This window comes from Type-D symbiont of Plautia stali (assembly GCF_001485335.1).
Lineage (GTDB): Bacteria > Pseudomonadota > Gammaproteobacteria > Enterobacterales > Enterobacteriaceae > Pantoea > Pantoea vagans_C.
This window is the reverse complement of sequence record NZ_BBOC01000010.1, coordinates 1-84,510: the sequence shown is the minus strand read 5'-3', so window position 1 is coordinate 84,510 and position 84,510 is coordinate 1. Positions and strand designations below refer to the sequence as shown.

75 protein-coding genes, 2 pseudogenes and 1 riboswitch are annotated in these 84,510 nt (G+C 55.5%); of the genes and pseudogenes, 46 read left to right on the top strand and 31 right to left on the bottom strand.

The window, feature by feature from the left end:
* The coding region (gene nadA, locus PSSD_RS05360) for a quinolinate synthase NadA (RefSeq protein WP_167347657.1) at nt 1-509 on the top strand (509 nt) is incomplete at its 5' end.
* 99 nt (nt 510-608) lie between these two features.
* Nucleotides 609-1,331: a nicotinamide riboside transporter PnuC gene (gene pnuC, locus PSSD_RS05355; protein WP_058969861.1), complete on the top strand. Its 723-nt coding sequence runs from the start codon at nt 609-611 to the stop codon at nt 1,329-1,331.
* Here pnuC and zitB read toward each other — a convergent pair.
* The 4 genes from zitB to PSSD_RS05335 all read right to left on the bottom strand — a co-directional run bounded on the left by zitB (nt 1,325) and on the right by PSSD_RS05335 (nt 6,376).
* On the bottom strand, nt 1,325-2,293 hold the full coding sequence (gene zitB / locus PSSD_RS05350) for a CDF family zinc transporter ZitB (RefSeq protein ID WP_058969860.1): 969 nt from the start codon (nt 2,291-2,293) through the stop codon (nt 1,325-1,327). The two genes, pnuC and zitB, sit on opposite strands and share 7 nt — an antisense overlap.
* The gene (locus PSSD_RS05345; RefSeq protein ID WP_058969859.1) at nt 2,262-5,348 is read right to left on the bottom strand and encodes an ATP-binding protein; all 3,087 of its coding nucleotides are present in this window, start codon (nt 5,346-5,348) and stop codon (nt 2,262-2,264) included. Before PSSD_RS05345 ends, zitB begins: the two co-directional genes overlap by 32 nt.
* Nucleotides 5,330-5,914 carry a response regulator transcription factor gene (locus tag PSSD_RS05340; RefSeq protein WP_058969858.1) on the bottom strand — a complete coding sequence of 195 codons (585 nt, stop codon included), beginning with the start codon at nt 5,912-5,914 and terminating at the stop codon, nt 5,330-5,332. Before PSSD_RS05340 ends, PSSD_RS05345 begins: the two co-directional genes overlap by 19 nt.
* A 102-nt stretch (nt 5,915-6,016) precedes the next feature.
* Nucleotides 6,017-6,376 (bottom strand): YbgS-like family protein, encoded by a 360-nt coding sequence (locus PSSD_RS05335; protein ID WP_058969857.1) that lies wholly within the window; start codon nt 6,374-6,376, stop codon nt 6,017-6,019.
* Nucleotides 6,377-6,671: 295 nt separating this feature from the next.
* On the opposite strand from PSSD_RS05335, the gene aroG reads away from it, so the two are divergent.
* Nucleotides 6,672-7,724, top strand: coding sequence for a 3-deoxy-7-phosphoheptulonate synthase AroG (aroG, locus tag PSSD_RS05330; RefSeq protein ID WP_058969856.1), 1,053 nt, complete (start codon nt 6,672-6,674; stop codon nt 7,722-7,724).
* A gap of 61 nt (nt 7,725-7,785) precedes the next feature.
* Here the strand turns inward: aroG and gpmA are convergent, their stop codons facing one another.
* The 6 genes from gpmA to modE form a co-directional block, all read right to left on the bottom strand.
* A complete protein-coding gene (gene gpmA, locus PSSD_RS05325; RefSeq protein WP_039336643.1) occupies nt 7,786-8,538 on the bottom strand; it encodes a 2,3-diphosphoglycerate-dependent phosphoglycerate mutase in 753 nt (250 codons plus the stop codon).
* 151 nt (nt 8,539-8,689) lie between these two features.
* On the bottom strand, nt 8,690-9,724 hold the full coding sequence (gene galM, locus PSSD_RS05320) for a galactose-1-epimerase (protein ID WP_058969855.1): 1,035 nt from the start codon (nt 9,722-9,724) through the stop codon (nt 8,690-8,692).
* Nucleotides 9,718-10,866, bottom strand: coding sequence for a galactokinase (galK, locus tag PSSD_RS05315; protein ID WP_058969854.1), 1,149 nt, complete (start codon nt 10,864-10,866; stop codon nt 9,718-9,720). The genes galM and galK overlap by 7 nt, the downstream gene beginning before the upstream one ends.
* Nucleotides 10,867-11,910, bottom strand: coding sequence for a galactose-1-phosphate uridylyltransferase (gene galT, locus PSSD_RS05310; protein WP_058969853.1), 1,044 nt, complete (start codon nt 11,908-11,910; stop codon nt 10,867-10,869). It lies immediately after the preceding gene.
* Between the two features lie 269 nt (nt 11,911-12,179).
* Entirely contained in the window at nt 12,180-13,652 is a 1,473-nt protein-coding gene (modF, locus tag PSSD_RS05305; protein WP_039336636.1) for a molybdate ABC transporter ATP-binding protein ModF, read from the bottom strand.
* Between the two features lie 76 nt (nt 13,653-13,728).
* Nucleotides 13,729-14,511, bottom strand: coding sequence for a molybdenum-dependent transcriptional regulator (gene modE / locus PSSD_RS05300; protein WP_058969852.1), 783 nt, complete (start codon nt 14,509-14,511; stop codon nt 13,729-13,731).
* A 117-nt stretch (nt 14,512-14,628) separates the two neighbouring features.
* Between modE and PSSD_RS26430 the strand changes: the two genes are divergently transcribed.
* The 4 genes from PSSD_RS26430 (at nt 14,629) to modC (ending at nt 17,436) form a co-directional block, all read left to right on the top strand.
* Entirely contained in the window at nt 14,629-14,787 is a 159-nt protein-coding gene (locus PSSD_RS26430; protein WP_072214949.1) for an AcrZ family multidrug efflux pump-associated protein, read from the top strand.
* A 128-nt stretch (nt 14,788-14,915) separates the two neighbouring features.
* A complete protein-coding gene (gene modA, locus PSSD_RS05295; protein WP_058969851.1) occupies nt 14,916-15,689 on the top strand; it encodes a molybdate ABC transporter substrate-binding protein in 774 nt (257 codons plus the stop codon).
* Nucleotides 15,686-16,378 carry a molybdate ABC transporter permease subunit gene (gene modB, locus PSSD_RS05290; RefSeq protein ID WP_039336628.1) on the top strand — a complete coding sequence of 231 codons (693 nt, stop codon included), beginning with the start codon at nt 15,686-15,688 and terminating at the stop codon, nt 16,376-16,378. Before modA ends, modB begins: the two co-directional genes overlap by 4 nt.
* Nucleotides 16,378-17,436 carry a molybdenum ABC transporter ATP-binding protein ModC gene (modC, locus tag PSSD_RS05285; protein WP_058969850.1) on the top strand — a complete coding sequence of 353 codons (1,059 nt, stop codon included), beginning with the start codon at nt 16,378-16,380 and terminating at the stop codon, nt 17,434-17,436. The genes modB and modC overlap by 1 nt, the downstream gene beginning before the upstream one ends.
* 49 nt (nt 17,437-17,485) lie before the next feature.
* Here modC and PSSD_RS05280 read toward each other — a convergent pair whose 3' ends face one another.
* Nucleotides 17,486-18,304: a pyridoxal phosphatase gene (locus PSSD_RS05280; RefSeq protein WP_058969849.1), complete on the bottom strand. Its 819-nt coding sequence runs from the start codon at nt 18,302-18,304 to the stop codon at nt 17,486-17,488.
* A 149-nt stretch (nt 18,305-18,453) separates the two neighbouring features.
* Here PSSD_RS05280 and pgl point away from each other — a divergent pair, with 149 nt between their 5' ends.
* Nucleotides 18,454-19,449 (top strand): 6-phosphogluconolactonase, encoded by a 996-nt coding sequence (gene pgl, locus PSSD_RS05275; RefSeq protein ID WP_058969865.1) that lies wholly within the window; start codon nt 18,454-18,456, stop codon nt 19,447-19,449.
* A gap of 73 nt (nt 19,450-19,522) precedes the next feature.
* Here pgl and PSSD_RS05270 read toward each other — a convergent pair whose 3' ends face one another.
* Together PSSD_RS05270 and bioA are read right to left on the bottom strand one after the other, a co-directional pair.
* Nucleotides 19,523-19,999 carry a kinase inhibitor gene (locus tag PSSD_RS05270; protein WP_058969847.1) on the bottom strand — a complete coding sequence of 159 codons (477 nt, stop codon included), beginning with the start codon at nt 19,997-19,999 and terminating at the stop codon, nt 19,523-19,525.
* Between the two features lie 69 nt (nt 20,000-20,068).
* Nucleotides 20,069-21,361, bottom strand: coding sequence for an adenosylmethionine--8-amino-7-oxononanoate transaminase (bioA, locus tag PSSD_RS05265; protein ID WP_058969845.1), 1,293 nt, complete (start codon nt 21,359-21,361; stop codon nt 20,069-20,071).
* A gap of 88 nt (nt 21,362-21,449) precedes the next feature.
* Between bioA and bioB the strand changes: the two genes are divergently transcribed.
* Genes bioB through bioD form a run of 4 tightly spaced genes read left to right on the top strand, consistent with a single transcriptional unit; the run spans nt 21,450 to nt 25,039 of the window.
* A complete protein-coding gene (gene bioB / locus PSSD_RS05260) occupies nt 21,450-22,481 on the top strand; it encodes a biotin synthase BioB (protein WP_034821141.1) in 1,032 nt (343 codons plus the stop codon).
* On the top strand, nt 22,481-23,632 hold the full coding sequence (bioF, locus tag PSSD_RS05255; protein ID WP_058969843.1) for an 8-amino-7-oxononanoate synthase: 1,152 nt from the start codon (nt 22,481-22,483) through the stop codon (nt 23,630-23,632). Before bioB ends, bioF begins: the two co-directional genes overlap by 1 nt.
* Nucleotides 23,616-24,371: a malonyl-ACP O-methyltransferase BioC gene (gene bioC, locus PSSD_RS05250; RefSeq protein ID WP_058969841.1), complete on the top strand. Its 756-nt coding sequence runs from the start codon at nt 23,616-23,618 to the stop codon at nt 24,369-24,371. Before bioF ends, bioC begins: the two co-directional genes overlap by 17 nt.
* Nucleotides 24,368-25,039, top strand: coding sequence for a dethiobiotin synthase (bioD, locus tag PSSD_RS05245; protein ID WP_058969840.1), 672 nt, complete (start codon nt 24,368-24,370; stop codon nt 25,037-25,039). The genes bioC and bioD overlap by 4 nt, the downstream gene beginning before the upstream one ends.
* Before the next feature lie 98 nt (nt 25,040-25,137).
* On the opposite strand, the gene PSSD_RS05240 is transcribed toward bioD, so the two are convergent.
* Nucleotides 25,138-25,854 (bottom strand): ABC transporter ATP-binding protein, encoded by a 717-nt coding sequence (locus tag PSSD_RS05240; RefSeq protein ID WP_058969838.1) that lies wholly within the window; start codon nt 25,852-25,854, stop codon nt 25,138-25,140.
* Nucleotides 25,855-26,764: 910 nt separating this feature from the next.
* Here PSSD_RS05240 and uvrB point away from each other — a divergent pair.
* On the top strand, nt 26,765-28,786 hold the full coding sequence (gene uvrB / locus PSSD_RS05235) for an excinuclease ABC subunit UvrB (protein ID WP_039336610.1): 2,022 nt from the start codon (nt 26,765-26,767) through the stop codon (nt 28,784-28,786).
* 77 nt (nt 28,787-28,863) lie between these two features.
* Here uvrB and PSSD_RS05230 read toward each other — a convergent pair whose 3' ends face one another.
* The gene (locus PSSD_RS05230; RefSeq protein WP_058969836.1) at nt 28,864-29,766 is read right to left on the bottom strand and encodes a gluconeogenesis factor YvcK family protein; all 903 of its coding nucleotides are present in this window, start codon (nt 29,764-29,766) and stop codon (nt 28,864-28,866) included.
* Between the two features lie 195 nt (nt 29,767-29,961).
* Nucleotides 29,962-30,095: riboswitch (molybdenum cofactor riboswitch) on the top strand.
* Between PSSD_RS05230 and moaA the strand changes: the two genes are divergently transcribed.
* From moaA to PSSD_RS05195, 7 genes and pseudogenes are all read left to right on the top strand, one after another.
* On the top strand, nt 30,085-31,071 hold the full coding sequence (moaA, locus tag PSSD_RS05225; protein WP_058969834.1) for a GTP 3',8-cyclase MoaA: 987 nt from the start codon (nt 30,085-30,087) through the stop codon (nt 31,069-31,071). (Overlaps the previous riboswitch by 11 nt.)
* Nucleotides 31,072-31,088: 17 nt before the next feature.
* Nucleotides 31,089-31,604, top strand: coding sequence for a molybdenum cofactor biosynthesis protein B (moaB, locus tag PSSD_RS05220; RefSeq protein ID WP_039336603.1), 516 nt, complete (start codon nt 31,089-31,091; stop codon nt 31,602-31,604).
* 2 nt (nt 31,605-31,606) lie between these two features.
* Nucleotides 31,607-32,090: pseudogene (gene moaC / locus PSSD_RS05215) on the top strand (cyclic pyranopterin monophosphate synthase MoaC).
* Nucleotides 32,083-32,328, top strand: a complete 246-nt coding sequence (gene moaD, locus PSSD_RS05210) for a molybdopterin synthase sulfur carrier subunit (RefSeq protein WP_058969833.1) — start codon at nt 32,083-32,085, stop codon at nt 32,326-32,328. Before moaC ends, moaD begins: the two are co-directional and overlap by 8 nt.
* Before the next feature lie 2 nt (nt 32,329-32,330).
* Nucleotides 32,331-32,783, top strand: coding sequence for a molybdopterin synthase catalytic subunit MoaE (moaE, locus tag PSSD_RS05205; protein ID WP_058969864.1), 453 nt, complete (start codon nt 32,331-32,333; stop codon nt 32,781-32,783).
* A gap of 81 nt (nt 32,784-32,864) precedes the next feature.
* Complete coding sequence (locus PSSD_RS05200; RefSeq protein WP_058969831.1) at nt 32,865-33,959, top strand: DUF1615 domain-containing protein; 1,095 nt, start codon at nt 32,865-32,867, stop codon at nt 33,957-33,959.
* Nucleotides 33,960-34,016: 57 nt separating this feature from the next.
* Nucleotides 34,017-34,724, top strand: a complete 708-nt coding sequence (locus tag PSSD_RS05195; protein WP_039336595.1) for a Bax inhibitor-1/YccA family protein — start codon at nt 34,017-34,019, stop codon at nt 34,722-34,724.
* Nucleotides 34,725-34,836: 112 nt separating this feature from the next.
* Here PSSD_RS05195 and PSSD_RS05190 read toward each other — a convergent pair whose 3' ends face one another.
* From PSSD_RS05190 to PSSD_RS05180, 3 genes are read right to left on the bottom strand one after another with little or no spacing between them, the layout of a single operon-like run.
* A complete protein-coding gene (locus PSSD_RS05190) occupies nt 34,837-35,811 on the bottom strand; it encodes a lysylphosphatidylglycerol synthase domain-containing protein (protein WP_058969829.1) in 975 nt (324 codons plus the stop codon).
* Nucleotides 35,811-37,055, bottom strand: coding sequence for a cardiolipin synthase ClsB (gene clsB / locus PSSD_RS05185; RefSeq protein ID WP_058969827.1), 1,245 nt, complete (start codon nt 37,053-37,055; stop codon nt 35,811-35,813). The genes PSSD_RS05190 and clsB overlap by 1 nt, the downstream gene beginning before the upstream one ends.
* The gene (locus PSSD_RS05180) at nt 37,052-37,813 is read right to left on the bottom strand and encodes an endonuclease/exonuclease/phosphatase family protein (protein WP_058969825.1); all 762 of its coding nucleotides are present in this window, start codon (nt 37,811-37,813) and stop codon (nt 37,052-37,054) included. Before PSSD_RS05180 ends, clsB begins: the two co-directional genes overlap by 4 nt.
* A 176-nt stretch (nt 37,814-37,989) precedes the next feature.
* Between PSSD_RS05180 and PSSD_RS05175 the strand changes: the two genes are divergently transcribed.
* From PSSD_RS05175 to dusC, 3 genes are all read left to right on the top strand, one after another.
* Nucleotides 37,990-38,382: a YbhQ family protein gene (locus PSSD_RS05175; RefSeq protein ID WP_039336588.1), complete on the top strand. Its 393-nt coding sequence runs from the start codon at nt 37,990-37,992 to the stop codon at nt 38,380-38,382.
* Between the two features lie 335 nt (nt 38,383-38,717).
* The gene (gene rhlE, locus PSSD_RS05170) at nt 38,718-40,097 is read left to right on the top strand and encodes an ATP-dependent RNA helicase RhlE (protein ID WP_039336584.1); all 1,380 of its coding nucleotides are present in this window, start codon (nt 38,718-38,720) and stop codon (nt 40,095-40,097) included.
* A 3-nt stretch (nt 40,098-40,100) separates the two neighbouring features.
* A complete protein-coding gene (gene dusC / locus PSSD_RS05165; RefSeq protein ID WP_058969823.1) occupies nt 40,101-41,057 on the top strand; it encodes a tRNA dihydrouridine(16) synthase DusC in 957 nt (318 codons plus the stop codon).
* A 10-nt stretch (nt 41,058-41,067) separates the two neighbouring features.
* On the opposite strand, the gene PSSD_RS05160 is transcribed toward dusC, so the two are convergent.
* Nucleotides 41,068-42,246 carry a glycosyltransferase family 4 protein gene (locus PSSD_RS05160; protein ID WP_058969822.1) on the bottom strand — a complete coding sequence of 393 codons (1,179 nt, stop codon included), beginning with the start codon at nt 42,244-42,246 and terminating at the stop codon, nt 41,068-41,070.
* A gap of 493 nt (nt 42,247-42,739) precedes the next feature.
* Here PSSD_RS05160 and PSSD_RS05155 point away from each other — a divergent pair, with 493 nt between their 5' ends.
* On the top strand, nt 42,740-43,945 hold the full coding sequence (locus PSSD_RS05155) for an MFS transporter (RefSeq protein ID WP_072214948.1): 1,206 nt from the start codon (nt 42,740-42,742) through the stop codon (nt 43,943-43,945).
* Here the strand turns inward: PSSD_RS05155 and ppk2 are convergent.
* Together ppk2 and PSSD_RS05145 are read right to left on the bottom strand one after the other, a co-directional pair.
* Nucleotides 43,942-44,862, bottom strand: coding sequence for a polyphosphate kinase 2 (gene ppk2 / locus PSSD_RS05150; protein WP_058969820.1), 921 nt, complete (start codon nt 44,860-44,862; stop codon nt 43,942-43,944). The two genes, PSSD_RS05155 and ppk2, sit on opposite strands and share 4 nt — an antisense overlap.
* An 11-nt stretch (nt 44,863-44,873) precedes the next feature.
* On the bottom strand, nt 44,874-46,484 hold the full coding sequence (locus PSSD_RS05145) for an inorganic phosphate transporter (RefSeq protein ID WP_039336574.1): 1,611 nt from the start codon (nt 46,482-46,484) through the stop codon (nt 44,874-44,876).
* A gap of 165 nt (nt 46,485-46,649) precedes the next feature.
* On the opposite strand from PSSD_RS05145, the gene PSSD_RS05140 reads away from it, so the two are divergent.
* Nucleotides 46,650-47,672 carry a transporter gene (locus PSSD_RS05140; protein WP_058969818.1) on the top strand — a complete coding sequence of 341 codons (1,023 nt, stop codon included), beginning with the start codon at nt 46,650-46,652 and terminating at the stop codon, nt 47,670-47,672.
* A gap of 143 nt (nt 47,673-47,815) precedes the next feature.
* Here the strand turns inward: PSSD_RS05140 and PSSD_RS05135 are convergent, their stop codons facing one another.
* Nucleotides 47,816-48,892, bottom strand: a complete 1,077-nt coding sequence (locus tag PSSD_RS05135; RefSeq protein ID WP_039336569.1) for a L,D-transpeptidase family protein — start codon at nt 48,890-48,892, stop codon at nt 47,816-47,818.
* A 197-nt stretch (nt 48,893-49,089) separates the two neighbouring features.
* Nucleotides 49,090-50,904 carry a glycoside hydrolase family 15 protein gene (locus PSSD_RS05130; RefSeq protein ID WP_058969816.1) on the bottom strand — a complete coding sequence of 605 codons (1,815 nt, stop codon included), beginning with the start codon at nt 50,902-50,904 and terminating at the stop codon, nt 49,090-49,092.
* 119 nt (nt 50,905-51,023) lie between these two features.
* Between PSSD_RS05130 and PSSD_RS05125 the strand changes: the two genes are divergently transcribed.
* Complete coding sequence (locus PSSD_RS05125; protein WP_058969813.1) at nt 51,024-51,803, top strand: SDR family oxidoreductase; 780 nt, start codon at nt 51,024-51,026, stop codon at nt 51,801-51,803.
* On the opposite strand, the gene PSSD_RS05120 is transcribed toward PSSD_RS05125, so the two are convergent.
* Complete coding sequence (locus PSSD_RS05120) at nt 51,800-52,375, bottom strand: DedA family protein (protein ID WP_039335591.1); 576 nt, start codon at nt 52,373-52,375, stop codon at nt 51,800-51,802. The genes PSSD_RS05125 and PSSD_RS05120 overlap by 4 nt on opposite strands.
* Before the next feature lie 168 nt (nt 52,376-52,543).
* Between PSSD_RS05120 and PSSD_RS05115 the strand changes: the two genes are divergently transcribed.
* The 3 genes from PSSD_RS05115 (at nt 52,544) to PSSD_RS05105 (ending at nt 56,958) form a co-directional block, all read left to right on the top strand.
* Complete coding sequence (locus PSSD_RS05115; RefSeq protein ID WP_039335593.1) at nt 52,544-53,131, top strand: Yip1 family protein; 588 nt, start codon at nt 52,544-52,546, stop codon at nt 53,129-53,131.
* Nucleotides 53,132-53,349: 218 nt separating this feature from the next.
* Nucleotides 53,350-54,288, top strand: coding sequence for a D-alanyl-D-alanine endopeptidase (gene pbpG / locus PSSD_RS05110; protein ID WP_058969863.1), 939 nt, complete (start codon nt 53,350-53,352; stop codon nt 54,286-54,288).
* 225 nt (nt 54,289-54,513) lie between these two features.
* Complete coding sequence (locus tag PSSD_RS05105) at nt 54,514-56,958, top strand: DUF3772 domain-containing protein (protein ID WP_058969812.1); 2,445 nt, start codon at nt 54,514-54,516, stop codon at nt 56,956-56,958.
* Between the two features lie 106 nt (nt 56,959-57,064).
* Here the strand turns inward: PSSD_RS05105 and dld are convergent, their stop codons facing one another.
* Nucleotides 57,065-58,774, bottom strand: coding sequence for a D-lactate dehydrogenase (gene dld, locus PSSD_RS05100; RefSeq protein ID WP_058969810.1), 1,710 nt, complete (start codon nt 58,772-58,774; stop codon nt 57,065-57,067).
* Nucleotides 58,775-59,163: 389 nt separating this feature from the next.
* Here dld and bglX point away from each other — a divergent pair, with 389 nt between their 5' ends.
* Nucleotides 59,164-61,461: a beta-glucosidase BglX gene (gene bglX, locus PSSD_RS05095; RefSeq protein WP_058969807.1), complete on the top strand. Its 2,298-nt coding sequence runs from the start codon at nt 59,164-59,166 to the stop codon at nt 61,459-61,461.
* Between the two features lie 122 nt (nt 61,462-61,583).
* Nucleotides 61,584-62,447, top strand: a complete 864-nt coding sequence (locus PSSD_RS05090; RefSeq protein WP_058969805.1) for an oxygenase MpaB family protein — start codon at nt 61,584-61,586, stop codon at nt 62,445-62,447.
* Between the two features lie 3 nt (nt 62,448-62,450).
* Here PSSD_RS05090 and PSSD_RS05085 read toward each other — a convergent pair whose 3' ends face one another.
* Entirely contained in the window at nt 62,451-62,744 is a 294-nt protein-coding gene (locus PSSD_RS05085; RefSeq protein WP_039331049.1) for a hypothetical protein, read from the bottom strand.
* Between the two features lie 224 nt (nt 62,745-62,968).
* Between PSSD_RS05085 and PSSD_RS05080 the strand changes: the two genes are divergently transcribed.
* Nucleotides 62,969-64,084, top strand: coding sequence for a suppressor of fused domain protein (locus PSSD_RS05080; RefSeq protein ID WP_058969803.1), 1,116 nt, complete (start codon nt 62,969-62,971; stop codon nt 64,082-64,084).
* A 237-nt stretch (nt 64,085-64,321) separates the two neighbouring features.
* A pseudogene (locus PSSD_RS05075) lies at nt 64,322-66,214 on the top strand (methyl-accepting chemotaxis protein); the annotation flags it as partial.
* Nucleotides 66,215-66,258: 44 nt separating this feature from the next.
* On the opposite strand, the gene PSSD_RS05070 reads toward PSSD_RS05075, so the two are convergent.
* Nucleotides 66,259-67,326: a LacI family DNA-binding transcriptional regulator gene (locus tag PSSD_RS05070; protein WP_039331043.1), complete on the bottom strand. Its 1,068-nt coding sequence runs from the start codon at nt 67,324-67,326 to the stop codon at nt 66,259-66,261.
* Between the two features lie 196 nt (nt 67,327-67,522).
* Between PSSD_RS05070 and PSSD_RS05065 the strand changes: the two genes are divergently transcribed.
* The 4 genes from PSSD_RS05065 (at nt 67,523) to idi (ending at nt 72,754) form a co-directional block, all read left to right on the top strand.
* Nucleotides 67,523-68,692 carry a Gfo/Idh/MocA family protein gene (locus tag PSSD_RS05065; protein ID WP_058969801.1) on the top strand — a complete coding sequence of 390 codons (1,170 nt, stop codon included), beginning with the start codon at nt 67,523-67,525 and terminating at the stop codon, nt 68,690-68,692.
* Nucleotides 68,693-68,702: 10 nt separating this feature from the next.
* Nucleotides 68,703-69,767: a Gfo/Idh/MocA family protein gene (locus PSSD_RS05060; protein WP_058969799.1), complete on the top strand. Its 1,065-nt coding sequence runs from the start codon at nt 68,703-68,705 to the stop codon at nt 69,765-69,767.
* A 102-nt stretch (nt 69,768-69,869) separates the two neighbouring features.
* On the top strand, nt 69,870-71,426 hold the full coding sequence (locus PSSD_RS05055) for an MFS transporter (protein ID WP_058969798.1): 1,557 nt from the start codon (nt 69,870-69,872) through the stop codon (nt 71,424-71,426).
* A gap of 794 nt (nt 71,427-72,220) precedes the next feature.
* Nucleotides 72,221-72,754: an isopentenyl-diphosphate Delta-isomerase gene (gene idi, locus PSSD_RS05050; RefSeq protein ID WP_039329650.1), complete on the top strand. Its 534-nt coding sequence runs from the start codon at nt 72,221-72,223 to the stop codon at nt 72,752-72,754.
* 31 nt (nt 72,755-72,785) lie between these two features.
* Here the strand turns inward: idi and PSSD_RS05045 are convergent, their stop codons facing one another.
* Entirely contained in the window at nt 72,786-74,252 is a 1,467-nt protein-coding gene (locus PSSD_RS05045) for an MFS transporter (protein ID WP_058969796.1), read from the bottom strand.
* A 217-nt stretch (nt 74,253-74,469) separates the two neighbouring features.
* Here PSSD_RS05045 and osmF point away from each other — a divergent pair, with 217 nt between their 5' ends.
* Genes osmF through PSSD_RS05025 form a run of 4 tightly spaced genes read left to right on the top strand, consistent with a single transcriptional unit; the run spans nt 74,470 to nt 78,207 of the window.
* Nucleotides 74,470-75,378, top strand: a complete 909-nt coding sequence (gene osmF / locus PSSD_RS05040; protein WP_039329646.1) for a glycine betaine ABC transporter substrate-binding protein OsmF — start codon at nt 74,470-74,472, stop codon at nt 75,376-75,378.
* Nucleotides 75,379-75,381: 3 nt separating this feature from the next.
* The gene (locus tag PSSD_RS05035; RefSeq protein ID WP_058969794.1) at nt 75,382-76,548 is read left to right on the top strand and encodes an ABC transporter permease; all 1,167 of its coding nucleotides are present in this window, start codon (nt 75,382-75,384) and stop codon (nt 76,546-76,548) included.
* Nucleotides 76,541-77,476 carry an ABC transporter ATP-binding protein gene (locus tag PSSD_RS05030; protein WP_058969792.1) on the top strand — a complete coding sequence of 312 codons (936 nt, stop codon included), beginning with the start codon at nt 76,541-76,543 and terminating at the stop codon, nt 77,474-77,476. The genes PSSD_RS05035 and PSSD_RS05030 overlap by 8 nt, the downstream gene beginning before the upstream one ends.
* On the top strand, nt 77,476-78,207 hold the full coding sequence (locus PSSD_RS05025; protein ID WP_039329640.1) for an ABC transporter permease: 732 nt from the start codon (nt 77,476-77,478) through the stop codon (nt 78,205-78,207). Before PSSD_RS05030 ends, PSSD_RS05025 begins: the two co-directional genes overlap by 1 nt.
* Here the strand turns inward: PSSD_RS05025 and PSSD_RS28560 are convergent.
* Both PSSD_RS28560 and PSSD_RS05020 read right to left on the bottom strand, forming a co-directional pair.
* Entirely contained in the window at nt 78,188-78,295 is a 108-nt protein-coding gene (locus PSSD_RS28560) for a YohO family small membrane protein (protein ID WP_231568843.1), read from the bottom strand. The two genes, PSSD_RS05025 and PSSD_RS28560, sit on opposite strands and share 20 nt — an antisense overlap.
* An 83-nt stretch (nt 78,296-78,378) precedes the next feature.
* Nucleotides 78,379-79,113, bottom strand: a complete 735-nt coding sequence (locus tag PSSD_RS05020) for a MerR family transcriptional regulator (RefSeq protein ID WP_039329653.1) — start codon at nt 79,111-79,113, stop codon at nt 78,379-78,381.
* Between the two features lie 151 nt (nt 79,114-79,264).
* Between PSSD_RS05020 and PSSD_RS05015 the strand changes: the two genes are divergently transcribed.
* Together PSSD_RS05015 and PSSD_RS05010 are read left to right on the top strand one after the other, a co-directional pair.
* A complete protein-coding gene (locus tag PSSD_RS05015) occupies nt 79,265-79,828 on the top strand; it encodes a helix-turn-helix domain-containing protein (protein ID WP_058969791.1) in 564 nt (187 codons plus the stop codon).
* Entirely contained in the window at nt 79,825-80,343 is a 519-nt protein-coding gene (locus tag PSSD_RS05010) for a GNAT family N-acetyltransferase (RefSeq protein WP_039329637.1), read from the top strand. Before PSSD_RS05015 ends, PSSD_RS05010 begins: the two co-directional genes overlap by 4 nt.
* A 38-nt stretch (nt 80,344-80,381) precedes the next feature.
* Here the strand turns inward: PSSD_RS05010 and PSSD_RS05005 are convergent, their stop codons facing one another.
* Nucleotides 80,382-81,353: a LysR family transcriptional regulator gene (locus tag PSSD_RS05005; protein ID WP_058969789.1), complete on the bottom strand. Its 972-nt coding sequence runs from the start codon at nt 81,351-81,353 to the stop codon at nt 80,382-80,384.
* A 157-nt stretch (nt 81,354-81,510) separates the two neighbouring features.
* On the opposite strand from PSSD_RS05005, the gene argH reads away from it, so the two are divergent.
* The 3 genes from argH to PSSD_RS04990 form a co-directional block, all read left to right on the top strand.
* The gene (gene argH, locus PSSD_RS05000) at nt 81,511-82,938 is read left to right on the top strand and encodes an argininosuccinate lyase (RefSeq protein ID WP_058969787.1); all 1,428 of its coding nucleotides are present in this window, start codon (nt 81,511-81,513) and stop codon (nt 82,936-82,938) included.
* Nucleotides 82,939-82,948: 10 nt separating this feature from the next.
* Nucleotides 82,949-83,827 carry an amino acid ABC transporter permease gene (locus PSSD_RS04995; protein WP_058969784.1) on the top strand — a complete coding sequence of 293 codons (879 nt, stop codon included), beginning with the start codon at nt 82,949-82,951 and terminating at the stop codon, nt 83,825-83,827.
* A gap of 13 nt (nt 83,828-83,840) precedes the next feature.
* A partial coding sequence (locus PSSD_RS04990; protein WP_058969862.1) for an amino acid ABC transporter ATP-binding protein occupies nt 83,841-84,510 on the top strand: 670 nt, incomplete at its 3' end.

Here is an 84,510-nt window from a genome sequence, read left to right as displayed (position 1 = left end):
TCACCAAACAGACTCGCGCTGACGTGCTGTGCTGGCAGGGCGCCTGCATTGTGCATGATGAATTCAAAACCCAGGCCTTGCAGCGCATGAAGGCACTCTATCCTGAGGCGGCGGTGCTGGTTCATCCGGAATCTCCGCAGGCGATTGTGGATTTGGCCGATGCGGTGGGATCGACCAGCCAGTTGATCCAGGCAGCGAAAACCTTGCCGCACCAAAAAATGATTGTCGCGACCGATCGCGGCATCTTCTACAAAATGCAGCAGGCGGTGCCAGACAAAGAGTTGCTGGAAGCACCGACAGCGGGTGAGGGCGCCACCTGCCGGACCTGCGCGCACTGCCCGTGGATGGCGATGAACGGCCTGAAAGCCATTGCTGAAGGGCTGGAGCATGGCGGCAAAGAGCATGAAATTCATGTCGATGCGGCGCTGCGTGAAGCCGCGTTGATCCCGCTTAACCGCATGCTAGACTTTGCAGCACAACTTAAACTCAAGGTGAAAGGGAACGCCTAGGTGCATGTTGCTGACTGACTGTTGCAGGGGCGGGCATTGGGCCGCCCAGCCAGAATGATCGGCACTCCGCCATAGACGGCTTTCATACAGGTGCACTTCATGGACTTCTTCAGCACACAAAATATTTTGGTTCACATTCCGATAGGCGTCGGGGGCTACGACCTGTCGTGGATCGAAGCGGTAGGCACCCTCGCAGGGTTACTGTGTATCTGGCTCGCCAGCCAGGAAAAAATCATTAACTACCTGTTTGGACTGATCAACGTCACCCTGTTTGCGGTGATTTTTTTCCAGATCCAGCTGTATGCCAGTCTGCTGCTGCAACTGTTCTTCTTTGTCGCCAACGTCTACGGCTGGTATGCATGGAGCCGACAAACCGCGAACCATGAAATCGCGCTGAAAATCCGCTGGCTGTCGCTGCCAAAAGCGTTGGGGTGGGGCGTGGCCTGCGTGGTAGCCATCGCGTTGATGACGCTGTATATCGATCCGGTATTTGCGTTCCTGACGAAAACAGCGGTCGGGATCATGCAAAGCTTGGGTATGCAGGTAAAGATGCCGCAACTGCAGCCGGATGCGTTCCCGTTCTGGGACTCCTGCATGATGGTACTGTCGATTGTGGCGATGATTTTGATGACGCGAAAATACGTTGAGAACTGGCTGTTGTGGGTGGTGATCAATGTGATCAGCGTAATGATCTTTGCCCGTCAGGGTGTTTATGCGATGTCACTGGAGTACGCGATTCTGACGCTGATTGCGCTCAACGGCACGCGCCTGTGGATGCAGAGCGCGCGCGAACAAGGGTCGCGCGCACTCTCTAATCAGTGATGGTGATGGGCGTGACCATCCAGCGCAGCATGTTCATGGTGATCGTGCTGCGCTGAACTGTTGACCGCGCAGAGTTCGCAGTCCGGCCCGACGCAAGGCTGATACTCCATCTGCACGGTGGCGTGAGCAATCTGGTAGTGCTGATGCAGATACTTATGGATACTGCGCAGTAAGCCGTCATGATCGTAAGGTGGAATCACCTGCACATGCAGCGTCAGCACTGGCTTTTCTCCAACCTGCCAAACGTGCACATGATGCACATTGCGTACTTCCGCGATATTGCGCGTCAGCTCGCGTGCCAGTTTATCGGCATTGATGTTGCTCGGTGCGCCTTCCAGCAGTTCATGCAAACTTTCCCGCAGCAGTGACCACGCGCTGCGCACCACCAACAGTGACACCAGCAGCGACAGAATCGGGTCAATCGGTGTCCAGCCGGTCAGCATAATGATGACCGCAGCGACAATAGCACCCACTGAACCCAGCAGATCGCCCAGCACATGCAGAGCCGCCGCGCGCACGTTGAGGTTCTTCTCCTCACTGCCACGATGCAGCAGCCAGAACGAGAGCAGATTAGCCAGCAGACCGGCAATCGCAATGCCGAGCATCAACCCCCCTTCAATCGGCTGCGGTTGGTAGAAGCGGCGCAGCGCCTCCCAGACAATCAATACGGTGATGACAAGCAGGGCGATGGCGTTAACGAATGCCGCTAAAGTGGTGAGACGCAGCAAACCAAAGGTGTGGCGCGCATTGGGTTTACGCTGGGCAAATTGTACGGCGAGCAGCGCCATTAGCAGCGCAGCGGTATCGGTCAGCATATGCCCGGCGTCGGCCAGTAGCGCCAGCGAGCCTGAAATTACGCCGCCAATCACTTCGGCCACCATAAACAGGGCGGTGACGCCAAACGCGGCCGCCAGACGGGTGCGGTTGCCGTTATGCTCGCTGTGAGAATGAGTGTGTGCCATAACTTTCCAGTTGGTTAAGTAACCTGTTCGTTAATAATATCAGTAAATTGAGTGCATCCGCGCCCAGCTGTTGCTGTTTTGCCTGGTCGATAAGTTGCTGGCAGTGCCCGGCGATGTCATCCATGCCCAGCAGTAGCCAACTCCCCTTCATGCGGTGTGCGGCACGCTCCAGTGCGGGCCAGTCCTTGCTGGCGCTGGCGACCTGCAGTGCATCACGATCCTGCTGTAGTGTGCGTTGTAGCGTCTGGCAGATGCGCGGGATAAAGGCCTCATTGTGCTGCGCCAGAATCAGCAGGCTCTCGGGTAGCTGGCTCAGGGGATCCTGCACGGCGCGCGCCAGCAGCGGTGCCAGATGCTCCCGCTCAATCGGCTTCAGCAGCAGGGCTTCGTTATCCTGCAGCGTGATTTTCAGCAACTGCACATCGGCGGAGCAGAGTACTCGCAGCGCGGGACTGCCAAGTCGCTGATGGCGGCGGCGCAGAATGCGCAGCAGGGTTAAGCCATCCGGGCGCGGCATCATCTGGTCGATGAGCAGAACATCGAACGGTTGTTGTGCATCGGCTCGCAGCAGGCTACGGCCGTCCTCAAACAGTTCAGCTGTCACGCCAAAACTTGCCAGCTGCTGCTGTAGAACCAACAAATTGGTCGGATGATCATCAACAACCGCCACGCGCAGATGTGGATAGCGCGGCCAGATGGCATGATCTTCGACGGGGCCAGTATCACTTCGTTCCAGTGGCAGCAGGACGTTCACCGTAGTGCCTTGCTTGGGTTCGGAGGTCAGCGTCAGGCTTCCTCCCATGCGCTGCACAATCTCCCGGCAAATAAACAAGCCTAAACCGCTGCCCTGTACCGCATGGCTTTTGCCGGATGGGGCCTGATACCATGGTTCAAACAGCTGCGTCTGTTCGCTGAGCGGAATGCCGCTGCCACTGTCCGCCACGGTGAGATGAATTTGTTCATCCACTGCCAGCGACAGCCGTACTTCGCCATGGCGGGTGAACTTCAGCGCATTTGCCACCAGATTATTCACCACCTGTTGCAGGCGATCGCTATCCAACATCACCCAGGTGGGCAACGGCGTCAGGGCTTCGATGATCATCTCTGGGCCCGATTCACGCATTAATGGATGGTAAAACTGCTGCTGTTGTTGCAGCCAGAGTGCCAGATTGAGCGGGCGCGGGGCCAGACGGAAACTCTGATTCTCAATGCGGGCATGATCCTGCAAATCATTCAGCAGCGTCATCAGTGAGCGGGCACTGCTGTGCATCAGCGTCAATCGTTCGCTGGGATGCTGCTGCTGTTCAAGTTCCAGCAGACCGAGAATCGCCTGCATCGGGGTGCGCAATTCGTGGCTGGCGGTGGCAAGGAACTGGCTTTTGGCGGCATTGGCGCGTTCAGCCTGTTCGCGCTGGATACGTTCACGGCGCTGTTGCAGGTAACGGCGTAATAGCAGGATTAACAGCAGCAGGATGGTGAGCCCTGCCACGATCAAGATCATCAGCGGGACATTACGCATTGCCACACTGGTGCCCGGTTGCGGCGGCTGTGACCAACTGATGCGCATCTGATTTAGCGTATCCGGCGGGATCTGCTGCAGTGCATGATCCAACAGTGCTCGCAATTGCGGCTGTTCGCTGCTGACTTGCGGAGCCAGTGGCCAGGCAATATCGCTGGCGGCGAAGGCCAAATGCACGCGATTATCGCTGTGGCTGGCCATGCGCCAGCGCGCCGACAGCACGTTATCCACCAGCGCATCGATCTGGCCGCTATTGAGGGCTTGCCACAGCTGCGCACGATCGTCAAACAACTGTGGGGTGATATCAGCCGGCAGTAAACGCTGGGCTAAGTCAGCCCGTAAAACCCCAACGCGTCGATGCTGCAGTGACTGCCAACCCATCGGCTGCTGAGTATTGAGGGTATAAATCCCCCAGATGGCGCGCCATACCGGCAAGGTGTTGCTGCTGGCATCGTCTTCATATAGCGGTTGCATGAGATTCAGCATGACCTGATGTTGCTGTAGCAGCGCATTGGCCTGCTGCGGGTTGCTCACCCAGCGTGGCGTGAAGTGCAGCCCGGTGCTTTGACTCAAGGCGTTGAGCAAGTCGATGCCAAAACCGCGTGCATTGCCGTTACTATCACGGTAACTCCAGGGCGCATTGTCGGCTTCGGCGGCGTAAGAGATCTCCTGCTGCTGTGCCAGCCACTGTTTCTCGGCGGCAGTCAGCATTAACGTCTGCGTATCCTGATATCGCAGCAAGGGTGGGCTCCAGCGCTGCTGAACCCGGTTACTGAACTCGGCGGGGAGTAAACGCAGTTGCGTATTGAGCCACTGAATCAGCGCCGGATCGCGCGCGAATGCGCGTAAAGAGAGTTCACCCGCTCCGGGGTCGGCAGTGATTTGGTAAATCTGTCCCTGTTGTAGTTGGCTGAGCAGAAATCCGGCGCTGGCTTCGTCTGCCACCAGATAATCACTTTGTTGGTTGAGCAGGGCATATAACGCCTGTAAATCGCCCGGCAGGCTGTGCCAGCGGTGGCTGCGCACAAAGGCTTCAGGCAATTGCGCCAGCGTGGCCTCAGCAATGGTGAGCTGGGCGCTATCGCTGTTGAACATCACGGCCCGCTGGTTATCTCGATTACGATAAATACGCACCGGGCTGTTGTACCAGCTGTCGCTGGTTTGCAGGCCATCGGTGAGCGGATAGTGTGCGCTACTCAAGACAAAATCGACGTCGCCACGCGCCAGCGCGGCAAGTTGCTGAGCCCGGTCTGGGTAGGTTTGCAGGGTAAAGTGCGTGCCGGTGAGCTGGCTCAGGGCGCTGAGATAATCTGCATCAATACCCCAAATACGGTCGCCAATGCGCATCGCCCAGGGTGCGCTGTTTTGTGCCGGAACGGCAACGCGCAGGTTAGGTGCTGTCCAGGGTTCGGCATGCGGGGCAGGCATCATGGCGGGCAGCATCACACTGCTGGCGGGCTGTAAATCTGCGCGAGCGGCCAGGCTGAATAGCAGCACGCACAGCAGTATAACGCCTCTCACTGCTGCGCTTTCCACAGTTCGGCTAATTCCACCACGGACTGCACGCCGGTTTTCTCCAGAATGTTTTTCTTGTGGGTACTGACGGTTTTATTGCTGATATGCAGCTGTTCACCAATCTGTAGATTCGACAGGCCACGTACTAACAGTGCGACAATCTGCTGCTCTTTGTCGGTGAGCGGTAATTCAATGCGGTCGGGCAGTGGCGGGAAGGCTTGCTGGCCGCCAAGCACGGCGAGAATGGCACTTAACAACTGTGCCATGCTCTGGCTCTTTACCACATAACCCGCCGCACCCAATGATACGGCACTGAGCAGCGTATGGCGGCTCTGCTGCGCCGAATAGATTAATACCGGGCAACATTCATCACGCGCGCGCAGGCGGCGCAGTAGCTCCAGCCCATCACTGTTTGGCAAGCCGATATCGAGCACGATCAGATCGTAGGTATGTTGCTGCAAAAATTGGCGGGCCTGGATTTCATCTGCCGCCGCGTGCACCTTTAAAGGAATGGGGGCATTAACGCAGGCCGCTTCCAGTGCGACTTCAACCAGCGGATGGTCATCAATGAGCAGTAGCGAAGCCATAAAACAGTTCCTGTTTATTTGAGGGCTTCAGCATAGCGGAAAAGAGCAGAGGGAAAAATAAAGGGAGCGCCGTAGCGCTCCCTTTGTGTGATCGGCAAAGACTTACTGTGAAGTGCCATCCGTTTTATGCTTCACATGGCCGCCACCTTCTTTGGTGTCGACTTTCTTATTCATATCAGGGCATTTGCCGTCTTTACACATGGTGTTTTTATGAATCTGTTCAGCGGTCATATTGCCGCTGCTGGTGCCTGAGGTGGCGGCACTGTTGGTATTCATGCTGCCGTTGTTGATTTTGCTGTTATCAACGTTATTGGGTGGCAGATTCTGTTTCGCGCCACCCGCAGCGGCCCCGGCTTCAGCGGAGGCGTTAGCACTACCGTTGTTGTTGTCAGCGGCCATTGCTGCGCCACTGCCCAAAGTCATCGCTGCCGTCAAAAAGATCAATGCAAACTTATTCATCATTATGCTCCTTTAATCGATGGTTAGTTGCCATCAGGCACTCGCTGGTGCTGGTTGACGAAAATAACGTACCGTGACGGAATATAATTCCACCATTAACGCCTCGCTTAAAAATTTAATATTGCAAGACCGTCATTCCTTGGTGCTTACGTTTAAAAAGCTTAGTCGATGACCAGATAAATGCAAATTTAACAAATGCATTTCCGTGCGCGTGGAATTTACACCTGATGCCCGAAGGGATACATTTAACAGGTTGCGCCCGGCGAACGCGGGGCCAGAAATTTGAATGGAATTAAGCATGGATTACCAGAACGACGATTTACGCATCAGAGAGATCAAAGAGTTACTGCCTCCTGTTGCTTTGCTCGAAAAATTCCCCGCTACCGATAAAGCCGCTGAAACCGTTGCTCAGGCACGTCAGTCAATTCACCGCATTCTACACGGTCAAGATGATCGTCTGCTGGTGGTGATCGGTCCTTGTTCGATCCACGATACCGAAGCGGCCAAAGAGTATGCTCAACGCCTGCTGACACTGCGTGAAGAACTCAAGGGTGAGCTTGAAGTGGTAATGCGCGTTTATTTTGAAAAACCGCGTACTACTGTGGGTTGGAAAGGGCTGATTAACGATCCTTTCATGGATGGCAGCTTCCAAATCAACGACGGTCTGCGCCTGGCGCGTAAACTGCTGGTGGACATCAATGACACCGGCCTGCCAGCCGCGGGTGAGTTCCTTGATATGATCACCCCACAGTACATGGCTGATTTGATGAGCTGGGGCGCTATTGGTGCACGCACCACCGAATCACAGGTGCACCGTGAACTCTCTTCCGGTCTCTCTTGCCCGGTTGGGTTCAAAAATGGCACCGATGGCACCATTAAAGTGGCGATCGATGCGATTGGGGCAGCCAGTGCGCCGCACTGCTTCCTCTCCGTCACCAAATTTGGCCACTCGGCGATTGTCGAAACCAGCGGTAACGAAGATTGCCATATCATCCTGCGTGGCGGCAAAGAGCCGAACTACAGTGCAGAGCATGTGGCAGCGGTGAAAACCGGTCTGGAAAAAGCGGGCTTGCGTCCGCAGGTGATGATCGATTTCAGCCACGCTAACAGCAGCAAACAGTTCCAGCGTCAGATGGTGGTAGCTGAAGACGTGGCGCAGCAGATTGCTGGCGGTGAGCAGGCGATTACCGGCGTGATGATTGAGAGCCATCTGGTGGAAGGTAACCAGAGTCTCGAAAGCGGTAAACCGTTGGTCTACGGCCAGAGTGTCACTGATGCCTGTATTGGCTGGGAAGACACCGAGAAAGCGTTGCGTCAACTGGCGCAGGCGATCAAACAGCGCCGCGGTTAAACGCCTCGCGCGCATAAAAAAGGCCAGACTCGCGTCTGGCCTTTTTATTTTAAGCCGGTAATTACTTGGCTTTACCTTGGTTAGCAACGGCCGCCGCTTTCGCTGCGATCTCGTCTGCATCACCCAGGTAGTAACGCTTCAGCGGTTTGAAGTTCTCGTCAAACTCATACACCAACGGCACGCCAGTTGGGATGTTCAGTTCAAGAATCTCGTCTTCGCTCAGGTTATCGAGGTATTTAACCAGTGCGCGCAGTGAGTTACCGTGTGCAGCAATGATCACTTTCTCACCGCTTTTGATGCGCGGCAGAATGTTTTCATTCCAGTAAGGGATCACGCGTTCAATGGTCAGTGCCAGGCTTTCGGTGGTTGGCAGCTGCGCATCAGTCAGTGATGCGTAACGTGGATCGTGGCCAGGGAAACGCTCATCTGCACGGTCCAGTTCTGGTGGGGTGATGGCAAAGCCACGACGCCACTGCTTAACCTGGTCGTCGCCGTATTTGGCGGCGGTTTCGGCTTTATCCAGACCTTGCAGCGCACCGTAGTGACGCTCGTTCAGACGCCAGGTTTTCTCAACCGGCAGCCAAGCCTGATCCAGCTCATCCAGCACGTTCCACAGGGTGTGGATGGCACGTTTCAGCACGGAGGTGTAAGCGAAATCAAACACGAAACCTTCTTTCTTCAGCAGCTGACCGGCTGCTTTGGCTTCAGTGCGACCTTTGTCAGACAAATCGACGTCATACCATCCGGTGAAGCGGTTTTCCTGGTTCCACTGGCTTTCGCCGTGTCGCACCAGAACCAGCTTAGTTACGGCCATAGCTTAACTCCTTAATGCTTGATGTAGATAGTTATCGAAACCGGCTGCGGCCACCTGACGCTGTGGCTCACTAATAGCGCCATACCATAGCGGAAAACATCGCACTGCGTAAGTCTGTCGGTAACGCAGTGCGCGTTTTTCATCCGCTGGCTCAGTGTGCCGTGAAGCGATAACACGTCTCAGACTGCCAGCGGTCGCCGGGTTGCAGCCAGCAATCCGGCTGTGGCCACTCGGTATGGTTGGGCGAATCCGGTAAAAATTCACTCTCCAACGCGATGCCCTGGAAAGCAGTATAGCTGCCCTGTTCACGGGCGCGCGTTCCTTCCAGATAGTTGCCGGAATAGAACTGCAGCGCCGGTGCGGCGGTAAACACAGTCAATGACAGCTTGCCGTCTTCCGACCACAATTGGGCGGCGGGTTGGCTGCTGTCGCCTGCGGTATTCAGCAGGAAGGCATGGTCATAACCTTTTACTGCTTTTTGATCGTCATCGGCGAGGAAGTCATCCATCACACGCTTCGGTTGATTAAAATCGAAGCTGGTGCCCGCCACCGCTTTCAGTGGCGCGTTGGGAATACCTTCACTGTCGACCGGTAAGTAACGATCCGCGTGCAGTTGTAAGCGATGCTGGCGCGCATCGCCATGATGCGCATCAAGGTTAAAGTAAGCATGATTAGTGAGATTGACCGGGCAAGCCTTGTCCGTTTCCGCCTGATAGCGAATCGACAGGCTGTTATCCTCATCAAGACGATAAACCACGTCGGCAATCAGATTACCGGGAAAGCCTTGATCGCCATCGGGTGAGTCGAGGCGATAATGCACTTCGGTTTCGCTCTGGCTAACGATCTGCCAGCGTCGTTTGTCGAAGCCTTCTGGCCCGCCGTGCAGCTGATGTGAGCCCTGATTGGCGGCCAGCAGCAGATTGAGCGGCTTGAGTTCAGCCGACGCGATACGGTTCGCGTAGCGGCCGATAGTCGCGCCGAGATAGGCATCCTGATGCAGATAGTCCGATGGTGTCGCGCAGCCTAACAGTGCTTCGCGCACGCTGTGATCCTGCATGGGTACGCGTGCAGACAACCATGTCGCGCCCCAATCCATAAAGGTGGCAACCATGCCATTGCGATTACGCAACACGGTGATGCGCCACGGTTGCCCGTCTGGCGCATGGGAATTGACGTCAGTTACCATTGGCCCGCTCCTGCTGACGCTTTGCACACGTAGAAGGTCTCTTTAATGCCGGTCTGCGCTTCGTATTTCTCGGCCACTGCGGCTTTCACCTGATCAACCAGATTGGTTGGCATCAGCGCCACGATGCAGCCGCCAAAACCACCACCGGTCATGCGCACGCCACCACGCGGGCCAATTTCGGCTTTTACAATCTCAACCAACTGATCGATCGGCGGTACGGTGATTTCGAAATCATCACGCATCGAAGCATGGGATTCCGCCATCAGTTCGCCCATGCGTTTTAGATCGCCGCTGCTCAGGGCATCGGCCGCTTCCAGCGTACGGGCATTCTCGGTAATGACGTGGCGTACACGTTTCGCCACTAAAGCATCGAGTTGTGATTCAGAGGCCTGGAACTCGGCCAGCGTCACGTCACGCAGCGCGGGTTTGTTGAAGAAGCGCGCACCAGTTTCACACTGCTCACGGCGGGTGTTGTATTCACTGCCCACCAGGCTACGACGGAAGTTAGAATTGATAATCACCACAGCGACATCTTCAGGCATGGAGACCGCGCGCGTACCGAGGGTACGGCAATCCAGCAACATGGCGTGATCGGGCTGGCCGAGCGCGGAGATCAGCTGATCCATAATGCCGCAGTTGCAGCCCACGAACTGGTTCTCCGCTTCCTGGCCGTTGACCGCAATCGCCGCGCCGTCGAGTTTCAGCTGATACAGCTGCTGGAACACTGTGCCCACTGCCACTTCCAGCGATGCCGATGAACTGAGACCTGCACCCTGAGGGACGTTACCACTGATCACCAGATCGGCACCGCCGAAGCTGGCATCGCGCTTCTGCAAATGTTTCACCACACCACGCACATAATTGGCCCACATCGGTTCTTTCAGCGGCTCAATCGGCGCGTCCAGCGAGAAACTGTCTTGCTGATTATCGTAATCAACCGCGACGACGCGGACCTGACGATCGTCGCGTTTGGCGCAGGCAATCACGGTTTGATAGTCGATGGCACACGGCAGCACAAAGCCGTCGTTGTAGTCGGTGTGTTCACCAATCAGGTTCACACGACCTGGCGCCTGGATACTGTGCGTCGGCTGATAGCCAAAAGTGTCAGCGAAAACCTGTTGAGTGATGGATTTTAATGACATTTATTGCGCCTCGCGGAAATGGATATCGCTGACAGAACGCAGACGTTCTGCTGCCTGTTCCGCCGTTAAATCACGTTGGGTTTCGGCCAGCATTTCGTAGCCAACCATAAATTTGCGTACCGTGGCCGAACGTAACAGCGGCGGATAGAAGTGAGCATGCAACTGCCAGTGGTCGTTAGCTTCACCGTTAAACGGCGCGCCGTGCCAGCCCATGGAGTAGGGGAATGAGCACTGGAACAGGTTGTCATAACGACTGGTGAGCTGCTTCAGCGCCAGCGCCAGATCGCTGCGCTGGGCCGGCGTTAAATCGGTGATGCGTTTCACGTGGGCTTTTGGCAGCAGCAGGGTTTCAAACGGCCATGCCGCCCACCAAGGCACCACGGCCAGCCAGTGTTCGGTCTCCACCACCGTGCGGCTGCCGTCTTTCAGCTCGCGCGCGACGTAATCCACTAATAGCGGAGAACCTTTTTCATCAAAGTAGCGGCGCTGATTATCATCTTCTTTTTGCGCTTCGTTGGGCAGGAAACTGTTGGCCCAAATCTGACCGTGCGGATGGGGATTTGAGCAGCCCATCGCCGCGCCTTTGTTCTCAAACACTTGCACCCAAGGGTAGTGTTGACCGAGATCGGCGGTCTGTTCCTGCCAGGTGCGCACGATATCTTCCAGGCCACTCAACGGCAGCTCGGGCAGCGTTTTGCTGTGATCGGGCGAAAAGCAGATCACACGGCTGGTACCACGCGCACTTTCACAACGCATCAAGATGTCTTCGCTTTCCGGCGCGTCAGGCGTATCGGTCATCAGCGCGGCGAAGTCATTAGTGAAGACATAGGTGGTTTTGTAATCAGGATTTTTGTCACCGGTGATACGCGTGTTGCCTGCACACAGGAAACAGTCGGGATCGTGCGCGGGCAGTTGCTCCAGCGCAGGGGTTTCCTGCGCCCCTTGCCATGGGCGCTTAGCACGATGCGGTGAGACCAGCACCCATTGATCGATCAATGGGTTATAACGGCGATGCGGATGATCAACCGGGTTAAATTTTTCCATAACGAGTCCTGGTAAACGGCAAACGGATCAAAATCACTGCGATCAAAGTAGCACAAAGGCCCGCATGAAAGCGTGATCCAGTCTGGATAAATGGTATCGTTTACACAAGGTGACGATTCTCATTTTGTGGGGTTATAGCGCGTGTTTGCTGAAATACGAGGCGGGTTAATGGTAGCGGTTACATAAGGTGACATCAAAGGTGCGCATTAATGCGTACCCTACGAAAACCGCGCACGATTGACGTAGGGTTGCCATTTATGGCGACCAGGTTATCGCAAATCATCCTGCTGATAGCCGTACCCTTTATCCTGCTTCACAAAGCTCAGACGATGGGTAATGCACTGCGGCGCATCTTCCGCGTGATGCGAGACAAACAGCAACTGGGTACGGCCTTCGCCAATCAGCACGTCTACAAAACGACGCACCAGCTGGCGGTTAATCGGATCAAGGCCCTGCAGCGGTTCATCCAGAATCAGTAACGTTGGATGTTTCACCAGCGCACGCGCAATCAACACCAAACGCTGCTGGCCCCAGGAGAGACTGTGGAACGGCGCATCGGCCAGATGATTGTCCATGCCCAGCAGCGCCAACCATTGCCGCGCGAGGGCTTTCTGGCGATCGGAAACCGCCTGGTACAAACCGATCGAATCAAAGAACCCGGATAGCACCACTGTGCGCACATTGCAGCTCACACGATAGTCGAGATGCAGACTGCTGCTGACGTAACCGATGTGCTGCTTAATATCCCAGATGGTTTCACCACTGCCGCGACGAATGCCGAACAGCGTTAAATCATTGCTGTAGCCTTGAGGATGATCGCCGGTCACCAGGCTGAGCAGGGTGGATTTACCGGCACCGTTTGGGCCAACAATCTGCCAGTGCTCGCCTGGATTCACCTGCCAGCTCAGTCCATCAATCACCGCTACGTCGTTATAGGAGACCACGCCATTACGCAGGATCACGCGCGGCGCATCGTCGGCCAGATGCGGCAACTGATCGGGCTCATCGGGTTCTGGCAGCGCCATCCCTGCCAGCTTCTCACTGTGCGCCAACTGTGCCACCAGGGCTTCAGCCAGAATCGCCTTGCGTTCGCCAACGTGGGTCAGGGTGCACTCTGCCAGCACGCCAACCTGCTGGACGAAGTCGGGAATATCATCAAAGCGGTTGAGCACCAGCACCACAGAATAGCCATGCTGGTGCAAGTCGCTCAGCGTTTCTGCGAGGCTGGCGCGTGAGGCCACATCCAGTCCATCAAAGGGTTCATCAAGAATTAATAAATCCGGCTGCGCCATCAGCGCCTGACACAGCAATGTTTTGCGCGTCTCCCCGGTAGAGAGATATTTGAAACGGCGTTCGAGCAGATAAGTGATGCCAAACTGCTGCGCCAGCGCCTGACAACGCGCCTCGTCTTTCACTTCGTCCTGAATAATTTGCGCCGCGGTGCGACCGGTATCGTCTTCACCTTCACTCAGCAGATCGGTGTTGTTACGTTCCCATTCATCGCTGACCAGCTTTTGCAGTTGTTCCAGTGACAGTCGGGTACGGCGCTGGAAATCCTGGGTAACTTGCCCTTTACCCGGCGTCAGTTCGCCAGAGAGCGCCCGTGCCAGTGACGATTTTCCGCTGCCGTTGGCGCCAACAAAGGCCCAGCTTTCGCCGCTGTTCAGGGTGAGATCGTTAAGTGACAGTGCTCGCGTGTCGCTAAGGTGAAATATGCCTTGCGAAATTTGCAATGAAGCCATGATTCATTCCGTTTTATGCATCGTGTTACTCAGTTGTAGCGAGCAAGGCGGACGAAGTCAAATCATGGCCTGGATTTCAGAGCAGTGTGGCGATGATGGCATGTTCAGCGTTAAAACTGGCGGTCACCGGCTCGCCCGGCTGGAGATTCTGCTGCTGCACTTGTGCATTATTAAGGGTGGCACACAAGGTCTCACCGCTTGGCAGAGCCATTAATACCTCGCTCACCTGATCGCCGGGTTCGATAGCGCTGATGGTCACCTGCAGCTGATTATCACTCTTCACGGCATCGCGGCTCACCTGAATCCACGGTGCTTTAATCAGCACTAATACCTCTTTACCGCTATCGAGTTGCAAACGTTCAGCGCTGCGTTCGGTAATGGCGACCTGCAGTCGGGTCACGCCGTCGGCCAACTGGACGTCGATATGCTGCTGGACCTGCTGATGGTCGCGCGCCAACACGGTGCCAAAAAGTTGGTTACGGGCACTGGTCTGCAGCGAGAAACGGGCAATGGCCGCCAACAGACTATCGAGCGGTAAGCTGTCATTTTGCAGTGCATCAAAGGCTTTCTGCTGGATTTGCTCCATCAGCTGAAACAGCTGAATCAGGCGTTCGCCGTAACGGGTTAACTGCGCGCCACCGCCGCCTTTGCCTCCCGTGGCCCGGTCGACTAAAGTTTGATCAGCCATCTGGTTCATATCGTTGATGGCGTCCCAGGCGCTTTTGTAGCTGATGCCAGCCAGTTTTGCCCCCTGGCTGATGGAGCCCGTTTCCTGCACGCGTTTCAGCAGTTCGATGCGGCGCGGATCGGCAAACAGCTTTTGCTGAAGACGAATATTGAGAGAAAGTTCTGCCTGCATGTCAGCTCCTTGGGTTAGTCCGACAAGTTTAAGGCCAAAAGTAAAAGCACGAAAAGGGCAGTGCGTTTTTTTCCCTAACCGTTACAATCACTTTTTTATTTTCTGCGTGAGGTTTCCATGCTGGAACTGCTTAAAAGCCTGGCTGTGGCTGTCATCATGGTGCCAATTGTGATGGCCATTATGCTCGGTCTGATTTACGGCTTGGGTGAAGTTTTCAACGTCATCTCAAAATTTGGCCGCCGCGACGATCGTCCTGCCAACAGCCCACATCATTGATTTCTAAACGCCCGCTTTTCGCGGGCGTTTTGTCCTTAACTTCTGTCAAAAACCGCCGATATATATCTCATGACAGCATTTGTCCTCGCGTTGTATTATCAAATATATAACGTAACAAGGAGTAAACAATGCTGAAAATTAATTACCGCTGGACGGCTGCAACTGTTTTAAGTGTTTCCATGGCGAGCCACGCCGTGGCGGCAGAGAAGATCACTGTGTTTGCCGCGGCATCACTGACCAATGCGTTGCAGGAAATCGCCACGCAGTATCAGAAGAAAACCGGTGTCGAGGTGGTGTCTTCTTTTGCTTCTTCATCTACCTTAGCGCGTCAGATTGATCAGGGCGCCCCCGCCGATCTGTTCATCTCTGCTGACCAGCAGTGGATGGATGATGTGGTGGCGAAAAAGAGTGTAGTCGATAGCACGCGCTACACCTTGCTGGGCAACGATTTAGTGTTGGTGGCGCCGAAGAGTGACAGCGCGAAAGCCGTGACCATCAATGCGCAAACCGACTGGAAAAGCCTGTTAAAAGGTGAACGTCTGGCGGTGGGCGATCCGGATCATGTGCCAGCAGGGATTTACGCGAAAGAAGCGCTGCAAAAACTGGGCGCGTGGGAAACGTTATCGCCGCAGCTGGCTCCGGCCAACAACGTCCGTGCCGCGCTGGCCCTGGTGGAACGTAACGAATCGCCTTATGGCATTGTGTACGGTTCCGATGCCGTGGCCAGTGACAAAGTGCAGGTGGTCGGGCGCTTCCCTGAAGACAGCCACAAGCCAGTGGAATACCCAATGGCGATAGTGAAAGAACATCAGAACGCAACGGTTGAAGCCTTCTACAAGTACTTGCAGGGGCCGGATGCCGCTGCCGTGTTTAAACAGTATGGATTTACGCCGAAGAAATGATACTTAGCGATCCCGAATGGCAGGCGGTGTTTCTCAGCCTAAAAGTCTCTTGTGTTGCAGTACTGGTCAGCCTGCCGTTTGGCATCATGATGGCCTGGATTCTGGCGCGCTGCCGGTTTCCGGGCAAAACCCTGTTGGATAGCGTGATCCATTTACCGCTGGTGTTACCGCCCGTGGTGGTGGGGTATCTATTGTTGATTGCCCTTGGCCGCCGTGGATTCATTGGCGAATGGCTGTATGACTGGTTTGGCTTCACCTTTGCCTTTAGCTGGCGCGGTGCGGTGCTGGCTTCTGCGGTGATGGCTTTTCCGTTGATGGTACGCGCGATACGTCTGGCGCTGGAAGCGGTCGATACCAAACTGGAGCAAGCCGCACGCACGCTGGGTGCGGGACGCTGGCGTGTATTTTTCACCATTACCCTTCCGCTCACCTTGCCGGGCATCATTGTCGGTACGGTGTTGGCCTTTGCCCGTTCACTGGGTGAGTTCGGCGCAACCATTACTTTCGTCTCCAACATTCCTGGTGAGACGCGCACTATTCCGTCCGCGATGTTTACGCTGATTGAAACGCCCGGCGCGGAAGGCACTGCAGCACGGTTGTGTGCGGTGGCGATTGCACTGGCATTGCTCTCGCTGGTGGCTTCTGAGTTGCTGGCGCGCTGGGGCCGCAAGCGGTTAGGAGCGGCCTGATGCTGAATCTGAATATTTCCCAACAGCTGGGCGATCACCTGCTTGACGTCAATGTGCAGATCCCCGGCAGTGGCATTACCGCTATTTTTGGTGTGTCGGGAGCGGGCAAAACCTCACTGATCAATGCGATTGGTGGCTTGACACAACCGCAGAACGGACAAATTCAGCTCAACGACCGCCTGCTGTTTGATGCAGCGACGCGCGTGAATCTGCCGCCTGAAAAACGTCGCATCGGCTATGTCTTCCAGGATGCGCGTTTATTCCCGCACTATCGTGTGAAGGGCAACTTGCAATATGGCATGGCGGCGAACATGAAGGTGCAGTTTAACAGCCTGGTGACGTTACTTGGGCTGGAACCGCTGCTCAATCGCTTTCCGGCATCCCTGTCAGGCGGTGAAAAGCAGCGTGTGGCGATTGGCCGCGCATTGCTCACCGCGCCGGACATCTTGCTAATGGACGAACCGCTGGCCTCACTGGACTTGATCCGTAAGCGTGAACTGATGCCGTACCTGCAAAAGCTGGCGAAGCAGGTGGATATTCCGATCCTGTACGTTTCGCACAGCCTGGATGAGATCCTGCAACTGGCCGACAACGTACTGGTGCTGGACGGTGGCAAAGTGAAAGCCTTTGGCGCACTGGAGAAGGTGTGGAGTAGCGCGGCAATGCGCCCGTGGCTCCCAATTGCCGATCGCACCAGCGTACTGCGCGTGCAGGTGCTGGAGCAGCATCCCGATTACCCAATGACGGCTTTATCACTGGGCGACCAACACATTTGGGTCAGCCGGGTGAATCAGCCCGTAAAAACGGCACTGCGTATTCGTATCGCCTCGGCAGACGTGTCCCTGGCACTGCAGCCGCCGCAAAACACCTCAGTCCGCAACATCTTGCCTGCCCAGGTGGTCGAGTTGTTGGAGATTGATGATCAGGTCGAAGTGAAATTGCGCATTGGCATCAGTGAGCTGTGGGCGCGAATTTCGCCATGGGCAAGGGATGAGCTGGGTATTCGACCCGATCAGTGGCTGTATGCGCAGATTAAGAGTGTGTCGATTACAACATAGCGACACATTTGTAGGGTGCGCATTTATGCGCACCTTTGATTTCAGACGGTTACAGAACTTCCTGGTAAATCACTTCGGCAATACCCGCTTCCAGGTTGGTGCCAATGACTTTTTTGGCGCGCGCTTTGATCGCGTCATCAGCATTACCCATCGCCACGCCCAATCCAACCTGTTCCAGCATGCTGAGATCGTTGTAGTTGTCGCCAAACGCCAGCACGTCTTGCATGCTCAAACCCTGGCTCTCAACCCACTGCGCCAGACGCTTACCTTTGCTGTTGCCTGCCTGAGCAATATCCACCTGATCGTGCCATGACCATTCGCAGGCCAGCCCCAGCTCAGCTTCGGTGCGCTCTGCAAACTGCTGTAATGCTCGGGTATCAGGGTGGGAAAGGGCAAACTTCCAGATGGCGTGTGCATCCTGAGCCGCTTGCGCCAGGCTAGGCACTTGCAGGAACAGCGGACGTTGCGCTTCCGGCAGCGATTGTGCCCAGTTTAAGGTACGCGTGACGTGGCCGGTCGGCTCCTGATACAGCATGGCGTCATCCACATACAGCAGGCCGTGAATGTTTTCCTCATCGAGCATCTCGATAACGCGTGTCGCCTGGCTTTTCTCCAGAGGATCGGAAGCCAGCACCTTCTTCGCTGCATAATCGTACAAGTAGGTGCCGTTGCAGCAGATTGCGGGTGTATCCAGCTGCAGTGCCTGGTAAAAAGGGTGGATAGCGCAGTGGTGGCGACCAGTAACGATCAGCACTTTGACACCCGCCTGTTGTGCGCGGGCCAGCGCTTCAATCGATTCTGGCAGAATGGTTTTGTTCGGGGTCAGCAGGGTGCCATCAAGGTCAAGGGCGATTACGCGGTAGCTCATTACTCTTTCCGTCCGGGAGTTAGCAAAGCGTTTAGTCTACACCCGGCAGCGGCCCTGAGACAAAAAACAGGGCACAAATGAATCCAGCGCGGCAAAATGAAACGCGCTACAGTTATCCCTTTCATCAGGCAGCGAATAAGGAAAAACGCATGAAACAAGTCGTGTATACCGCCAGTCCCGAGAGCCAGCAGATCCATGCCTGGCAGTTACAGGAAGATGGCGCACTGACGTTATTGCAGGTCACGGATGTGGCCGGTCAGGTGCAGCCGATGGTGGTGAGCCCGAAGAAAGATTTTCTCTATGTCGGGGTTCGTCCGAATTTTCGCGTGCTGGCGTATCGCATTGCGGCCGACGGTTCGCTGAGCCTGGCCGGTGAAGCGCCGTTGCCGGGCAGCCCGACGCATATCTCCACCGATCGTCAGGGTCACTACCTGTTCTGCGGTTCTTACAACGATGCCTGCGTCAGCATCAGCCCGATTGGCAGCGATGGTGTGCCGCAGGCACCGAGCCAGGTGATTAGCGGTTTGGATGGTTGCCACTCGGCGAATATTGATCTCAGCAACCAAACGCTGTTTGTGCCGGCACTGAAGCAGGATCGCATCTGCCTGTTCCAACTGAACGCGGACGGCACTCTGGCACCGTGCGAGCAAACACAAGTCACCACGGTTGAAGGCGCAGGCCCACGCCATATGGCGTTCCATCCTAATGGCGCTTACGGCTATGTGGTGAATGAACTCGACAGCACCGTGGATGTCTGGGCTCTGAGCAACGTGCACGGCCAGGTAGAGCGCGTGCAAAGCCTGGACATGATGCCGAAAGATTTCAGCGATACGCGCTGGGCGGCAGATATCCACATCACGCCAGATGGCCGTTTCCTGTACGCCTGCGACCGCACCAGCAGCACCATTACGGCGTTTAGTATCAGCGAAGATGGTTCGGTGTTGGCGATTGAAGGCTACCAACCGACAGAAACACAGCCGCGCGGTTTCAATATCGATAACAGCGGTCAGTATCTGGTGGCGGCGGGGCAGAAATCACATCATATCGAAGTGTATAAGATTGCGGAGCGCGGTCTGCTGCAACCGCTGGCGCGTTACGCCGTAGGCCAGGGCCCGATGTGGGTGGTGATTCACGCGTTGGATTGAGGTATTTAACGTAGGGTCGCCATTTATGGCGACCCGCTATCAAGGTGCGCATCAATGCGCACCCTACGATAAATTAAGCGTATTTCACCGTGATGGACGCGCTTGACAGTGCATGGAAATGCACATTAAAGCCCACCATGGCGCCACTCGCGCCGGCATCTACGTCAATTTTATCGGTATCCATCGCGTGTACGGTAAAGATATAGCGATGTGACTCACCCTGCGGAGGCGCCGCGCCGCCGTAACCGGTTTGACCAAAATCGGTGCGCGTCTGAATCGCGCTTGCTGGCAAGGTGGCGACCCCTGAACCGGCACCTTGCGCCAGTTCCGTCACGTCAGCTGGCAGGTTCGCAACCACCCAGTGCCACCAACCTGAACCCGTTGGTGCATCAGGATCGTAACAGGTCACCACAAAACTCTTAGTCCCCTCTGGGGCACCTTCCCAAGCCAGATGGGGTGACAGATTATCCCCTGTGTATCCCATCCCGTTGAAAACGTGTCGCTCTGGCATCTTATCGCCATCATTAAAATCCTGGCTAAATACGCGCATGACCTCTCCTTTTTTCCATTATGCAGTGCCGTCCATCATGGTGGAAAATCTGCTGCACTTCCAGTCTCCTCACCTGAGGAAATGTGCCTCAACATCCAGCGCCGCACGCACTGCCTGGGTTAGTTGTGAGAGTTCAGCGGCAGAAATCAGATAAGGTGGCATCAGGTAGATTAACTTGCCAAAGGGGCGGATCCACACGCCACGTTCGACAAAGAACTGCTGCAGTGCCGCCATATTCACCGTTGAGTGGGTTTCAATCACGCCAATCGCACCCAGCACGCGGGCATCGGCCACGGCGTGATGCTGGCTGAGTGGCAGCAGTTCGCGCTGCAACTGCTGTTCGATTGCTGTCACTTGCGCAGGCCAGTGCCCCTCATTGATCATCGTCAGGCTCTCTACCGCCACTGCACAGGCCAGTGGATTGCCCATAAAGGTGGGGCCATGCATAAAGCAGCCCGCGGCACTGCGGCTGATGGTGTCGGCCACTTCGCGGGTAGTGAGTGTGGCGGAAAGCGTCATGGTGCCGCCGGTCAATGCCTTACCCAGGCAGAGAATATCGGGTGCGATCCCGGCATGCTCGCAGGCAAACAGTTTACCGCTGCGACCAAATCCGGTGGCGATCTCATCGGCAATCAGCAGGATGCCGTAGCGATCGCACAGCTCGCGCACCTGCTGCAAATAGCGCGGATGGTAGAAGCGCATCCCGCCAGCACCCTGCACGATGGGTTCAAGGATCACCGCCGCAATCTCGCGATGATGCTTCTCCGCTAACTCAGCGAAATCGGCAAAGTCAGAGGCATCCCACTCCGCATCGAAGCCGCACTGCGGCGCAGCGGCGAAAAGGTGTTCCGGCAGATAACCCCGCCACAAGCTGTGCATGGAGTTTTCCGGATCGCACACCGACATAGCGGCAAAGGTGTCGCCGTGATAGCCACGCTTCAGCGTGAGAAATTTTTGCCGTGTTTCACCGCGTCCCAGCCAGTACTGCAACGCCATTTTCATCGAGACTTCGACGGCGATCGACCCGGAATCGGCGAGGAACACGCACTCCAGCGCTTCAGGTGTCATGGCGATCAGCTGGCGGCTCAGTTCCACGGCCGCTGGATGGGTAATGCCGCCAAACATCACATGCGACATCTGTGTCATCTGCTGCTGTAAAGCCTGATTGAGGCGCGGATGGTTATAGCCATGAATCGCTGCCCACCACGACGACATCCCGTCGACCAGTTCGCGTCCATCAGCCAGCTGTAGCTGACAACCGTGCGCGGCGACTACCGGATAACAGGGCAGCGGATCGCGCATCGAGGTGTACGGATGCCAGATATGCTGGCGGTCAAAGTTAAGGTCGTCCTGAGTGAACATCTGTCTTGTAAACCATTTTGAAAAGATTTAGTTTACGAGTATAACCACGTTAATCGTCGGGATGAACCCCTTTTTTCTGGAGTAAGCAATGGCAAACCGCTGGACACTGACACAAGCTCAGGCACTGTTCGATAAACCTTTCCTTGAGCTGATGTTCGAAGCGCAGCAAGTTCACCGTCAGCATTTTGATCCGCGCCAGGTGCAGGTCAGTACACTGCTGTCGATCAAAACCGGTGCCTGTCCGGAAGACTGTAAATATTGCCCGCAGAGTGCGCGCTATAAAACCGGACTGGAGTCCGAGCGTCTGATGGAAGTGGAAGCGGTGCTGGAATCGGCGCGTAAAGCCAAAGCGGCGGGATCAAGCCGTTTCTGTATGGGCGCTGCATGGAAAAACCCTCACGAGCGCGACATGCCGTACCTGGAGCAGATGGTGCAAGGCGTGAAAGCCATGGGCATGGAAACCTGCATGACGCTGGGCACACTGGACAACACCCAGGCTGAGCGCCTGGCCAGTGCGGGTCTCGATTTCTACAACCACAACCTCGACACTTCGCCAGAGTTTTACGGCAGCATCATCACCACGCGCAGCTATCAGGAGCGTCTGGATACGCTGGATAAAGTGCGCGGCGCAGGCATTAAAGTGTGCTCGGGCGGCATTGTCGGCCTGGGTGAAACGGTGAAAGACCGTGCGGGTTTGCTGGTTCAATTGGCAAATCTACCGACGCCACCAGAGAGTGTGCCGATCAACATGCTGGTCAAGGTCAAAGGCACGCCGCTGGCGGATAACGATGACGTTGAACCTTTTGATTTTATCCGCACCATCGCGGTGGCACGTATCATGATGCCATCGTCACACGTCCGCCTTTCAGCGGGCCGTGAGCAGATGAGCGAGCAAACTCAGGCGATGTGCTTTATGGCCGGTGCCAACTCCATCTTCTACGGTTGCAAATTGCTGACCACGCCGAACCCGGAAGAAGATAAAGATTTGATCCTGTTCCGCAAACTCGGCCTCAATCCAGAACACACCGCCACCACCGCAGGTGACAATGAGCAGCAATATCAACTGAGTGAACAGTTGGTGCACGCGGATACCGAACAGTTCTACAACGCGGCAGTGTAATGAGCTGGTCAGATCGCATTGAACACGCGTTGACCGCACGACGTGAAGCCGATGGCTGGCGCGTGCGGCGGCGTTTTGAACACAACAGTGTCCGTGAGATCACGCTCGAGGGGCAGCGCTATTGCCACTTCTCCAGCAACGATTATCTGGGCCTGAGCCAGCATCCAGCGGTGATTGCGGCCTGGCAGCAGGGTGCGGCGCAAGCGGGGGCTGGCGCGGGCGCTTCCGGCCACGTCACGGGCTATAGCCAATACCATGCGCAGCTGGAAGAGCAACTGGCGGAGTGGTTGGGTTACAAGCGTGCCTTGCTGTTTATCTCCGGCTTTGCCGCCAATCAGGCGGTGATCCATCTGCTGGCAGAAAAGCAAGATCGCATTCTCGCCGATAAGCTGGCACACGCATCGCTGCTGGATGCGGCCAGCCACAGCCCGGCTACCCTCAGGCGCTTTGCCCATAATCAGCCTGAGAGCCTGGCTAAACTGCTGGCAACGCCGTCGGACGGCGGCACGCTGGTGGTGACCGAAGGCATTTTTAGCATGGATGGCGACAGCGCACCGCTGGCCGCTATCGCGCAGGAGACGCAGCGTGGCAACGGCTGGTTGCTGGTGGATGATGCACACGGCATTGGCGTGTGCGGCGAGCAGGGCCGAGGAAGTTGCTGGCAGCAGGGCGTGAAACCCGAACTGTTGATTGTCACCTTTGGCAAAGGCTTTGGCGTCAGCGGAGCAGCACTGCTATGCGATGAAGCCACGGCGGATTACGTCGAGCAGTTTTCGCGCCATTTGATCTACTCCACCGCGATGCCACCGGCACAATGTTGTGCGCTGCTGGCAGCGTTGCAGCAAATCCAACAGGGCGATGCGCTCCGTGAACGGCTAAACAGCCATATTGCTCGCTTCCGTCGCGGTGCGGCCGATCTTCCGTGGCAGCTGATGCCGTCAAACAGTGCGATTCAGCCACTGATTGTGGGCGAAAACAGTGCGGCGTTGGCGCTGTCACAGCGTCTGGCGGCTGCCGGATGCTGGGTGAGCGCGATTCGACCGCCAACGGTGCCGCCGGGCACGGCGCGGTTACGCATCACGCTCACGGCCGCACACCACACCGCAGACATCGACCGTCTGCTGGAGGCGCTATATGACGCTGCAGGTTAACAAGCAGGCGGTGGCGCAGGCCTTTGGACGCGCGGCGCAGCATTATGAACAACATGCCGAGCTGCAGCGGCAGAGTGGTGATGCCCTGTTAGCGCTGGCACCGGCGGGTTTTGGCCCGCACCTGCTGGACGCGGGGTGTGGCACTGGCTGGTACAGCCGCTACTGGCGCGATCGTGGGCGCACACTCACCGCGCTCGATCTCTCTGCCAGCATGCTGGATGCTGCGCGCACCCAGCACTCTGCACAGCATTATGTGCAAGGGGATATCGATGAATTGCCGCTACCGGATAACAGCGTTGATGGGGTGTGGAGCAATCTGGCGGTGCAGTGGAGCAGCGATCTGCGCCTTGCGCTACAGCAGTTCCTGCGCGTCACACGTCCCGGCGGCGCGGTGCTATTTTCGACCCTGCTTGATGGCTCGCTGCATGAAGTGCATCAGGCGTGGGCACAACTTGATGGCCGCACCCACGCCAATCGCTTTCTCAGCGAAGCGCAACTGACCTCAGCCTGCACAGGTTTGCCGCTGCACAGTCAGCAGCAGATGATCACGCTGCACTTCCCCACTGCGCTGAGCGCGATGCGTTCATTAAAAGGCATTGGTGCCACCCATCTGCATGAAGGGCGCGGCACAGGTGTGCTCACGCGTAAGCAACTGGCACAGCTCGAGCAGGTCTGGCCGCAAGATGAGCAAGGCTATCGCCTCAGTTATCACTTGATGTATGGAGTTTTAAGCAAATGACACGCTGGTTTATTACCGGAACGGACACTGAAGTCGGCAAAACGGTGGCCAGTGGCGCACTGTTGCAGGCGGCGAGCGCTGCAGGTTTACGTACCGCAGGCTACAAGCCGGTGGCATCGGGATGTGACATCACGCCAGCGGGGATCCGCAACAGCGATGCCCTGGCGCTCCAGCGCTACAGCAGCCTGGCACTCAGCTACGAGCAGGTGAACCCGATGGCATTTGTGGAACCGACTTCACCGCACATTGTCAGTGCGGAAGAGGGCAGGCCGATTGAGTTTGCTGCGTTGTCCGCAGGGCTGCGTGCGCTGGAGCAGCAGGCTGAATGGGTGCTGGTGGAGGGGGCCGGTGGTTGGTTTACCCCCTTATCGGAGACGCAAACCTATGCTGATTGGGTTGAGGCGGAGCAACTGCCGGTCATCCTGGTGGTGGGAGTGAAACTGGGCTGTATTAACCATGCCATGCTGACAGCAGAAGCGGTTAAGGCGCGCGGGCTGCGTCTGGCGGGATGGATTGCCAACGATATTCAGCCGCCCGGTAAACGTCATGCGGAGTACATTGCCTCACTGCGTCAGCGTATTGATGCGCCGTTCCTGGGTGAGATTCCGTATCTGGACAGCGATGCACAGCAGGCCGAGTGCGGGCAGTATTTGACCCTGCCACTGTAAAGATATCCTTTCCAGGTGCGCATAAATGCGCACCCTACAACGATTTATCATTCATCTGTAGGGGCGCCATTTATGGCGACCACACCAATCGGCGGCCGCTACGTCGCCGTTAACCACTTGCTGACGGTAATATCGTCCAGCTGTGCCACGCGGCCCTGTGCCACATTACGGCCCCGATGCAGCAGCAGGAAATAATCTGCTACCCGGCGGATAAACGACACGTGCTGTTCCAGCAGTAACACCGTCAAACCGTATTCGCGATTAAGGCGGCGGATCAAGTTGCCCATCTCCTCCTCCAGCCAGGGTGACATACCTTCAGTCGGTTCATCCAGAATCAGCAGCTTTGGCTGCAACACAAGTGCACGTGCCAGCGCAAGGTGCTGCTGCTGGTCCATCGGTAATTCGCCGCTGCGCTGATGGCGTAATGAATAGAGTGCAGGAAACAGATCGAACACCATTTCTGGAATAGCACGGCTGCGGTCATCCTGCGCGGCCATCAACGCAATCATCAGGTTATCTTCCACACTCATCTGCGAGAAAATATGGCGCCCCTGCGGCACATAGCCAATACCCATGCGTGCGCGCTGCTCGGCAGGTTGCAGCAGAAGATCTTCAGGCGGCGAGCCATCTTCCTGCCAGGTCATCGAGCCGCTATTGATCGGTAAGCGCCCCATGATGCAGTTCACTAGCGTGGTTTTACCCATTCCGGGACTGCCCAGCACACCCGTACAGGTGCCGGGGGGGAGATCGAGATCGACATCCCACAGAATATGGTTGTGACCGTAAAACTGATTCACCGAACGTAAACTCAGCATCTGACATACTCCTTCCAGATTATTTGCCTGAATGCTCCCGCTCTGTGTCGTCTGGCATACAGTCGTGCACGATTGATAGTGGACACTGCTGTTACAGGTCTGCGCAGCAGACCCTATGGACTCGTCACTCCATAGTGATATACCTGCAATTCCCAGGCCAGATTAGTGCGACGGGGGCATCTTCATCAGAATCGAGGCAAAACAGCCCTTAAAAGATGAGAGATGCTTAATAATTCCACTCAGTAATAACCTGGCTGCACTTTGAGAGTGCTGAATGCTTATCGTTTCTGGTGCATCTGTTCGTTCATAAGGCAATGACTGAAGAAATAAATGGTCTTAACGCACGGTTTTTACGACAAGAAGGCTTGCTTAAGCTGCAAAAAGAATAGTTAAAGCGGTCTGAGGTGGGGGGAAAATAATCGCAAAAAAAATATTTCGCACGCCTGGACAAGCCTGGGGAAAATTATACACAGCCGATGGGTTCAGGGCTGGATTCAGTTATCCACCATTCCTGTGGATAACCTTGTGCATTAGCGACTGAAAACCGGGCGCAAGCGAGGAAATACGCGGCCTGCATACATTATGCTGCGAAACTGGACTTTGAGGTCATTGTGAATAAAATCAGCAGGTTATTTAAAAGCAAGCCTGAGATTTTTCTGCCTTGTCATCGGACTGCAATTTAATGACGCTCTCTTGACAAATGTTAAAAGCGTTACGGCTCTGGGGATAACCTTGCGCAACAACATTTTGCTTTCTGCCGCTTTAATTGCACTGAAGCGATACAACCCGTTTCCCCGTTATCGTGCAATATATCTGTAAATATATCCAGTATTTTTTTCTGGCAAATTCTCCATAGCAGAGTAGAATTAGCAGCCTGCCCGCCGACTTCTTCCGCAGGAACCGCAAAACCATGAGTAAAGCCTTTAAACTCAACTCTGCTTTCAAACCTTCAGGTGATCAGCCTGAGGCGATTCGTCGTCTTGAGGAAGGGCTGGAAGATGGGCTCGCGCATCAAACGCTGCTGGGTGTTACGGGGTCGGGTAAAACCTTTACCATTGCCAATGTCATCGCCGATCTCAATCGCCCCACGATGGTGATGGCGCCTAACAAGACACTGGCTGCCCAGTTGTACGGTGAGATGAAAGAGTTCTTCCCGGATAACGCGGTGGAGTTTTTTGTCTCTTACTACGACTACTACCAACCTGAAGCCTATGTGCCAAGCTCAGACACCTTCATTGAGAAGGATGCGGCGGTCAATGAACACATTGAGCAGATGCGTCTTTCCGCGACCAAAGCCATGCTGGAGCGCCGTGATGTGATCGTGGTGGCGTCGGTATCGGCCATCTACGGTTTGGGCGATCCCGATCTCTACCTGAAGATGATGCTGCACTTAACGCGCGGAATGATCATCGATCAGCGCAGCATTTTGCGTCGTCTGGCAGAGCTGCAATATACCCGTAACGATCAGGTCTTCCAGCGCGGTACGTTCCGGGTGCGTGGTGAAGTCATCGACATCTTCCCGGCGGAATCCGACGACATTGGTTTGCGTGTGGAACTGTTTGATGAAGAGGTTGAGCGCTTATCGTTGTTCGATCCGCTCACGGGGCAAGTGGACTCGGTGATCCCGCGCTTTACTATCTACCCTAAAACGCACTACGTCACGCCGCGCGAGCGTATCCTGCAAGCGATGGAAGAGATCAAAGACGAACTGGTGGTGCGGCGTAAAGTGCTGCTGGAAAACAATAAGCTGCTGGAAGAGCAACGCATTAGCCAGCGCACCCAGTTCGATCTGGAGATGATGAACGAACTGGGGTACTGCTCTGGCATTGAGAACTACTCGCGCTACCTCTCGGGTCGTGGCCCCGGCGAACCGCCTCCGACCTTGTTTGATTATCTTCCGGCCGATGGTTTGCTGGTGGTCGACGAATCGCACGTCACCATCCCGCAGATTGGCGGTATGTATCGTGGTGACCGTGCACGTAAAGAGACGCTGGTGGAGTACGGTTTCCGTCTGCCGTCAGCGCTGGATAACCGTCCCTTACGCTTTGAAGAGTTTGAAGCCCTGGCGCCGCAAACCATCTATGTTTCGGCGACGCCAGGCAACTACGAACTGGAGAAATCGGGCAGTGAAGTGATCGATCAGGTGGTTCGTCCCACCGGGCTGCTGGATCCGATTCTGGAAGTGCGTCCTGTCGCGACCCAGGTGGATGATTTGCTGTCAGAGATCCGTCAGCGCGTGGCGATTAACGAGCGCGTGCTGGTGACCACCCTGACCAAACGTATGGCGGAAGACCTTACGGAATATCTGGTGGAACACGGAGAGAAGGTGCGCTACCTGCACTCCGATATCGACACCGTAGAGCGTATGGAGATCATTCGTGATTTGCGCCTGGGTGAGTTTGATGTGCTGGTCGGCATCAACTTACTGCGTGAGGGGCTGGATATGCCTGAGGTGTCGCTGGTGGCGATCCTCGATGCGGATAAAGAGGGCTTCCTGCGTTCCGAGCGTTCACTGATTCAGACCATCGGTCGTGCCGCGCGTAACATTAACGGTAAGGCGATTCTCTACGCCGATAAGATTACGCCATCGATGGAGCGTGCGATGGGGGAAACCGAACGCCGTCGCGAGAAGCAGCAGCGCTACAACGAAGAGCATGGCATTGTGCCGCAAGGTCTTAACAAGAAAATCACCGATATTCTTGAGCTGGGCAAAAACGTGGTGAAAACGCGTGGCAAAGGTAAGACAGCTTCACGTGTGGCGGCAGAAGAAGAGGCGAACTATCTGGCACTGACACCGCAGGCGATGCAGAAGAAAATTCACGAGCTGGAAGTGCAGATGCAGCAGCATGCGCAGAATCTGGAGTTCGAAGAGGCTGCCAGCGTGCGCGACCAGTTACACCAGTTGCGCGAGTTGTTTATCGCTGCGTCCTGATTTCAGCAAGAATCGTTGCGGTCGCCATTAATGGCGACCCTTACGCGAAACGTCGTAGTGTGCGCATTCATGCGCACCTAAAATGCCTGAATCGCCTGCTCCAGCGCAATGCGCAGCAACTGGCGGTCGTGACGGTACTTGATGTCAGCGGCCTCCAGCGGTTCGCGCACAATCAGACGATCCTCTACACCACGAATGTCGGCGGCCGGGCCCACCACCACCGCATCAATCACGCGTTTACCAATTGCCTTTTCCATAATGGCCAGCTTATCGGCCACGGTCAGGCTGGCGGCTGCAGGGCTTAATTCGCGGCCAAGATTGCCAATAAACACCATGGTGGCAGGGGTACGGCGTAATGCGCGCGTCATCTCTTCCATCAACAGAATCGGCATCAGACTGGTGTAAAAGCTGCCGGGGCCAATCAAAATTAAATCGGCTTCAGCAATCGCATCCAGCGCCTCTTTAGTGGGGATCACGTTCGGGTGCAGCATCAGCTCTTGCGGCGGCTGCTTCATCTCATCGATGGCGGTCTCACCGTACACCATGTTGCCTTCGCAATCCTGCGCCACCAGATCAACCGGCTGCTCCGACATCGGGATCAAAAAGGCATCCACCTTGAGCAGATTACGAATGATGTTGATGGCCTCCAGCGGGCGTACGCTGAGGTGATCGAGTGCTTTGAGTATCAGATTGCCAAGATTATGGCCCGCCAACTCGCCGTTACCTGCGAAGCGATACTCGAACATCGCCGACGCCACGCTAGGCTCGGTGATCAGTTGATTGATGCAATTACGCATATCACCCCAGGCAATGCCGCCTTCCGAACGACGAATGCGTCCGGTGGATCCGCCATTATCGGTGGTCGTCACGATACCGGTCAGGCGCGAGCCAAGCGGTGCCAGTGCGGACATCACACGGCCAAGGCCATGTCCGCCGCCAAGCGCCACTACGCGATCTAAATCTGCCAGGGTACGATTCATGCTATTCCTTAAAAGCTTACAACTGCCTGAAGAGGCGCAGTTGTAGTGATGTGTATCAATATCTACCGCGCATTTTAACGTATCCTGCTGCGAAAATGCGGTGAAAAATCGTTATGTATCAGTATATATAGCGAAATTCACTCATGGATGCGAGAGGCAAATCGCGCTACCATCCGTATTAACCGTGTTGTCGATAACGACAGCAGACTCCCAAGCCTTGCATGCCTAAGTCGAAAGATAGGGCTGCCTGGCCGTAGCGTAAGCTGCCAGGGTGCAGAAAGAAATGACTGCATCTCCCGTATTTGGAAAGGTGTTCAGGTGCCACAATTTACAGATGCCTATGCGCGCAGCTTTTACTATCTGCGCCTGTCGGTCACGGATGTGTGTAACTTCCGTTGTACCTACTGCTTACCCGACGGCTACAAGCCGAACGGTACGCACAACAAAAGCTTTCTCTCGCTGGACGAGATCCGTCGCGTGACGCGTGCCTTTGCGGCTGCGGGCACCGAAAAAGTGCGCCTGACCGGTGGCGAACCCTCTATGCGTCGCGACTTCACCGATATCATCGCTGCGGTGCGGGAAAATCAGGCGATCCGTCAGATTGCTGTGACCACCAACGGTTATCGCCTCGCGCGGGATGTGCAGGCGTGGCGTAATGCGGGACTCACCCACATTAACGTCAGCGTCGATAGCCTTGATGCGCGCCAGTTCCACGCGATTACCGGTCAGGACAAGTTCGCTGAAGTGATGGCCGGTATTGATGCTGCCTTTGCTGCGGGTTTCGAGAAGGTCAAAGTTAACAGCGTGCTGATGCGCGACCTGAACAGCCACAGTCTGGAGACTTTCCTGGACTGGATCCGCACGCGCCCAATCCAACTGCGCTTTATCGAGCTGATGGAAACCGGCGAGGGCGGCGATCTGTTCCGCCGTCACCATATCTCCGGCGAAGTGATCCGCGATCAACTCATCATGCAAGGTTGGCAACGCCAGACGCGCGGGCGCAGTGATGGCCCGGCACAGGTGTTCCGCCATCCTGATTATCAGGGTGAAGTCGGCCTGATCATGCCCTACGAAAAAGATTTCTGTGCCAGTTGTAACCGCTTGCGCGTCTCGGCCATCGGCAACCTGCATTTATGCTTGTTTGGCGATAGCGGCGTGCCGCTACGCGATCTGCTGGCCTCCGATGCCCAACAAGATGAACTGCAGGCGCGTATCGCGCATAGCCTCGGGCAGAAAAAGCAGACGCACTTCCTGCATCAGGGCAACACGGGCATCACGCAAAATCTCTCCTTCATTGGTGGCTAAACACAGGAGTTACAGCCATGGGTAAACCGACCGGCGAATTTGTCGCCTTGAATGTGGCGGTGATGACCGTCTCAGATAGCCGTGACGCCAGCAACGACACCTCGGGTGATTACCTGCGCGAGGCGTTGACGGAAGCCGGACACCAGGTGGTGGATCGCGCCATCGTGCCGGATAATCGTTACCGCATTCGTGCAACGGTATCGCGCTGGATTGCCAGTGAAGATGTGCAGGTAGTGATCGTCAACGGCGGTACCGGATTCAACAGCAAAAACAGCACACCAGAAGCACTGCTGCCGCTGTTTGATCGTGAAATCGATGGATTTGGCGAGCTGTTCCGTATGTTCTCCTACGAAGACATTGGCAGCTCGACGCTGCAATCGCGCGCGGTGGCTGGTCTCGCGAACCAGACATTGATTTTCGCCGTACCGGGTTCCACCAACGCGTGTCGCAGCGCGTGGGAACGCATCATTGAAGAGCAGTTGGATGCGCGTACGCGTCCCTGTAATTTTGTCTCTCATTTGAAGAAGTTGTAAGCATGTCATTAACGCATATCAATGCCGCTGGCGAAGCCCATATGGTGGATGTCTCAGGCAAAACCGAAACGGTTCGTGAAGCCCAGGCCGAAGCGCTGGTGCTGATGCGCGCCGAAACGCTGCAAATGATCATCGACGGCAGCCACCACAAAGGCGACGTGTTCGCCACGGCGCGTATCGCCGGGATTCAGGCGGCGAAACGCACCTGGGAGCTGATTCCGCTTTGCCATCCGCTGATGTTGAGCAAGGTGGAAGTGACCCTGGTGGCGGAACCCGAACACAGCCGCGTACGTGTGACCTCACGCTGCCGCCTGACCGGGAAAACCGGCGTCGAGATGGAGGCGCTGACAGCCGCCTCCGGTTGCCGCCTTGACCATTTACGATATGTGCAAGGCCGTGCAGAAAGATATCGTCATCGACCAACTGCGCTTACTGAGTAAAAGCGGCGGCAAATCCGGCGATTTTCAGGCGGTGGCGCATGATTAAAGTGCTGTTTTTCGCGCAGGTGCGCGAGCTGACCGGAACCAGTGTGTTAGAACTGGCCCCGGAGTATCAGGATGTGGCTTCGCTGCGTGCGGCGCTGGCTGGAAAAAGTGACCGCTGGGCGCTGGCGCTGGAGTCCGGCAAGTTGCTGGCGGCGGTGAATCAAACCCTGGTGCCGATGAGCCATCCGCTACGTGCCGGAGATGAAGTGGCCTTCTTCCCGCCGGTGACGGGGGGATGAGCATGGAAACCCGCATTCGCGTCGGCGTCGAACCTTTTGATGTCGGTCAGGAGTATGCACAACTCGCCGCCCATGACAGCGACGGTGCCGTGGTGACCTTCACCGGCAAAGTGCGAAATCACAATCTTGGCGACAGCGTGGCGGCATTAACGCTGGAACACTATCCCGGCATGACAGAAAAAGCGCTGGCGGAAATTATCGAAGAGGCGCGCCAACGCTGGGCATTGCAGCAGGTGACGGTGATCCATCGCGTGGGGGAACTGTTTCCCGGTGATGAAATCGTGTTTGTTGGCGTCAGCAGCGCGCATCGCAGTAGCGCCTTCGCGGCGACAGAATTCATCATGGATTATCTGAAAACCCGTGCACCGTTCTGGAAGCGTGAAGCCACCCAACAGGGCGAACGCTGGGTCGATGCGCGCGACAGCGACCATCAAGCCGCCGAACGCTGGAAGTAGGGCGTAAAATCCGCCTGCGCCGATAGCCGCAGCCCACTGAAAACGTTAAGGTACGGTTTTTGTTGGCTATCAGGGAACAGGATGAACACCACTAAAATGCTGAAAGGCGCAGCGCTGCTTACCGCGCTGGTGTTGGCGGGATGTAGTAGCAAAAAAGAGCCGCAGGCACCGGCACGTCAGCCGGCCGACGTTAAAAGCCAAATTCAACAGTTGCTGCCCAGTGACGTGAAGCAAAAAAGCGCCTGGGCAGATGACATCTACACCGCCTTTCGCGTGCAGCAGATCGATCCCAGCGTCAGCAATGTCTGTGCGGTGATCGCCGTCGCCGACCAGGAGTCTAACTTTAATGCCGATGCACCAGTGCCGGGATTGCCGAAAATCGCTTGGGGTGAAATCGATCGCCGTGCCGCGAAAGTGCATGTTCCCGCCTTTTTAGTGCGTACCGCCTTACTGATCAAATCCCCCACCGGCGAAAGCTACGCAGCACGTCTGGACAAAGTGCGCAGTGAGAAAGAGCTGAGTGCCATTTTTGATGATTTCATCGATATGGTGCCGATGGGACAGAAGCTGTTCGGCAATCTGAATCCGATTCATACCGGTGGGCCGATGCAGGTCAGCATTGAATTTGCCGAAGCGCACGCCAAGGGCTATCCGTATCCGATTGACGGCTCCATCCGTCGTGAAGTGTTTACCCGCCGTGGCGGTATCTACTTTGGTACCTTACATCTGCTGGGTTATCCGGCAGATTACAGCCAGCCGCTGTATCGCTTTGCCGATTTCAATGCCGGATGGTACGCCAGCCGCAATGCTGCCTTCCAGGCCGCCGTGGCGCGTGCCAGTGGGATAAAGCTGGCGCTGGATGGCGATTTGATAATGTATGGCAGCGAGCAAGCCGGTTCGACCGAATTAGCGGTGCGCACGCTGAGTAAACAGCTGGATATGAGTAACCGCGAAATCCGACGCGATCTGGAGAAGGGCGACACCGAAAGCTTCAGCAGCAGCACTTTGTGGAAGCAGACGTTTATTCTGGCTGACAAAATGGCGGGCAAACGTCTGCCGCGCGAGATGCTGCCGGGCATAAAACTGGAGAGCCCAAAAATCACCCGCAACCTGACCACCGCGTGGTTTGCGCAGCGCGTCGATGGCCGATATCAACAGTGCTTGACGCGCCGTTGACGCAATGCGGTGTAGACTCCACACTTAGAGCGTTTGTCTAACTTAATGAGGTGCATCATGGACCGATATCCACGTAATGATTCAATCGTGCAGCAGGCATCAACCGGGCTGCAAACCTATATGGCGCAGGTCTATGGCTGGATGACCTGCGGCTTACTGCTGACGGCCTTTGTGTCTTGGTTTGCCGCGCGTACGCCCGCTGTGATGGAGCTGGTGTTTGCCAACCGCATCACCTTCTTTGGGCTGATTATTGTGCAGTTGGCAGTGGTGTTTGTGCTGTCAGGCATGGTGCATCGCCTGAGCAGTACGCTCGCGACCGGGCTGTTTATGCTCTATTCCGCGCTGACCGGATTGACGCTGGCGAGTATCTTCCTCGTCTATACCTATTCCTCCATTGCCAGCACTTTCTTTGTGACAGCAGGGATGTTCGGGGCGATGAGCTTCTACGGTTACACCACCAAGCGTGACCTGAGCCGTTTCGGCAGCTTGCTGTTTATGGCGCTGATCGGGATTGTGCTGGCGTCACTGGTGAACTTCTGGCTGAAAAGCCCGGCGCTGATGTGGGCGATTACCTATATCGGTGTGGTGGTGTTTGTCGGTCTGACCGCCTATGACACGCAGAAGCTGAAATCGATTGGCGAGAGCATTAACGTCAACGATAAAGAGAACCTGCGCCGCTACTCGATTATGGGTGCGCTGACGCTGTATCTCGACTTCATCAACCTGTTCCTGATGCTGCTGCGCATTTTCGGTAACCGTCGGTAATCTCTCTGCATCTGTAACGGTGCGCATAAATGCGCACCCTACAGGTCATTGTCTGCTTAAAAATGCACCCTACAAAACCTGTAGGGTCGCCATTTATGGCGACCGATATAAATTACCGTGCCTCCGGTTTCGCCATTTTACGCTCATTCTTCTGCCGCAATTGCTTCGCGCGGCTCTCCAGCAGCAAATACAACACCAACGCCAGCAACAGCGGCAAAATAAAGTACAGCACGCGGTAAGCCAGTAGCGCGGCGATAATCGTACCGTGCGAAACCTGTTCCCCTGCCAGCAGCGCAAGAAACACCGCTTCCAGCACGCCAATCCCAGCGGGAATATGAATGATTACCCCAGCAATACTGCTGATCAGCAACACGCCCAACACCTGGGGATAATCCACCTGGCGTGCCAGCAAGAGCCAGATAATCGCCCCCATCACCAGCCAGTTGGCGCTGGAGACCGCAAACTGCAACAACGCCATGCGCAGTGAAGGCAGTTGCAGATGCTGACCTTTCACCGTCCACTGGCGCTTTTTCGCAAAGGTACAGGCCCATAAATAGATAGCGACCAGCACTAACAGCGCTGCACCAATAATGCGCAGCGTGTTTTCGCCGATAAACCAACGCGGCGGAATCGGCACCATCCCCGCCACAAACACCACCCCAGCCAGTAGGATATAGCCCAGCCAGTTAGTCGCAATGCTCATGGAAAAAATGCGGGTGATAGTGCCGCCGGGCAGCCCCAGGCGCGAGTAAAGCCGATAGCGCATCGCCACGCCACCTACCCAGGTGCTCAGCGTCAGGTTAAAGGCGTAACAGATAAACGACACCAGCATCACCTGACGTTTGGCCAGTTTGTGCCCGCAGTAGGCGCGACCAATCAAATCATAGACGCCATAGGTAAGATAGCTGACCACCACCAGCGCGGCGGCACCCAATACCACGTAGCGGTTATAACCCACAATCACCCGATAGACGTCTTGCCAGTTCACTTTGCGCGCGTAAATCACCAGCAGCACAATCACGGCGATAAAAAACAGCCAGGTGAGGATTTTTTTAGCCCATTGCCAGCGCGAATGTTTCTTGCTCATCAGGGTTTCGCTCCTTGATTGTCGGTTTCGACCCGATCCTGGGTTTCCATTTCCGGCTGAATCGGCGGTTCCACCTGGCTCAGCAGTGGGGTATGCGCCGGCAACCAACCCGCGATGGCCGGGAAATGGCGTAGGAAGTGAAACACAATCACGCTTTTGGTCAGATGCCACCAGGTACGCGGCGGCAGCTTGTCATCCTGTACGCGCTCACAATCCTGCTGTAACAGTGCTTCCAGATTTTCACGCAGTGTCTGGTTGAAAGCGCGATCGTGCACCATCAGATTGGCTTCGAGGTTAAGTGACAGACTGAGCGGATCGAGATTGCTGGAGCCCACCGTGGACCAGTATTGATCCTGCACCGCGATCTTGCCGTGTAGCGGGCGGCGGCAATACTCGTAAACTTCCACACCGGCATCCACCAGATAGTTGTACAACATCTCAGCACCGACTTTGACAATCGGCATATCGGGCTCACCCTGGACGATCAGCCTGACGCGCACACCACGCTGTGCGGCACTGCGCATCTCGCGCAGTAGCCGATAGCCAGGAAAAAAGTAGGCGTTGGCGATAATCACGTCGCGCTTTGCCTTGCGCAGCATATCGAGATAGTGCTGCTCAATGTCATCGCGATGCTGGTCATTATCGCGATAGACAAACAGCACCTGAGCGTCACCCGGCATGGCATTCACCGCCAGTCGTTGCGAGCGGCCACCCCACCAGCGCCGCGTCACCTGTTCACTGCCCATGGCTTGCTGCACGTAACGCGCAATATCCAACACCACCGGTCCGGTGACCTCCACCGCATAGTCCTGCTTGGCTTGCGGACCGTAATCGGTGTTGTGTTCGTCAGAAAAGTTGATACCGCCGACGAAGGCCAGCGTCTCATCCACCACCACAATTTTCCGATGCAGGCGGCGGAACACATTGGTGCGCATACCCAGCACCAGCGGGCGCGGATCGTAATAGAGAAAGCGCACGCCGGCTTCGGTGAGGCTGTTGACGAACTGATCGGATAAATCAGGCGAACCGTAGCCATCCACCATCACTTCAACATGGACGCCACGCTGGGCTGCCGCCAGTAAATCGCTATGGAGAAACTGGCCAACTGCATCCTCGAACAGAATAAAGGTTTCCAGCAGCAGCGAACGCTGTGCGCCTCTAATGGCTTCTGAAACGCGCGGGAAAAACTGATCGCCATTTTCCAGCAGCCGCAGTTGGTTGCCATCACGCCAGCTAAAGTTCATAGCAAGATCTCCACTGCCAGCGGGGCGTGATCGGAAAGATGTGACCAGGGTTTGACCGGCAGTGCCCACGGATGGCTGACCGTGGCGTTGCGGATGTAAATGCGATCAAGGCGCAACAGGGGAAAACGGGCCGGAAAGGTGCGCGCCGGGCGGCCGTTTTTCATGCTGAAGACTTCCTCGAGGCCGGCGCTGCGTTGCAGAAAACGATTGGCACGAACTTGCCAGTCGTTGAAATCACCGGCCACCACCAGCGGCGCATCATGCGGCAGCGCGGCGATGTGCTCACTCATCATTTTCATCTGCGCCTGGCGATGGCGTTCCTTCAGGCCCAGATGCACGCAGAAGACATGCAGCGGCTGCGGGCGGTCAGGCAAGCGAATCTGGCAGTGCAACATGCCGCGTTTTTCACTTCCTGCCACAGAAATATCGAGGTTTTCATATTCAATAATCGGAAAACGTGACAATATCGCGTTCCCGTGGTGTCCTTCGGGATAAACCGCATTACGACCATAGGCAAAATCATGCCACATGGTGTCAGCCAGATACTCGTAATGAGAGTGTTCTGGCCAGTTTTCGATGTGCAGCGAATGGATAGCGTGGGTGCCCATCACCTCTTGCAGGAAGACGATATCCGCTGAGGTTTCGCGGACGGCGTCACGCAATTCCGGCAGGATAAAGCGGCGATTAAAGCTGGTGAACCCTTTGTGGGTATTGATCGTCAGGACTTTAAATGAAAATCCTTGCGTGATTTGTGGCATACTGCGACGCGCTCCTTTTCATCATCAACAGCACAAAGTGTAGTCTTTGTCACAAATGGGTGGTGAGTGGAGCATAAAATTAGGGCGTAATCCGAAATTTGCTTTACATTGAGGAAATCCGTCTGGCCGCAGCCAGATACACTTGGGCGACCTGTTGGGTCTGCCAGGAGAAAAGAATGAAATGGTCTAATCGTGTTCAGATTGTTACCGGTCAAACCTGCTTGCATATTGCCATGCACCTGTTGGTGATTGCAGCGTTGGTGTGGGGCTGGAAGCATAAGGCGCTGGTAGAAGTGAGCAGTACCCTGGTAGCCGCTTATGCGTTGGTGTTTATCGCCATGCTGGCTCTGCAGCGTAGTGCCCGTTTACGCCGATTTGGCGATTCTCTGGAAGAAGTGACGACAACCTATTACTTCGGTGCAGCGATGCTGACGCTGTTCCTGATTTCCCGCTTCATCCACAACAACCTGCTGATAGGTTGTTTGGGCGTGGTGATGTTAGTGGGACCGGCACTGGTGTCACTGCTGGCGAAAGAACCCGCGCATCGCGTGGAGAAAAAACGCAGTTAATGTTTGGCGCGGCCATTCGGCCTGCTGTGAAAGAAGGAGCCATTTATGGCTCCTTTTTTTATGGGTAATCAGGTCGCCATCACTGACGACCTGACAATACAGAAAGGCACACATAATGAGTACATCGGTAAAACCTTAGGGGGTGCATTTATGCGCCCCAAGAAAAGATCCTCGCGGTAATGGCTGTCGCAGTCCCAGCCGAAACCTGCTAAACTCTCGCCCTTACGCATGGTAGTTTGTGCCCTTTTCACACGTGAGCCTCAGGCTTGCGTCATATCCCCCCTGAAAACTACATCGCTGACGGCGATCAGGGCGGTTCGGAGTAATACACCTGCATGTCTTTTGACTCTCTCGGCTTAAGTGCCGATATTTTGCGTGCGGTAGCGGAACAAGGCTACCAAGAACCGACGCCAATCCAGCGTCAGGCAATTCCTGTGGTACTGGCTGGCCGTGACCTGCTGGCGAGTGCTCAGACCGGTACGGGTAAAACCGCCGGCTTCACGCTGCCACTGCTGCAGCGCCTCAGTGCAAATCCTTCCACTGCGCGCGGTCGTCGCCCGGTGCGTGCACTGATCCTCACCCCAACCCGTGAACTGGCGGCGCAGGTGGGCGAAAACGTCCGTGAATACAGTCAGTACCTCAACATCCGTTCGCTGGTAGTTTTCGGCGGCGTAAGCATTAACCCGCAGATGATGAAACTGCGCGGTGGCGTCGATGTGCTGGTGGCGACGCCGGGCCGTCTGCTGGATCTGGCGCATCAAAACGCCGTCGATCTGTCTCAGGTTGAAATTCTGGTACTGGATGAAGCGGACCGCATGCTCGATATGGGCTTCATCCACGATATCCGCCGTGTACTGGCGCGTCTGCCAGCCAAACGTCAGAACCTGCTGTTCTCTGCGACTTTCTCTGATGAAATCAAAACCCTGGCGGAAAAACTGCTGACCAACCCAGAACAGGTTGAAGTGGCGCGTCGCAACACCGCTTCTGAGCAGGTTTCACAGCAGGTGCATTTCGTTGATAAAAAGCGTAAGCGGGAACTGCTGTCGCTGATGATTGGTCGTGATAACTGGCAGCAAGTGCTGGTGTTCACCCGTACCAAGCATGGCGCGAACCATCTGGCCGAACAACTGAACAAAGATGGCATTACCGCAGCGGCTATCCACGGTAACAAAAGCCAGGGCGCGCGTACCCGTGCGTTAGCGGACTTTAAATCTGGTGGTATTCGTGTGCTGGTGGCGACTGATATCGCCGCGCGTGGCCTGGATATTGAAGAGCTGCCACACGTGGTGAACTACGAGCTGCCAAATGTGGCTGAAGACTATGTACACCGTATCGGTCGTACCGGTCGTGCGGCGGCGACTGGTGCGGCGTTGTCGCTGGTGTGTGTCGATGAACACAAACTGCTGCGTGACATCGAACGTTTACTGAAGCGTGAAATTCCGCGCATCGAGTTGCCTGGCTTTGAAGTCGATCCAAGCATCAAAGCGGAGCCGATCCAAAACGGACGTCAGCAGCAAGGTCGCGGCCAGGGCCGTGGTCAAGGCCAGGGGCGCGGACAGGGCGGTAACGTTTCTCGTCCTCACAGCGGTCATGCGCCACGTCCGCAAGGCGAAGCACGTCCAGCGCGTCGTCAGGGCGGCAATGCGGGCCAGGCTGCGCCAGCAGCTAACAGCGGTCGCCGTCGTCCAGCCCCTAAGAAGAGCGGGAATATCTAACCCATGAGGGTATTACTGGCGCCGATGGAGGGCGTGCTGGATTCGCTGGTGCGTGAGTTGCTCTCCGGGGTGAATGATTATGATCTGTGCGTCACCGAGTTTTTGCGTGTGGTCGATCAACTGTTGCCGGTAAAATCCTTTTGGCGTTTGTGTCCTGAGCTGCACAACAGCAGCCGCACCCCTTCCGGCACGCGTGTGCGTATGCAGCTACTTGGGCAGTATCCCGAGTGGCTGGCAGAAAACGCTGCGCGTGCGGTGGAACTCGGTTCCTGGGGCGTGGATCTCAACTGTGGTTGCCCGTCAAAGCTGGTTAACGGCAGCGGCGGTGGGGCGACGCTGCTGAAAGATCCTGAGCTGATCTATCGCGGTGCCAAAGCGATGCGTGAAGCGGTGCCTGCCCATCTACCGGTAACGGTTAAAGTACGCCTGGGCTGGGATTCCGGTGAGCGCCGCTTCGAGATTGCCGATGCGGTACAGCAAGCTGGGGCCAGTGAACTGGTGGTGCATGGCCGTACCAAAGAAGAAGGCTACCGCGCTGAAAGCATCAACTGGCAGGCGATTGGTGAGATTCGCCAGCGCCTCTCGATTCCGGTGATCGCCAACGGCGAGATCTGGAGCTGGCAGGATGCGCAGGATTGTCTGCGCATCACCGGTTGTGATGCGGTGATGTTAGGGCGCGGTGCGCTCAACATCCCCAACCTCGGCCGTGTGGTGAAGTACAATGAAGCGCCTATGCCATGGTCCGAGGTGGTTGAACTGCTGCTGAAATACACCCAGCTAGAGAAGCAGGGCGATACCGGCATGTACCACGTGGCCCGCATCAAACAATGGCTGGGCTACCTGCGTAAAGCCTACGACGAGGCCGATGGGCTGTTCAGTGAAATCCGTACCTTACGTGTTTCCGCTGAGATCGCCACAGCGATTGAACGCCATGCGCAGCAACTGACCGCACACGCATAGCGCCCCTTCATTATTTAAACGCTGCTGTATAGTGTGTCTGCTTACTGGATGCGTAAAAGCGGACCATCTGCTCACTGAATTTCACCGGGTCATGGTGTTCCGCAATTCTTTGCAGTGATTGCGCGGAGTACTGGGTAATGAGCCCCGGATTACGCAGAATATCCACGATATGACCTTTCAACTGCTGCACGATCTGGTGGCGAATATCCTTTTTGCGCTCTTCTGAGTCAATCACATACTCATGCTCATCATTTAATGGCTGTTGAATAAGCCAGCCTGCACCTGCTGGATTGATCTCGGGTAAGGCACGAACATTGGTGGTGATCACCGGGCAGCCGCTGGCCTGCATTTCCAGCACCGAGAAGCCATAAGTATCCTGCCAGGTGGGGAGTAACCCCACGTGTGTACGTTGCAATAGCGCCAACACCTGATGATTGGGTAATGCGCTAAAGTGCTGAATATGCGGCGATGTTTTGATTAGGTGTTCAATACGAGTATAGAACGCCTCATCATCCTGAAATTGGCGATGGGCAATATTATGTCGCTGCGAGAGATCGCCAATCAGGGTCACCTGAATCTGGCTGCGAGTGAAAACATCCTCTTCAGTCAGTTGCGAAATCGCCAACACCACTTCGGCCCCACCCTTGCGATAGAACTCACTGCCAACGAACGTGAAGTGAATTTTTCCCGGTGAAATTAAACGCGGTTTTACACACAGCAACGGCTGAGGAGGATGGAGAATACGCAGTTTATGGGCCGCTGCCGCCTTGATGGCAGGGAAAGCCTCCAGCAACTTCAGTTGGATGTTAAAGGTCGCTTGTGAGATGGCAATCAGGTACAAACATTCATCTCTGGCGATTAATGCCAGTTGCGAGTGCAAGTCGGGATTAGCGGTTTTTTCCACGCCGGGCACGGGCAACACGCGAGGGATTTCAGTCTCAAAGGTGGCGATCCAGTTTCTCTTGGTATGGGCAACTTCGTTAAAGAGATGAATGACATCTGCGTTGTGCGGCAGTAAGCCAGGCAGCGGATAAAAGATGAATTGCTTATTTTTATGTAGCAGCCTGGATCTGACAGCGTTCAAATAAAAATAAATGTTCTTTTTCCGGCAATCAATATACTGGTGGTGAGGGTTAGTGATGATATTTCTTTTTTCAGGATATCCGCTTCCACTGATGATTATCTTCATAATCTCTCCCGGCAGGTAGGGTACAGAGTGAAATAAAAATATGTCGAACAATGAGAAGTTACGCGCGCTGAAGAGGTATGTTACTCACTGAAAGTAACCACCTGGATTTGATTTTATAATCTGTAACCTAAGGCTTGATGGCGACAGAATCTATGGCTAATGCGGATGTTCAAATATCACTCGCGTTAATGATTGAAATCCAATCTGCTTACTGTCTGGTTTTGCTATAAATTTTTTCTGATAAATGCTCAATGAGCCTGCCAATAGGGGGATTTTTCAGATTTGTCATGTCTATGGTTTAAAAAAACTAAATTAAATTCGCTTATTAAAGTTAATTAATAATAAGTATCTGGCATTTGATATTATTTAGTGCCTGAGATTGTTGTTTGCATACGGAATTACGCTATTACATAGTTCCAGCTAAAGTCAGGTTCAAGATGAGCGCTGTTCGCGCTATAGTAGTGGCCTACATTCATCTGTAATGCCATCACTTATGTCAGACGCCGCTGTACTGAGCCATGCTCAGTTAAATAAACGCATCATTTCCGTCATCATCTTCACCTTTTTCTGCTATCTCTCGGTGGGGTTGCCATTGGCGGTACTCCCCGGATTTGTGCACAACCAACTGGGCTTCAGCTCGTTTATTGCTGGCTTGATCATCAGCCTGCAATACTTCGCGACCCTGCTTAGCCGACCTCATTCCGGGCGCCTGGCCGATCGTTATGGCCCCAAACGCGTGGTGATGATGGGATTAGTGTGCTGCGGTATGAGCGGCGTGCTCTCCATCATCGCAGCGTTGTTTAGTGATGTGCCGATGCTGAGCCTGGCGCTGCTGGCCGCAGGCAGACTGTTCTTGGGCGTGGGCGAAAGCTTTAGCAGCACGGGATCAACGCTCTGGGGCATGAATATTGTTGGGCCATTACAAACCGCACGCGTCATTTCGTGGAATGGTGTTGCCACCTATTTTGCCATGGCAATCGGTGCGCCATTGGGTGTGTTGCTCAATCAGTGGTTTGGCATCAGCGGCTTTGCTGGCCTGGTCGCGGTAATGGGTGTGGTGGGTTTCTGGATGGCGAGTCGCAAAGCGCCTGTTAAGGTCACTGCCGGCGTGCGCATTCCGTTCCACCGGGTGGTGAGCCGCGTCTGGCTGTTTGGTCTGGCGCTAGGGTTTGGCACCATCGGTTTTGGCGTGATTTCCACCTTCATTACGCTCTATTTCGCCAGCCGCGACTGGAGTGGCGCGGCCTTTGCTCTGACGCTATTTAGCCTCGGGTTTGTGCTGGTGCGCCTTGCGGGCGGCCGTTACATCACGCGGTTTGGTGGCATTAAGGTATCGCTGGTGTCCTTTGTACTGGAGTGTGCAGGTTTGCTGCTGATTTGGCAGGCAGACAGCAGCTGGCTGGTTGATATTGGCGCCTTCCTGACCGGCGGCGGATTCTCATTGGTGTTCCCGGCGTTGGGGGTCGAAGCGGTGAAACGCGTGCAGCAGCAGGATCAGGGATCGGCGTTGGGCACCTATTCGGCCTTTCTTGATTTAGGGCTAGGACTAACCGGACCGGTGGCGGGTTTACTGATTGGTCATTGGGGCATGCAGTCGGTTTATCTGGCCGCGGCACTGATGGTATTAGGCGCATTCCTGATTACCTTGCGCTTGCAACAGCAGCACGGCCGCCAGGCGACCGTGCCCACGGTGAATTAGTACTTTTCTGGCACCACCATGTTTTCCGGGACCGGTGCGCGGCGATAATCTTCATGACGTTCGCGCATCGGTAACATAATCGTTTTCGATTCACTCTCTTCGTACGGCACTTGCTGCAACAGATGGCTAATGCAGTTCAGTCGCGCACGTTTTTTATCGACGCCTTGCACCACCCACCATGGCGCTTCAGGGATGTGAGTCCGTTCCAGCATCTCTTCTTTCGCTTCGGTGTAGTCTTCCCAACGACGACGGCTTTCGAGATCCATCGGGCTGAGTTTCCACTGTTTCAACGGATCGTGAATACGACTGAGGAAGCGCAGTTCCTGCTCTTCGTCAGTGATCGAGAACCAGTACTTGATGATCTGAATGCCGCTGCGTGTCAGCATTTTTTCGAATTCTGGTACGCTGCGGTAGAACTCTTCTACTTCAGCTTCGTTACAGAAGCCCATCACGCGTTCAACGCCTGCGCGGTTATACCAGCTACGGTCAAACATCACGATCTCACCGGCGGCCGGCAGATGTGCGATATAACGCTGAAAATACCACTGAGTTTTCTCACGATCGTTAGGCGCGGGCAGGGCAGCCACACGACAGGTACGTGGGTTCAAACGTTGTGTTATACGCTTGATCACGCCGCCTTTACCTGCGGCATCACGGCCTTCAAACAGAATGACCACACGATGCCCGGTACGCATCACCCAATCCTGCAACTTCACCAGTTCGCCTTGCAGATGCAACAGCTCGCGGAAGTAGTGGCGACGGAAGGCTTTATCACCTTCTTGCTGGGGGTCGCCGTTATCCTTGAAGCGCAGATCATCCAGCTCCATCTCCAGCTCTTCGTCGTAGCTGTCATAAAATTCTTGCAGCAAACGCGCATTAAACGTCTCACTGCGGAAGTTATTGTCGTGTGTCGCCATGATTTTCCCCGTTACAGATGAATAAACAGAGCGTAAAGCAGCCCTGAAAGTAAGACTGAGACCGGCAGCGTCAATACCCACGCCAGCGCGAGGTTACGGATGGTGGAGAGCTGCAGGCCAGATTTGTTGGCCGCCATAGAACCGGCTACGCCCGATGAGAGCACGTGTGTGGTGGAGACCGGCAAGCCGAAGACGTCAGCCGCACCGATGGTGGCCATGGCCACTAATTCAGCACTGGCACCCTGGGCGTAAGTCAGATGGGTTTTGCCGATACGTTCACCCACGGTGACCACAATGCGACGCCAACCCACCATGGTGCCGAGGCCGAGGGCGATCGCCACCACCACTTTTACCCACATCGGGATAAAGCGTGTGGCCGCATCCAGTTCTTTCTTCACGGCAGTGAGGTTACTGGCGATCTCTTCTGGCACCGGCACTTTGGCGGATTGCAGATGTTTGATGGTTTCCGAGGCGAGGTACATATCGTTACGGGTGTTGGTCACCGCCTGGGCCGGAATGTTCTCTACCGAACCGTACTGACGAATTTGCTCGCCGATATCACCCAGCATCATGCCCAGCGCAGGCAGAACCTGTGGGCGGTTCTGGCTGGTGCGCACGAATTCCGTCAGGACTTCGCGTGGAGCAGGCATCGCGGCGGGAGGCGGCTGCAGCGCCAGTAACTGCTGTTCGGTGACCTGGGTTAACGCGGCAACGCGTGGGATTTGGTCTGGCGGCAGTGAGCGGTTCAGGGCATAGGCAATCGGCATGGTGCCGACCAGAATCAGCATAATCAGCCCCATCCCTTTCTGCCCATCATTCGAGCCGTGGGCAAAGGAGACGCCGGTGCAGGTCAGGATCAGCAGGCCACGGATCCACGGCGGTGGTGGCTGGTTGTCTTTTGGCGCTTCATACAGCTGGCGATTGCGGATAAAGGCTTTCATCGCCAACAGCAGCAGGGCGGCGCAGATAAAGCCGACCACCGGTGACAGCAGCAGGGCGTAGCCCACTTTGATGGCCTGATCCCAGTCTACGCCGCTGGTACCACTGCGGCCGTGCAGCAGGGCATTGGCTACGCCCACACCGATGATCGATCCAATCAGCGTATGTGAGGAAGACGCAGGCAAGCCGAAATACCAGGTGCCGAGGTTCCAGATGATTGCGGAGAACAGCAGGGCATACACCATGGCAAAGCCGTTGCCGCTACCCGCTTGCAGGATCAGCTCGACGGGCAGCAGCGAAATGATGCCAAACGCCACCACGCCGCTGGAGAGCAATACGCCCAGGAAGTTACAGAAACCAGACCACACCACGGCCACACCCGGTGACAGAGAGTGGGTGTATATCACCGTTGCGACGGCATTGGCGGTGTCATGGAAGCCGTTCACAAACTCAAAGCCGAGGGCAATCAATAGTGCGACCCCCAGCAGCAGGAACGGCGTGTAGCTGGTGACCGGCGCACCTGTCTCTTCTACGTCATTGAACAGATTGATCGCGGTAAAGAGCAGGCCGGCACACAGGAGTATCAGGAAAATGATACGTGAGACACGACCGCTGCCTTGGTTAAGATTCGGACGTCCGCTAGGAGACGATGATGTCGATGCAGGTAAACTGTTTTCAGCCATAACACACCCCGGTGTGGATTGACGATGCTCGAACGGCATCCGTTACTGGCAGTGTGATACGTGGTTTGTATGACAGAATGATGATGGCGATCACAGTGTGTCATCTTGCTGTAACACGGCTGTCGCAGTCTGTGGATCTGACCGCTCCGGGATCCTCACGCTGCCATGTTCCAGCCTGTCTTGCCGCTTGCCTCACTGCCGGATTTCAATAATGAAGTCGCTGGCCTTATTCATGGTTACTTATTCACACCGGAAGCGCCGCCACAAAGGCTTAACGCGCGTGAGGCCTCGCAGCTTGCACAACAAGAACTGCCCGAATCTTACTTTCTGTGGCTTCACATCAACCTTAACCACGCGCGCGCTGAGCGCTGGGTTCAGGACCACTTTAGTGTTGATAATGATTTTTTCGACGAGATACATTCCGCCTCGCCGCGCACCCGTTTAGCCCATCAAAACGATGCGCTGCTGGCGGTACTTAATGATGTGACTTTCAGTAAAGAAGAGCGCAGCACGCAGAACGCCACGCTGTGGATTTGGTGCTGTGCACACGTCATCGTCACTGCACGCTATCGGCCGGTGGGGATGATTGAACGCATGCACCAGCAAATTGACCGGCTGGAATTTAGCGAACCCGATGCGATGCTGTTGTGGCTGCTGGGCGAGCAGGAAGCACAGTTGGAGCAGGTGGTGCGCCGTTCCAGCCAGGCGGTGGATGCGATTGAAGAACGACTGCTCAGTGCGGCGATTAAAACCAACCGCAGTGAACTGGGGCACCTGCGGCGTATGTTGCTGCGTGTGCAACGTTTGCTGGCCCCCGAACCCGCGGCGCTGTTCCGTTTACTGAATCGTCCACCTAAATGGCTCAAGCGCGAACCGCTGTCAGAACTGCGCATTTTCACTGAAGAGTTCAGCGTCGCGCTCAGTGATTTGGCGGGGCTGATGGAGCGCATACGTTTGTTGCAGGAAGAGATTGCTGCCAGCCTGATGGAACAAAGCAACCGCACACTGTTCTTGCTGACGGTGATTACGGTGCTGGCGCTGCCGATTAATATCGTGGCGGGTTTTTTTGGCATGAACGTCGGCGGCATTCCGCTGGCGAATAACCCGCACGGTTTTCTGCTGTTAGTGATTGTGGTGCTGGTGTTCACGCTGGTGGCAGGATGGCTGGCGTTAAAGCGAAGAATGTAGTTTACGGTCGGCTTCAGGGCCAGTGCGCAAAAATGCGCACCCTACAAAAACTGTGCACTGTTGTAGGGGCGCCATTGATGGCGACCGCCCACAAAAAAGCCAGCCTCACCGGGCTGGCTTTTTACTGTAACGCTTAGGCGAGATTACAGGCTGTTGCCGGTCGCAGGTTGAGCAGCAGGGGCTGCATCAGTTTGCGGTGCAACGGCGCTGGCGCCTTGCGGGGTCATTGGCTCTTCTTTCGGCTGTGCGTCAGAAGACTCCTGAACCGGCACTGGAGCAGGCATCACTTCGCCCTGTGGACCGTTGATCTTAGTTGGCATACCGTTACGCGCCTGGATAGCGTTGTTCACGGCATCCTGGTTGGTGCTTGCATCGGCAATCACTTTGGTCACAGCAGCGGTCAGCGTAATTGGCACCACTTCACGAGAGTTAAACTGCTCTTCGGTAGTTGAGAGTGGGTTGTGCACCTCAACATAACGAGAACCGTCTGGCTCAACGGTGGCTTTCACCGGCTGATCGATAAACTGCACGCGCGTGCCCACTGGCACATTGTCGAACAGCCATTTGATATCATCAGCACGCAGACGCACACAGCCGTGGCTCACGCGCAGGCCGATACCGAAGTTGGCGTTAGTGCCGTGCACGGCATAAAGACGGCCGATGTACAGCGCATACAGACCCATTGGGTTATCTGGACCCGCCGGGAACACGGCTGGAATGCTTTCACCACGTGCAGCGTATTCTGCATGCATCGCTTTGGTCGGCGTCCAGGTTGGTCCCGCTTTCTTACGCTGAACACTGGTCGTCCAGTTGACTGGGGTGTCTTTACCCAGTTCGCCGATACCGATTGGCAGCACAACAACGGTCTTGGTGCCTTTCGGGTAGTAGTAAAGACGCATTTCCGCGCTGTTGATCACGATACCTTCACGCGGCGCGTCAGGCAGGATCAGTTGCTGTGGGATCACCATTTTGGTGCCAGCTTTAGGCAGATAAACATCCACGCCCGGATTGGCTTCCAGCATATTGCTGAGGCCCATCTGATACTGTGCAGCAAAGGCTTCCAGCGGAAGACGGCTGTCATCAGGCACGGTGATTTCAAGGTTTTCGCCGATCAAACGGCTGTTAGCCGCTGGCAGCGGATAGACTACTGCAAATGCCGACTGGCTGAACGCCGCCAGTACCAGGGCGAGTGAAGCGAACGCGCGAATGCTCTTTTTCATGTTTTTCAAGTCGTTATGGCCGTGTTTCAGGCTTGTCAGTGTGTCGAATCCATCTCGGTCTTAATGACCCGGTGCGCATTATATGTGCATAGGCGCAAAGATGGGAATCATGATTTTCGTTGGCTGAAGATACTTTACCCAAATAGTGGTATTTACCAGACTATTCTCTTTGCTGTGTCGCCCAAAATGTGAATTTCTTAAGGCTGCCACAGCGTCACTTCATTGCTCAATTTACGGTTGAGGAAAAAAGCGGCACTGATCAATGCCAGATGTGACAATGCCTGCGGCATATTACCCAGTGCTTCCCCGTGCGTGGTGAATTCCTCCGCATAAAGCCCCAACGGATTGGCATAACTCAGCAGCTTTTCGAACTCAAAATGCGCCTCATGTACCCGCCCGGCACGCGCCAGACACTCGACATACCAGAACGAACAGGCAGCAAAAGAGCCTTCACCTCCGGTTAAAGCATCGGCAGGCGTCTCACTAATGTTATAGCGCCGCACTAAACCGTCGCTCACCAAATGGGTTTTAATCGCATCCAGCGTGGCGATCCAGTCGGGATCGGTGGAGCTGACAAACCGCACCAGCGGCATCAACAGCATTGATGCATCGAGGAATTTTCCCCCACGGGTGGCGGTGAAGTGTCCGAGTTCGGGATTCCAGAAGTTTTGCCAGATATCGTCGCGGATCTCGCTGCGCACCCGATCCCAGCGCTCATACGGCATCGGCAGTGAGCGCTTCAGCCCCAGGCGCAGTGCGCGATCCAGTGCGACCCAACACATCAAACGTGAATGCAGGAAGTGTTCCGGCTCGCCGCGCATCTCCCAAATACCGGCATCGGGCTGGTTCCAGTTCGCGCAGACATAATCGATCATGTTGGAAACATGGCGCCAGCCGCGCTGTGAAATCGCCTCACCGTATTTGTTCGCCAGATATACCGCGTCCATCAGTTCGCCGTAAATATCGAGTTGAGTTTGTCGCCACGCATCATTACCGATGCGCACCGGACGCGAATTGGCGTATCCAGAGAGATTCAGCAGTTCGGTTTCATGCAGTTCCGTCCCGCTGTCCAGACGGTACATCACTTGCAGATGCGGGGTGTCGTCATGGCTGTGCTCCACACAGCGTCCTACCCAATGGGTAAAGTCACGCGCCTCTTCCACATAACCCAACCGCATCAGCGCGTACATGCTGAAGGAGGCATCGCGGATCCACGAGGCGCGATAATCCCAGTTGCGCTCGCCGCCCAGCTCCTCCGGCAAACCAAAAGTGGCGGCAGCGGCGATAGAACCGTGCTGTTTGGAGGTCAGGAGTTTTAACGCGAGAGCAGAGCGTGTCACCCTTTCCTGCCAGCGACCGCGATAGGTGCTGTGGCTACTCCAGTGACGCCAGTAGTTCAGGGTCTCACTGAAGCATTGTTCGGTGGCGATTTCCGCAACGAACGGATCTTCATCACTGCCAAACACGAACTCGGCAGACTCTCCCGCTTTCAGGGTAAAGGTTGCCACTGCGCTGTGGTTTTCCCGCGTCATCACTACCGTGGCACTGAGACGCAAGGTGGGCTGACCTTCCGCAAGAAACGCGATGCCGCCGGGGCGTAATTCGGTGTGGGTGTCGGCACGGGCATAATCATGGCGCGGTGCGCACAGCAGATGAAAGTTGGCCGATCCGCGCACCATTTTTACCCGACGTACCAGACGCGGCACTTTATTGGGTTGATCGCAGATGGGCATGTAATCGGTGATTTCCGCCACACCTGCGTCGCCCAGCCACCGGGTTTGCAGGATGTTGGTGTCCGGCAGGTAAAGCTGCTGCTGGCGGGCATTTTTCCAGTCGGGTGCCAGCGAGAACAATCCCGCTTCATCGCCGTCGAGCAGGGCGGCAAACACTGAAGGGCTATCGAGTTCGGGCCAACAGAGATAATCGATGGTGCCGTCATTGGCGATGAGTGCACAGGTGCGTAAGTCGCCGATGACACCGTGGTCATCAATTTTGCGTTTAATGGTGCTCATGTGGCCTCCCTTGGCGGTATCTGATTGTTAACTATAGACGAAAAGCTTTTTTCAGCTGGGGCGGGGCACGGAAGGATAACTTCTATACTGTGAAGACACCCTTCACGCAGGAGAAAGTTATGGCATTAGGCAAACAGAAAGTGGCGGTGGTCACCGGTGCGGATTCAGGAATAGGCCGCAGCTGCGCTGTGATGCTGGCTGAAGCGGGTTACACCCTCGGCATTACCTGGCGCTCAGATGAAGAGGGCGCGCAGGAAACGGCACGGCTGGTGGAGAGCAAAGGGCAGGTGGCGCAGGTAAGGCAGCTTGATCTCTCCGACCCACAAGAAGGTGGCAAGCAACTGACGCAGTTGATCAATTCATTGGGTCGTATTGATGTGCTGGTCAACAACGCGGGCGTGATGCTGAAAGCGGATTTCCTCGACGTCACCTTTGAAGATTGGCGTAAAACCTTCAACGTTGATGTCGATGGCTCTTTTATCTGTGGGCAAATTGCAGCGCGTCATATGGTTGATCAAGGGGATGGCGGGCGCATCATCAACATCACCTCGGTGCATGAACACACCCCGCTGCCCGATGCGACAGCCTACACCGCAGCGAAACATGCGTTGGGCGGATTGACCAAATCGATGGCGCTCAGCTTGTTGCCGCACCACATTCTGGTGAATGCCGTGGCGCCAGGCGCGATTGCAACGGCGATGAACAACCTGACTGACGATCAGGCTCGCAGCACGCGCATGCCGGAAATCCCGATTGGACGTCCCGGCGATACGCGTGAAGTGGCGAGTTTAGTGGCGTGGCTCTGTTCCGAGTGGGCCACCTACACCACCGGTCAATCCTTTATCGTTGACGGCGGTTTTATGCTGGCCAATCCGCAGTTTAAGGGCTATCACCATTAGCCCGCCCGGCGGTGATTCCATCGGCGAATGACATAACGCAGCACGATGCCGAACACAATCGCCGCCACCAACCACAGCAAGTGTTTGAAGTGCTGGTCAAGCTTGTGCAGCCACGGCGTGATGATTTCCCCCGCAAAGTAGCCGAGAGTCACGAAGATCAGCGACCAAATGGCCGCACCGATGACGTTGAGCACAAAAAAGCGCAATGGTTTCAGACGGCTGGTGCCGATGATGATCGGGCCGATAATGCGAAAACCGTACATAAAGCGCACGCCGATGACAAACAGGCTAGGGCGCTTTTGAATCAGGTGATTGGCCTTGCGAATGGTGTCCTGATGTTTACGAAAACGGCGCAGGATGCGCGTGCCATAACGGCGACCCAACCAGAACAGCAGTTGATCGCCAATAATCCCGCCGGCCATGGCGGCCAATACCACCCCAGTGAAGTGCAGCAAGCCTTCATGCGCCGCCACGCCGCCCAGCAGAGTAAAGGTTTCCCCTTCTGCGATACAGCCAATCAGCAGCGCCAGATAGCCATATTGCGTAATTAATCCATTGATATCGAGATGCAAATTCTCCTCCCTGTCGTGAATGAATCAGGTAACAGTTTATACGCCAGTGGCTTTTTTTGTGCCGCTGTCCGCAAAAACAGCAGCGCCGATTATACTTGAAGGGAAGCTGCCTGAGTTGGACAGTCTGATAGCTGGAGGGGCAGCCCATCGCATCAGAGGAGTGATTTTATGAATCATGTCTGGGGTCTTCTGGCGCATCCTAACCAGGAAATGCGCGATATCAAGCAAGAAAACGAGAGCGTTTCGCACCACTACACCCACCATGTTTTGATGATGGCCGCGATCCCGGTGATTTGCGCCTTTATCGGTACCACACAACTGGGCTGGAATCTGGGCGAAGGGCAGTTTGTTCAACTCAATCTACTGACCGGCATCGGTCTGGGCATTCTGTTTTATCTGATTATTTTAGGTGGCGTGGCGGTGATGGGCCGCGTCATTCACTGGATGGCACGCAACTATCCGCAGCGCCCAAGCATACCGCGCTGTACCGTGTTTGCAGGCTATGTCGCAACACCGCTGTTTATCAGCGGTCTGGTGGCGCTCTATCCACTGGTGTGGCTGTGCGTATTGGCAGGAGCGGTTGCTCTGCTTTACACCGGCTATCTGCTGTATGTCGGCATTCCGGTATTCCTCAATATCGACCGGGAGGAGAGTCTGCGTTTCTCCGGTTCAACGCTGGCCATCGGTGTGCTGGTGTTTGAAGTGCTGCTGGCGTTGACGGTGGTGCTGTGGGGTTATGGACCGCGATTGTTCTGATGGGCGGTTGCCATAAATGGCAACCCTGCAGATAAATCATGGAATATAAGGTCGTCATTTATGACGACCTTTTTTTAACGCCCGGAAACAATCTACCTAAGAAATTTCGCAGGGAAATGGGTATGATGCTGCTGCCAGCCCGCATCCCGTCTGGTTTGATGCGTGCGGCCTGTGTTTCAAGCACAGCGCAAAACTCCTTACCGGATTTTCCTGACACGATGTCTGTAAAAATGCGTATTTCCTTGCTGTCGCTGGCGCTGTTTGTCGCCGCGCCCGCAGCTGTAACACCTGCACTGGCCGCGCCTGCTGCGCTATCTAATCTGGCGCCGATTGCGCAACCGCAAATCGCCTCCGGCAGTGCGATGATTGTCGATCTTGAAACCAACAAGGTGCTGTTCTCCAGCCACCCTGATCGTGTACGTCCGATTGCGTCGCTCACCAAGCTGATGACCGCGATGGTGGTGTTGGATGCCAAGCTGCCGATGGATGAAATGCTCTCCGTCGATATCAGCCATACGCCCGAGATGCGCGGTGTGTTTTCACGCGTCAAACTGAACAGTGAAATTAGCCGTCGCAATATGCTGCTGCTGGCGCTGATGTCCTCGGAAAACCGTGCTGCCGCTAGCCTGGCGCATCATTATCCCGGTGGTTATGATGCCTTTATCCGCGCCATGAATGCCAAAGCGCGCGCGCTGGGTATGACGCACACGCATTATGTTGAACCGACCGGTTTGTCGATTCACAACGTCTCGAACGCGGAAGATCTGATCAAGCTGGCCAAAGCCACACGTCAATATCCGTTGATTGGTGAATTGAGCACCACTAAAGAAGACACCGCCGTATTTAAGCATCCGAACTATGCCCTGCCGTTCCGCAACACCAACCATCTGGTGTACAAAAATGACTGGCGTATTGCGTTGACCAAAACCGGTTACACCGATGAAGCGGGTCACTGTCTGGTGATGCGCACGGTGATTAATAACCGTCCGGTCGCGCTGGTGGTACTGGATGCCTTTGGTAAGTACACCCACTTTGCTGATGCCAACCGTCTGCGTGACTGGCTGGAAACCGGCAAAGCGGCACCGGTGCCGGCTGCTGCCTTGGCGTACAAGAAACAGAAATCGTCGCAAACGGCCAGCGCTGCTGACGTGGAGTAAAGCGTCTGGTTTGGTCGCCATCAATGGCGACCCTTCAGGCTATGCACGTTGTTATGTAGGGTCGCCATTGATGGCGACCTTTTTAAAAATGAAAATCCCTTATCGTCAGCACCAATGTTTTACCGCTTCATTCCTATAGTTTCCGTTTCGGCTACGCTCTACACTGGCCGCCATTCATTATTAACTGGTATTTATCGGCTGTTATTGCGCTGGAATCTCACTCATATGTTTAAGCTTCGTTCGCTCTTTACCCCAATTTTACTGCTGCTGGTGCTGTTGAGCCCGGCGATCGGCTATGCGGATGACAATGCGGCCGCAGCGGCGCAGCAAGAGGACGTCGCGCCGAAGGTGAATCCTTCCGTTGAACTGCCGAAAATGCAGAAAATCCTCGATAAAATTAAAGGCCAGGTGTCCGGTGATACTAACGAAAACCAGCTCAACCAGCTCAATGAGATGGCGCTGGAGCTTTCGGGTAATGCAGACACCCTCGGTCAGGCGTTGATCCCGCAACGTCAGCAGCTGGATGCACAGTTGGCGGTACTGGGGCCCGCCCCGAAAGCGGACAGCGGCGTGAAAGAGACGCCTGAAGTGACGCGCAAACGCTCCTCGCTGGAAAGCCAAAAAAGCAAACTGGACGATCAGATCAAACAGGCCGAAGGGATTAAGAACGGTGCGCTGGTGCTCTCATCGCAGATCGTTAACCTGCGTCGCGATCAGTTGAAAAGCCAGTTAGCCTTAAATTCCGGCAGTATTCTGGGGCCGAAATTCTGGTCACCGCTGGTGAGCCGTCAGGATCTCGACGGCGAGAAGATCAGTGATTTTATCGCGGAACTGCAAGACACCGCAGCGCTCTCCTGGGAGCCAGGCTGGCGTTTTGGCACCATTGGCTGGTTGATTGCGGCGATGCTGGTGATGACACTGGGCCGTCGCTACAGCGAAGAATTTCTGGCGTGGGTAAGCATCCATAAAATGCCGGAAGGGCGCTTGCGTCGCAGTTTCCTGGCGGCAGCCATTGCGCTCACCACCCTGGCGGCCGTGGTGCTGACGTTCAACTTTATTGCGCTGGCATTTACCCGCCGCGATGAAGTCTCTACCGATGTGCAGGATTTTGTTGAGCGTCTGGTCCAGCTCAGCGTCTATTGCGGACTGATTGCCGGTTTAGGCCGTGCGTTCCTGTCAACCCGCCGTCCAAGCTGGCGTTTGCCGAGCATCTCCAATGAAGTGGCGCAGGCGTTAAAGCCGTTCCCACCGATTACCGCTGCGCTGGTGTTTGTCTTCCAGACCGCTGAATCTTTCAACTACAGCGTTGGCACCAGCCTGAATACCACTATTTTCGCCAACGGACTGACTGCACTATTGATCGGTAGTACGGGACTGGCGATCAGCATGCGTACCAACCGCGTGCGTCGTCGCATGGTGCAAGAGGGCAATGCCCCCGAGGCTCGCCCGACCATTGTGGGTTTAGTGCAGCTGGCGCTGACCATTACGGCACTGGCGATTCTGATTTCACTGATCATCGGTTACGTAACGCTGGCTCGCTTCCTGAGTTATGAAGTGATTTGGTGTGGCATTTTGTTCGGCTCATTCTACTTCCTCAGCCACTTGGTGAATGATGGCTGCGAGAGTCTGTTTTCCACCAATAATGCCACGGGCAAACGTCTGCAGGGCTCGTTGAATATCGACGAGCGCCACTTGCAGCAGGCCGCTACGCTGCTGGCGGCAGTCGGCAAAACGGTGCTGATTGGCTTTGTCGCGCTGGCGTTGCTCAATGGCACCTTTGCTTCTTCCACCCCGATTGAGCTTATCCAGAAGGTGATTGAATTCTGGGGAGGCAAAGGGCTGGAGTCGCTGAACATTGTGCCGGCGCACATGGTCAATGCGATCCTCTGCCTGGTGGTGGGCATCTACGTGCTGCGCTCAGTACGCCGTTGGCTGGATAAAGATTTCCTGCCAAAAACCACCATGGATGTGGGCATGCGCGTGTCGCTGGTGACGCTGTTCAGCAATATCGGGTATGTGCTGATCATCTTGCTGACGCTGTCGATCATGGGCCTGCAGTGGAACAAACTGGCGTGGATCGTCAGTGCCTTGTCAGTCGGTATCGGTTTCGGCTTGCAGGAGATCGTGAAGAACTTTATCTCCGGTCTGATTCTGCTGACTGAACGCCCGGTTAAAGTGGGCGACCTCGTCAGCATTAGCGGTATTGAAGGGGATATTCGCCGCATTAATGTGCGTGCCACCGAGATTCAGCTCAGCGATAAATCCACCGTGATTGTGCCAAACTCGCAGCTAATCTCGCAAAACGTGCGTAACGCCACTATGGGCAATGCGCAGGGTGTCGTGACCATTTTACTGACTTTCCCACTCGATATTGATCCGGTGCGCGTGCGCGAAATTTTGCTGGAAGTGTATCAGGAGAATGAACGTATTCTGGAAACGCCCGAGCCTTCGGTATCCTTTAAAGACCTTACGCCTGCAGGCATTGTGCTGAGCGTCACCGGTAACGTGGCCAGTCAGCGTCAGATCTCAGGGGCGAAAAGTGATTTGCTGTTCGATATACTGACGCGTCTGCGCAAAGAGGGCATTGTGCTGTCTACGCCGCAAACGATGATTATTGAGCGCCGTGCGTTGCCTGCAACTGTGCCGGATGAAGGGGAGCAACTGCCTTAACAGCATGGACGGCCTCAAGGCCGCCCCTACGACGATGGGTGTAGGGTGCGGCCCTTGGGCTGGCAGAATATTTTGTAAGGTGCGCATTGATGCGCACCTGGATTTTTCAGACCTTCACCGCCCATCCTTTCTGCTTACTGGTTTTGCCAATCCCCGGATTAAAGGTATTGGTCGGGTCCAGTTGCCGGTAAAACGCCTGCAGCTGCGGTTTCGCCAGATACAGATGTCCCACATTGTGCTCCGCTGGATACTCCGCTCCGCGTTCGCTGAGGATCGCCAGCATCTTCTCTTTTAATGCGTGGGCATCAACGCCTTTCTTCACGATGTAATCCTGATGGAACACGTGACAGAAGAAGTGACCGTAATAGAGGCGATGACTGAGGTCATGATCAAACTCTGGCGGCAATCGCTCAAACCAGTCGTTGTCATTGCGGCGTAGTGCGATATCCAGTGCCAGAATATCTTCCACTTCATTGGCATGTACGGCGTGATAACGCACGGCTGCACCGGCTGCGGCAAAACGATGCAGGAAGGCATGTGCACCCTCTTTGGCATCGCAGGCAAAAAACTCGCCACCGCCTTCGCGGAAGTATTCGTGCAGATACTCTTGCGCTTCCGCCACGCCTTCACCGGACATTTTCAGCATCAGATGATGCTCAAACTTATCACGATACTGTTTCATGCGTTTGGGCAGGTGCGCAGGCAGCCAGCCGCTAATACGTTGCAGCAGGCGATCGGTGAGATGCGGTTTGACGAAGCTCAGTTTAGCCAGCCAGGCGTCGACACGGCCTTTTAAGGTGAAGAACAGTGGCATTTTATCGGTGCCGAGTTTGTCGATCATCACGAAAGTATCTTTGCCGTACACCTCGGCGATATCAAAAATATCGCGGTGCATATATTCGCCCGCGACCGGTAAATTTTTGAATTCTGCCAAAATATGACGGCGCAGATCGCCCAGCACCGCCGGATCGTTGGTGCCGATATAAAACACCTGTTGCTTGGGTTCGGTGGGGAAGGTGTCGAGACGCACGGCGAACACCGCCAGTTTGCCCGCGCAGCCAGAAGCTTCAAACAGGCGACGTTCGTCGGCGTTAAAACGGGCTGGCGTATCCGCATGGATATCGCGCACTCGCTCTGCATACTCATGGTCCGAAGCATGACGTTCATCCCAGCGCACATCGTTCTGCTGCCAGCGGTCGTCATCAAGACGGCCGAGTATCTCTTCCGGCGAGTGGCCGAGATCCATCCCCAGATGGTTCACCAGCTTCAGTTTGCCGTCGGCGTCAATCTGCGCGTAGAGCGCCATTTCACTGTAAGCCGGACCGCGTTTGATCAGCGAACCGCCAGAGTTATTACAAATTCCGCCCATCACCGATGCGCCGATACAGGATGACCCGATCACCGAGTGTGGCTCGCGCCCCAGCGGTTTTAACGCTTTTTCCAGTTGATACAGGGTACTGCCGGGGAAGGCGAGGATCTGGTTGCCGCCATCAATCAGCTGCAATTTGTCGAGACGCAGCGTGCTGATGATCACCACCGGACGATCGTAATCGTTGCCGTTGGGGGTAGAACCTTCCGTCAAACCGGTGTTGGCCGCCTGCATCAGGATCACCGCATCGGCCTGCACCAGTGCCTGGAGTACACGCCACAGTTCCAGCAGTGTACCTGGAAACACCACCGCCAGCGCATCGCCCTCGCCTGAACGAAAGCCTTTACGGTAGCGCGCGGTCTGCTCCGCTTCGGTTAACAGGTGTGAAGGTCCGACCAGGCGGCGCAGCTCAGCAAGCAGTGTAGGGTGTGAGGTGTTGTTATTCATGAACCTGTCCTTGTCGTTAACGTTGCGTTTCTACTGTAGCATGCGCCAACCGCATGGTCGCGGTGTGACATCGGTTGCTACCTGCTATCCTCATCTTGTGGCACACTGCCTACCCTTCATACTTCAAGTTGCAGGTGCGTTGGCTACGTGCATTCACCTCAGTCACTTACTTCAGTAAGCTCCTGAGGATTCATGCACTTGCCGCCTTCCTGCAACTCGAATTATTTTGGGTATACCCCTTCAAACTTCAAATTGCAGGTGCGTTGGCTACGTGCATTCACCTCAGTCACTTACTTGTGTAAGCTCCTGAGGATTCATGCACTTGCCGCCTTCCTGAAACTCGAATTATTTTGGGTATATTACGTAGTTACTTAAGAGAACCCGACCTGATGAAATGGATTTACTCTGTTAGCCTCGCTGTTTCCCTTGCCATGCAACCTGCCTTCGCAGATGAGCTGTTTGGCCCCCATCCAATGACTGAACAAGCGCGTGACACCTTTGTGAATCAGCTGCTCAGCAAAATGACCCTCGATGAAAAAATTGGGCAGATGCGCCTGATCAGTGTGGGACCGGATACGCCCAAAGAGGCGGTGCGCGACATGATTCAGCACGGCCAGGTCGGTGCCATTTTTAATACCGTCACGCGGCCCGATATCCGTGTGATGCAGGACCAGGTGATGCAACTCAGCCGCCTGAAAATTCCCCTGTTCTTCGCCTACGATGTGGTGCACGGTCAACGCACTATTTTCCCTATTCCACTCGGCCTGGCGGCCAGCTGGGATCTGGATGCGATTGGCGAAGTCGGCCGTATTTCAGCCTATGAGGCCGCCGACGATGGCCTGAACATGACGTGGGCACCGATGGTGGATGTGTCGCGTGAGCCACGTTGGGGCCGTGTGTCCGAAGGTTTTGGCGAAGACACCTTCCTGAGCGCGCAGATGGGCAGCGCCATGGTGAAAGCGATGCAGGGTAAAAGCGCCGCCGACCGTTATTCGATCATGACCAGCGTCAAGCACTTTGCGGCCTATGGTGCGGTAGAAGGGGGTCGTGATTACAACACCGTGGACATGAGCCCACAGCGCTTATTCCAGGACTATCTGCCACCCTACAAAGCGTCACTGGATGCCGGTAGCGGCGGGGTAATGGTGGCGCTCAACTCACTGAACGGGACACCTGCAACGGCGGATAGCTGGTTGCTGAAAGACCTGCTGCGCGGGGAATGGAAGTTCAAGGGCATCACCATTAGTGACCACGGCGCCATCAAAGAACTGCTGAAACACGGTGTGGCCAGCGACCCACAGGACGCGGTGCGTATTGCGCTGAAATCTGGCATCGATATGAGCATGAGCGACGAGTACTACAGCAAATATCTGCCTGGCCTGGTGAAAAGCGGTGCCGTGAGTATGGCGGAGATTGATGATGCCGCGCGTCACGTGCTGAACGTCAAATATGACATGGGACTGTTTAACGATCCTTACAGTCATTTAGGCCCGAAAGGCAGCGACCCGCAGGACACCAACGCCGAGAGCCGACTGCATCGTGCTGAAGCGCGTGACGTGGCGCGTAAAAGTATCGTGCTGCTGAAAAACTGGCATGAAACGCTGCCACTGAAGAAAGGCGCAACCGTGGCGCTGGTCGGCCCGTTAGCGGATAGCCAGCGCGACATTATGGGCAGCTGGTCAGCGGCGGGCGTGGCTAAGCAATCCATCCCTCTGTTGCAAGGCATGAAGAATGCGATGGCAGGCAAAGGCACCTTGCTGTATGCCAAGGGTGCCAACATCACCGACAACAAAGGCATTCAGGACTTTCTCAACCTGTATGAGCAGGCGGTCAGCGTCGACAAACGTTCGCCACAGGAATTGATTGATGAAGCCGTTGCTCAGGCGAAGAAAGCCGATGTGGTGGTGGCCGCCGTCGGTGAAGCGCAGGGTATGGCGCATGAAGCCTCCAGCCGCAGCGATTTGGTCATCCCGCCAAGCCAGCAAAAGCTGCTGGCAGCGCTGAAAGCCACCGGCAAGCCGTTGGTGATTGTGCTGATGAACGGCCGTCCGTTGACGGTGGTGAATGAAGATCGTATCGCGGATGCGATGGTAGAGACCTGGTTTAGCGGCACCGAAGGCGGCAATGCCATCGCTGACGTGCTGTTTGGCGACTATAACCCATCGGGCAAGTTGCCGATGTCCTTCCCGCGTTCAGTGGGCCAGTTGCCGATTTACTACAACCACTTGCCAACCGGTCGCCCGTATAATTTCGCCAAGCCTAACAAGTACACGTCGCACTATTACGATGCGGTGAACGGTCCGCTTTATCCGTTCGGTTATGGTTTGAGCTACACCACCTTTACGGTGTCGCCTGTGAAGATGTCCGCCAAAACCATGCCGCGTAACGGCATGGTAGAAGCCAGCGTCACGGTGACCAACACCGGCAAGCGTGATGGCGCGACGGTGGTGCAGATGTATCTTAACGATCCGGTTGCCAGCATTAGTCGTCCGGTGCAGGAGCTGCGTGGCTTCAAGCGCATTATGCTGAAAGCGGGCGAATCGCAGACCGTGAGCTTTAAGATTGATGTGGATGCATTGAAATTCTGGAACCAGAAAATGCAGCTCGTCGCCGAACCGGGCAAATTCAACGTGATGATTGGCCTGGATTCCGTGCGGACTGAAGATGGCCAGTTTGATTATTTATAATCATTAACAGTTTGCACCTCCTGTAGCGGCGCGATTTATCGCGCGATGAATCGCGCCGCTACACATCGCAGTATATGATATACCTCAGCCATTCCTGCCAACGGGCACAACCACCAATCACCATGAACCTGCGCAAACGCATCGAACAGCAAGTCTTTCGCCTTAACGGTCTGTCACTTAACGAATTTGATATCTCGCAACCGCCTGGCGATCCTGGCTTGTTTGGGCCGGATCATGTTATCTGGCGTGTACACGGCGACTTTCCCTCGATGTTGTGTGGCGGTATCAGCGCGTTGATGCTGCAAATGCTGCATCCGGCCGCGCTGGCAGGGGTGTGGGATCACTCTAACTTCCGCCAGGACATGCTGGGACGCCTGCGTCGCACCAGCCAGTTTATTGCCGTGACCACCTTCGGCAATACGGTGGATGCCAACATTCTGATTGAACGCGTCAAACGTATTCATCTGCGGGTTACCGGCATTGATAATGCGGGCCAACCCTATGCCGCCAGCGATCCGCATCTGCTCACTTGGGTACACGTGGCGGAAACCAGCCGCTTCCTCGCGGCGCATCTGCGCTACAAAAATCCGCATCTCAGCCACGCCGATCAGGATCGTTACTACCATGAAGCCGCGCTGATTGCGGAGGCGCTCGGGGCGCAACAGGTGCCAAAAAGTGTTAAGGCGGTGGAGGATTATCTGCAGGCGATGCGTCCAGAACTGATCTGTGATGAACGCACGCGAGAAGTGATGCAACTGCTGATCAACGCTCCTGCACCTTCGTGGCAGGCGAAACCGGCCATGGAAGTGATGTTAAAAGCGGGTATGGGGCTATTACCGGACTGGGCGCAACAGCAGATTCAGCATCCGATTGGTCGCTTCACTCAGTGGCGGGTAGATAAAGAGATTGCCGTGATTGCCGGACTGCTGCGTTGGTCAATTCAGCGCGGTGCTTACGCCCGTGCGATGCAACGCATGGGGCGCTGAGGGTTACAGGTGAAGCTCATCCTGCTTTTTGGTGTAGGTACGCGGTGTGCGGGCTTCGCGTTTTAAGGTCAGTTGGCGCTGCTGATAATGATGCAACAACATGCCCAGTCCCAATCCTATCAGTGCCAGCGGCAGCAAACTGTAATAGATATCAATCGGTAACAACACCAGCAGTGCGACGCCACCCAGCAAAATGGTTAACGCCGACATCACCCACGTGTAGCGAATAAACAGCCACACCAAAATCGCGAATATGACAACGTCACGCAGATTCAAATCGAGATTTTGCAGCACCATATCGGCCATTCCACAAGGGTTAATGCGCTGACAATAGCATGCGAGACGGCAAAAGAATCACGAATTAATGTGATGTCTAAAAGTGTAATCTGTTGCTATTCATTAGCATCTCTCAAGATTTCTGTTAGCACTTTGAGAGTTTTACCCTTGTGTCACGTGGTGCGAGTGTCGATCCTGCTCTATTCTCAGGGAAAATGGATCCCTCAAGGCTTTGTCGAGGCGTTATGACACACCAACCTCTGATTGCTGAGGTGCCTAATCAGCAAAATACACTTACTGCCATCGTCGAACAGGATGCGCGTACCGCCTATTTCTATATCTGGCCGAACGATCTGTTTCGCAGCCAGTATGCCGTGCGCGGTTGCTGGCTGCGCAACCTGTTGCCCGCCCCGGCGCGCGAAGATCGTGAAGCGATGGAGCAGGGCATTGCACCGCTGCTCAGTGCGGAATATTGCCGTACGCTGGAAGCGGAGCCAATGCTCGATCCTGCTGGTTTACAAATCCTGTGGGAGCCGAGCGATGACGGTGCCGCGCTCTGGTATTACGGCCAGTTGCTGGCGGTGATCCCCGGCTGGAGCCTCTATCAGGACAAGCAGGTCAGCTTCTCTGCGGGCTGCATCAAAGAGAATCGCCTTACCGCACCCCTCGGCTCTGCTTCCACCAATGATTACTATGCGCGCGCCGAGCAACAGCGCCATTTCTGGCGAGACTGGCATGATGGCCAGCTGTGGGACAGCGTGCAGCGCGATGTGATGCAGTGCTATCAGGCGCAGTTTGGCGAGTCGGTGAAGTATTACGCCATCGACCAGGGCAACTGGCCGCCGATGGCGATTTCTCAGCACTGGCACAATGGCGTTTGGTATTTTCTCACCCTTGGTATGGCGATCCGTCCGATGCCGCAAGTGGATTATCTGTTTGATGAGCTGGCACCGCAGTATCGCCGCGTGGAATTAGCGATGGCAGTGGATGGCGAAGTGATGACGGAAGCCAATGCTGTACAGATGGCGAGTGCGCTGGCAGAGTTCGCCCACCTACCATGGGCGCGCCTGACGTGGATTGGCGAAGGGCATACGCTGGCATCCGAAGTGGCGCCAGTAGGCTTTGAGAGTTTCCTGCTGGCGAATGACCTGGCACCGGAAGCGGCACAATTCCGTTTGCCAAAGCGTGATGGCGATCGCCCCAATTTGCTGTGGGCCACGCCGATCACTGAAGCAGAACGCCAGTTTGCCCAGTCTGATGAACGCGGCGGCCAGCAGTTGCTGCAGCGTTTACAGGCTGACGGGAATAATCACGTGTTCCGACCGCGTCAGGAAGTGGTGGATTCCCCATCTTCTCAATGAAGTCTATTTGAACTTTGTAGGGGCGTGCCTTGGCACGCCCTCTGTCGGCACGGGCGGCCTACAATTGGAAGCGACACAAATTCCTCATTCCACCGACTAAGCGCAGCGTTAGTCACCAACCTAATGATCACCTAAATCAACTATTTGCATTTTTGTGATCTGCCTCACCTCAAGTTCCGCTTTAACACGCCGTTAACCTCGATCAGGCAACTCGCCAACCAGGGTAAGGGCACATCGATGTTAAAAACTACACAATCTCGTTTTACCGCGACGTTGGTCGCATTTTTCGTGGTCCTGATGCTGGTTACCGTGGTGGTGATCAATCAGTTTATTGCTCCGCAACTGAGTCAAAACGAAAGCCGTTTGGTCCGCTATGAAGTTGATGGTCTGGCCGGGCGCATCGTTGAACAGATGAACCGTGTGCAGGCACAACAGCGCGCGATCACGGAGGCGGCTGGCGTGATGGACAGCGCCGCCATCGACACCTTACTGCCTGCGTTGGTGAACCAATACCAAGACAGCAACGTTTTTGGTGGCGGTATCTGGCCACTGCCCAATCGTCGCGATCCCGCGAAAGAGAAGGACAGTTCATTCTTTGCGCGCAATGCCAGCAATCAGTTGCAGGTCAACACATACTGGAACTCTGATGCGGCGGATAAATACTGGGAACAACCCTGGTACAAAGACGGTATGGCGGCAGCAAAAGGGCAGTGTGCCTGGGCGAAAGCCTACCAGGATGCTGCCAGCCCGCAGCCACGCACCAACTGCGCCATGGCGATTTATCGTGATGGCACGGTGTGGGGAGTGGCGACTATCGACGTCACACTCGGCTTCTTTAACCAGCTGGCAAAACAGATGGGTGATGCGATTAAGGGACGTGTGCTGATCGTGGAAGCCGATGGCAAAGTGGTGGGTAACGCCGCGCTGCTGGACGGCACGCCGAAGCTGGAAAACCTGTCCGATACCCAGTTGCCAATGGCGTCTGCGTTGAAAGGTTTACTGGCGCAGGCGGGAACACAGCCAACCCAAACGACTTTCAAAGGTGAAGATGGTGAACACACCTTGTTCCTGCAGGCGATTGCGGGCAGTCCGTGGTATCTCGCCAGCGATGTGCCTTCCAGCCTGCTGGACGCGCAAACACACAGCATGCTGACGCGGCTTGGCCTGGTGCAGATCCCACTGGCAGTTATTCTGCTGCTGGTGCTGCTCGGTTTCGTGCGCGCGATGATGAAACGCCTGAGTCTGTTGCATCGCAACATTGAAGCGCTTTCAACGGGCGGCGCCGATCTCACCCAGCGCTTACCTGCCAGCAATAGCCCGGAATTCAATGCGGTGGCGGAGAGTTTTAACCAGTTCATTGCGTATCTGCAGGGATTGATGCGTCAGGTCGGCGACAGTGCTTTAGCCATCACCGCCGCCTCGCGTGAAATCGCCAGCGGTAATGCGGATTTGTCTGCACGCACCGAATCGCAGGCCAGCTCGATTGTGCAAACGGCAGCTTCGATGGAGGAGTTGACCGGGACCGTGCGTCAGAACGCCGATAACGCCACGCATGCTAATCAGCTGGCAGACGGTGCCTCGCAGGTGGCCGCGCGGGGTACCGACGTGGTGCGCCAGGTGGTCAGCACCATGGGCGCGATCAACCACTCATCACGCAAGGTGGTGGATATTATCAGTGTGATTGACAGCATTGCCTTCCAGACCAATATCCTCGCACTGAATGCTGCAGTTGAAGCGGCGCGCGCGGGTGAGCAGGGGCGTGGCTTTGCCGTGGTGGCGTCGGAAGTGCGTAATCTGGCCCAGCGTTCGGCTAACTCCGCGCGCGAAATTAAGAAGCTGATTGAGGAGTCGGTGGCCAACATCGATACCGGTAGTCAGCTGGTTGAGCAGGCCGGACAGACCATGGATGAGCTGATGCAAGGCGTTAGCAGTGTGACAACGCTGATGAGCGAAATCATGTCTGCCAGCCGCGAACAGAGCATGGGGATCGAGCAGGTTAACGTGGCGATCACGCAACTGGATGGCAGCACGCAGCAGAACGCTGCACTGGTGGAGCAGGTCTCCGCTGCGGCCCATGCGATGGAAGAGCAGAGCGTGCAGCTGGAATTGGTGGTGCAGAGCTTTAAGCTGGTAAGGGGGGGCGGGGCGATGTTAATCATCGCCCCGTGCCAATATCACGTAAACGCGTTCCGAATCTCTTCACGCGCCGCATGGCGTGTGGCATTGGCGACGGTGCCGCGATCCACCAATTTCCCCTGCAACAGCAAATTGTAGATTGATGACTGCGGGCGATTGAGGCGGTTCTGGATCAACTGTATCGCCTCATAACCCAATTCGCGGCAGGGCACGGCGAATCCCGTAATCGGCATTTCAGGTGATCCCTCCAGGCGGCTCGCCAGATCGGTGGTCATCAGCGACATATCCTCGGGCACGCGTAAACCGCGTGACAGCAATGCCTTTTGTACGCCAGTAATGATCCCTTTACCGCCGGGCAGAATCACATCTGGCCACTGTTCACGAGGATGCGCATCCAACCATCGATGTAAGGCAGCTTCGGTGTCTTGGGATGAGTAAGCCTCAATCACGATCAAATCATGCTGCGAATTAAACGGCATATGAAAGTGGCGATAGGCGTCTTTGATTCCTTCCAGCCGCAGAAACAGTGTCTCACGGCGCAGACAGGTCACGGTCAATACGCGACGATGGCCCTGTTCAAACAGATGCTGCATAGCGCTAAAACCAATTGCGCGATGATCGGGAGAGACCGCATCCAGCCTCATATCTTTATCCCGCGAGTTGATCAATACACAGGGCTTATCCAGCGATGCCGCGAGGCTGAAAATGGCTTGATCGTCGGTGCCGATAATGATGATGGCGCTGATATTTTTTGCGCCGGCTTTCTCCAGAAACAGCTTCACATCGGCGCGTTGCTCCTCCAGCGGACAGTAGCTGATATGCACATCGTGTGATGCACAGGCCTCGGCGATGCCGCGTGTCACTTCGAGATAGAAGTGGTCCCCGCGCGGGGTAAAGGTGCGGGCGGGCGCAAACACCACAATGCCATTGATCAGCAGCCGGCCACTCATCATTTCGTGTAAGACGCCGAGCCGACGTGCGCAATTTACGATGGCATCACGTGCCTTATCGCTGGTGTAGGATTTCCCGCTCAATACGCGCGAAACGGTGCTAACCGAGTAGCCGGTTATTGCTGAAATTTCGTCCATTTTGAGCTTGCCAGCCATAATGTGATCCCCATCCCAATCAATTTTTGCAAATTTTTGCAGACGCAGTGGACTGATATTAATACTGTTTTACATTTGGTTCACAAACATCCGCACCGCTCTGCGAGCATTCTCACAAAAACAGTTTGTCCCCTCCGCCGTGCTTTTTTATGTTCCTCGCAGACACCTCAATAGCGGTCACAGGCGGAGAATCACGATGTTAAAAATTGCGATAGTGGGCATGGGCAATATTGCCAATTCACATATCCAGGCATTTTTGCAGTTTCCTGAGCGCGGCAAAATTGTCGCGGTAGCGGATGTGTATCCGGAAAAAGCGCGCGAGAAATTGCAGCGTTACGGCCTGCACGATGTGCGTGTTTATCGCGATCACCAGGAGATGTTGGCTGAAGGGGCTGACATTGACGTGGTGGATGTCTGCACGCCGCCCTACGTCCATGCGGAGAACACGATTGCGGCGCTGCAGGCCGGGAAACATGTGCTGTGTGAAAAACCGATGGCGGCCTCGCTGGAGGAGTGCGATGCAATGATCGCCGCGCAAAAAGCCAGCGGGAAAATATTGTCGGTGGTGGCACAGAACCGCTTCACTGACGCTTTCTGGCGGCTGAAGGCGGCCGTGGATTCCGGGCTGGCGGGCAAAATTTGTCATGCACAAGTGGACTCCTTTTGGTGGCGTGGTCACGCCTACTATGACTTGTGGTGGCGCGGTACCTGGGAAAAAGAGAGCGGCGGCTGCACCCTCAACCATGCGGTACACCATATCGATGCTATGCAGTGGATGCTCGGCGCGCCGAGTGAAGTGGTCGCCATGATCGGCAACGTGGCGCACGACAATGCCGAAGTTGAGGATCTCAGCGCGGCTATTTTCCGTTATCCCAACGGCACCCTGGCACAACTCACCGCTTCGGTTGTGCATCACGGTGAAGATCAGAAAATCGTGCTGCAGGGTGAAAAAGCGCGACTCTCTGCTCCGTGGAAAGCGGTGGCTATGCAGGCGGCTGAGAACGGTTTCCCTGAGAAAGAGAACAACCAGGCGCTGGAGAGTGAGCTAGAACGTTTCCATGCGGATACGCCACCGCTGAAATGGACGTTACATGCAGGACAGGTGGATGACTTCTTCTCCGCCATCGAACAACAACGGGCACCGCTGATTGATGGCGAGCAGGGTAAGCGATCGCTGGAGCTGATCACCGCCATTTATAAATCGGCTATCACCAAAAGCACTGTCTCCTTGCCAATCCCGAAGGATGACGCCTTCTATCGCACCGGCGGGCTGATCGCCCATGCGCCGCACTTCTATGAAAAACAGGCTTCGGTGGACAATTTTGCCGACGTCGATGATATCCCACTGGGCAAAAACTTTGCGTGAGGACACAACCATGAATAAGCAGGATGGCATGAACTACGCGCCGCAAGGCAAACCGCAGCCGGTGGTGCAGCCGGGGGAATTCGTGATCGCAGCGGCAGGGCTCGATCACGGCCACATTTACGGCATGTGCAATGGTTTAACCGAAGCCGGCGCCACGCTGAAATGGGTGTTTGATCCCGATCCCGCCAAAGTGGATAAGTTTGTGCAGCAATATCCGCAGGTGCAGGTGGCAGACTCGCTGGAAACGCTGCTGGCGGACCCGCAGGTTCAGCTGGTGGCGGGGGCGGCGATCCCGTCACAACGCTGTGCACTGGGGCTGAAGGTGATGGCGGCAGGCAAAGATTACTTTACCGACAAAGCGCCGCTCACCAGTCTTGAACAGCTGGAAGATGCGAAAGCGATGTGCGCCAAAACCGGGCGCAAGTATGCGGTTTATTACAGCGAACGTTTACACGTTGAGAGCGCGGTGTTCGCCGGACAGCTGGTGGAAAGCGGGGCTATCGGTCAGGTGGTACAAACACTGGGCACCGGCCCACACCGTGAAGGCACTGGACGGCCAGACTGGTTCTATCAACGTCGTTATTTCGGCGGCATTCTGTGCGATATCGGAAGTCATCAGATTGAACAATTCCTCTATTACACCGGCAACAGTGATGCCACCGTCGTGGCCAGCCAGGTGCGCAATTTCCGCCATCCGCAACATCCGCAATTTGAAGACTTTGGTGATGCCATGCTGGCCGGAGAGAACGGCGCGACCGGCTATTTCCGCTGCGACTGGTTCACGCCAGACGGCTTATCCACCTGGGGCGATGGTCGTATGACGCTGCTCGGCACCGACGGTTATATCGAGATTCGTAAATATACCGACCTGACACGTGGCGAGCAGGATGTGGTGTACCTGGTGAATAAAGAGGGGGAATTCCGCTATGCCGTGTCAGGCGAAGTGGGTTTTCCCTTCTTCGGGCAACTGATTAAAGACTGCATTCATCGCACCGAACACGCCATGACCCAGCAGCATGCGTTTAAAGCCGCGGAGTTGTGCGTTAAGGCGCAGATGTTAGCCAACGCGGGATAACGCCTCCCTTTTTACGTTGATTTCCAATTCTGTTGATAACAACAGCGGCAGGGCATTGCACCTTGCCGTTATTACACCCCTACCAGAACAGGAATCGGATCGATGGTTAAACCTACAGAACGTCGCGTCGGTTATGGTGTAGCAATAGGCTACGGATTAACTGACTTATTTGGCGGCGGTGCCTTTGCGGTGATTGGTACCTGGCTGCTGTTTTTCTATACCACCTACTGCGGATTATCGGTATTTGAAGCCGGTTCGATATTTGCTATTGCCCGCGTGATCGACGCGATATTAAGTCCGATTATGGGTTATATCACCGATAATTTCGGCAATACCTGGCTGGGGCGTAAATTTGGTCGCCGCCGCTTCTTTATTTTGATCTCCTCACCGTTAATGCTGCTGTATGGCGCACTCTGGGTGACGGATATGGGCTACTGGTATTATCTGGGCACCTATCTTACGATTGAATTGCTCTCAGCGATGATACTGGTGCCGTGGGAAACCCTGTCATCCGAGATGACCAATCGCTTCAGTGAGCGTACCCGTCTTTCCGGTGTTCGCCTGATGTTCTCCGCGCTTGGCAGTTTCCTCGCGGTTTCTGTGCCGGGGGTGATCATGTCCTACACCGGTAAAGACAATGCCATCACCTTTACCCTGACCGGGGTGATTTTCTCGGTAATTTATTGCATCGCCGTGTTTATTACCTGGCTGACCACCTGGGAGGCAAAGGATATTCAACCGGAGGAGGATGTCGCGCAACGATCCGCACGAAGTGGCAGTTTGGGTTCGCACCTTAAATTTCTGTTTGTGGATTTGGCGTCGTCATTCAAAATCAAAGCGTTTCGCCAGCATTTGCTGATCTATATCTGCTCATTTACCGCGATGGACGCCTTTTTGGCGGTCTTTACCTATTTCGTGATTTACGGTCTCAAGCAGGATGCTTCATTAGCCTCACTGCTACTGAGTAATATGATGTTTATGTCTATCCCCGGCACCTTTATTTTTATGATGTTGCTAGGGCGATATAACATGACGCCTTCTAATGCGCTGAGGATCTGCTATCTCAGTATCACCGCCATCTTCGTTCTGCTGTTTGCTGTCTATTTGTGGCAGTGGCAGATACCGACGCTGCTGTTCAGCACGCTATTTCTCTTCCTCGGGATTGTGCGTGCAGGGCTGTTTTACATCCCGTGGAATATTTACAGCTTTATACCGGATATCGATGAGATGGTGACCTGCAAACGACGCGAAGGCATTTTCGCGGGCGTGATGGTGCTGACGCGTAAAAGCTCGGTTGCCATCGCCATCTTTATGATCGGCATCGTGCTGCAAGAGAGCGGATTCGTGAAGGGCAATGGCGCACAACCTGAGAGTGCCATTCATGCGATTGTCGGGCTAATGGTGTTCGTCACCAGCGCATTGCTGGCGGTGAGTTTCTGGCTGACCTTTAAGTTCAAGTTGACCCAGCGTAGCCACAAGTTGTTGATCAAAGAAGTGGCGCGCCGCAAGTTGGGCGGCGCCCCCGCGCACTGCGATGCAGAAACCCGCGTGGTGATTAAAGACCTCACCGGATATTCCTATGACGAGGTGTGGGGGGCGGGGCATAAGAAAACAACCAGTGAGCCGGTGATCATTCAGAGCGTTAAATTAAAAGAGTAGGGACATAAAGCAGGGCATCATGCTGCTTAATCAAGCGCTTTTGGGTCGCCATAAATGGCGTAGTGCTTGTCAGTTAAGCGACAGACGATAACGCCGTCTGGGGTCGCACCGGGGCAGGCGGTCCTCACGCCGCTACGCGGTACCTTCACTTCATTCGTCTGCCTTACGGACCGGTGCCGATGGAACATCCATGTTCCAGCGCCACCTTTCGCCCGCGTCCTGCGGGCTCTCCTGGCATACTCACGCCGTTCAGCGCTGCGGATGCCTGCCCCGATGCGACCCCAGCCGGCTCATTAGCTTCAGTGCGACTTGTTAAAAAGGGCACATTGTCTGAGGCTATGACGCCTCTGCTGCCCCCTCTGGGTTATCCGCAGCGCTGAGACTTTTACGTTGTGCCAGGAGCCCCACGCGGGGAGGCGTGGGGCAGTTCGCGGCCGACCATGGATGGTCATCCGCGAACGGTCCGTCCGGCACGACGTGGAAGTCGAAGGTACCGCTTTAGCGGCGCGAGGACGGCCCAGAGGGGGCAGTAGTGGCGGCAGAGCCCGCACTGAAAAGACAGGCCACTTATCAATAAGCAGCCTGAGTTCTTAACTGACGAGCATTAAGCCATAAATGGTGACCCTACAACGATCCTGTGCGCACACCTGGCGCATCGTTGCAAATTTTCCGCTATTTGCCTTATGGCTGCTAAGCTTATCTTCATCGCGCCAGCGCACGGAATGTGCGCGATTTCCTCAGATTCAGGCTCAGAGGTTGTGTACAATAGCTGAGAATTTTCCGAAGGAGTTGTCATGCCCGCCATTGAAGTTATTCTCGTCGACCACCTCGATCGTCCCACCGGCAAGATGGAAAAGCTGGAAGTACATGAGAAAGGATTACTGCATCGTGCGGTGACGGTCTACGTGTTCAATTCGCGCCATGAACTGCTGCTGCAGCGCCGTGCAAACGGCAAATATCACTGTGGTGGCTTGTGGAGCAACACCTGTTGTGGTCATCCTTACCCACAGGAGTCGACGCGCGATGCCGCAGAACGTCGCTTGCGTGAAGAGATGGGTATGCAGTTAGCGCTGACCCCTGTATTCGAATTGAGCTACAACCTGCCGCTCAGCAATGGTTTAACCGAGCACGAATACGGTCATGTGTTCTTCGCCATCAGCGATGTTGAGCCGCAACTCAATCCGGAAGAAGCGGATGCCTGGTGCTATCGCTCGATTGCGCAGATTCAGCAGGAAATGCAGGATGATCCTGAGCAGTTTACGCCTTGGTTCCTGCACACCTTCCCACGCATCCCCAATACCCTTGGCGACTTCCGCCTGACTGCATAAAAAAACGCCCCATGCATGGGGCGTCGTCATTCTAGCTAAAGTCTTCCGCATCGACATCGTAGCCTGAGGGTTCCCAGCGAATCGCCAGCAGAGCCAGCAATCCGATCAACGGAGCAAGGAAGATCACCCAAAATACCCCAGTGCCAAATGCGGCGACCAGTAGCGGGAAAACAAACAGCGACACGGTGGAACTGCCGCGCATCAGCGTCTGGTTAAAGCCAACGCCGACGCCACGCAGTGAAGCCGGATAGCTCAGTGAAGCGAACGTCATGGTGTGCGAGCCCGGCCCAAATCCCTGACCAAACAGGAACAGCGCCAGCATGGCGATGGCAACGGCGGCCTGTTCACCGCCTTCAGGACGGCCAATCAAAGCCAGTCCGAGCAGTGCAATACACTGGCAGCTATATCCCGCCACTGACATCTTCCAGGCACCGAGACGCGGCACCAGACGCACGGCCAGCAATCCGCCGACAAACGCAAACAGCAGGTTGAGCGCCAGCGACACCAGAATGGTGGTCAGCATCGATTGGGCGAAGAAACTCGAAATGATCACCGGCAGGCCAAACGCCACCGCGTTATAGGCGAACGATGAAGCAATAGAGGTCACCGTGGCTAAAATCGTCCGGCGTCGATAGACACCCTGAAGCAGCGCGCCATAGTTGCGCCAGCTGGCCTTGCGTACCGGTTTGGCCTGGGTTAAATCGGCATCATCCGCCACCTGCGCGTTGATGTTGTAGGAGCGTTGCAGGATCTGTGCTGCCCCCTGCAGGTTGCCCTGATTCGCCGCCCAGACCGGAGATTCACTCATATAACGGCTGCGAATCGCGATGATCAACAACGCGGGAACCGCGCCAAAACCAAGAATCAAACGCCACAGCCAGTCGGTGTGACTCTCCGGCAGCACCGCATACAGCAGTAACACCAGCAGATAGGAAATACTGATTGCCGCATACCAGGTGGGGCACCACATCGCCACACTGGCCGCCTTATTGCCCTGTCCGCGCAGTTTGGAAAACTCCGCCAGAAACGCCATCGCCACCGGCAAATCAATGCCGACCCCCAACCCCATCACGAAGCGCGCACCGCCTAACACATATTCGTTCGGCGCAAAGGCGCAGGCCAGCGCAGCGACCACGAAGAAGAACATATCCGCCATAAAGACGCGGTAGCGGCCGATTTTATCCGTGAGATAACCGCCGATCAGGGCGCCGACAATCGCGCCGAAAGTGATGGCCGAGGCCACCATACCGGTGCCGGTGGGGGTGAGATTAAATTCGCGCGTGACGTCTTTGATGCCAAAGGCCAGTGCGCCGAGGTCGTACGCATCAAGAAACACGCCGCCCAGCGCGATAGCGACCACAATGCGCGCGTTACTGCGCGATTCATTGCTGTTATTGACAAGATTCGACACGTCAGCCGCGCTGCGAATCCATTTTGTTTCGCCTGATGGCGTATTCCCTGCCAGCGCGACGTGCGCCGGAGAAGCTAAGTCGGACATGATGTTATGTATTTTATTGTAAAGAGTGGGCCTATGAGAATAATCCCCAGTCAACGCTTTAAAAATTCCATTTGGTTATAAGTCCTTCGTTACGGTTATAAACAATGCGCAATTCATAGCAGAAAAAGCTCGAACTGCGCGGCTTGACCACCCCCATCTGGTTTCGCCAGGCTACGCTTGATAGTCACACAGCGAAACATAAGCAGAGGAAAGCGGCATGATTAAGCAGGGTTTATTGGGGATGATCGCGTTAGCGATGAGTGTGGGCGCGGCTAACGCTGCTGATCCGGTCAAGGTGGGATCGAAAATCGATACCGAAGGTTCGCTGCTGGGGAACATTATCCTGCAGGTTCTGGACAAACACGGAGTGAAAACCGTCAACAAAATCCAGCTCGGCACTACCCAAGTGGTGCGCGGCGCGATTACGGCGGGTGAACTGGATATCTATCCGGAATACACCGGTAACGGCGCATTTTTCTTCAACGATGAGAAAGACGCCGCCTGGAAGAATGCACAACAGGGCTACGAGAAAGTGAAAAAGCTCGATGCCGATAAAAACCATCTGGTCTGGCTGACACCCGCCCCAGCCAACAACACCTGGACGATTGCGGTGCGTGGCGATGTGGCGCAGAAAAACAATCTTCACTCCCTCGACGACCTCAGTGCTTACCTGAAAAAAGGCGGCACTTTCAAGCTGGCCGCGTCCGCGGAATTTATCGAACGCAGTGACGCACTGCCCGCCTTTGAAAAAGCCTATAACTTCAAGCTGGATCAATCGCAGCTATTGTCGCTGGCGGGCGGGGATACCGCGGTGACCATCAAAGCGGCGGCGCAGCAAACGTCGGGCGTCAATGCGGCGATGGCGTATGGCACCGATGGTCCGGTGGCGGCGCTGGGTCTGCAAACCCTGAACGATCCTAAAGGTGTGCAACCGATCTATGCACCGACGCCGGTGATTCGCGCCAGCGTGCTACAACAGTATCCAGATATCGCCAACTGGCTGCAGCCGGTGTTTAGCAAGCTGGATGAGAAGACCTTGCAACAATTAAACGCGCAGATTGCGGTTGAAGGTCAGGATGCCGGCCAGGTCGCGCAGCAGTGGTTGCAGCAGAATAAGTTGCTGTAAGCAGTGCCGCCTCTGTTGCTTAGACCGCGCCAGCAGCCGGTGCTGCTGGTGCTTACACTGCTGATCACGCTCGCCCTGTTTGCACTGCCGTTGCTGAGCTTTGCGGCGAATCGTCTGGTCTCGGGGCAGCCGCTGATGCTGTGGCAGGTAGCGCAATCCTGGTGGTTGCTGCTGCCGTTGCTGGTGCTATGGCTGGGATTGTGGTGCCAGCCGCATCGTTACCCTCTGCTTGTGGCCATGCTGGCAGCTGAAGTCATGCTGGCGTTGTTGGTGGGTATCGCCGGGCATGCCGCGAGCGCCCTGGCGAATGGCGGCAGTCCGCTGGCGCGTACCGCGTTGGGCAGTGGTTTATGGTGTGCCGCCGCGCTGGCGTTACTCCTGGCGGCTGAGGTCATCCGCCAACTGGCTGCCAGCACGCCCTGGCGCATTCTGCTGAATCTGCAAATCTGGCTGGTGCCGCTGGTATTGTTGCTCAGCGGGCACCTCGATCACTTATCTCTGTTAAAAGAGTACGCCAACCGTAAGTCGGTGTTTGATGCGGCCTTTAGCCAGCATCTGCTGCTGTTGGGTGGCACGCTACTGCCGACATTAATGCTTGGTGTACCGCTAGGGTTGGTGATTGCCCGACGGCCACACTGGCAAAGTGCCGCCTTCAGCGTGTTAAACCTGATTCAAACCATTCCTTCTGTTGCACTTTTTGGTCTGCTGATCGCGCCGTTAGCCGGTTTGGCTTCTGCCTTCCCGGTGCTGGCGAGCTGGGGTATCAGCGGAATTGGCACCGCCCCGGCGCTGATCGCTTTGGTGCTCTATGCGCTATTGCCGTTGGTGCGCAGCGTGGTGGCCGGATTACAGCAAGTGCCACAAGAGGTGCGTGAAACCGCGCGCGGTATGGGGATGAGTGCGCTGCAACAATTCTGGCATGCAGAACTGCCGCTGGCGCTGCCGGTGTGGCTATCGGGTTTGCGCGTGGTGGTGGTGCAAACCGTGGGGCTGGCGGTGGTGGCAGCGCTGATTGGTGCCGGAGGATTTGGCGCGATTCTGTTTCAGGGATTACTGAGTAGCGCACTGGATTTGGTCTTGCTGGGCGTGATTCCGGTGGTGGCGCTGGCGGTGATGTTTGATGCCGCATTGCGTTTACTGTCGGCACTGTTGGAGAGGTCACATGATTGAATTTCACCAGGTCAGCAAAGTGTTTGCTGGCAAAACGGCGGTGCGAGATCTGACGCTGCATATTGAGAAAGGCAGTTTTACCGTATTAATTGGCACGTCCGGCTCGGGCAAATCCACCACCCTGAAGATGATTAACCGGCTGGTGGAACATGACAGCGGTGAGATCCGGTTCAACGGGGAAGCCATTGAGCGTATGGATGCGCGCGCCTTACGCCGCCGTATCGGTTATGCCATCCAGTCTATTGGGCTGTTCCCTCACTGGAATGTGGCGAAAAATATCGCCACCGTGCCCGCTTTACTGGGCTGGCCGCAGGCGAAAATTAATCAGCGCGTGGAGGAGTTGCTGGCATTGTTGAATCTGGACGCGCATCTGGCATCACGGTTTCCGCATCAACTCTCTGGCGGACAGCAACAGCGAGTCGGGGTAGCGCGTGCGCTGGCCGCCGATCCGGAACTGTTATTGATGGATGAACCCTTTGGTGCACTCGACCCGGTGAATCGTCAGGCACTGCAGCAGGAGATGCTGCGTATTCAGAAGCTCTCGGGGCGAACCGTGGTGCTGGTGACGCATGACATTGATGAAGCCCTCACGCTGGCCGATCGGTTGGTGCTGATGGACGGTGGAGAGATTGTTCAGCAGGGCAAACCCATCGAACTGTTGACGCAGCCGGCCAATGATTTCGCGCGTGCCTTCTTTGGCCGCAGTGAGTTGGGCGTGCGATTGCTCGCGTTGGGACGCGCAGGCAGTGCGGCTCGGCGAGGAGAGTGGCTGGAGGGCGAACCGATTGCTGCGGCACTCACGCTGCGTGAAGCGTTGTCGCAATTTATCGCCCGACGCACAGATAAGTTGCCGGTGGTGGATCAACATCAGCAGCCGCTTGGTGTGCTGCATTTCAGCGATCTGCTACGCCAGCGGGAGGCGGGGTAATGCGTCTGTTGCGCGATCCACTCTACTGGTTGCTGGCCGCGTTTTTGCTGCTGCTGTGGGGATTACCGCACAGTGGACCGCTGTTCGCCCACTGGTTCCCGCAACTGGATCGGCCGCTGTATCAGCAGGAGAGTTTTTGGCAGTTGGCGTTGGCACATCTTTCATTGGTGTTGAGTGGCAGCATGCTGGCGCTGGTGGTCGGGGTCGGCTGTGCGGTATTTGCCACGCGTCGCGCCGGACGGGCTTTTCGTCCGCTACTGGAGACGTTAGCAGCAGCCGGGCAAACCTTTCCACCGGTGGCGGTGTTGGCGATTGCGGTGCCGGTGATGGGTTTTGGCGCGACGCCCGCGATCATGGCACTGTTCCTTTACGGACTGCTACCCATTCTGCAGGGCACGTTAGCGGGATTAGACAGCGTGCCGGCCAGCAATCGCGAAATCGCTATCGGGCTGGGCATGGGGCCCTGGCAACGTCTGTGGCAGATTGAACTGGCGCTGGCGGCTCCGGTGATCATGGCCGGAGTGCGTACTTCGGTGATGATCAACATCGGCACGGCGACCATTGCGTCTACCGTGGGCGCGGAGAGTTTAGGCTCGCCGGTGATCATCGGACTCAGCGGCTTTAACACCGCCTATGTCATTCAGGGGGCCGTGCTGGTGGCGTTACTGGCGTTAATCTGCGATCGCGTATTAGAGCGCGTGCAGAGAACACTCAGTGGCTGGGAAGGATAAGGCTGTAACCAACCAACATCATGCCGCCCATGCCGCCAATGGCCATCACGGCAAACAGGGTGCCGATGAAAATTTTATTCCAGTTCATAATGGAAACCTGAGTAAAGTCATGGAGTGCGGCATGATAGCGCGCACACCCGGCGAGGCAAAGGCCGAGTGTGCGATTTTTCGTTAAGCGGGATCGTGGATGTGGATGGAAAATCCTTGCGCCTGCCAGTGTTCAAACTGCTCTAACTGACGGCGCGTCGGCTTTTTACCTGTCCAGATAAACAGATTTTGGCCGGGAAAAAGCTCAGGGCGTGGCATATCCAGCGGTTCGGCTAACACATCCATGCGCCAACCCTGTTGCGATAAGCGCCAGGCTTCCAGCCAGATGCGTGTGCGATCTTCGACACCCCAGCCAATCATTAACGCATCTTTGCCGGCTTTTTTCCGTCCACTGGCCAGGCAAAAGGTCACGTAATCTATCAACGCACCATCCAACAGGCTGCACATGGTGCGCGCGGTGTTTTGGTCGAGACCAAGGCGTTGACGCACAGGCACAAAAATGTGATCGATCAACGCATCCACTGGATGTTCGCGGCCAATCGTGGCGATTTTGGTGCGTAATTTGGCGGGGCGAACATGTCGCAGCACGCCCATTAACTCTTCCTGCAGCGCGCTCCAGCCATCATGCGCATTCACGGTTTCGCCTTCCAGTAAGGCTTTGACCTTACCGACAGGCACACCACTCTCTATCCAGCGTTTGATCTCTTCAATACGCTGAACATCTTCGTCATCAAACTGACGATGTCCGCCTTCGGTGCGCTGGGGTTTAAGTAAACCGTAACGGCGCTGCCAGGCGCGCAGTGTTACCGGGTTGATTCCACAGCGCTCGGCAACATCACCGATACTGTATAAGGCCATAGCGTCCTCAAAAATTCTGACCTGCATTACAACACCTTAACCGTCACGCTTGGGTTGTACAACTCTTTTGTTCCTGTACAACTTGACCCAGTGCACGATTTCAGGTCTTATCTCAAGTGTGAGATTTAATTCCCATAAATGAGAGGTGACGATGTCTGTGTTAAATACGGAAGACCGACTGGCCGCCCGACTGGCCGAGTTGCGGGTACAACGTGGCTGGTCGTTAGACGAGTTGGCAATGGCGACAGGCATCAGTCGTGCCTCATTGTCGCGCATTGAACGCGCCGAAACCAGCCCGACAGCCGCTTTGCTTAACCGACTGTGTGTGGCTTACGGCTTAACCATGTCGCGTTTGCTGAGTGAAGTGGAAGAAGAGTCGGCGCTGCTGTTGAAAGCCAGCGACCAGACGGTCTGGCACGATGAAGCCAGCGGCTATCAGCGTCGCAGCGTGTCGCCACCTGCCAGCCAGTTCAAAGCCGAAGTGGTGGAGTGCGTGCTACAGCCCGGTGCGCGTATTGAGTACAACGCGCCCCCGGTGCAGGGACTGGAACAACACATCTGGCTGCAATCTGGCGAGTTGACGTTCACCATGGATGAACAGCGTTGGACTTTACAGGCGGGTGACTGCCTGCGCTTCCATCTCACGGGGAAATCCTCCTTTGAAGCGCATCCTGAAGGGGGCGCGCGTTACCTTTTGGTGGTGTGTAAGCCATGATTGAGATCGAACAATTAAGCGCGACGCAAGCCCAACCTCTGTTGGCGGCGTTAACCGATGTGTTGCAAGGGTGCGTGGCAGACGGCGCCAGCGTGGGATTTATTGATGCAGCCGATCGTGGTGCGATGGAGCGCTTTTGGCAGGATAAGATCTTCAGCCTGGCCAGCGGCGATAATCAACTGCTGGTGGCCTGGCAGCAGGGCGTGATCGTGGCAACGGTGATGGTGGGATTCAGTGCGATGCCGAATGGACGCCACCGCGCGGAGATCAGCAAACTGCTGGTGCACCCTGATGCCCGGCGCCAGGGGATTGCCCGTCGCTTGATGCAGCACGCCGAGCAGTTGGCCACAGGGCAGGGTAAAACGCTGCTGGTACTGGATACGCGCAGCGGCGACGTGGCAACCGATCTCTATTTATCGATGGCATGGCAAATCGCGGGATCGATTCCCTATTATGCGGAGTCGACCGAAGGGGCTCTGGATGCAACGACGGTGATGTATAAGTGGGTCAAATAACGGGTTGAGAGGGTCAGACCGCAGTGATCTGCACCATCTCAGTGCGCGCCAGCTGCCTCACCCAGCCCCAATGCCTGCATAAACAGCCGGATAATCGGATTAATTTTCCGGCCTTTCTTAATCAGCAGGCAGAAGGGATTTTCACGCCGCACTGATTCATCACCCAACTCACAGAGCTGACCGCGTGCAATAAAGGGCGCGGCATAATGCTCCGGCAAATAACCAATAAAGTGACCGGTTAAAATCAGCATCGCGACAGATTCAACCTGCACGGCCTGAGCACCGCTGTCCTGCAACGGAATGATGCGGCGGTCATCACGCGGGGTGACATATAAATGATTAATAATCTTCTGCTCACGTAATGTTTCCACTGATACTTTTTTATCACAAGAGCCAGAATATAAAGGATGTGACATGGAGCAATATAATTTTGAATATTCTTTATAAAGTGGGAAGTAATCAAAATCATTTTTCATTTCATAAACAGGGGCGATGCCGCAATGAAAACGCCCTTCACTGATACCGCGCTCAATATCATCTAATTGCGCGGTCTGTAATCGAATCTGTACTTTTGGTGCATTCTGGTGCAGTTGCTGCACCGCATCGGTGACCGGCGATTGCGGGTCGGTGATCGTGTTATCCACCACACAAATGGCGATATCACCCAGCAACTCATTACGGCTGTTGTGCAGGCGCTCACGGAACAGATTCAGCGAGACAAACAGTTCAAGCGTGGCCTGATAGACGTTGATACCGTACTGCGTCAGCTCAAAACCTTCGCGCCCACGGCTGCACAACGTCATGCCGAGGCGAATCTCCAGATCGGAAACTTGTTTGCTGATCGCCGCCAGACCAATATTCAATTCGTGACTGGCTGCAGTTAATCCACCGGCTTCCACCACGCACTTAAATACCCGCAGTAATTTTAAGTCGATATTACTCAGTGCCAGAACCGCATTATCGCCGCGATTATTCACATTGTTTCCTGACTGGGAAACTTTACTTTCCATCTTTGCTATTCAACTCCGGAATAATTGCGGTGAAAGTACAGTGAACCTGAAATATGACGTATTTACCAGCTTGGCAATGAAATAAGTTTTTATTATCGCTGCTGAGATATCCATATCTTTTTCATATCGCTGAAGATTATCTGTAAGGGGAAATAGCATGTCTGATAATGCCGAACTGTTATGGGGCGCGCGTTTTAAAGCGGCACCAGCGGCCAGTTTAACCGCGCTCTCACGTAGCCCGGATTATTACTTTGCCTTGGCACCTTACGATCTGGCGGGCTGCCGGGCACATGCACGTGAACTGGCACGCGGTGATCTGCTGAGCACCGACGAACTGAGCACCATGCTGACGGCGATAGACGCGCTGGATGCGGATTACCGTGCGGGAAATCTGCATCCCATCGCGGCGGATGAAGACGTGCATACCTTTATCGAACGCGCGCTAACCGAGCGTTTAGGGCCACTGGGCGGTAAACTGCGTGCTGGCCGTTCACGCAACGATCAAACCGTTAACGATTTACGCCTCTACCTGCGCGATAACGGTCGCAAGGTGGTCACGGCGCTACTGGCATTGCAACAATCGCTGGTTGAGCAAGCCGCGCAACACACCGAGAGCGTCGCACCGGGCTTCACCCATTTACAGCAAGCCCAGCCTATTGTCTTCGGCCATCAACTGCTGGCGCATGCGCAATCGTTCTCTCGTGATATCGAACGTATGCAGGACTGGGATCGCCGTAGCGCACGCTGCCCATTGGGTGCCGCAGCGATGGCGGGATCGGCAATTGCGCGCCAGCCAGAACAGGCAGCTGCCGACCTCGCTTACCTGGCACCTTGTGAGAACTCGATTGATGCCGTCGCCAGCCGCGATTACGCCGCAGAATTCCTGTTTGTCACCAGCATGATCGGCATCAACCTGTCGCGTCTGTGCGAAGAGGTGTGCATGTGGGCCTCTCGCCAGTTCCGCTGGGTCGAGTTGCACGACAGCTACGCCACCGGTAGCTCAATCATGCCGCAGAAGAAAAACCCCGATATTGCTGAGCTGACACGTGGTCGCTCAGGCCGTTTGGTCGGCAACCTGATGGCGCTGCTCACCACCATGAAAGCCATGCCACTCTCCTACAACCGCGATCTCAGTGATGACAAGCGCAACGTGATTGATGCCGTAGACACGCTGCTGCTGGTACTGCCAGCGATGGCGGGCATGATGTCGACGTTGAAATTCAACACCGATGTGATGCGCGATCAGGCACCCGATGGCTTCACGCTGGCGACCGAAGTGGCCGACTGGCTGGCGATGCGCGGCGTGCCGTTCCGTGAAGCGCATGAAATCACCGGTCAACTGGTACAGCTGTGCGAGCAGGAAAATTGTGGCTTGTCCGATCTGAGTGATACGCAGTTGCAGGCGGTGGATGCGCGTTTAACGCCGGATGTGCGCAGTGCATTGACGTTAGAAGCAGCGCTGGCGGCCCGCAGTGGCTACGGCGGCACCGCTCCAGCACGTGTGCGCGAGCAACTGGCCCGCCTGCAAACCCTGATGCAGGACCAGCAGCGCTGGACCGAAGATTACGCTGGCCCGCGTGCCTGAGGAGTCATCTATGTCGCAATCCACCCCGGTAGAACCCAGCCTGAATAACAGTCGCGAGCAGATGCACTACGATCTTGACCGCTATCAGGTGGTGCCGCGTCGTTACTACGGCCGTATCACCGCCTCCGTCGTCATCCTGATCTTGCTAGGGTTGCTGGTGAATGCCTTCGCACACGGCAATATCGAATGGTCGTTTGTTGGCCAGTTCTTTACCGCGCAGGCCATCCTCAACGGTGTGGTTAACACCTTGATCATGTCCGTGCTGGCAATGGGGCTGGGCGTGTTGTTCGGGGTGATCACCTCGATCATGTATATGTCGCCGAACCCGGTGCTGCACTACATCGCGGTGGGCTACGCCTGGATCTTCCGCGGCACGCCGCTGATTCTGCAACTTCTGCTGTGGTTCAACCTCGCGCTGGTGTTTCCCACTATCAGCATTCCCGGCGTGTTCAGCGTGCAAACCGTCACCATCATGACGCCCTTTCTGGCGGCGTTGCTGGGCCTGAGTATCAACCAAGGGGCTTACACCTCGGAAGTGGTGCGTGCCGGTTTGCTGTCGGTGGATACCGGGCAATACGAAGCCGCAAAAGCCATCGGGATGCCACGTCTGCAAGCGCTGCAGCGCATTATTTTGCCACAGGCGATGCGCGTGATACTGCCGCCCGTGGGTAACGAATTCATCAGCATGATCAAGACCACCAGTCTGGCGAGCATGATCCAGTACTCGGAACTGCTCTACAACACGCAAACCATCTACTTCGCCAATGCGCGCGTGATGGAACTGCTGTTCGTGGCGGGCATCTGGTACCTGATTGTGGTGACCGTGCTGTCATTTGGTCAGAGCCAGTTGGAACGCTACTTCTCACGCGGCCATCGCCAGCGTCAGTAATTGGGAGTGAGACATGAGAAACATCGTGCGCGCCGTCAAGGTGAACAAATATTTCGACCAGTTCCACGCCTTGAAGGATGTCAGCCTTGAGGTCAATTACGGCGAGGTGATGTGCATCCTCGGCCCATCGGGATCGGGTAAGAGCACCTTTTTACGCTGCATCAATCAGTTGGAGAAGGTCGATCAAGGCGGAATCTGGGTTGACAACGAACTGGCGGGTTATCGCATTGCCGGCAACAAGTTACATGCACTGAGCGACAAGCAGATTGCACGTCAGCGCCTGCAAACCGGCATGGTGTTCCAGCGCTTCAACTTGTTCCCGCACAAAACCGCGCTGGAGAACATCATCGAAGGACCCTGCCGTGTTTTGCTGCGTCCGAAACGTGAAGCCAGTGAAGAGGCCATGGCACTGCTGGATCGGGTTGGGTTGGCGCACAAGGCGCATGACTATCCGCAATCGTTATCCGGTGGGCAGCAGCAGCGGGTGGCGATTGCCCGTGCACTGGCAATGAAACCGAAACTGATGCTGTTCGACGAGCCAACGTCAGCGCTGGATCCGGAAATGGTCGGTGAAGTGCTGGCGGTGATGCGTCAGCTGGCAAAAGAGGGCACTACCATGCTGGTGGTCACGCACGAAATGGGCTTTGCCCGTGAGGTGGCTAATCAGGTGGTGTTTATGGATG

Coding starts and splice junctions, on each gene's coding strand:
- pnuC (WP_058969861.1), top strand. CDS start 609: ATGGACTTCTTCAGCACACAAAATATTTTGGTTCACATTCCGATAGGC.
- zitB (WP_058969860.1), bottom strand. CDS start 2,293: ATGGCACACACTCATTCTCACAGCGAGCATAACGGCAACCGCACCCGT.
- PSSD_RS05340 (WP_058969858.1), bottom strand. CDS start 5,914: ATGGCTTCGCTACTGCTCATTGATGACCATCCGCTGGTTGAAGTCGCA.
- PSSD_RS05335 (WP_058969857.1), bottom strand. CDS start 6,376: ATGATGAATAAGTTTGCATTGATCTTTTTGACGGCAGCGATGACTTTG.
- aroG (WP_058969856.1), top strand. CDS start 6,672: ATGGATTACCAGAACGACGATTTACGCATCAGAGAGATCAAAGAGTTA.
- gpmA (WP_039336643.1), bottom strand. CDS start 8,538: ATGGCCGTAACTAAGCTGGTTCTGGTGCGACACGGCGAAAGCCAGTGG.
- galM (WP_058969855.1), bottom strand. CDS start 9,724: ATGGTAACTGACGTCAATTCCCATGCGCCAGACGGGCAACCGTGGCGC.
- galK (WP_058969854.1), bottom strand. CDS start 10,866: ATGTCATTAAAATCCATCACTCAACAGGTTTTCGCTGACACTTTTGGC.
- galT (WP_058969853.1), bottom strand. CDS start 11,910: ATGGAAAAATTTAACCCGGTTGATCATCCGCATCGCCGTTATAACCCA.
- modF (WP_039336636.1), bottom strand. CDS start 13,652: ATGGCTTCATTGCAAATTTCGCAAGGCATATTTCACCTTAGCGACACG.
- modE (WP_058969852.1), bottom strand. CDS start 14,511: ATGCAGGCAGAACTTTCTCTCAATATTCGTCTTCAGCAAAAGCTGTTT.
- PSSD_RS26430 (WP_072214949.1), top strand. CDS start 14,629: ATGCTGGAACTGCTTAAAAGCCTGGCTGTGGCTGTCATCATGGTGCCA.
- modA (WP_058969851.1), top strand. CDS start 14,916: ATGCTGAAAATTAATTACCGCTGGACGGCTGCAACTGTTTTAAGTGTT.
- modB (WP_039336628.1), top strand. CDS start 15,686: ATGATACTTAGCGATCCCGAATGGCAGGCGGTGTTTCTCAGCCTAAAA.
- modC (WP_058969850.1), top strand. CDS start 16,378: ATGCTGAATCTGAATATTTCCCAACAGCTGGGCGATCACCTGCTTGAC.
- PSSD_RS05280 (WP_058969849.1), bottom strand. CDS start 18,304: ATGAGCTACCGCGTAATCGCCCTTGACCTTGATGGCACCCTGCTGACC.
- pgl (WP_058969865.1), top strand. CDS start 18,454: ATGAAACAAGTCGTGTATACCGCCAGTCCCGAGAGCCAGCAGATCCAT.
- PSSD_RS05270 (WP_058969847.1), bottom strand. CDS start 19,999: ATGCGCGTATTTAGCCAGGATTTTAATGATGGCGATAAGATGCCAGAG.
- bioA (WP_058969845.1), bottom strand. CDS start 21,361: ATGTTCACTCAGGACGACCTTAACTTTGACCGCCAGCATATCTGGCAT.
- bioB (WP_034821141.1), top strand. CDS start 21,450: ATGGCAAACCGCTGGACACTGACACAAGCTCAGGCACTGTTCGATAAA.
- bioF (WP_058969843.1), top strand. CDS start 22,481: ATGAGCTGGTCAGATCGCATTGAACACGCGTTGACCGCACGACGTGAA.
- bioC (WP_058969841.1), top strand. CDS start 23,616: ATGACGCTGCAGGTTAACAAGCAGGCGGTGGCGCAGGCCTTTGGACGC.
- bioD (WP_058969840.1), top strand. CDS start 24,368: ATGACACGCTGGTTTATTACCGGAACGGACACTGAAGTCGGCAAAACG.
- PSSD_RS05240 (WP_058969838.1), bottom strand. CDS start 25,854: ATGCTGAGTTTACGTTCGGTGAATCAGTTTTACGGTCACAACCATATT.
- uvrB (WP_039336610.1), top strand. CDS start 26,765: ATGAGTAAAGCCTTTAAACTCAACTCTGCTTTCAAACCTTCAGGTGAT.
- PSSD_RS05230 (WP_058969836.1), bottom strand. CDS start 29,766: ATGAATCGTACCCTGGCAGATTTAGATCGCGTAGTGGCGCTTGGCGGC.
- moaB (WP_039336603.1), top strand. CDS start 31,089: ATGGGTAAACCGACCGGCGAATTTGTCGCCTTGAATGTGGCGGTGATG.
- moaD (WP_058969833.1), top strand. CDS start 32,083: ATGATTAAAGTGCTGTTTTTCGCGCAGGTGCGCGAGCTGACCGGAACC.
- moaE (WP_058969864.1), top strand. CDS start 32,331: ATGGAAACCCGCATTCGCGTCGGCGTCGAACCTTTTGATGTCGGTCAG.
- PSSD_RS05200 (WP_058969831.1), top strand. CDS start 32,865: ATGAACACCACTAAAATGCTGAAAGGCGCAGCGCTGCTTACCGCGCTG.
- PSSD_RS05195 (WP_039336595.1), top strand. CDS start 34,017: ATGGACCGATATCCACGTAATGATTCAATCGTGCAGCAGGCATCAACC.
- PSSD_RS05190 (WP_058969829.1), bottom strand. CDS start 35,811: ATGAGCAAGAAACATTCGCGCTGGCAATGGGCTAAAAAAATCCTCACC.
- clsB (WP_058969827.1), bottom strand. CDS start 37,055: ATGAACTTTAGCTGGCGTGATGGCAACCAACTGCGGCTGCTGGAAAAT.
- PSSD_RS05180 (WP_058969825.1), bottom strand. CDS start 37,813: ATGCCACAAATCACGCAAGGATTTTCATTTAAAGTCCTGACGATCAAT.
- PSSD_RS05175 (WP_039336588.1), top strand. CDS start 37,990: ATGAAATGGTCTAATCGTGTTCAGATTGTTACCGGTCAAACCTGCTTG.
- rhlE (WP_039336584.1), top strand. CDS start 38,718: ATGTCTTTTGACTCTCTCGGCTTAAGTGCCGATATTTTGCGTGCGGTA.
- dusC (WP_058969823.1), top strand. CDS start 40,101: ATGAGGGTATTACTGGCGCCGATGGAGGGCGTGCTGGATTCGCTGGTG.
- PSSD_RS05160 (WP_058969822.1), bottom strand. CDS start 42,246: ATGAAGATAATCATCAGTGGAAGCGGATATCCTGAAAAAAGAAATATC.
- PSSD_RS05155 (WP_072214948.1), top strand. CDS start 42,740: ATGTCAGACGCCGCTGTACTGAGCCATGCTCAGTTAAATAAACGCATC.
- ppk2 (WP_058969820.1), bottom strand. CDS start 44,862: ATGGCGACACACGACAATAACTTCCGCAGTGAGACGTTTAATGCGCGT.
- PSSD_RS05145 (WP_039336574.1), bottom strand. CDS start 46,484: ATGGCTGAAAACAGTTTACCTGCATCGACATCATCGTCTCCTAGCGGA.
- PSSD_RS05140 (WP_058969818.1), top strand. CDS start 46,650: ATGTTCCAGCCTGTCTTGCCGCTTGCCTCACTGCCGGATTTCAATAAT.
- PSSD_RS05135 (WP_039336569.1), bottom strand. CDS start 48,892: ATGAAAAAGAGCATTCGCGCGTTCGCTTCACTCGCCCTGGTACTGGCG.
- PSSD_RS05130 (WP_058969816.1), bottom strand. CDS start 50,904: ATGAGCACCATTAAACGCAAAATTGATGACCACGGTGTCATCGGCGAC.
- PSSD_RS05125 (WP_058969813.1), top strand. CDS start 51,024: ATGGCATTAGGCAAACAGAAAGTGGCGGTGGTCACCGGTGCGGATTCA.
- PSSD_RS05115 (WP_039335593.1), top strand. CDS start 52,544: ATGAATCATGTCTGGGGTCTTCTGGCGCATCCTAACCAGGAAATGCGC.
- pbpG (WP_058969863.1), top strand. CDS start 53,350: ATGTCTGTAAAAATGCGTATTTCCTTGCTGTCGCTGGCGCTGTTTGTC.
- PSSD_RS05105 (WP_058969812.1), top strand. CDS start 54,514: ATGTTTAAGCTTCGTTCGCTCTTTACCCCAATTTTACTGCTGCTGGTG.
- dld (WP_058969810.1), bottom strand. CDS start 58,774: ATGAATAACAACACCTCACACCCTACACTGCTTGCTGAGCTGCGCCGC.
- bglX (WP_058969807.1), top strand. CDS start 59,164: ATGAAATGGATTTACTCTGTTAGCCTCGCTGTTTCCCTTGCCATGCAA.
- PSSD_RS05090 (WP_058969805.1), top strand. CDS start 61,584: ATGAACCTGCGCAAACGCATCGAACAGCAAGTCTTTCGCCTTAACGGT.
- PSSD_RS05085 (WP_039331049.1), bottom strand. CDS start 62,744: ATGGTGCTGCAAAATCTCGATTTGAATCTGCGTGACGTTGTCATATTC.
- PSSD_RS05080 (WP_058969803.1), top strand. CDS start 62,969: ATGACACACCAACCTCTGATTGCTGAGGTGCCTAATCAGCAAAATACA.
- PSSD_RS05070 (WP_039331043.1), bottom strand. CDS start 67,326: ATGGCTGGCAAGCTCAAAATGGACGAAATTTCAGCAATAACCGGCTAC.
- PSSD_RS05065 (WP_058969801.1), top strand. CDS start 67,523: ATGTTAAAAATTGCGATAGTGGGCATGGGCAATATTGCCAATTCACAT.
- PSSD_RS05060 (WP_058969799.1), top strand. CDS start 68,703: ATGAATAAGCAGGATGGCATGAACTACGCGCCGCAAGGCAAACCGCAG.
- PSSD_RS05055 (WP_058969798.1), top strand. CDS start 69,870: ATGGTTAAACCTACAGAACGTCGCGTCGGTTATGGTGTAGCAATAGGC.
- idi (WP_039329650.1), top strand. CDS start 72,221: ATGCCCGCCATTGAAGTTATTCTCGTCGACCACCTCGATCGTCCCACC.
- PSSD_RS05045 (WP_058969796.1), bottom strand. CDS start 74,252: ATGTCCGACTTAGCTTCTCCGGCGCACGTCGCGCTGGCAGGGAATACG.
- osmF (WP_039329646.1), top strand. CDS start 74,470: ATGATTAAGCAGGGTTTATTGGGGATGATCGCGTTAGCGATGAGTGTG.
- PSSD_RS05030 (WP_058969792.1), top strand. CDS start 76,541: ATGATTGAATTTCACCAGGTCAGCAAAGTGTTTGCTGGCAAAACGGCG.
- PSSD_RS05025 (WP_039329640.1), top strand. CDS start 77,476: ATGCGTCTGTTGCGCGATCCACTCTACTGGTTGCTGGCCGCGTTTTTG.
- PSSD_RS28560 (WP_231568843.1), bottom strand. CDS start 78,295: ATGAACTGGAATAAAATTTTCATCGGCACCCTGTTTGCCGTGATGGCC.
- PSSD_RS05020 (WP_039329653.1), bottom strand. CDS start 79,113: ATGGCCTTATACAGTATCGGTGATGTTGCCGAGCGCTGTGGAATCAAC.
- PSSD_RS05015 (WP_058969791.1), top strand. CDS start 79,265: ATGTCTGTGTTAAATACGGAAGACCGACTGGCCGCCCGACTGGCCGAG.
- PSSD_RS05010 (WP_039329637.1), top strand. CDS start 79,825: ATGATTGAGATCGAACAATTAAGCGCGACGCAAGCCCAACCTCTGTTG.
- PSSD_RS05005 (WP_058969789.1), bottom strand. CDS start 81,353: ATGGAAAGTAAAGTTTCCCAGTCAGGAAACAATGTGAATAATCGCGGC.
- argH (WP_058969787.1), top strand. CDS start 81,511: ATGTCTGATAATGCCGAACTGTTATGGGGCGCGCGTTTTAAAGCGGCA.
- PSSD_RS04995 (WP_058969784.1), top strand. CDS start 82,949: ATGTCGCAATCCACCCCGGTAGAACCCAGCCTGAATAACAGTCGCGAG.